109 protein-coding genes, 2 tRNA genes and 2 pseudogenes (1 of these 113 only partly in view) are annotated in these 104,968 nt (G+C 66.5%); 40 read left to right on the top strand and 73 right to left on the bottom strand.

Going from position 1 to position 104,968, the window contains the following annotated elements; genetic code table 11:
- Positions 1 to 242 precede the first annotated feature (242 nt).
- A tRNA-Gly gene (locus tag MF607_RS16375) sits at positions 243 to 317 on the bottom strand.
- A gap of 146 nt (positions 318 to 463) precedes the next feature.
- On the opposite strand from MF607_RS16375, the gene MF607_RS16370 reads away from it, so the two are divergent.
- The 5 genes from MF607_RS16370 to MF607_RS16350 are packed head-to-tail and all read left to right on the top strand — an operon-like array spanning position 464 to position 3,047.
- A complete protein-coding gene (locus tag MF607_RS16370) occupies positions 464 to 1,372 on the top strand; it encodes a tetratricopeptide repeat protein (RefSeq protein ID WP_431311965.1) in 909 nt (302 codons plus the stop codon).
- The gene (locus MF607_RS16365; protein WP_242120725.1) at positions 1,369 to 1,986 is read left to right on the top strand and encodes an LON peptidase substrate-binding domain-containing protein; all 618 of its coding nucleotides are present in this window, start codon (positions 1,369 to 1,371) and stop codon (positions 1,984 to 1,986) included. The genes MF607_RS16370 and MF607_RS16365 overlap by 4 nt, the downstream gene beginning before the upstream one ends.
- A complete protein-coding gene (locus MF607_RS16360; RefSeq protein WP_242120723.1) occupies positions 1,983 to 2,177 on the top strand; it encodes a Trm112 family protein in 195 nt (64 codons plus the stop codon). Before MF607_RS16365 ends, MF607_RS16360 begins: the two co-directional genes overlap by 4 nt.
- Positions 2,174 to 2,581 carry a hypothetical protein gene (locus MF607_RS16355; RefSeq protein ID WP_242120720.1) on the top strand — a complete coding sequence of 136 codons (408 nt, stop codon included), beginning with the start codon at positions 2,174 to 2,176 and terminating at the stop codon, positions 2,579 to 2,581. The genes MF607_RS16360 and MF607_RS16355 overlap by 4 nt, the downstream gene beginning before the upstream one ends.
- Before the next feature lies 1 nt (position 2,582).
- A complete protein-coding gene (locus MF607_RS16350) occupies positions 2,583 to 3,047 on the top strand; it encodes an NUDIX domain-containing protein (protein ID WP_242120719.1) in 465 nt (154 codons plus the stop codon).
- A gap of 161 nt (positions 3,048 to 3,208) precedes the next feature.
- Here the strand turns inward: MF607_RS16350 and MF607_RS16345 are convergent, their stop codons facing one another.
- Positions 3,209 to 4,999 carry an IlvD/Edd family dehydratase gene (locus MF607_RS16345; protein ID WP_242120717.1) on the bottom strand — a complete coding sequence of 597 codons (1,791 nt, stop codon included), beginning with the start codon at positions 4,997 to 4,999 and terminating at the stop codon, positions 3,209 to 3,211.
- Positions 5,000 to 5,235: 236 nt separating this feature from the next.
- Between MF607_RS16345 and MF607_RS16340 the strand changes: the two genes are divergently transcribed.
- Both MF607_RS16340 and araD1 read left to right on the top strand, forming a co-directional pair.
- On the top strand, positions 5,236 to 6,555 hold the full coding sequence (locus MF607_RS16340; RefSeq protein WP_242120715.1) for a sugar MFS transporter: 1,320 nt from the start codon (positions 5,236 to 5,238) through the stop codon (positions 6,553 to 6,555).
- Between the two features lie 10 nt (positions 6,556 to 6,565).
- Positions 6,566 to 7,552, top strand: a complete 987-nt coding sequence (gene araD1, locus MF607_RS16335; RefSeq protein WP_242120713.1) for an AraD1 family protein — start codon at positions 6,566 to 6,568, stop codon at positions 7,550 to 7,552.
- Between the two features lie 126 nt (positions 7,553 to 7,678).
- Here the strand turns inward: araD1 and MF607_RS16330 are convergent, their stop codons facing one another.
- Positions 7,679 to 8,140, bottom strand: a complete 462-nt coding sequence (locus MF607_RS16330) for an NUDIX hydrolase (RefSeq protein ID WP_242120711.1) — start codon at positions 8,138 to 8,140, stop codon at positions 7,679 to 7,681.
- 84 nt (positions 8,141 to 8,224) lie between these two features.
- Here MF607_RS16330 and MF607_RS16325 point away from each other — a divergent pair, with 84 nt between their 5' ends.
- A complete protein-coding gene (locus tag MF607_RS16325; RefSeq protein WP_242120709.1) occupies positions 8,225 to 8,815 on the top strand; it encodes an alpha-ketoglutarate-dependent dioxygenase AlkB in 591 nt (196 codons plus the stop codon).
- Positions 8,808 to 9,194: an HIRAN domain-containing protein gene (locus tag MF607_RS16320; protein ID WP_242120708.1), complete on the top strand. Its 387-nt coding sequence runs from the start codon at positions 8,808 to 8,810 to the stop codon at positions 9,192 to 9,194. The genes MF607_RS16325 and MF607_RS16320 overlap by 8 nt, the downstream gene beginning before the upstream one ends.
- Before the next feature lie 10 nt (positions 9,195 to 9,204).
- Here MF607_RS16320 and MF607_RS16315 read toward each other — a convergent pair whose 3' ends face one another.
- The 22 genes from MF607_RS16315 to MF607_RS16210 form a co-directional block, all read right to left on the bottom strand.
- Complete coding sequence (locus MF607_RS16315) at positions 9,205 to 10,158, bottom strand: zinc transporter ZntB (RefSeq protein WP_242120706.1); 954 nt, start codon at positions 10,156 to 10,158, stop codon at positions 9,205 to 9,207.
- On the bottom strand, positions 10,155 to 10,916 hold the full coding sequence (locus MF607_RS16310) for a precorrin-2 dehydrogenase/sirohydrochlorin ferrochelatase family protein (RefSeq protein WP_242120748.1): 762 nt from the start codon (positions 10,914 to 10,916) through the stop codon (positions 10,155 to 10,157). Before MF607_RS16310 ends, MF607_RS16315 begins: the two co-directional genes overlap by 4 nt.
- Positions 10,907 to 12,172, bottom strand: a complete 1,266-nt coding sequence (gene lysA, locus MF607_RS16305; RefSeq protein WP_242120704.1) for a diaminopimelate decarboxylase — start codon at positions 12,170 to 12,172, stop codon at positions 10,907 to 10,909. Before lysA ends, MF607_RS16310 begins: the two co-directional genes overlap by 10 nt.
- 192 nt (positions 12,173 to 12,364) lie before the next feature.
- Entirely contained in the window at positions 12,365 to 12,898 is a 534-nt protein-coding gene (locus MF607_RS16300) for an NADPH-dependent FMN reductase (RefSeq protein WP_242120703.1), read from the bottom strand.
- Positions 12,899 to 13,231: 333 nt separating this feature from the next.
- Entirely contained in the window at positions 13,232 to 13,633 is a 402-nt protein-coding gene (locus MF607_RS16295) for a flagellar export chaperone FliS (protein ID WP_242120701.1), read from the bottom strand.
- Complete coding sequence (fliD, locus tag MF607_RS16290) at positions 13,633 to 15,129, bottom strand: flagellar filament capping protein FliD (RefSeq protein WP_242120698.1); 1,497 nt, start codon at positions 15,127 to 15,129, stop codon at positions 13,633 to 13,635. Before fliD ends, MF607_RS16295 begins: the two co-directional genes overlap by 1 nt.
- Positions 15,130 to 15,194: 65 nt before the next feature.
- The gene (locus MF607_RS16285; protein WP_242120695.1) at positions 15,195 to 16,313 is read right to left on the bottom strand and encodes an EscU/YscU/HrcU family type III secretion system export apparatus switch protein; all 1,119 of its coding nucleotides are present in this window, start codon (positions 16,311 to 16,313) and stop codon (positions 15,195 to 15,197) included.
- A complete protein-coding gene (gene fliR, locus MF607_RS16280) occupies positions 16,310 to 17,092 on the bottom strand; it encodes a flagellar biosynthetic protein FliR (protein WP_242120693.1) in 783 nt (260 codons plus the stop codon). Before fliR ends, MF607_RS16285 begins: the two co-directional genes overlap by 4 nt.
- 206 nt (positions 17,093 to 17,298) lie before the next feature.
- Positions 17,299 to 17,568, bottom strand: a complete 270-nt coding sequence (gene fliQ / locus MF607_RS16275; protein ID WP_056453084.1) for a flagellar biosynthesis protein FliQ — start codon at positions 17,566 to 17,568, stop codon at positions 17,299 to 17,301.
- A 5-nt stretch (positions 17,569 to 17,573) separates the two neighbouring features.
- Positions 17,574 to 18,431, bottom strand: coding sequence for a flagellar type III secretion system pore protein FliP (gene fliP, locus MF607_RS16270; RefSeq protein ID WP_431311967.1), 858 nt, complete (start codon positions 18,429 to 18,431; stop codon positions 17,574 to 17,576).
- 80 nt (positions 18,432 to 18,511) lie between these two features.
- Positions 18,512 to 18,766 (bottom strand): FliO/MopB family protein, encoded by a 255-nt coding sequence (locus MF607_RS16265; RefSeq protein WP_056002736.1) that lies wholly within the window; start codon positions 18,764 to 18,766, stop codon positions 18,512 to 18,514.
- Positions 18,766 to 19,062 carry a flagellar motor switch protein FliN gene (gene fliN / locus MF607_RS16260; protein WP_242120691.1) on the bottom strand — a complete coding sequence of 99 codons (297 nt, stop codon included), beginning with the start codon at positions 19,060 to 19,062 and terminating at the stop codon, positions 18,766 to 18,768. Before fliN ends, MF607_RS16265 begins: the two co-directional genes overlap by 1 nt.
- On the bottom strand, positions 19,059 to 20,012 hold the full coding sequence (locus tag MF607_RS16255; RefSeq protein ID WP_242120689.1) for a flagellar motor switch protein FliM: 954 nt from the start codon (positions 20,010 to 20,012) through the stop codon (positions 19,059 to 19,061). The genes fliN and MF607_RS16255 overlap by 4 nt, the downstream gene beginning before the upstream one ends.
- 6 nt (positions 20,013 to 20,018) lie before the next feature.
- A complete protein-coding gene (locus tag MF607_RS16250) occupies positions 20,019 to 20,699 on the bottom strand; it encodes a flagellar basal body-associated FliL family protein (protein ID WP_242120687.1) in 681 nt (226 codons plus the stop codon).
- 11 nt (positions 20,700 to 20,710) lie between these two features.
- A complete protein-coding gene (locus MF607_RS16245; RefSeq protein ID WP_242120685.1) occupies positions 20,711 to 22,948 on the bottom strand; it encodes a flagellar hook-length control protein FliK in 2,238 nt (745 codons plus the stop codon).
- A 31-nt stretch (positions 22,949 to 22,979) separates the two neighbouring features.
- On the bottom strand, positions 22,980 to 23,408 hold the full coding sequence (locus MF607_RS16240; protein ID WP_242120683.1) for a flagellar export protein FliJ: 429 nt from the start codon (positions 23,406 to 23,408) through the stop codon (positions 22,980 to 22,982).
- Positions 23,401 to 24,729: a FliI/YscN family ATPase gene (locus MF607_RS16235; protein WP_242120682.1), complete on the bottom strand. Its 1,329-nt coding sequence runs from the start codon at positions 24,727 to 24,729 to the stop codon at positions 23,401 to 23,403. Before MF607_RS16235 ends, MF607_RS16240 begins: the two co-directional genes overlap by 8 nt.
- Positions 24,723 to 25,499, bottom strand: a complete 777-nt coding sequence (locus MF607_RS16230; protein WP_242120680.1) for a FliH/SctL family protein — start codon at positions 25,497 to 25,499, stop codon at positions 24,723 to 24,725. Before MF607_RS16230 ends, MF607_RS16235 begins: the two co-directional genes overlap by 7 nt.
- Positions 25,492 to 26,499, bottom strand: a complete 1,008-nt coding sequence (gene fliG / locus MF607_RS16225) for a flagellar motor switch protein FliG (protein ID WP_242120678.1) — start codon at positions 26,497 to 26,499, stop codon at positions 25,492 to 25,494. The genes MF607_RS16230 and fliG overlap by 8 nt, the downstream gene beginning before the upstream one ends.
- Positions 26,496 to 28,205 (bottom strand): flagellar basal-body MS-ring/collar protein FliF, encoded by a 1,710-nt coding sequence (fliF, locus tag MF607_RS16220; RefSeq protein WP_242120676.1) that lies wholly within the window; start codon positions 28,203 to 28,205, stop codon positions 26,496 to 26,498. Before fliF ends, fliG begins: the two co-directional genes overlap by 4 nt.
- Before the next feature lies 1 nt (position 28,206).
- On the bottom strand, positions 28,207 to 28,572 hold the full coding sequence (gene fliE / locus MF607_RS16215) for a flagellar hook-basal body complex protein FliE (protein WP_242120674.1): 366 nt from the start codon (positions 28,570 to 28,572) through the stop codon (positions 28,207 to 28,209).
- Positions 28,569 to 29,837, bottom strand: a complete 1,269-nt coding sequence (locus MF607_RS16210; RefSeq protein WP_242120672.1) for a sigma 54-interacting transcriptional regulator — start codon at positions 29,835 to 29,837, stop codon at positions 28,569 to 28,571. Before MF607_RS16210 ends, fliE begins: the two co-directional genes overlap by 4 nt.
- A gap of 234 nt (positions 29,838 to 30,071) precedes the next feature.
- On the opposite strand from MF607_RS16210, the pseudogene MF607_RS22950 reads away from it, so the two are divergent.
- Both MF607_RS22950 and MF607_RS16195 read left to right on the top strand, forming a co-directional pair.
- Positions 30,072 to 30,962, top strand: a pseudogene (locus tag MF607_RS22950) (flagellin N-terminal helical domain-containing protein); the annotation flags it as partial.
- Positions 30,963 to 31,868: 906 nt separating this feature from the next.
- A pseudogene (locus tag MF607_RS16195) lies at positions 31,869 to 32,126 on the top strand (flagellin); the annotation flags it as partial.
- 366 nt (positions 32,127 to 32,492) lie between these two features.
- Here MF607_RS16195 and asd read toward each other — a convergent pair.
- Positions 32,493 to 33,413 (bottom strand): archaetidylserine decarboxylase, encoded by a 921-nt coding sequence (asd, locus tag MF607_RS16190; RefSeq protein ID WP_242120670.1) that lies wholly within the window; start codon positions 33,411 to 33,413, stop codon positions 32,493 to 32,495.
- A gap of 35 nt (positions 33,414 to 33,448) precedes the next feature.
- Here asd and MF607_RS16185 point away from each other — a divergent pair, with 35 nt between their 5' ends.
- Positions 33,449 to 35,101 (top strand): aminotransferase class III-fold pyridoxal phosphate-dependent enzyme, encoded by a 1,653-nt coding sequence (locus MF607_RS16185; protein WP_242120668.1) that lies wholly within the window; start codon positions 33,449 to 33,451, stop codon positions 35,099 to 35,101.
- Positions 35,102 to 35,114: 13 nt separating this feature from the next.
- Here MF607_RS16185 and MF607_RS16180 read toward each other — a convergent pair whose 3' ends face one another.
- The 4 genes from MF607_RS16180 to MF607_RS16165 all read right to left on the bottom strand — a co-directional run bounded on the left by MF607_RS16180 (position 35,115) and on the right by MF607_RS16165 (position 37,316).
- Positions 35,115 to 35,309, bottom strand: coding sequence for a hypothetical protein (locus MF607_RS16180; protein ID WP_242120666.1), 195 nt, complete (start codon positions 35,307 to 35,309; stop codon positions 35,115 to 35,117).
- Positions 35,310 to 35,327: 18 nt separating this feature from the next.
- Complete coding sequence (locus MF607_RS16175; RefSeq protein WP_242120664.1) at positions 35,328 to 35,531, bottom strand: hypothetical protein; 204 nt, start codon at positions 35,529 to 35,531, stop codon at positions 35,328 to 35,330.
- Positions 35,532 to 35,986: 455 nt separating this feature from the next.
- Entirely contained in the window at positions 35,987 to 36,598 is a 612-nt protein-coding gene (locus tag MF607_RS16170) for a hypothetical protein (protein ID WP_242120662.1), read from the bottom strand.
- Between the two features lie 31 nt (positions 36,599 to 36,629).
- Positions 36,630 to 37,316: a class I SAM-dependent methyltransferase gene (locus MF607_RS16165; protein WP_242120659.1), complete on the bottom strand. Its 687-nt coding sequence runs from the start codon at positions 37,314 to 37,316 to the stop codon at positions 36,630 to 36,632.
- 213 nt (positions 37,317 to 37,529) lie between these two features.
- On the opposite strand from MF607_RS16165, the gene MF607_RS16160 reads away from it, so the two are divergent.
- The gene (locus MF607_RS16160) at positions 37,530 to 38,468 is read left to right on the top strand and encodes a UDP-2,3-diacylglucosamine diphosphatase (protein WP_242120657.1); all 939 of its coding nucleotides are present in this window, start codon (positions 37,530 to 37,532) and stop codon (positions 38,466 to 38,468) included.
- Positions 38,465 to 39,520, top strand: a complete 1,056-nt coding sequence (locus tag MF607_RS16155; protein ID WP_242120656.1) for a glycosyltransferase family 4 protein — start codon at positions 38,465 to 38,467, stop codon at positions 39,518 to 39,520. The genes MF607_RS16160 and MF607_RS16155 overlap by 4 nt, the downstream gene beginning before the upstream one ends.
- A 3-nt stretch (positions 39,521 to 39,523) precedes the next feature.
- Here the strand turns inward: MF607_RS16155 and MF607_RS16150 are convergent, their stop codons facing one another.
- The 3 genes from MF607_RS16150 to MF607_RS16140 form a co-directional block, all read right to left on the bottom strand.
- Entirely contained in the window at positions 39,524 to 40,687 is a 1,164-nt protein-coding gene (locus MF607_RS16150) for a carbohydrate porin (protein ID WP_242120654.1), read from the bottom strand.
- Positions 40,688 to 40,751: 64 nt separating this feature from the next.
- Positions 40,752 to 42,767: a HAMP domain-containing methyl-accepting chemotaxis protein gene (locus tag MF607_RS16145; RefSeq protein WP_242120652.1), complete on the bottom strand. Its 2,016-nt coding sequence runs from the start codon at positions 42,765 to 42,767 to the stop codon at positions 40,752 to 40,754.
- 436 nt (positions 42,768 to 43,203) lie between these two features.
- Positions 43,204 to 44,874, bottom strand: coding sequence for a methyl-accepting chemotaxis protein (locus MF607_RS16140; protein ID WP_431311963.1), 1,671 nt, complete (start codon positions 44,872 to 44,874; stop codon positions 43,204 to 43,206).
- A gap of 370 nt (positions 44,875 to 45,244) precedes the next feature.
- On the opposite strand from MF607_RS16140, the gene MF607_RS16135 reads away from it, so the two are divergent.
- Positions 45,245 to 46,174: a DUF808 domain-containing protein gene (locus MF607_RS16135; protein WP_242120650.1), complete on the top strand. Its 930-nt coding sequence runs from the start codon at positions 45,245 to 45,247 to the stop codon at positions 46,172 to 46,174.
- 262 nt (positions 46,175 to 46,436) lie between these two features.
- On the opposite strand, the gene dacB is transcribed toward MF607_RS16135, so the two are convergent.
- Entirely contained in the window at positions 46,437 to 47,837 is a 1,401-nt protein-coding gene (gene dacB, locus MF607_RS16130) for a D-alanyl-D-alanine carboxypeptidase/D-alanyl-D-alanine endopeptidase (RefSeq protein WP_242120647.1), read from the bottom strand.
- An 8-nt stretch (positions 47,838 to 47,845) separates the two neighbouring features.
- Positions 47,846 to 49,150 (bottom strand): L-fucose:H+ symporter permease, encoded by a 1,305-nt coding sequence (fucP, locus tag MF607_RS16125; RefSeq protein WP_242120644.1) that lies wholly within the window; start codon positions 49,148 to 49,150, stop codon positions 47,846 to 47,848.
- Between the two features lie 134 nt (positions 49,151 to 49,284).
- On the opposite strand from fucP, the gene manD reads away from it, so the two are divergent.
- Entirely contained in the window at positions 49,285 to 50,502 is a 1,218-nt protein-coding gene (gene manD, locus MF607_RS16120; RefSeq protein ID WP_242120741.1) for a D-mannonate dehydratase ManD, read from the top strand.
- A 41-nt stretch (positions 50,503 to 50,543) separates the two neighbouring features.
- Here manD and MF607_RS16115 read toward each other — a convergent pair whose 3' ends face one another.
- From MF607_RS16115 to MF607_RS16100, 4 genes are read right to left on the bottom strand one after another with little or no spacing between them, the layout of a single operon-like run.
- A complete protein-coding gene (locus MF607_RS16115) occupies positions 50,544 to 50,900 on the bottom strand; it encodes an L-rhamnose mutarotase (RefSeq protein WP_242120642.1) in 357 nt (118 codons plus the stop codon).
- Positions 50,885 to 51,616: an SDR family oxidoreductase gene (locus MF607_RS16110; RefSeq protein WP_242120640.1), complete on the bottom strand. Its 732-nt coding sequence runs from the start codon at positions 51,614 to 51,616 to the stop codon at positions 50,885 to 50,887. Before MF607_RS16110 ends, MF607_RS16115 begins: the two co-directional genes overlap by 16 nt.
- Positions 51,613 to 52,623, bottom strand: coding sequence for an aldo/keto reductase (locus MF607_RS16105; RefSeq protein ID WP_242120638.1), 1,011 nt, complete (start codon positions 52,621 to 52,623; stop codon positions 51,613 to 51,615). Before MF607_RS16105 ends, MF607_RS16110 begins: the two co-directional genes overlap by 4 nt.
- 55 nt (positions 52,624 to 52,678) lie before the next feature.
- Positions 52,679 to 53,788, bottom strand: coding sequence for an S-(hydroxymethyl)glutathione dehydrogenase/class III alcohol dehydrogenase (locus MF607_RS16100; RefSeq protein WP_242120636.1), 1,110 nt, complete (start codon positions 53,786 to 53,788; stop codon positions 52,679 to 52,681).
- A gap of 82 nt (positions 53,789 to 53,870) precedes the next feature.
- Here MF607_RS16100 and MF607_RS16095 point away from each other — a divergent pair, with 82 nt between their 5' ends.
- Complete coding sequence (locus MF607_RS16095; RefSeq protein WP_242120634.1) at positions 53,871 to 54,425, top strand: septal ring lytic transglycosylase RlpA family protein; 555 nt, start codon at positions 53,871 to 53,873, stop codon at positions 54,423 to 54,425.
- Between the two features lie 138 nt (positions 54,426 to 54,563).
- On the opposite strand, the gene MF607_RS16090 is transcribed toward MF607_RS16095, so the two are convergent.
- Positions 54,564 to 55,055 (bottom strand): hypothetical protein, encoded by a 492-nt coding sequence (locus tag MF607_RS16090; protein WP_242120632.1) that lies wholly within the window; start codon positions 55,053 to 55,055, stop codon positions 54,564 to 54,566.
- Between the two features lie 294 nt (positions 55,056 to 55,349).
- Positions 55,350 to 55,961 (bottom strand): 30S ribosomal protein S4, encoded by a 612-nt coding sequence (rpsD, locus tag MF607_RS16085; protein ID WP_242120630.1) that lies wholly within the window; start codon positions 55,959 to 55,961, stop codon positions 55,350 to 55,352.
- Between the two features lie 200 nt (positions 55,962 to 56,161).
- On the opposite strand from rpsD, the gene MF607_RS16080 reads away from it, so the two are divergent.
- On the top strand, positions 56,162 to 56,467 hold the full coding sequence (locus tag MF607_RS16080; protein WP_242120628.1) for a chorismate mutase: 306 nt from the start codon (positions 56,162 to 56,164) through the stop codon (positions 56,465 to 56,467).
- A gap of 105 nt (positions 56,468 to 56,572) precedes the next feature.
- On the opposite strand, the gene MF607_RS16075 is transcribed toward MF607_RS16080, so the two are convergent.
- Positions 56,573 to 57,790, bottom strand: coding sequence for a UbiH/UbiF/VisC/COQ6 family ubiquinone biosynthesis hydroxylase (locus MF607_RS16075; protein ID WP_242120626.1), 1,218 nt, complete (start codon positions 57,788 to 57,790; stop codon positions 56,573 to 56,575).
- Positions 57,791 to 57,918: 128 nt separating this feature from the next.
- Between MF607_RS16075 and MF607_RS16070 the strand changes: the two genes are divergently transcribed.
- The 3 genes from MF607_RS16070 to hrpB all read left to right on the top strand — a co-directional run bounded on the left by MF607_RS16070 (position 57,919) and on the right by hrpB (position 64,029).
- Entirely contained in the window at positions 57,919 to 60,288 is a 2,370-nt protein-coding gene (locus MF607_RS16070) for a DNA translocase FtsK (protein WP_242120624.1), read from the top strand.
- A gap of 246 nt (positions 60,289 to 60,534) precedes the next feature.
- Positions 60,535 to 61,458, top strand: a complete 924-nt coding sequence (locus MF607_RS16065) for an aldo/keto reductase (RefSeq protein ID WP_347340893.1) — start codon at positions 60,535 to 60,537, stop codon at positions 61,456 to 61,458.
- Between the two features lie 147 nt (positions 61,459 to 61,605).
- Positions 61,606 to 64,029 carry an ATP-dependent helicase HrpB gene (hrpB, locus tag MF607_RS16060; RefSeq protein ID WP_242120621.1) on the top strand — a complete coding sequence of 808 codons (2,424 nt, stop codon included), beginning with the start codon at positions 61,606 to 61,608 and terminating at the stop codon, positions 64,027 to 64,029.
- Between the two features lie 159 nt (positions 64,030 to 64,188).
- Here hrpB and zapE read toward each other — a convergent pair whose 3' ends face one another.
- The 5 genes from zapE to MF607_RS16035 form a co-directional block, all read right to left on the bottom strand.
- Complete coding sequence (zapE, locus tag MF607_RS16055; RefSeq protein ID WP_242120619.1) at positions 64,189 to 65,292, bottom strand: cell division protein ZapE; 1,104 nt, start codon at positions 65,290 to 65,292, stop codon at positions 64,189 to 64,191.
- 162 nt (positions 65,293 to 65,454) lie between these two features.
- Positions 65,455 to 66,234 carry a succinate dehydrogenase iron-sulfur subunit gene (locus MF607_RS16050; RefSeq protein WP_056459674.1) on the bottom strand — a complete coding sequence of 260 codons (780 nt, stop codon included), beginning with the start codon at positions 66,232 to 66,234 and terminating at the stop codon, positions 65,455 to 65,457.
- Between the two features lie 242 nt (positions 66,235 to 66,476).
- Positions 66,477 to 68,696 carry a xanthine dehydrogenase family protein molybdopterin-binding subunit gene (locus tag MF607_RS16045; RefSeq protein WP_242120617.1) on the bottom strand — a complete coding sequence of 740 codons (2,220 nt, stop codon included), beginning with the start codon at positions 68,694 to 68,696 and terminating at the stop codon, positions 66,477 to 66,479.
- On the bottom strand, positions 68,693 to 69,670 hold the full coding sequence (locus MF607_RS16040; RefSeq protein WP_242120614.1) for an FAD binding domain-containing protein: 978 nt from the start codon (positions 69,668 to 69,670) through the stop codon (positions 68,693 to 68,695). Before MF607_RS16040 ends, MF607_RS16045 begins: the two co-directional genes overlap by 4 nt.
- Positions 69,667 to 70,188 carry a 2Fe-2S iron-sulfur cluster-binding protein gene (locus tag MF607_RS16035; protein WP_242120611.1) on the bottom strand — a complete coding sequence of 174 codons (522 nt, stop codon included), beginning with the start codon at positions 70,186 to 70,188 and terminating at the stop codon, positions 69,667 to 69,669. Before MF607_RS16035 ends, MF607_RS16040 begins: the two co-directional genes overlap by 4 nt.
- Before the next feature lie 115 nt (positions 70,189 to 70,303).
- Between MF607_RS16035 and MF607_RS16030 the strand changes: the two genes are divergently transcribed.
- Positions 70,304 to 71,287, top strand: coding sequence for a glycerophosphodiester phosphodiesterase (locus MF607_RS16030; RefSeq protein WP_242120609.1), 984 nt, complete (start codon positions 70,304 to 70,306; stop codon positions 71,285 to 71,287).
- 28 nt (positions 71,288 to 71,315) lie between these two features.
- Positions 71,316 to 71,537: a hypothetical protein gene (locus tag MF607_RS16025; protein ID WP_431311966.1), complete on the top strand. Its 222-nt coding sequence runs from the start codon at positions 71,316 to 71,318 to the stop codon at positions 71,535 to 71,537.
- A gap of 136 nt (positions 71,538 to 71,673) precedes the next feature.
- Here the strand turns inward: MF607_RS16025 and MF607_RS16020 are convergent, their stop codons facing one another.
- Positions 71,674 to 72,420 (bottom strand): GPI inositol-deacylase, encoded by a 747-nt coding sequence (locus MF607_RS16020; RefSeq protein WP_242120605.1) that lies wholly within the window; start codon positions 72,418 to 72,420, stop codon positions 71,674 to 71,676.
- Positions 72,381 to 72,992 (bottom strand): TIGR02117 family protein, encoded by a 612-nt coding sequence (locus MF607_RS16015; protein ID WP_242120603.1) that lies wholly within the window; start codon positions 72,990 to 72,992, stop codon positions 72,381 to 72,383. Before MF607_RS16015 ends, MF607_RS16020 begins: the two co-directional genes overlap by 40 nt.
- A 69-nt stretch (positions 72,993 to 73,061) precedes the next feature.
- Between MF607_RS16015 and phhA the strand changes: the two genes are divergently transcribed.
- Positions 73,062 to 73,928: a phenylalanine 4-monooxygenase gene (gene phhA, locus MF607_RS16010; protein ID WP_242120601.1), complete on the top strand. Its 867-nt coding sequence runs from the start codon at positions 73,062 to 73,064 to the stop codon at positions 73,926 to 73,928.
- A gap of 136 nt (positions 73,929 to 74,064) precedes the next feature.
- Here phhA and MF607_RS16005 read toward each other — a convergent pair whose 3' ends face one another.
- From MF607_RS16005 to MF607_RS15995, 3 genes are all read right to left on the bottom strand, one after another.
- Positions 74,065 to 75,000: a 50S ribosomal protein L11 methyltransferase gene (locus tag MF607_RS16005; protein ID WP_242120599.1), complete on the bottom strand. Its 936-nt coding sequence runs from the start codon at positions 74,998 to 75,000 to the stop codon at positions 74,065 to 74,067.
- Positions 74,997 to 75,692 carry an SDR family NAD(P)-dependent oxidoreductase gene (locus MF607_RS16000; RefSeq protein ID WP_242120597.1) on the bottom strand — a complete coding sequence of 232 codons (696 nt, stop codon included), beginning with the start codon at positions 75,690 to 75,692 and terminating at the stop codon, positions 74,997 to 74,999. Before MF607_RS16000 ends, MF607_RS16005 begins: the two co-directional genes overlap by 4 nt.
- A gap of 76 nt (positions 75,693 to 75,768) precedes the next feature.
- Complete coding sequence (locus MF607_RS15995) at positions 75,769 to 77,118, bottom strand: methyl-accepting chemotaxis protein (protein ID WP_242120595.1); 1,350 nt, start codon at positions 77,116 to 77,118, stop codon at positions 75,769 to 75,771.
- A 216-nt stretch (positions 77,119 to 77,334) separates the two neighbouring features.
- Here MF607_RS15995 and sdhC point away from each other — a divergent pair, with 216 nt between their 5' ends.
- From sdhC to MF607_RS15965, 6 genes are all read left to right on the top strand, one after another.
- Complete coding sequence (gene sdhC, locus MF607_RS15990; protein ID WP_431311962.1) at positions 77,335 to 77,745, top strand: succinate dehydrogenase, cytochrome b556 subunit; 411 nt, start codon at positions 77,335 to 77,337, stop codon at positions 77,743 to 77,745.
- Positions 77,745 to 78,131, top strand: a complete 387-nt coding sequence (gene sdhD / locus MF607_RS15985; RefSeq protein WP_242120591.1) for a succinate dehydrogenase, hydrophobic membrane anchor protein — start codon at positions 77,745 to 77,747, stop codon at positions 78,129 to 78,131. The genes sdhC and sdhD overlap by 1 nt, the downstream gene beginning before the upstream one ends.
- Positions 78,131 to 79,948: a succinate dehydrogenase flavoprotein subunit gene (gene sdhA, locus MF607_RS15980; RefSeq protein WP_242120590.1), complete on the top strand. Its 1,818-nt coding sequence runs from the start codon at positions 78,131 to 78,133 to the stop codon at positions 79,946 to 79,948. Before sdhD ends, sdhA begins: the two co-directional genes overlap by 1 nt.
- A gap of 519 nt (positions 79,949 to 80,467) precedes the next feature.
- Positions 80,468 to 81,037, top strand: a complete 570-nt coding sequence (locus MF607_RS15975; protein ID WP_242120588.1) for an ATP-dependent Clp protease proteolytic subunit — start codon at positions 80,468 to 80,470, stop codon at positions 81,035 to 81,037.
- 172 nt (positions 81,038 to 81,209) lie between these two features.
- Positions 81,210 to 82,118 (top strand): XdhC family protein, encoded by a 909-nt coding sequence (locus MF607_RS15970; protein ID WP_242120737.1) that lies wholly within the window; start codon positions 81,210 to 81,212, stop codon positions 82,116 to 82,118.
- Positions 82,108 to 82,752, top strand: coding sequence for a nucleotidyltransferase family protein (locus MF607_RS15965; protein ID WP_242120585.1), 645 nt, complete (start codon positions 82,108 to 82,110; stop codon positions 82,750 to 82,752). Before MF607_RS15970 ends, MF607_RS15965 begins: the two co-directional genes overlap by 11 nt.
- A 452-nt stretch (positions 82,753 to 83,204) precedes the next feature.
- On the opposite strand, the gene MF607_RS15960 is transcribed toward MF607_RS15965, so the two are convergent.
- The 4 genes from MF607_RS15960 to MF607_RS15945 form a co-directional block, all read right to left on the bottom strand.
- Positions 83,205 to 84,584: a UdgX family uracil-DNA binding protein gene (locus MF607_RS15960; RefSeq protein ID WP_242120583.1), complete on the bottom strand. Its 1,380-nt coding sequence runs from the start codon at positions 84,582 to 84,584 to the stop codon at positions 83,205 to 83,207.
- Positions 84,584 to 85,060, bottom strand: a complete 477-nt coding sequence (locus MF607_RS15955; protein ID WP_242120580.1) for a hemerythrin domain-containing protein — start codon at positions 85,058 to 85,060, stop codon at positions 84,584 to 84,586. The genes MF607_RS15960 and MF607_RS15955 overlap by 1 nt, the downstream gene beginning before the upstream one ends.
- Before the next feature lie 77 nt (positions 85,061 to 85,137).
- Positions 85,138 to 86,385 carry a putative DNA modification/repair radical SAM protein gene (locus tag MF607_RS15950; protein ID WP_242120578.1) on the bottom strand — a complete coding sequence of 416 codons (1,248 nt, stop codon included), beginning with the start codon at positions 86,383 to 86,385 and terminating at the stop codon, positions 85,138 to 85,140.
- A 42-nt stretch (positions 86,386 to 86,427) separates the two neighbouring features.
- The gene (locus MF607_RS15945; protein WP_242120576.1) at positions 86,428 to 86,580 is read right to left on the bottom strand and encodes a hypothetical protein; all 153 of its coding nucleotides are present in this window, start codon (positions 86,578 to 86,580) and stop codon (positions 86,428 to 86,430) included.
- Between the two features lie 173 nt (positions 86,581 to 86,753).
- Between MF607_RS15945 and uxuA the strand changes: the two genes are divergently transcribed.
- From uxuA to MF607_RS15930, 3 genes are read left to right on the top strand one after another with little or no spacing between them, the layout of a single operon-like run.
- Positions 86,754 to 87,920 (top strand): mannonate dehydratase, encoded by a 1,167-nt coding sequence (gene uxuA / locus MF607_RS15940; protein ID WP_242120573.1) that lies wholly within the window; start codon positions 86,754 to 86,756, stop codon positions 87,918 to 87,920.
- Positions 87,921 to 87,968: 48 nt separating this feature from the next.
- Positions 87,969 to 88,721, top strand: a complete 753-nt coding sequence (locus MF607_RS15935; protein ID WP_242120571.1) for a FadR/GntR family transcriptional regulator — start codon at positions 87,969 to 87,971, stop codon at positions 88,719 to 88,721.
- Positions 88,722 to 88,726: 5 nt separating this feature from the next.
- Positions 88,727 to 89,737 carry a LacI family DNA-binding transcriptional regulator gene (locus MF607_RS15930; protein ID WP_242120568.1) on the top strand — a complete coding sequence of 337 codons (1,011 nt, stop codon included), beginning with the start codon at positions 88,727 to 88,729 and terminating at the stop codon, positions 89,735 to 89,737.
- On the opposite strand, the gene MF607_RS15925 is transcribed toward MF607_RS15930, so the two are convergent.
- From MF607_RS15925 to crcB, 6 genes are read right to left on the bottom strand one after another with little or no spacing between them, the layout of a single operon-like run.
- Entirely contained in the window at positions 89,727 to 90,407 is a 681-nt protein-coding gene (locus tag MF607_RS15925) for an ATP12 family chaperone protein (RefSeq protein ID WP_242120566.1), read from the bottom strand. The two genes, MF607_RS15930 and MF607_RS15925, sit on opposite strands and share 11 nt — an antisense overlap.
- Positions 90,404 to 90,613: a hypothetical protein gene (locus tag MF607_RS15920; RefSeq protein WP_242120565.1), complete on the bottom strand. Its 210-nt coding sequence runs from the start codon at positions 90,611 to 90,613 to the stop codon at positions 90,404 to 90,406. The genes MF607_RS15925 and MF607_RS15920 overlap by 4 nt, the downstream gene beginning before the upstream one ends.
- Positions 90,610 to 91,269, bottom strand: a complete 660-nt coding sequence (locus tag MF607_RS15915; protein WP_242120563.1) for an HAD-IA family hydrolase — start codon at positions 91,267 to 91,269, stop codon at positions 90,610 to 90,612. Before MF607_RS15915 ends, MF607_RS15920 begins: the two co-directional genes overlap by 4 nt.
- Positions 91,266 to 91,841 (bottom strand): FMN-binding negative transcriptional regulator, encoded by a 576-nt coding sequence (locus MF607_RS15910; RefSeq protein WP_277925951.1) that lies wholly within the window; start codon positions 91,839 to 91,841, stop codon positions 91,266 to 91,268. Before MF607_RS15910 ends, MF607_RS15915 begins: the two co-directional genes overlap by 4 nt.
- Positions 91,841 to 92,935 (bottom strand): RluA family pseudouridine synthase, encoded by a 1,095-nt coding sequence (locus tag MF607_RS15905; RefSeq protein ID WP_242120558.1) that lies wholly within the window; start codon positions 92,933 to 92,935, stop codon positions 91,841 to 91,843. Before MF607_RS15905 ends, MF607_RS15910 begins: the two co-directional genes overlap by 1 nt.
- Positions 92,932 to 93,312 carry a fluoride efflux transporter CrcB gene (gene crcB, locus MF607_RS15900; RefSeq protein ID WP_242120556.1) on the bottom strand — a complete coding sequence of 127 codons (381 nt, stop codon included), beginning with the start codon at positions 93,310 to 93,312 and terminating at the stop codon, positions 92,932 to 92,934. The genes MF607_RS15905 and crcB overlap by 4 nt, the downstream gene beginning before the upstream one ends.
- 248 nt (positions 93,313 to 93,560) lie before the next feature.
- Here crcB and MF607_RS15895 point away from each other — a divergent pair, with 248 nt between their 5' ends.
- The 6 genes from MF607_RS15895 to MF607_RS15870 all read left to right on the top strand — a co-directional run bounded on the left by MF607_RS15895 (position 93,561) and on the right by MF607_RS15870 (position 96,367).
- Positions 93,561 to 93,932 (top strand): hypothetical protein, encoded by a 372-nt coding sequence (locus tag MF607_RS15895; protein WP_242120554.1) that lies wholly within the window; start codon positions 93,561 to 93,563, stop codon positions 93,930 to 93,932.
- A 111-nt stretch (positions 93,933 to 94,043) separates the two neighbouring features.
- Positions 94,044 to 94,772: a 4-hydroxy-tetrahydrodipicolinate reductase gene (gene dapB, locus MF607_RS15890; protein WP_242120552.1), complete on the top strand. Its 729-nt coding sequence runs from the start codon at positions 94,044 to 94,046 to the stop codon at positions 94,770 to 94,772.
- Entirely contained in the window at positions 94,769 to 95,428 is a 660-nt protein-coding gene (gene nth, locus MF607_RS15885; RefSeq protein ID WP_242120549.1) for an endonuclease III, read from the top strand. The genes dapB and nth overlap by 4 nt, the downstream gene beginning before the upstream one ends.
- 53 nt (positions 95,429 to 95,481) lie before the next feature.
- Positions 95,482 to 95,558 (top strand) — tRNA-Arg (locus MF607_RS15880).
- Between the two features lie 145 nt (positions 95,559 to 95,703).
- Complete coding sequence (locus tag MF607_RS15875) at positions 95,704 to 96,129, top strand: hypothetical protein (RefSeq protein WP_242120547.1); 426 nt, start codon at positions 95,704 to 95,706, stop codon at positions 96,127 to 96,129.
- 31 nt (positions 96,130 to 96,160) lie between these two features.
- The gene (locus MF607_RS15870) at positions 96,161 to 96,367 is read left to right on the top strand and encodes a hypothetical protein (RefSeq protein WP_242120545.1); all 207 of its coding nucleotides are present in this window, start codon (positions 96,161 to 96,163) and stop codon (positions 96,365 to 96,367) included.
- Positions 96,368 to 96,480: 113 nt separating this feature from the next.
- Here MF607_RS15870 and MF607_RS15865 read toward each other — a convergent pair whose 3' ends face one another.
- The 7 genes from MF607_RS15865 to MF607_RS15835 form a co-directional block, all read right to left on the bottom strand.
- Positions 96,481 to 96,696: a hypothetical protein gene (locus MF607_RS15865; RefSeq protein WP_242120543.1), complete on the bottom strand. Its 216-nt coding sequence runs from the start codon at positions 96,694 to 96,696 to the stop codon at positions 96,481 to 96,483.
- Positions 96,689 to 96,907 (bottom strand): hypothetical protein, encoded by a 219-nt coding sequence (locus tag MF607_RS15860; RefSeq protein ID WP_242120541.1) that lies wholly within the window; start codon positions 96,905 to 96,907, stop codon positions 96,689 to 96,691. Before MF607_RS15860 ends, MF607_RS15865 begins: the two co-directional genes overlap by 8 nt.
- Positions 96,907 to 97,053 carry a hypothetical protein gene (locus MF607_RS15855; RefSeq protein ID WP_242120539.1) on the bottom strand — a complete coding sequence of 49 codons (147 nt, stop codon included), beginning with the start codon at positions 97,051 to 97,053 and terminating at the stop codon, positions 96,907 to 96,909. The genes MF607_RS15860 and MF607_RS15855 overlap by 1 nt, the downstream gene beginning before the upstream one ends.
- The gene (locus tag MF607_RS15850) at positions 97,050 to 97,490 is read right to left on the bottom strand and encodes a DUF5681 domain-containing protein (protein ID WP_242120537.1); all 441 of its coding nucleotides are present in this window, start codon (positions 97,488 to 97,490) and stop codon (positions 97,050 to 97,052) included. Before MF607_RS15850 ends, MF607_RS15855 begins: the two co-directional genes overlap by 4 nt.
- Before the next feature lie 831 nt (positions 97,491 to 98,321).
- Complete coding sequence (locus MF607_RS15845) at positions 98,322 to 100,577, bottom strand: bifunctional DNA primase/polymerase (RefSeq protein WP_242120535.1); 2,256 nt, start codon at positions 100,575 to 100,577, stop codon at positions 98,322 to 98,324.
- A gap of 84 nt (positions 100,578 to 100,661) precedes the next feature.
- Positions 100,662 to 100,871 (bottom strand): helix-turn-helix domain-containing protein, encoded by a 210-nt coding sequence (locus MF607_RS15840; RefSeq protein WP_242120533.1) that lies wholly within the window; start codon positions 100,869 to 100,871, stop codon positions 100,662 to 100,664.
- Positions 100,872 to 101,029: 158 nt separating this feature from the next.
- Complete coding sequence (locus MF607_RS15835; RefSeq protein ID WP_242120531.1) at positions 101,030 to 101,257, bottom strand: hypothetical protein; 228 nt, start codon at positions 101,255 to 101,257, stop codon at positions 101,030 to 101,032.
- A gap of 464 nt (positions 101,258 to 101,721) precedes the next feature.
- On the opposite strand from MF607_RS15835, the gene MF607_RS15830 reads away from it, so the two are divergent.
- Entirely contained in the window at positions 101,722 to 102,255 is a 534-nt protein-coding gene (locus MF607_RS15830; protein WP_242120528.1) for a helix-turn-helix transcriptional regulator, read from the top strand.
- Between the two features lie 13 nt (positions 102,256 to 102,268).
- On the opposite strand, the gene MF607_RS15825 is transcribed toward MF607_RS15830, so the two are convergent.
- From MF607_RS15825 to MF607_RS15810, 4 genes are all read right to left on the bottom strand, one after another.
- A complete protein-coding gene (locus MF607_RS15825; RefSeq protein ID WP_242120526.1) occupies positions 102,269 to 102,727 on the bottom strand; it encodes a hypothetical protein in 459 nt (152 codons plus the stop codon).
- Positions 102,720 to 104,054 carry a tyrosine-type recombinase/integrase gene (locus tag MF607_RS15820; RefSeq protein ID WP_242120524.1) on the bottom strand — a complete coding sequence of 445 codons (1,335 nt, stop codon included), beginning with the start codon at positions 104,052 to 104,054 and terminating at the stop codon, positions 102,720 to 102,722. Before MF607_RS15820 ends, MF607_RS15825 begins: the two co-directional genes overlap by 8 nt.
- Before the next feature lie 335 nt (positions 104,055 to 104,389).
- A complete protein-coding gene (locus MF607_RS15815) occupies positions 104,390 to 104,671 on the bottom strand; it encodes a hypothetical protein (RefSeq protein WP_242120522.1) in 282 nt (93 codons plus the stop codon).
- Between the two features lie 105 nt (positions 104,672 to 104,776).
- Positions 104,777 to 104,968, bottom strand: the 3' end of a protein-coding gene (locus MF607_RS15810) for a TonB-dependent receptor domain-containing protein (protein ID WP_242120520.1). It continues 2,226 nt past the right edge of the window; only the last 192 of its 2,418 coding nucleotides appear in the window; its start codon lies off the right edge, out of view; it ends in the stop codon at positions 104,777 to 104,779.

Below are 104,968 nucleotides of genomic sequence, written 5' to 3'. Positions count from 1 at the left end.
AACTGGTTTGAGAGCGTCCGGAACCCGCCGCCTGACGTAGTAGACACGATCTCGCAAAACGATGCCGGGGAGACGATTGTGGGGTGCATTTGTGTAGCACCGCTGCCGCCTCGTTTGCGAATAATCTGAGTAGCTTAGCGGAGAATCAGCGACACCGTTGTGGGGTGTTTTTGTGTAGCACACGCGCGAAACCGGCTCGCTGGAGAGTGCAAGTGACGGTTTTCTAACGCTTTTTGTAAAACTGGAGCGGGCGAAGGGATTCGAACCCTCGACCCCAACCTTGGCAAGGTTGTGCTCTACCCCTGAGCTACGCCCGCTCTGGCGTTCCGAACCGGCGGACCGGCTGGGGTGAGGCGGGCTATTAGATGGGGGTTTCGGATCGCGCAACCCCCTAAATCACTCTTTTCTGAATCATCCTGCGTGCCCACATAGGGAGGACGCTTTCAGGATAAGGAATCGCCGCTTGGCCACGCTAGGATTGACCGCCCCGGAAAAGGAAGCTGTGGAGGCGTTCCGTCGCGATGTCGTCGAACCGTCGATGACCCAACTGGTCGTCATCGATTTCTGGGCGGAATGGTGCGGGCCGTGCAAGGCGCTGACCCCGATCCTCGAAAAGGTGACGGCGGCCTATGCCGACAAGGGCGTCGTGCTGGCCAAGATCGACACCGACAAGAACCAGTTCATCGCGTCGCAATTCCAGATCCGGTCGATTCCGACCGTCTATGCGATGTTCCAGGGGCAGCTGGTCGCCGACCTGACTTCTGCCCGGACCGAGAGCCAGCTGAAGCAGATGCTCGACCAGTTGCTGCGGCAATTGCCGGTGCAGCCGGGTGAGGGGGCCGGTCCCGATATCGAGCCGCTGATCGCGATGGGCGAGGAGGCACTGACCGAGGGCGACGCGGCGCGTGCGCTGTCGATCTTCGACCAGATCGCCGATATCGCGCCTGACAATGCGCTGGTCGCTGCCGGTCGCGTTCGGGCGCTGATGGCGCTTGGCGAGCATGACGCGGCACAGACGGCGCTGGATACGCTGTCCGAGGACGCGGCGAAGCTGCCCGGCATCGAACAGGTCCGCGCCGCGCTGGCGCTGGCGCGTGATGCGCAGCCGGTCGACGATCTGGCGGGGCTGAAGGCCGAGGTCGAGGCGAACCCCGACGATCATGACGCGCGCTTCCGGCTGGCGGGTGGGCAGATGGCGGCGGGCGATCGCGACGGCGCGGCCGAATCCCTGCTGAAGATCGTTGCCGCCGACCGGTCATGGAACGACGATGCCGCGCGTCAGCAGCTATTGAAGCTGTTCGAGGCGGTCGGTCTCGAGGATCCGTGGGTGTTGCAGCAGCGTCGCAAGCTGTCGGCGATCCTGTTCGGATGAGCGCGCGCGTCTCCGTCTTCCCGCTGGCGGGGGCGCTGCTGTTTCCGAACATGCATTTGCCGCTGCACATCTTCGAGCCGCGCTATCGCTCGATGGTGTCCGACGCCCTGGCGCGCGACCGGCGCATTGGCATGATCCAGCCGCGCCCGGTGGGCAGCGATACCGACAAGCCGCCGCTGTTCGATATCGGCTGTGTCGGGCAGATCGTCGATGTCGAGGCGCAGGCCGATGGTTGCTACGATATTGTGCTGCGCGGAGTGTCGCGGTTCCGCGTGCTGCGCGAACTCGACGTGACCACTCCGTTCCGGCAGGTCCAGGCGGAGCTTCTGCCGGTCGTCGGCGACACCACGCTGGCGCTGGCCGAGCGCGCGTCGCTGGAGATGGAGGCGCGTCGCTTCGCCGACCGGCTAGGCTATGCGGTCGATTGGGAATCGGTCGGGCGGCTCGACGACGAAAGCCTGGTGAACGGTATCGCGCAGATCGCCCCGTTCGACGTCGCCGCCAAACAGGCGCTGCTCGAAGTCGACGCACTTTCCGACCGCGCGGAACTGATCGTACAGCTCATGCAATTCTTCGGCAGGCATGGCGATGACGAAGAGGCGACGCTGCAATGACCGCACAAACCGCGCGCGAAGGGGTGACGATCGATCCGTGGCTGCTGTCGATCCTCGTCTGTCCGGTCACCCGGACGCGGCTCGACTATGATGCGGCCGCGCAGGAACTGGTCTCGACCGCCGCCGGGCTCGCCTTTCCGATCCGCCGGGGCGTGCCGGTCCTGCTGGTCGAAGCGGCACGGGCGTTGTGAGCCGGGATCTGAGCGGCAAGTGGAGCGGGATATTCAACTATCCGCACACCAACCCGCCGACCGCGTTCGAGGCCGATATCGCCGATCTGGGCGGATCGATCGTCGGTACGATTCACGAACCCGACCTGTATTCGCAGCCGCCCGGCGCGCTGATCGCCGCCGCGATCGACGGGCATGTCGACGGCGCACGGATCAGTTTCAGCAAATTCTACGACGATAGCGTTGGTTACGCCGATATGGTCGTCTATGCCGGCGTGCTGAGCGAGGATGGTTGCGAGATCAGCGGGCGTTGGGACATTCCCGGCGTCTGGTCGGGCAGCTTCCTGATGATCCGCCCGGCGAACGAACCGGCCGCGGCCGATGCCGATGCGGTCGTCGAGCGGAACGGGCCGATACGGGGATAGCATGGCGCTGATCCATCGGGTGCTGGGGAGAGTGGCGCAGCTGGTGTGGCGCGTCACCCGACCGCGGACGATCGGGGTGCGGGCGGTGCTGCTGGATGCGGGCGACCGGATCGCGCTGGTCCGCCACAGCTATGTCGACGGCTGGTATCTGCCCGGCGGCGGCGTGAAGAAGGGCGAAGGCGCGATCGACGCACTTCATCGCGAACTGGCCGAGGAGGTGGCGATCAAAAGCGCGACGGTCGAGCGCGTGCTCGGCGTCTATCACAGCCGGCGCGAGGGCAAGGACGATCATGTCATCGTCTATGTCGCGAGGGCCGCGACCGACACGCTGCGCGGTGCCGATGCGTTGGAAGTCGCGGAAGCCGGGTGGTTCGATCCCAACGCGCCGCCGCCGGGGACGACGCCCGCGACGCTGCGCCGGATTGGAGAGTGGCGGGCCGGTGTGACGGGCGGGGGACCGTGGTAGCGGCCTCGCATCGTGCGAACGCCAGCCCCGACCCCATCGTCCCCCGGACGTGATCCGGGGCGCCGTTTTACTGGCAGTAGAGGAACAAGCGGGACCCCGGGTCAGGCCCGGGGTGCCGTAGATGGGTCGGGCGCGGTTATGCCTGCGCCGCCCGCCCCGCCTCAGTGATTGTCGCGCGGCAGGCCGCGGGTCTGGGCGATCTTCTGATACGCCTCGGCACCTTCGAGGATCGCACCGGTCGACATCTGGCCTACGACCGAGCGCTGGATTTCCTGCCACGGGGTCTGCGAGGCGGGATATTGGTAGCCCCCCGCCGCTTCGAGATCGCGGCGACGCTCCGCCAGTTCCTCGTCCGACAGCAGCACGTCGGCGCGGCCCTTGCCCAGATCGATGCGGACCCGGTCGCCGGTGCGCAGCAGCGCAAGGCCGCCACCCGCCGCCGCTTCGGGCGAGGCGTTGAGGATCGAGGGAGAACCCGACGTGCCCGACTGCCGCCCGTCGCCGATGCATGGCAGCGCGCTGACCCCTTCGGTGATCAGATAGGCGGGCGGGCGCATGTTGACGACTTCGGCGGCGCCCGGATAGCCGATCGGGCCGGCACCGCGCATGAACATGAGCGTTTCGGGGGTGATGCCGAGCGACGGATCGTCGATGCGGTGGTGATAGTCCTCCGGCCCGTCGAACACGACCGCCGGCCCTTCGAATGCTTCCGGGTCGTTCGGGTTGGACAGGTAGCGTTCGCGGAATTCGGGGCCGATCACGCTGGTCTTCATGACCGCCGCGTCGAACAGATTGCCCTTCAGCACGATGAAGCCGGCTTCTTCCTTCAGCGGCTGGCCGAACGGACGGATGACCTTTTCATCCTCGATCACCGCGTCGCGGCAATTGTCGCCGATCGACTTGCCGTTCACGGTCAGCGCGTCCTCGGCGATCAGGCCCGCGCCCATCAGTTCGCGGACGACCGCCGGCACGCCGCCGGCACGATAATAATCCTCGCCCAAATATTCGCCGGCAGGTTGCAGGTTCACCAGCAACGGCACCTTGTGCCCCTGTTCCTGCCAATCGTCGATCGGCAGGTCGACGCCGATATGGCGGGCGAGTGCGGCGAGGTGGATCGGGGCGTTGGTCGAGCCGCCGATCGCCGAATTGACCTTGATCGCGTTGTGGAACGCATCCTTGGTCAGAATGTCGGAAGGCTTGAGGTCTTCGCGGACCATGTCGACGATGCGGAGACCAGTGCGATAGGCAATTTCTTGCCGGTCGCGATACGGGGCCGGGATCGCGGCGGAGCCGGGCAGCTGCATGCCCAGCGCTTCGGCCAGCGAGTTCATCGTCGTCGCCGTGCCCATCGTGTTGCAATAGCCGGTCGAGGGGGCGGAGGACGAGACGAGGCGGATGAATTCCTTGTTGTCGATCTCTCCGGCGGCCAGCATCTGTCGCGCCTTCCACACGATCGTGCCCGAACCGGTCCGCTCACCCTTGTGCCAGCCGTTGAGCATCGGCCCGACCGACAGCGCGATGGCGGGGATGTTGACGGTCGCGGCGGCCATCAGGCACGCCGGCGTCGTCTTGTCGCAACCGATCGTCAGCACCACGCCGTCGAGCGGATAGCCGTACAGCACCTCGACCAGCCCGAGATAGGCGAGGTTGCGGTCGAGGCCCGCAGTCGGGCGCTTGCCGGTTTCCTGGATCGGATGGACCGGGAATTCGAGGACGATGCCCCCCGCCTCGCGAATGCCCTCGCGCAGCCGTTCGGCGAGTACGAGGTGGTGGCGGTTGCAGGGCGACAGGTCGCTGCCGGTCTGGGCGATGCCGATGATCGGCTTACCCGACTGCAATTCCTCCTGGCTCAGCCCGAAGTTCAGATAGCGCTCGATATACAGCGCCGTCATGTCGATATTCTCGGGGTTGTCGAACCAGGCGCGGCTACGCAGGGGGGGCATGTCGGTCATGGAAATTCCGGTTCAGCAAGTGGACGGGCATAGGGAATCGGGGTGCAGGCGGCAGCGTCGGCCGACACGGGCGCGGGCGGTCGAATCGGACCTGTAGTCCGTATCGACCCGCATCCTCCCCCGTATCAAGCGCCGTTGACGCCATGCGTTGGCCCATATAGTCAGACAAAATCGAATTGAGCAAGCGATGCGACGGACCAAACCGTCCCGCAGCCGTAAAATGGGAGAAGACGAGGATGCCCGCCCCAATATCCGCGCGCACGGGCGCGGTGCCCCAAGGCGCATCGGGCGCCAGTTACGCGCCGGCGCTGACGCTGCTGGCCAGCCTGTTCTTCATGTGGGGGTTCATCACCGTCATCAACAACACGCTGCTGCCGCATCTGCGCAGCGTGTTCGATCTCAACTATACCCAGACCACGCTGATCGAGAGCGTGTGGTTCATCGCCTATTTCTTCGCGTCGATCCCCTCGGCCAAGCTGATCGAGCGAATCGGCTATCAGAAGTCGCTGGTCATCGGTCTGCTGGTCATGGCGGCAGGGGCGCTGGGTATGGTGCTCGCCGCCAGCCTGCCCTCCTATGGCGTGACGCTGGTCATGCTGTTCGTCATCGCCAGCGGCATCACGCTGCTGCAGGTCGCGGCCAACCCCTATGTCGCCGTGATCGGCCCGTCGAACACCGCGTCGGCCCGGCTCAATCTGGTGCAGGCGATGAACTCGGCCGGCACGATGCTCGCGCCGCTATTCGGTGCCTATCTGATCCTCGGCCGGTCCAAGGGCGGTACGTCGGAGGCGGGCACGGTGCTGACCCAGGCCGAACGGCTGGCCGATGCCCAGTCGGTGATCCTGCCCTATGTCCTCGTCGCGGTCGTGCTGATCGTGCTGGCGGTCATCATCGCGCGCTTTCCGCTGCCGGCGATGGGATCGGCGACCAGCCGCGTCGCCAAGGAAGAGCGCAAGAAGCATTCGCTGTGGAACCACCGCAACCTCGTGTTCGGCGTGCCCGCGATCTTCATCTACCTGATCGCCGAGATCGGCGTCGCCAACCTGTTCGTGAACTTCGTCAGCCAGCCCGATATCGCCAACGTCACCAACGAACTGGCCGGGCGCTACCTCACCTTCCTGTGGGGCGGGATGATGGTCGGCCGCTTCGTCGGCAGCTTCGTGATGCAGAAGGTCGACGCGGCCAAGGTGCTGGCGTTCTTCTCGATCGGTGCGTTCGTCGTGATGCTCGGCGCGACCTTCCTGTCGGGGCCGGCGGCGATGTGGTCGCTGATCCTGGTCGGGCTGTTCCACTCGATCATGTTCCCGACGATCTTCACGCTGGGCATCAAGGGGCTGGGGCCGCTGACCGAGGAAGGGTCGGGGCTGCTCATCATGGCGATCGCCGGCGGTGCGCTGGTGGTGGTGCAGGGCTGGCTGGCCGACAAATATGGCCTGCAATGGTCGTTCCTGCTGACCGCCGCGTGCGAGCTCTACATCCTGTTCTATGCCGTGTGGGGATCGAAGGTGACCAACCCGATCGACGACGTCCCCGCTGACACCGACGTCTTTGCATAAGGAATCTTCGATGACTCTCCGTCTGTTGCAGCGCGTCGCCCCGTCGCGCGCCGTGATCGCCGCGACCGATACGGCGGCGCACATCGTCCCCGGCGTCGACAGCGTCCGTGCGCTGGCACTGCGCGCGATCGATGCCGGCCACAGCATCGCCGACGAAGTCGCGGCGCTGGGTCAGGGCGAGGCGGTCGACGTCGCCGCGTTGCTCGACGCCGGCGCGATCGGATCGCCGATCGATCATGCGGATCCGGCGCATGTCATCCTGACCGGCACCGGCCTGACGCATCTCGGCTCGGCCGAAGGGCGCGACAAGATGCACCGCGCCGCCGCCGAAGCCGCGACCCAGACCGATTCGATGCGCATGTTCCTCGAAGGGGTCGAGGGCGGCAAGCCGGCCGAGGGCCAGGTCGGCCAGCAGCCCGAATGGTTCTACAAGGGCGATGGCGGACAGATGGTCGCGCCGGGCGGCGACTTCACCATGCCGCATTTCGCGCAGGACGGCGGCGAAGAGCCCGAACTGGCCGGCATCTATATCATCGGTTCGGACGGCACGCCGCACCGCATCGGCCTCGCGCTCGCCAACGAGTTTTCGGACCATGTGACCGAACGCCACAATTATCTGTGGCTGGCGCACAGCAAGCTGCGTCAGGCATCGGTCGGCCCCGAACTGCTGGTCGGAACCCCGCCCGAGCATATCGAGGGGACGAGCCGGATCGTTCGGGGTGGCGAGACGATCTGGGAAAAGCCGTTCCTGTCGGGCGAGGCGAACATGTCGCACAGCTTGAGCAACCTCGAACATCACCATTTCAAATACGCGCTGTTCCGCCGGCCGGGCGACATCCACATCCATTTCTTCGGCACGGCGACGCTGTCCTTTTCGGACGGGGTGCGGACGCAGGAAGGCGATGTGTTCGAGATCGAAGCGGCGCCGTTCACCCTGCCGCTGCGCAACCGCCTAACGCGGGCGGCGGAAGAGGCGGTGAAGGTCGAGCTGCTTTAGGGGCGGTTTCGTTTACGATGATGACGTACCCCCGCGCAGGCGGGGGTCCAGAGCCTAGTACATAGCGGTTTGCGCTTGGGACCCTGGACCCCCGCCTTCGCGGGGGTACGTTTTTTGGGGGTGGGGTTAGGCGTCACCCAGCAACGGCTCGATCCGGTCGAGCAGCGGCAACTGGCTTTTCAGCATCAGCGTGCGCGCCTCCGCAACCGGCATCCAGCGTGCCGCATCGACCTCCGGAAAGGTCGCACGGCGGCCGCTGCGCGGTGGCCATTCGATTTCGAACAGGATGCTGGTGATCGCGCCCGTATCGACATCCTGTTCGGCGGCGAAGGCCGATACCGACTTGCCGCCCGCCTGCCGCACCATGCCGAGCGGTTCGAGCGGACCGGTGACGGTCACGCCCAGTTCCTCGGCCACTTCGCGGCGGGCGGCGTCCTCGACCGCTTCGTCGGGTTCGACATGGCCTTTCGGAATCTGCCACGCGCCGACATGGCGCCGTGCCCAGAACGGACCACCCGGATGGACGAGCAGCACGGCCGGCGCGGGCGTTCGACGATAGAGCAGGATGCCGGCGCTGTGCTGTGCCATGGATTTGTCCCCGATTTCCGGGCGATCGTATCCGTCGCCCCTGATTGATGGACAGACGCCGCTTACCCATGTTGCGTTCCATCAATGCCGCAACTCGACCTCTTCGCCGCCGAACCGGTGCTGCCCGGCCTGACCCATGGGTCGGCGCTGGTGACGGATGCCGACCTGCCCGCACTGGCGGCGGCGATCGATGCCGCGCGGCTCGCTCCCTTCCGGTTCCAGCAATGGACCGGGCTGCGGCTGACGGTGTCCTATGGCTGGCATTATGATTTCGAGAACGGGCGGGTCGGGCGGGCCGAGCCGATGCCCGACTGGTTGCTGGCGGTGCGCGAGCGCGCGGCGGCGTTCGCCGGGCTGCGGGCGGATGCGCTCGTACAGGCGCTGCTAACCCGCTACGATCCCGGCGCGGGCATTGGCTGGCATCGCGACCGGCCGGTGTTCGAACATGTCGTCGGCCTGTCGATCGGCGCGCGCGCGACGCTGCGCTTCCGGCGGCGGCGAGAGGGCGGGTTCGACCGGTTCGCCTTGCCGCTGGTCGCGGGCGACGCCTATCACCTGACCGGCGAGGCGCGCTGGGACTGGGAACATGGCATCGCCGCCATGGCCGAAGCGCGCTGGTCGATCACCTTTCGCAGCCTGACCGACCGGTTCGCCCGGAGTTTGCGCGATGCGTGAGTTGAGCCTGCATGTCGTCGGCGCCGACCATCCCAATCGCGGCGGCGGCAATCGCCGGTTCGAAATCCTGCTATGTGTGCCGGGCGAGGTGGTGACGCTGGTCCCCGAACCGCGCAACCCGGTCGATCGCAATGCGGTGATGGTGATGAGCGCGCGGGGGGTGCAGATCGGCTATCTGACCGCCGACCGGGCGGCATGGATTGCGGCCATGTTGCGCAGCGGACGCGAGGTCGTGGGCGTCTTTCAGCAGGCGACGCCGCCGGGTGCGGCGATCCGGGTGGCGTTCGATGGCGCGGTGCCGGTGCTGCCCGAGCCGGTCGTGGCGGATCGCGATCCCGAACCCGATTTCTGGCCCGACGAACTTCCGCCCGACGATTGAGCTTCGGGCGCTACCGCCCGATCCAGTGTTTGCGCACGAACCATGCGACGATGCCTGCGCTCATGGCGATGCACAGCCCGACGACCCCGGCGAACGCCCAGGGTTCGTCGGCAAAGGGAATGCCCTTCACATTCATGCCGAGCAGGCCGGTGACGAAGGTCAGCGGCAGGAACACCATCGCCACGATCGCGATCTGGAGCGAGCGCTGATCGAGCTGTTCGGCGCGCAGGTCGGTCAGCGTTTCGTGGATCAACGCGGCACGTTCGCGGATCGAATCGACCTCCTCCGCCATGCGCGCGGCACGGTCGGCGGCGGCGGCGAGGTGCAGGCGATCGTCCTGTTGCAGCCAGTCGCCGGGCAACTGCCCCAGCTTTTCGAGCGCGGAGCGCTGCGGCACGAGGAAGCGGCGATAGCCGATCGCGCGGACGCGGGTGTGGGTGACGGCGCGGCGCTGTTCGAAGATGCGGGCGGGGTCGAGCGCCTCCTCGCATTCGTCGAGCGTATCGCCGAGATCGGCGATCAGCGGGTCGAGTTCTTCGGTGATGGCGCTGGCAAAGGCGACGATCAGGTCGCCGGGATCGGCCACCGCGCCACCCTCGACCCGGTCGACGACGGTGTGGAACGCGGTCAGCTTGCGCCGGGTCACCGAATGGACCCGTCCGGCGCTGGCATAGAGCCGGACCGAGGCGAGCGGATCGGCGCTGGTCAGCACATCGTCGGACAGGCCGCGCAGGTTGACGAACGCGCCCTTGCCGATCGCGTCGCAGCGCGGGCGCGTCTCGACCGCGGTCAGCGGGTCGATGACATAGTCGGGCAGATGGGCATGGTCACGCAGCCACGCGGCGACCGCCTCCCCCTCGCCATGCAGGTGGATCCAGGTGAAGCCGCCGCTGGTATCGGCCGCCGCCAGCGGATCGACCGGCGTCGTCCGGCCCCCGGCGATATGCCATGCGCGGCACTTCATGCGAGGTCGATCGTCAGGCCCGGAAGCGGTTCGGCGGGTACCGGTCCCTCGATCCGTACCGCATCCGCCCGCGCGCGATCGAGGATTGCGGGCGGCACGTCGGACGTGTGGTGGATGCGGTCGGCCTGTCCCAGCCAGCGGGCCTCACGCAGGGTCAGGTCGTCGGGATCTGCCGAACGCAGCCGGATCGTCTCGACCCGGCCCGCGACCGGGGCGGCACCCGCCAGCCACGCCGCGACGGCATCGTCGGCATGGCGCACCATCGGGTCGAGCGGACCGCCGGCGGCGATCGCCGCGCCGATTGCGCGGCGGCGGTCGCCGCCATCGGGGAAGCGGATACGCAACTTCGCGCGGGCGGCGCCCAGCCCCTCGGCCAGTCGCCCGACCCCGGCGGGGAGGATCGCCTCCAGCCGCTGTCGGATCGCCGCCGCCAGCCCTGCCGATACGCCGCCGGTCGAGATCGCGATCAGGATCGGCGAGCGGTCGACGATCGCGGGCAGGGTGAAGTCGCAATCGGCGGGGCGGTCGACCGCGTTGACGAGGATGCCGCGCGCCTTGAGCGCATCGATCGCGGCGCGCGCTTCCGCATCGTCCTCGACCGCCACCACCGCGATGCGCGCGTCGGCGGCGTCGGCGACGACGCTCAGCCCGCTGCGTTCGAGCAGGCGGCGCTTGGCGTCGGCGGCCTCACCCTCGCCGATCAGGATAACGCTGCGCCCGGCAGTGCGCAGCAGGATCGGCAGCCCGTTCACAGCCAGGGCGGCAGGCGATCGGCCTGCGCCAGCGCCTCGATCGGCGGCCGTTCGCGCACCACCGCGAATTGATCGCCCGACACCAGCACCTCGGGCACCAGCGCGCGCGAATTGTAGGTCGACGCCATGGTCGCGCCGTACGCACCGGCGGTCATGAACGCGACCAGATCGTCGGCGGCGACCACGTCCATCGCGCGACCCAGTGCGAAGGTATCGCCGGTCTCGCACACCGGGCCGACGATGTTGGTCACGGCGCGCTCCCCGGTCGGGGTGACCGCGCGGATGTCGTGATAGGCGTCGTAGAGGCTGGGGCGCAGCAGGTCGTTCATCGCCGCATCGACGACGACGAACGGCGCGGTCGCGCCATGCTTCACGCGGATCACGCGCGACACCAGCACCCCGGCATTGGCGACGATCAGCCGGCCGGGTTCGAACATCAGCCGCGCGTCCCAGCCCGCCGTCGCCCGCGCGACCATCGCGCCATAATCGGCGGGGGAGGGCGGCAGCGGCTTTGCCGGATCATAGGGGACGCCCAAGCCGCCGCCGAGATCGGCATGGGTAATGTCGTGGCCGGCGGCACGCAGGTCGCGGATCAGCGCACCGACCCGGCCGAACGCGGCCTCCAGCGGCAACAGGTCGGTAAGCTGGCTGCCGATATGGACCGCGACGCCGCGGACCTCGATCCCCGGCAGCGACGCGGCATGGGCATAGGCGGCGGGGGCGGCATGGTAATCGATGCCGAACTTGTTCTCCTTGCCCCCGGTCGAGATCTTCGCATGGGTGCCGGCGACCACGTCGGGGTTCACCCGAATGGCGATGCGCGCGACCTTGCCCAGCGAGCAGGCGACGGCGGAGAGCATGTCGAGTTCGGGTTCGGATTCGATGTTGAACTGGCCGATGCCGGCGTTCAGCCCCTGCGCCATCTCCGCCGCGGTCTTGCCGACGCCCGAAAAGACGATCTTGTCGGGATCGATCCCGGCGTCGAGCGCACGGTACAGCTCGCCGCCCGACACCACATCGGCCCCCATGCCTGCGCGGGCGAGCGTCGCCAGCACCGCCTTGTTCGGATTGGCCTTTACCGCAAAGGCGACCAGCGGCTCGCCCGTGCCCAGCCCCGCCACCGCATCGCGGAACACGCGGACATGACGTTCCAGCGTCGCGGTCGAATAGACATAGACCGGCGTCCCGACCGCATCGGCGATGGCGGGCAGGCTGACATCCTCGGCATGGAGCGTGCCGTCGCGCAGGGTGAAGCAATCCATGCGCCCGCCTTTAGAACGGCGCGCGCGCAATGAGAATGGCCGAACGTGTCGATGGCCGTTGAGTCCGATCCGGAAAGGCTGGATCAGGGCGGCACCGGCCCACTTCCCCACCCGACCACCCAGTCAGGATATGCTGTGGGTGGTCGGGTGGGGGAGTGGGCCGGTGCCGCTTCCACACACGTGGATCGGCCTCTACCGCGCGACGAAGCCGATCATCTGTTCGACCATCAGCCGCAACTGCATATCGGCCTTGTCGATCGCGCCATCCTCGACGGTGTTGATCGCGACCCCGATCGGCGTCGGCCAGCCGCGCAGCGCATGCGCTACGGTGCGCAGCGTGCCGAGCGTCGCCACCGCCGCCTGCCATCCCGCCGCCGTCGCGACCAGCCCGACCGGCATGCCGTCGAAATAGACGCGGTCGTCGCGGCGCAGCATCTCGACATGGTCGAGCGCATTCTTGACCAGCCCCGACAGCGTCCCGTGATAGCCGGGCGACCCGATGATGATCCCGTCGGCGTCGCGCAGCGCGCGCAGGAACGACTGGATCCGCGCGTTGCTACCCGCCGTTTCGGGTTCGTAGTTCGGAAAGTCGATCGCCGGTCCGGTCAGCAACGTGGTGCGTGCGCCCAGCATCTTGGCATGGCCCAGCGCGCGTTCCAGCGCGGCGGCGGTCCCCGAAGTCGGGCGCAGCGTGCCCCCCAGCGCGACGATATGCGGTTGCTTCATGCGCGCACCGCTAGCGGATCGGGCGCGGCGATGCCACCGTTGAGAAGGGGGAGTGGCGCACCATAGCGTCGCCCGCCGCCGGGGCCGCGCGTCGTCTTTTGCCGCCCGCTGATGAGAGCAAGCCGATATGAGCGTAACCCGTTCGTCCTGAGTAGCCATTGAGCTTGTCGAAATGGCGTATCGAAGGACCGTCTGTGGAGGGTGCTTCGATACGGGTCTTCGACTTCGCTCAGCCCCTACTCAGCACGAACGGTTCTACATGTGTCATCCAACCCCGGAAACCGAAACTCCAATGGATGTAGATCGCTCTTCGCGTGCGTCCGGCCTTCCGATCTATCGCGGCCGAACCGCCTCCCACGCCTCGGCGATGTCGGTCAGCGACGCGGCGGCGTTCAGGAAGGGCTGCGAATCCTGTCCGATGCTGGCATTGACGATCTGTTCGCGCAGACCCGTATAGAGCCGCGATAGCGTCTGCGACAGGTCGCCGCCCTTGTCGAAATCGAGACCCGCTTCTAGCGCGAACAGGATCGCGGTCGCACGGGTCACGCGGTCGCCCTTCATCGCATATTGGCGGTTGTCGGTCGCCCATGCCGCCGATCGCAGCGCGCGGATCGCTTCCTCGTACAGCAGCGACACCAAAGCATGCGGGTCGGCGCCGCCGGTGCGCGCGGCAAGGTCGACCGAGCGATAGGTCTGGGCGGGATCGCCCGCCAGGGCGGTGGCATAGCGGGTCATTATTCGCTCCGCGTCCACATCTTGATCTGGTTTTCCATGAAGGTCTGCTGGGCCTTGTACGCCGCGACCCGGGCTTCGGACGCCGCGAACTGCTGCGTCATCCGGGTGGAGGTCTGGTCGGTCTGTTCGGCGACCTTGGCCTGTTCCTTGGCCAGCACGCCCTGCGCGTCGGCATAGCGCTTGTCGCTGGCGCCGAGGCCCAGCGTCGTGCTCTTGGCGGAGGCGGCGATGCGGTTCAGCGTGGCGGGCAGCGAGGTGCCGGTCGCCTGATCGGTGCCGGTGCCCGCGGCGAACATCGCCTCGATCGCCTGCGGATTGTTCGCCAGCGCCGTGGCCAGCGCATCCTTGTTGACGCGCAGCGTGCCGTCATTGTTGGTGGCGATGCCGATCGATGCCAATGTCTTCGGGCTGCCGTCGGTCTTGCCGGTCAGGTCGGCGACGGTCAGCTTCTGCAACGACCGCTTGAGCGCCAGCGCCGCCGGATCGGCGCGCAGGTCGCCGGTGATCGCGTCGGTCGCCTTGTTCACCGACGCCAGCATCTCGTTATAGGCGGCGACGACGTTGTTGACCGCGTCCTTCAACGCGTCGGTCGGCGTCGAGGAACTGAGCGTCACCGGGCCGTCGGTCGTCACCGCCTTCAGCTCCATCTTGACGCCGTCGGTACCGGTGATGGTGTTCGACGCACTGACCATCGGCACGCCGTCGACGCTGAACACGGCATTGCCCGCGCGGGTCACGATCTCGGCGCCATCGGTGGTGGCGGTGTCGAAATCGACGTTCAGCCGCTCCAGCCCCGGCGATGCGCTGCTGCTGTCGGGGGTCGCGGTCAGGGTGAATGCCTGGTTCGCGCCGTCGGTGCTGCGCAGGACGAGGCGCTGGCCATTGGCGTCGGTCACGACGCTGGCGGTGACCCCGGCCTTGGCGGCGGTGATCTTGTCGGCGACCCCCTGCAGCGACGCCGCGTCGCTAGACGTGATGGTGATCGGCGGGATCGTCGTCCCGTTGGCGGTGAAGGTGCCGTCCGACCCGACGCTGCCCAGTTTGAGCTGGAGCGTACCGGTGCCGACCGACGCGGTGGTGCTGAACGACTCCTTGGTCACCGCGACCTGCGACGAAGCGAGCCGCGCGACCGAGACGCTGGCGTTCAGGCTGGTGACGGTCTTGCCGCTCGCTGCCGATACCTTGACCGCCGATCCGCTGCTGCTCAGCTGGGTCGACAGGCCGCCGGTCTCGGCCAGCGTCTGCAGCGCGCTGGCAAAGCCGGAAATGCCCGATTTCAGTTCGGACACCGCCGAAATCTGCGCGGTCAGCGTCTCGGACTTCTTGGTCAGCTGCGCATTCTTGTTGGCGAACTGCGCTTCGACCAGGCTCTTGACCAGCGCGGTCGTATCGACGCCCGATCCGGCGCCCAGCGCATTGGCGAGGTTGGGGGTCGTCGCCTTGGTCGTGGTGGTCGTCGGGGTCGACGCGGTCGCACTGCTGGTCGTGATCGCCATCGTCTACTCCCCGCGCGAACTCTCACTCCATCAAGCGGCAGACGCGCGGAAATCTTTAGCGGCCTTTAAGCGGAAATCTTTCCGTTCTCGTCGAACCGCGCCTCGGGCGGCACGGTGACCGGCGGCTGGATGCCGCCCGCCTGCCGGTTGACGCCGAACACGAACGCCAGCACCGTCGCGATCGCGAGGTACAGGTCGTCGCGAATCTCCTGCCCCTGCTTGCTGGTGTAATAGACGGCGCGGGCGAGCTGCGGATATTCGAGCATCGGGATCCTCGCCTCCGCTGCCAGTTCGCGGATCGCCAGCGCGGTGGCGCCGCGTCCCTTGGCGACCACCACCGGCACCTGATCGCGCCCATGGTCGTAGCGCAGCGCGACGGCGAAATGGGTCGGGTTGGTCAGCACGACATGCGCCTCGCCCACCGCGGCCTTGAACCCGCCCTTCAGGATTTCGTGGCGGCGCTGACGAATCTGCGCCTTCACATGCGGATCGCCATCGCTTTCCTTATGCTCGTCGCGCACTTCCTGCTTGGTCATCTGCAGGCGCTGCATCCGCTGGAAGATCGCCAGCGGCACGTCGAGCCCGGCGATCAGCACCAGCCCGCCCGCCATCACGAACAACAGCGTCAGGAACGTGCCGCCGAGGTCCGAAATCGCCTGTTCGACGTTCGACGACACCAGCCCCATCGAGCTGACCGCGGCCGATTTAAGCATTACATAGCCGATCGCGCCGAGCAGGATGACCTTCAGCAGCGACTTGCCGAGTTCGATCCAGCCCTGCGGCCCGAAGATGCGCTTCATTCCCGATGCCGGGTTGATCCGCGACCCCTTGGGCGCCAGCGCGCCACCGTTGAACTTGATGCCGGTCAGCCCCGCCTGCGTCACGATGCCGGCGACGACCGCGAAGATCAGCACGCTGCCGACCGGCATCGCCAGTTTCCACCCCGCCTCGACCAGCGGGCGCCATGGCTGGAAATCCTCGACATCGGCACGGCCGAACCGGAAGCTGGCGGTCATCACCGCCTTGCACGCCGCGACCAGCGACGGCCCGAACATCGCCAGCCAGCCGCACCCGGCCAGCACGACCAGCGCGGTGCCCAGTTCCTTGGATTTGAGGATGTCCCCGTCTTCGCGCGCCTTGTCGAGGCGCTTCTGTGTCGGGCTTTCGGTTTTATCCTCGCTCATCCAGCGCCTCCCAGCACCAGCCTCTGCGCGGCGTCGAGCGCCTCCTGCACGATCACCAGCATATAGTCGGTCATCGCCGGCAATGCGACGAACATCGCGATCACCCCGACGAACAGGCTGGCCGGCAGCCCGACCGCGAACAGGTTCAGTGCCGGGGCGGAGCGCGACAACATGCCCATGACGAGGTTCAGGCAGAGCAGCAGGAACCCGACCGGCAAAGCCAGCAACAGTCCCGACAGAAAGGCGTAACCGCCGAAGATCGCGATATTCTCCAGCTTGGCGGGCGACAGCCACGCCGCACCCGGCGGCAGCAGTTCATAGGATCGCACGATCAGGTCGATCAGGATCAGATGCCCGTCGAACGACAGGAACAGCAGCGTCAGCAACACCGACAGGAAGGTACCGAGCGCCGGGCTTTGCGCGCCGTTCTGCGGATCGACCATCGCTGCGAAGCCGATGCCCATCGACATGCCGATGACTTCGGCGGCGATCAGCGGAGCCGCGAACGCGATCTGGAGCACGAAGCCGATGGCGAGACCAACCAGCCCCTCCGCCGCGATGCTGAGGAAGGTGGTCAGCGAGAAGATTTCGGTCGGAATGGCGAAGGCCTGCGCATGCAGCACCAGTACCGCGATCGCTCCCGACAGGAGCACCCGCACCTGCACCGGCATCGCCACCGCCCCGAACACCGGCGCGACGATGAACGCCGCCCCGACCCGCACCATGGTGAAGAGCAGCGCCCAGAGCTGCGGCTCGACCGCGAGGCCGAAGCCTAGCATGGGGTGACACCCAAGCTTCGGCATGCCGCCGCAGATGCCCTCCGCGTGCCCATGCACACCCGTACCCCGGCAAAGGCCGGGGCCCAGTCGGAGGACGTCAGCGGCTCGATCGAAGCGGCCCGAAACTGGACCCCGGCCTTCGCCGGGGTACGGTCAGGGGCTGGGCCGGATCGCGCGACGCCAAAGGGGAGTGACCCCGCCATCGCCTATCGCACCAGATCCGGAATCCGCTCGAAGATGCTGGTCGTGAAATCGCTCAGCAGGCCGAGGATCATGCCGCCGAACACCGCGAGGCTGATGCCGACCACCGCCAGCTTCGGCACGAACGACAGCGTCTGTTCGTTGATCGACGTCGCCGCCTGGATCATGCCGAGGATCAGACCCGACACCAGCGCCGGGATCAAAATCGGCGCCGCGACCAGCGCCAGCACCCACATCGCCTCGCGCGCGACGGTCATGAAATAGCCCGCGTCCATCTGTGCTAACTCACGAAAGAGGCGGCAAGACTGCCCATGGTCAGCGCCCAGCCATCGACCAGCACGAACAGCAGCAGCTTGAACGGCAACGATATGATCGTCGGCGACAACATCATCATCCCCAGCGACATCAGCACCGTCGCCACCACCAGATCGATGACGATGAACGGCAGGAAGATCAGGAACGCGATCTGGAATGCGGTCTTGAGTTCCGACGTGACGAACGCAGGCAGCAGGATCGAGAACGGCGTATCGGCGGGCTGGGCGATCGGGCCGCTCTTCGCCATCTGCGCGAACATCGTCACGTCCTTGGTGCGGGTCTGTTTCAGCATGAAGGCGTGCAGCGGCAGGCTGGCATTCTGGATCATCTGCGTCGAACTGATCTGCCCGGCGGCATAGGGCTTGATCGCGGTCTCGTTGATCCGACCGATCACCGGCGACATCACGAACAGCGACAGGAACAGCGACAGGCCGATCAGCACCTGATTGGGCGGGGTCTGTTGCAGGCCCAGCGCCTGGCGCAGCACCGCCAGCACGATGATGATCCGGGTGAAGCTGGTCATCATCAGCAAGATGCCGGGCAGGACCGACAACAGCCCCATGATGATGAGGATCTGCAGCGACAGCGCCATCGGCGCGTCGTTGCCGCCGCCCAGCTGCCCCAGCGCCCGGTCGAGCGCGTCGGCGGCACCGGGGGCAGGGGCGGGCGCGGCGGGGACCGCCTGCGCCATCGCCGGCACCGCGAGGAACAGCATCAGTGCGATGCCGATCGCGGCGAGTACCAGTTCGAACCGCCAATTGGCCCGCGCACGCGAAGGGCGCGCAATCTGTACGACGCGTGCCGGGGCGGGTGCCGTGGTCATCCCCCGCCGCCGTGCGGCCGCTGCCGCCGGGCGATAGCGCATCCGCGCCAGCAACGGGTCGAACGTCGTGTTCAATCCCTTCACTTGTCGCCCCGGTCCAGCAGCGTCACGCCGTTGCGGCTGACCGACACCAGCAATTGCCGCCCCTGAAACTCCAGCACCGCGATCTTGGTGCCGGTCGATACCATCATCGTCTCGCGCACCTTCACCAGCCGCTCACCCTGATTGCCGGGCATCCGCGCCTCGAGGCGACGCCACAGATACAGGCAGCCGATCATCAGCCCGCATACCAGGGGCAGGAGGATGACGAGCTTCAGGATGTACGACCACATCATCAGCGGCTGACCCGCTTGTCGGGGCTGACCAGTTCGGTCATCCGCACGCCGAACCGGTCGCCGACGGTTACCACCTCGCCGCGCCCGATCAGCGTGCCGTTGACGAACACGTCGAGCAGTTCGTTGGCGCCGCGGTCCAGCTCGATCACGCTCGATTCGCTCAGCGCCAGCAGTTCGCGCAAGCTCAGCTGCGTCGACCCGATCTCGACGGTCAGGCGGACGTCGACATTCTGCAACAGCTTGAAATTGGCGGCGAGCGACGCTTCGGCGGGGAAGCCGCCGGTCATCTCGTTCATTGGAATTCCTCTTCGAAACCGGGGTCGATGGAGTTGAGCTTGATCGCGGCCTGCCCGTTGGCGGTGCCGACCGTGCCCGTGCCCAGCCGCCGGTTGGCCACCCATATCGGTACCTGCGGCCCGAAATTGATCGGGATGATGTCGCCTTCCTTGAGTTCGAGCAAGGTCGCGAGCGACACGACCGGTTCGGCCAGCACCGACCGTACCGGCAGCTTCACGCCCATCACCGCGCGGGTCAGCCCCGAGCGCCATTTCGAATCGGGCTCGCTGCGGCCATGGACCTTGGTCGACAGCTGCGGCGCATGGGGTTTGAGCGCCGCGACCGGATAGAGGATGTCGATATAGGTCGGCAGCATCGCGTCGCCGACCTCGAGCGCGAAGCGGGTGGCGATCACGGCGTCCTCGCCGTCGATCGCGCCCATCATCGCCGGATTGGCCTCGGGCGTGCCGGGTTCGAAGGCGATGCCGGCCAGCGGCCCCCATGCCTCGCCCAGCGGCGCGGCGATGGCGGTCGCCAGCCGGCGCAGCATCGCTTCGGCGGCGGGCGAGAATTCGACCGGCATCGGATTGGGCGCCTCGCCGAACCCGCCGAAGAAGATGTCGAGCGTTTCGAGCAGGAACGTGCCGTCGATGACCACGATCGCCGGGCTTCCCCCGGTCGACAGCGTCAGCGGCACCCATCCGGTCAGCCCATGCGCCCGCCGCGCGGCGCAATAGCCCGCGAACCGGTCGACCTCGACCGGCTCGGCCCAGCTCTTGACGCCGCGCCGGAGCAGCGGCTCGAACACCTGCCGCAGCGACCGCGCCATGCGCGCCGACAGATGTTCGAGCGCGCGCAGGTCGCCAAAGGGATTGAGGTTCGTCGCCCCCAGGCTCGGCGCATGCGACGCAGCCGCCGTGCGGCGACTCCGTGCGCTGCCTTCGGGCGCGGTGGACGAGGTGTTAAACATGCGCGTTTACTGAACCACAAACGTGGTAAAATAAACGTTACCGATGCCGCCAAAGCCTTCCTTTTGCTCCAGAGTGTCGTTGATCGCCTTCTTGATGCGCAACGACAGCTGTTTCTTGCCCTCCGGCGTGAAGACCTGATCCTCGGTCGTCTCGCCCAGCGCGAGCAGGATCGCCGAGCGAATCGCGATTTCGTGGGTCTTCAGATTCTCGATCACCTTGTTGTCGTACGAGGTCGAGATCGCGACGCCTACCTGAATGAAGTGCGTGCTGTCGGACAGGTTGGAGGTGAACTCCTTCTCCATCGCATAATAGGTCGATGCCCAGCGATCGCCGCCCTCCATCTCGGGCGTCGGCCGGCTGTTCTCGTCGCCATGCTCCGCCGAACCGCCTTCGCCGCCACCTTCGCCACCGCCATGGCCGCCACCTTCGCCGCCGCCCTCACCGCCGGCGCCGGCCTTCACCTCTTCGGACTTCGGGACCAGCTTGGGCAGGTCCTTCTTCTCCGCGGGCGGTTCCTTCTCGCCATGGTCGCCGCCGCCGCCGATCAGGCCCGACGAACTGGCATACAGCCCGGCCCCGACGCCCCCGCCCAGCAGGGCGACGACGCCGACGACCATGACCAGTATCTTGACCAGCTTGCCTTTCTTCTTCGCCGGCTTTTCCTCCGGCGTCTCCTTGTCGCTCATGTCGTGGTTCCTCAGGCGATACGATTATCGGTTCGGGTGGATGGCGCCTGCGCGTCGGCAAAGGCGGAGCGGGGCGCGCGCGGCTGCGGCGATCCCTGATCCTGTGCCTGGCGCTGCGATGGCTGTTGCTGCGTGCCGACATCGACCTGCATCCCGCCCAGCTTCAGCCCGCGCGACTCGGCGAGCTGCACCAGCCGCGGCTGCGCGTCGGCGAGCAGGCGGCCGGCATCGGCATTGTCGCTGCTGAAATGGACATGGACGCGGCCGTCGTCGGACGTGCGGATCGCGACCTCGACATCGCCCAGCGCGTCGGGCGACAGCCGGATGCGGGTCTCGCCCTGCGTCGGCGATGCGTCGCGCAGCGTTTCGATCCGGTCGATCATCCCCTCCATCCATTGCGGCTGGCGGGTGTCGAGCTGCGGCTGCGCGGCGGTCACCGGCGCGGCGACCGGGCGCAGCGTCGCGGCGTCGATCGCCGGGGCGGCCGGCGTCGGCAGCGGTGGCGCATCGTCGTCGCGACGCGGGCGCGGGGCGGGGGCGTCGGCCTGCACCGCCTCGGCCGCCGCTTCCGGGGCGGGCGCGGACGCGACGCGGGTGACCGGCGGTGTCTGTACCGGCTGCACGGACGGCGCGGCGACCGACACGACCGGCGCGCTCGCCTCTCCGGCGATCGTCTGGCGATTGGCGGTCAGCGGCTCGGCGGCCAGTTGCGTCGGCAGGGCGCGCTCGCCCGGCAGCGTGAAGGCCGCCACGGGCTGATCGATCACCACCGGATCAACCGGACGGGTCGCAGCGTCGGCGATCGGTGCGCGGACGGCTTCGGCGACCGGCGCGCGGGCAGGTTCGGCCGGACGGGCGACGGGTTCCGCCATCGGTGCCTGCACGGCCGGTTCGGCGATCGGCGCACGCGATGCCTGTACGGCGGGCGTGCCGACCGGGGTCGCGCGTGCCGTGGCGATCGGAATCGCCCGCCGGGGGGCTGCGACCGGCGCCACCTGTACGACCGATGCGACGACGACCGGCGCGACCGTGTCGGATTGTACGGCCTGGGGTTCCACGATCGGCGGCAACGCTTGCGCCGCGACCGACGTCACCGGATCGGCAGCCTGCGCAGCCGGGCCGGTGGCGGGCAGGGGCATGTCACCGACGACCGGATCGACCGCCACCGGTCCCGGCGCAAGCACGGTTTGCGGATCGGCCGGCATTTCGACCTGCCACGCGGCTCGGACCGGGTCGACGACCGGCGCACCGGGCAGCACGCCATGGTCGATCGGGGCGAAGCGCGGCGTGGGGGATGGGGTTGAATCGGTCGGTGTCGGGGCCTGCTGATCCGATCGACGGACATTGCCGACCGGACCGGGCGCGACCGGCCGGCGATCAGTCGGGTCGGGCGTTACCGGCGGCGTGGCGATGGCGTCCGCACGCGGCGTGTCCGCGACGTCCGCACGCGCGCGGAGGCCTTCGGTTCGGGCCGGCTGGGCCGGGCGTTCGGTCGCGGGCTGTTGCTCGCCTTGCGGTACGGGCCCGGCGACAGCGGGTGTCGACGGGGCGGGGGTCGGTTCGGCGTCCGGCACCTTCAGGCCGATCACCTTCATCTCCGGTGCCACCTCCTCCGGTACCGGCGCGAGGGCATCGGCCGGTACCGCGATCATCGGCGGCAGGTCGGGGGTCGGCACATCCGTCGGCGTGACGACGACTGGTGCGTCGCCATCCTCGGCCGCTTCGGGTTCGTCGCTGTCGGGCGTCGGCAGCGCCGGTTCGTCCGCCACGCGCCGCGCGCGTACCGGCAGCGGCGGTGCGAAACGGGCGGGCATTGGCTGGACCAGCGGTTCGGGCTTGGGATCGGGCTGCCGGACCGCTACCGGCGCGTCGTCGGGCAACAGCTTCAGCGCACCGACGATCCCGGCGGCGACCGCGACCGGCACGGCATCGCGCACGGCTGTCGTCGGGGCCGGGTCGGCGGGCACCATCGCGATCGCCTCGCTTGCCGAGACCGGCAGCACCGGTGCGATCACCGGTTGGGGGCCGACCGGCGGGGCAGGGATTGGCACGCCGCCAACCACGACCGGCGGCACCAGAGCCACCGGCAACGCCTTGCCGCCCTCGGCAGCCGCCTGCCGCCCGTCACCCGCGTCCGGCACGATGCCTGCGAACAGCGCGGCAAACGCGTCCGCCGCCACGCCGGCCATCGGCATGGCCTGCATCGCAAGCGGGGAGGCGGTACTGGATAGGGCGGAGAGAAGCTGCATAGGTCGATCCGTCAAGCGTTCGACCGGTCGATCAGCAAGGATCGTGCCGATTGGGTCGGCGCACCGGCGGTGCATTTTCCATCGCGCGCAATTCGCGCAAGGCATGCGCGGCATGGGCGCGCTCGAGCAGCTTTTCGACAGCACTCTGGTCACGCTTGGCGGTCATCGTTGCCGATCGCGCGCGTTCCAGCCCCTGATCGGCCTGTACCACCCGCTGTTCGACGACCTGTGCGGTGGCATGCAGCCGCTCGCGATAATGCGCGGCGGCGCCCAGGGCGGCGGCGGTCGCGCTGGGGGTCGGTACCGGCGACACCGCCTCGGCCAGCGTGCGGATGCGGTCGCGCAGCGCGATCTCGTCGGCGACGCGCGCGGCAGCGCGGGCCTCCTCGGCCTGCGTCAGGTTCAGCTGCATGGTGCGCACGCGCAGCACCCGCGACAGCCGCTTCGCCTTGTCAGCCACAGAACACGCCCACCAGTTCGGCGACCGCATCGTCGAGCGACACGATCTCGTCCGAATCCTGCTTCACATATTCCATCACCGCCGGATGCGCGGCGAGCGCACCGTCGATCGCGGCATCGGTACCAGGGCGGTATGCGCCCATCAGCACCAGATCGCGATTTTCCTCATACGTCGCCAGATGGCGGCGCAGCACCCGCGCGGCGGCCAGATGCGGCCGGTCGGCGATATCGGTCATCACCCGGCTGACCGACGGCCCGAGGTCGATCGCGGGATACACGCCGCGCTCGGCCAGTTGCCGGCTGAGCACGATATGCCCGTCGAGGATCGATCGCGCCGAATCCACCACCGGATCGCTGTTGTCGTCGCCATCGGCCAGCACGGTATAGATGGCTGTGATCGACCCGCCGGTGCGAACGCACGTGCCCGCCCGCTCGATCAACCCCGGCAGCATCGCAATGGCACTCGGCGGATAGCCTCGCGCCGACGCCGGCTCGCCCAGCGCCAAGCCGATCTCGCGGCCGGCATGGGCGACGCGGGTCAGCGAATCGATGATGAGCAGGACCTTCTTGCCCTGTTCGCGAAACGCCTCGGCGATCGCGGTCGCGCGCAATGCGCCGCGGATGCGCAGCACCGGCGAATGATTGGCCGGCACCGCGACCACGACCGAGCGCGCCCGCGCGTCGCCCTTCAGCTTGGTTTCGAGGAAGTCGGACACTTCGCGGCTGCGCTCGCCGATCAGGCCGACAACGATCACATCGGCCTTGGCGGCGCGGACCATCATGCCGAGCAGCACCGACTTGCCGACGCCCGACCCCGCCATGATGCCGACGCGCTGCCCCTGACCGATGGTCAGCAGCCCGTTGATCGCGCGCACGCCGACATCCATCGGCTCCAGCACGCGCCCACGGTCGAGCGGCGACTGGATGCGCCCGGCCAGCGGCCAGCGGCCCGCCCCGCGGATCGGCCCCTTGCCGTCGATCGGCTTGCCCGCGCCATCGACCACGCGGCCCAGCATCGCCTCGCCGACCTCGGCCTCGCCCGGCTTGTCGCCCGGCCGCACCAGCGCACCAGGCAGGAGGGGGGCGGGACCACCCAGGTTCATCATCAGCGTCTTGCCGTTGCGAAAGCCGATCGCCTCCGCCTCGATATGGCCGCCGTCGCCGGTGCCGACCTGGCACACCGTCCCGACCGGCAGCGACAGCCCGACCGCTTCCATCAACAGTCCGTCATAGGACGACAGCCGCCCCGCGACCCGCGCGCGCGGGCGGAACCCGGTCGGCGCCAGCGCCCCCAGATAATCATCGGCGAAACGGTTCAGCATGATGCGGGCACCGGTATGGTTTCGATCGCGGCGCCCAGTTGCTCCAGCCACAGCGACGGGCCGTCCTCGACCACCGTCGACGCGCTTTCGAGGATGAAGCCGCCGCGCTCGACCGCCGGGTCGGCGACCGGGAACACCGCCTTGGGCAGCTTGCCCTCGACCAGCGGGATATCGGCCTCGTGCATCCGCAGGATCGACGATTCGGCGCTGTCGGCCAGCAATTCGGCGGCGGCGTCGATGCGCTCGGCGAGGTGATTGGCCGACACGCCGACTTCGCCGACGATCTGCCGGACCAGCGTCAGCACCGTCTGGCGCAGCCGCGTCGCCATCGCCTCGCGATCGATATGCGTCGCGGTGCCCAGCGCTTCTGCCAGCCGCGCCAGCAGCGCATGGTCGCGCGCCTGGTCGGACTGGCTGGCGGCGGCGGCGGCGGCCAGACCCTCGGCATAGCCGGCGGCATGCGCCTCGGCGACCGGGTCCAGCGTGGTGGCCGCGACGTCGCTCGCACTGGCGCAGAACGGGTCCCAGCCCTCGGTCGGGTTGCTGTCGGGATCGGCCGGGCGAAAATGCTTGGGGCCGCCCGGCATCGGTGCCTCTGCCGGGGCCGCCGCGCCGAAGTCGGTGGGGCGCACCGGTACGACGCCCGTTTCGGCGAACGGATCGGGCGCACCGAAGGCGCGGGCGAGGATGTCGGCGGCGGCGACATGGCGGCTGGCGAAGCCGGCGACGAAGCCGCTCGGGGTGCCGCGCGGCGGGGCGCTCTCAAACATAGTCGTCGTCGCCGCCGCCCATCATGATCGTGCCGTCCTTGGCCAGCTGGCGGGCGACGGTGATGACGCCCTTCTGCGCGTCGAGCACTTCCGCCAGCTTCATCGGCCCGCGTGCCTCGATCTCGTCGCGGATGCCGTCGGCGGCGCGCGCCGACATGCAGCCGAGGAACCGGTTGCGGCCGGTCTCGTCGACGCCCTTGAGTGCGCGCACCAGCAGGTCGCTGTCGACGTTGCGGATCAGCACGCCCAGATTCTTGTCGTCCATCTCCAGCAGGTTGTCGAAGACGAACAGCTGGTCCTCGATCTGGCGCGCGATGTCGCGGTCGATCTTGGCCAGTTTCGGCATGACCCGGTTCTCGGTCGCCTTGCGTCCCGACGACAGGATCTTGGCGGCGTCCTTCGCCCCGCCCAGCTGCACGCCGCTGCCGCTGCTCCGCCCGGTCGAGCGGCGCGACAGCATCGACTTCAGCGTCTCGATCGCCTCGGGCGTGATCGGGCCGAGCTTGGCGATGCGGTGCAGGATCTGCGGCTGTACCGCCTCGGGCAGCCCTTCCAGCACCTGCGCGGCGATGGCGGGGTCGAGATTGGCAAGCAGGACTGCGGCGATCTGCGGATGCTCGTCCTTGATCAGGCTCACGATCTCGCTGGCGTCCATCCAGTCGAGCAGCTCGATCTGGCATGCGGTCTCGATCGGCGTGATCTTGGCCAGCACGCTCTCGGCCTTGTCGGCACCCAGCGCGCGGTTCATCACCGTCTCGATATGCGGGCGCGGATCGAAGCCCACCGTGGTCCGCTCGCGCGCCTTCTCGACGAAATCGTCGAGCACGACGGTCACTTCGTCCTCGCTGACATCGGCGACGGTGAACATCGCCTTGCCCAGCTGCTGCACCTCTTCGGGGTCCAGCTTCTGGAGGATCGCGGCGGCTTCCTCCTCGCCGACCAGCATCATCAGGACGGCGGCGCGTTCGACGCCGCTATGGATACGGGTGGGGGCGTTCACTGCTTGGCATCCGACTGGATCATGTCGCGCACGGCCAGCGCGGCGCGTGCCGGATTGTCGCGGGTGAAGCCGCGGACCAGCCCGACCCGGTCGTCATAGCTGCGCGCGCTCTCCAGCATCTCCATGCTCACCGGTTCGGGCTCGGCGGCTTCGGCCGGACCGGCGAGCGCGGCCTGCGCGGCGGCTTCCTGTGCGGCGATGCGCGCGGTTTCCGCAGCGGCGTCGGCCTTGCGCTTCTCGTTCATCGCCTTGACCATCGGGCGGACGCCCATGAACAGCACCAGCAGCGCGATGATGAGCGCGGTGCCGTTGCGCGCCGCCATCGGCACCCAGTCGGCATCGTACCATGGCCGCGCCACGTCGCCGGCGACCGCATCGGGCGAGAACTTGCGGCTGATGACGGTGACCGTGTCCTGCCGCTGCTGGTTGAAGCCGACCGCCGCCTTCACCAGGTCGTTGATCTGCTGAATTTCGGCCGGGGTGCGCGGCTTGCCGCCTTCGGCTTCGCGCAGCAGCACCGCCACCGACAGCCGCCGGATCGATCCGGGGGCGGCGCGCGTCACCGACACTTCCTTGCCCAGATCATAGGCGCGGTTGAAATTCTCGCTGGTCTTGACCGGCGGGGTGGCACCCGGCGCCGTACCCGGCTGCACGGTTGCCCCGGCCGGACCCGGCGTCGCAGTCGCCAGCGTCGATGCGGCGGGCGCGGTGTTGCTCAGCGCGCCGGGAATGCCGCCGGGCGTCGCTTCGCCGGGAGTGTTGCCCTGCCAATTGCCCTGTTCGGCACGGACCACGCCCTGCTTGTCATAGCTTTCGCGCGTCGCCTGGCTCTCGTCCAGATCGACATCCGCCTGGATTTCGGCCGAGAAATTGCCGGCACCCAGCAGCGGGGTCAGCAGCGTGTTGAGCTGCGCGCGATATTTGTCCTCGATCCGGCGCTGATAGTCGATCCGCTCGTCCGAAAGCGTGCTGGCATCGCTGCCGTCGCTCGGCTTGCTGAGCAGCGCGCCCATCTGGTCGATGATCGTCACCTGATCGGGCTTCATCCCCGGCACCGAGCTGGCGACGAGGTTGACGATCGAGCGGACCTGCGCCTGCGTGAGGCTGCGGCCGGGTTCGAGGCGGACGATGACCGACGCCGACGGCTGGGCATTGTCGCGCACGAAGACCGAGGATTCGGGCATGGCGAGGTGGACGCGCGCGTCCGCCACCGACTCGATCTCGCCGATCGACTTGGCCAGTTCGGTCTCGCGCGCCTGGCGCAGCCGCTCGCCCTCGACGGCGCGCGACACGCCCATCGGCAACTGGTCGAGGATCGCATAGCCGCCCGGCGCCGCCTTGGGCAGGTCTTGGCCCGCCAGCAGGATGCGGGCGCGGTGATAATCATCCTCGGCGACGGTGATCCCGCCCGAATCGTCGACGCTGCTGTCGATCTTCGCCGCGGTCAGCGCGTCGACTACCGCCTGCTTGTCGCTGTCGGGCAGCTGCGGGAACAGCACGCGCTGCGGCGGGGTGGCCAGTGCCATCCACGCCAGCGCCGCCGACAGCACCAGTCCGACGATGAAGATCATCGGCAGGCTGCGCTTGACGGCAGGGTTCTTCATGATCCCGCCGATCTGGGTCAGCGGGTTGGCGAATTTGGCGGGGGCAGCGGCCGCGGGGGCGGGAACGCCGCCTGCGCCGGTAGTGGCGAGTGCGTTTTCCATATCAGACCGGCATGCTCATAATGTCCTTGTAGGCGGACAAGAGTTTGTTCCTGACCTGCATCGTCGCCTCGAAGCCGACCGACGCCTGCTGGCGCGCCATCATCACCTTGGCGATGTCCACGGTCTCGCCGCGTTCGTACATCGCCGACAGGTCGCTCGCCTTGTTCTGTTGCGCGTTGACGCCCTTCAGCGCCTCGCCCAGCGTATCGGCGAAGCTGGCCGGCTTGACCGGTTCCGCCGTCGGGGCGGGGGCCGCCGCGACCTGCGCATTCGCCTTCGACAGCGCCTGATTGCGCTCGAGGATTTGCGCACGAAGCTGCATCACCCGGTCGACGCCCATCGCGCCGCCGACACCCCCGACGCTCATGCCGACGCCGCCACGGCTTGCGCGGGCGTCAGCATTTCGCCGGCCTCACGCGCCTTCGCCAGGCGGTAGCGGAGCGTCCGCTCCGAAATGCCCAGTCGTCGTGCGGTCTCGATCCGGTTGCCGCCGCATTCCTCCAGCGTCCGGCGGATCGCGGCGAATTCGTGGATCTGCACGATGTTGGTCAGCGTCGCCGCGACCGGTTCGGCCACGCGCGGGGCGGCGGCCGGGCCGGCGCGATCGAACACGATGTCCTGCGCCTCGATCCGGTCGCCCATGCCCAGCAGCAGCGCGCGCTGGATCACATTCTCCAGCTCGCGGGCATTGCCCGGCCAGTCGTGGCGCACCAGCATCGCCAGCGCCTCGTCCGAAATCCATGGCAGCGTCGCCCGGCCGGCGGCATGGCGCACGACCATCGCCGCCGCCAGCGCCGCGACGTCACCCGGCCGATCCGCCAGCGCGCGGGTCGACAGCGGGAACACGCTCAACCGGTAATAGAGATCGGCGCGGAAGCGGCCGGCGGCGACCTCCTCCTGCAAGTCGCGATTGGCGCAGGCGACGACGCGGACATCGACCGCCTCGGCCTGCGTCGCGCCGATCGGCACGACTTCGCGTTCCTGCAACACGCGCAGCAGCTTGGCCTGCAGCGGCAGCGGCATCTCGGCGATCTCGTCGAGCAGCAGCGTGCCGCCATGCGCCGCGCGGAAGAAGCCTTCGCCCGCCGCACCCGCGCCGGTGAACGCGCCCTTCACATGGCCGAACAGCATCGCTTCGAGCATGGTTTCGGGCAGCGCGGCGCAGTTGATCGCAATGAACGGGCCGGCGGCGCGGCTGCTTTCGGCATGGATGGTACGCGCCAGCACTTCCTTGCCGGTGCCGGTCGGGCCGTTGACCAGCACGGTGATGTCGGCGGCGGCGACGCGGCGGGCCAGCGCCTGCAGCGCGAGGCTCTCGGGATCGGCGGCGACCGCGACATGCCGGCCGCACAGCAGCGCCGCGGCAAAGGCATGGGCCAATTCGGTATCGGCATGGATGTAGCACAGGCGGGCGGGGCGGCCATCGGCGAACGGCGTCGCGCTGACCGGTCCCTCGGCCAGCACCAGCGTGCGCGACGCGATCGGCGGCACTTCGCCTTCCATGATCAGGAACACATCGGCCGGGCCCGGCTTCTGCCCGGCATTGGCCAGCACGAACCCCTGCGCGCGCAGCGACGACACGAGCGTGAACTTCGAAGCGAGCACGGCAGCGGATGGATAGATCGAGCGCATCGGTTGATGATTCCCCTGTACGGCACCTCTTTGCCGGCAGGCTGGTTAACTTCCGGTAAAATGACGTCCGATTCGGCTCTGTATGCCGCGTGCGCTCCCCTGCGCGCGCGAGGCGCCGATTTTTCCGCTTAAGCCCCGCCAATCGGTGCCGTTTCTCCGGGCAGCAGCTTCGTTCCCGATTGCTTCATCAGGGGGGACCACGGGGCGCTGGAAGTCAGACTGGAGGACACACCCATGACCGTTATCGGATCCAACATCGGATCGCTCCGCGCCGCCAACGCCTCGACCGCCGCGAACGACTCGCTGAAGATGTCGATGGAGCGCCTGTCGACCGGCAAGCGCATCAACTCGGCCAAGGACGACGCCGCCGGCCTCGCCATCGCCAGCCGCATGACCAGCCAGATCAAGACCATGGCCGTCGCCGCGCGCAACGCCAACGACGGCATCTCGATGGCGCAGACCGCCGAAGGCGCGCTGGGCGAAGTCACCAACATGCTGCAGCGCATGAAGGAACTCGCCGGCCAGGCCGCCAACGGCTCGCTGGGCGCCTCGGAACGCAAGTCGCTGCAGGCCGAAGTCGGCCAGCTGACCGCGCAGATCAACGACATCTCGACCAAGACCAACTTCAACGGCATCAACCTGCTTGACGGCACCGTGAAGAGCGTCTCGCTCCAGACCGGCGCGCAGGCCGGCCAGACGACCTCGGTTTCGCTCGCCAACACCTCGGCGACCGCGCTGGGCCTGAACGGCTACCGCGTCGAAGGTCAGGCGACCACCGGCCGCATCAACGTCGCGACCACCCAGACGATCGCGAAGGCCGACATCCAGATCAACGGCAAGGACGCCTTTGCCGCCGATCAGACCGCCAGCTCGGGCACGCCGTTGACTGCCGACACTGTTGCGGCGGCGATCAACACCAACACCGGCCAGACCGGCGTTTCGGCATCGGCCTACAACACGCTGACCGGCGGCCCGATCGCGCAGGGCGGCGTCACCAGCGCGAGCGGCTTCACGATCAACGGGACGGCTGTCACCGGCGCGACCGCTGAGGAACTGGTCACCAAGATAAACCGCGACGTCGGCGGCGTCACCGCGCAGCTGAACAACGAAGGCAAGATCGTCCTGTCGAACGACACGGGCAAGACGATCAAGATCGCTGGCGCGGACTCGGGTAAGGCAGGTTTCACCAACGGTGATTACGGCGGCTATGTTGCCCTGAGCAGCGCCAAGGGCGATCCGATCAGCATTAAGCGCGGCACGACCGGCTCCGCCGACGACTTCACGGCGCTGGGGCTGAACGAGACGACGGGGTCGCAGTCGATCAAGGGTTCGACGACCGGGACTGGTGCGCTCGACGGTACCGACAGCCTGAAGCTGAACGGTGTTGCGGTCGGCAGCTCGAACGATGCCTCGGCCGCATCGAAGGCGGCTGCGATCAACGCGGTCAGCAAGGACAGCGGCGTCACCGCCACGGCGACCACGACTGCCACGGTGAAGCTCGACTCGTCGAAGCTTGCTATCGGCAACGTGCTGGAAATCAACGGTGCTACCGTGACGCTGTCGGATACCGCCGGCAACGGCGGCAACGGCGACGGCGTTATCTCTATGTCGGACGTTGTCGGCAACATCAACAAGGCGGGTATCAGCGGCCTAGTCGCATCAAGCGATGACAAGGGCAATCTGATCCTGACCTCGTCGACCGGTAACGACATCACCATCAAGGACGGCTTCAGCACTGCCGACGCCGATCCGACCGATGCCGCATCCGCGACTGTTCTTTCGCAGGGCATGGTCAAGAGCGTTTCGGGTGATGATGGAACCGCAGCCACGGGTACGACTGCCCGCAGCGGCGCCGGCATGACGCTGCGCGGTCGTGTCGAACTCAAGTCGGACACGGGCGCGGAAATCCGTGTCGAAGGTTCGACCGCCTCGCTCGGCAAGGTCGGTCTCGCCGCACAGGGCGGTTCCGACGGGATGGTCGGTGGCGCGCTGAACGTCACCAGCCAGGCGAATGCCTCGGTGGCGATGACCGCGATCGACAAGGCGCTCGACAAGATTTCGTCGATCCGTGGTGACCTCGGTGCCGTGCAGAACCGTCTGCAGGTAACCGTCAACAACCTGACCACCACCTCGGCCAACCTGCAGGAAGCCCGCAGCCGCATCGAAGACACCGACTTCTCGTCGGAATCGACCGCGCTCGCCAAGGCGCAGATCCTCGGCCAGGCATCGACCGCGATGCTGGCGCAGGCCAACCAGTCGCAGCAGGGCGTGCTCAAGCTGCTCGGCTAATCCCGGCTCCGCTGCCGCCGTTCCCCCTTGCATGAAGGCGGCGGCAGCGGTCCTCCCGGTAACGGGACCGGCCCCCGGCGACGGAAACGTTGCCGGGGGTTTTCGGCGTCCGGCGCACGGCGACCGACTCTATATATAGCACACCCCCAAATCCTCCCCGCGCCGCGGGGAGGGGGACCGCCGCGAAGCGGTGGTGGAGGGGGCTGGCCGCAGACGGGACGCTCCCCTGCCGCCACTGCCGCCCTATCCCCGCCCGGCCTGCGCTGGAATGACGTCTGGTTCGATTGGGATGAATCGGTTTCCAGGGCCGCTGCTCTATTGGAAACCATGGCGGCCATGGATTCCCGCCTGCGCGAGACCGCTGCGTCAGATCTCCTCGATCACCACCCGGTCGAACAACACATCCCCCGCACGCACCCGGTCGCCGGTCTGTACCCCGTCCGCCAGCACGAACGGCGCAGGCGTCAGCATCACGATCGTCGACCCATGTTCGAACCAGCCCATCTCCTCGCCCTGCGCGACCGGCGTCGCCAGCGTCGCGACCGGGTCGGAGCGTTCGCGCAGCAGCCGGACGGTATCGAGGAAGGTCAGCCGGATCGCCGCGACGAGGATCGCCGCCACCGGCACCAGCAGCACCGGCGTCCCGTCGTCCAGCCGCAGCCGCACCGTCGCGCGTTCGTTGCGGCAATAGAGCCGGTCGACCCGCTTCAATGCCGGCGGATTGACGTTGAAACAGTCGCCCGGAAAATAGCGCACCCGCTCGACCACCGCGTCCTGCGGGCTGTGGAACCGGTGATACATGCCGGCCGTCAGCCGCAGCGTCACGAAACTGCCGCCGATATACGCCTCGCCCTCGCCCCCGGTCAGCTCGGCGATCGAATAGCGCCGCCCCTTGGCCTGCACGATGCTGTCGCTGGCGATCCGCCCGCTGGCGACGATGATCCCGTCCGATGGCGCGGACAGTTGCTGCGCGTCCGCCCGGAACGTCCGGGCCCCCGGCCGCAGCCGCCGGATGAACGCGGCGTGCAGCGACGGCCATGTCGCCTCCGCCGCATCGGACAGGTCGACGTCGCAGAAGGTGCGCCACAGCGCGATCGACGCCTTTGCCACCAGCGGCTGCTCGACCTTGCTCAGCCACCCCATCGCCTGCGTCGCGCTGCGCCGGGGCAGCCAGTTGGTCAGCGCATAATTGACCGATTCGATGTCGGTCAGCTTCGCGATCCAGCGTGGCAAGGCCGGGGCGGCGGGGGCGGGCGGGGCGGGGCGGATATCGTCCATGGCCGTCATCAATATTTCCCGATCGCGTCATATTCGCGTCAGTCATGACGCCACTCGCCATCGTCCTCGCCGCCGGCACCGCCGGTCTCGTCGCTACCAAGGGCCGCGCCCGCCTCGCGCTCAGCCGCGCCAAGCACGGCTCGCTGACCGGGCATGTCCGCTGGGGACAGCGGATCGCGCGGCAAATCGCCTTTTACGACTATGACGACGCCCGCTTCTTCGCCGCCGACGACGCACCCCCGGAGGTCGCGGCCCAGCGCCGCGCCGGCTTCGAGCGCCTGTCGGCACGCTACGAAGCGCGCTTCGCCAAGACCGTCGCCGCGACGAAGGAATTGCGCGAAGGGCTGTCGGACCTGCAATTCACCGGCCGCTACCGCGTACCGTTCCAGTTCAGCCGGCTGGTCCGCGAACGCCTCGCCACCGGTGCCTTCTACCTGTCGTCGTCGGGCGTCACCGCCACCGACCTTGACGGCAATGTCTTCTACGACCTTGCCGGCTCCTACGGCGTGAACCTGTTCGGCCATGATTTCTACAAGGCGTGCATTGCCGAAGGGGCCGCGCGCGTCGCCGATCTCGGCCCCGTCCTCGGCACCTATCATCCCGTCATCGCCGCCAATGTCGCCCGGCTGCGCGCGATCAGCGGCATGGACGAGGTGTCGTTCCACATGTCGGGCACCGAAGCGGTGATGCAGGCGGTGCGCCTCGCCCGCTATCATACCGGCCGCCGCCGCGTGGTGCGCTTCGCCGGCGCCTATCATGGCTGGTGGGGCGATGTGCAGCCGGGCATCGGCAACCCGACCCCGGCCGACAATACGCTGACCCTGTCCGAACTGTCCGACCGCACGCTGCACGTCCTCGCCACCCGCAAGGATATTGCCTGCGTGCTGGTCAACCCCTTGCAGGCGATGCATCCGAACCGGGGCGCGCCGTCGGACGGGACGCTGGTCGACAGCAGCCGTTCGGCCCATCTCGACCGCGCCGCCTATCGCGACTGGCTTGTCAGGCTGCGCGACGTGTGCACCAGCGCGGGCATCGTCCTGATCTTCGACGAAGTCTTCATGGGCTTCCGACTGGCGAAGGGCGGCATGGCAGAGGCGTTCGGGGTGCAGCCCGACATGGTGACGTACGGCAAGACGCTGGGCGGCGGCCTGCCCATCGGCGTCGTGTGCGGCCGCGCCGACCTGATGCGGCGATTTAAGCCGGAAGCGCCCGCCGATATCTGCTTCGCGCGCGGCACCTTCAATGCGCACCCCTATGTGATGGGGGCGATGGACGTGTTCCTCGAACGCCTCGACAGCGTAGAAGTGCAGGCGATGTACGCCGACGTCGATGACCGCTGGGACGCGCGGCTTGCGCAGTTCAACGCGGCGATGGCGGCCGCCGACCTGCCGGTCCGTGCCGCCGGCATGCAGACGGTGTGGACGATCCTCTACACCGTGCCGTCGCGCTACAACTGGATGCTGCAATATTATGCCCGGGCCGAGGGCCTCGCGCTAAGCTGGGTCGGCACCGGCCGCCTGATCTTCAGCCTGAACTATGACGACGCAGCCTTCGCCGAGGTCGTCGCCCGCTTCGTGAAGGCGGCACAGGCCTGTGCCGCCGATGGCTGGTGGTGGAGCGCGCCCGGCATCACCAACAAGCTGCTGCGGCGACAGGTGCTTCGGGAAACGCTGGCGCGGCGGCTGGGGCGGGGATAGGCGACCCCCGCCGCTATCGGTCGCGGGCGGCACTGGCCGCCTGCAACGCGTCGATGATCGCCCGGTTCGCCACCGGACCCGCCAGGTCCTGCGCAAGGCTGGTATAGCCTTCGCGGCGCAGCGCCTGCCGGATATGGTTCACCGAGATATACTCACCCGTCGCGGCGAGTTCGATCGCCCGGGCCAGCGCCGGGGTATCGCGGGTCATGCGATGCGGTCCGTCGGTTCAGACGTTCCGCACCCACGGCGTTCGCACCACCGTGCCGGCCATGATCTTCTTGCCGAACGCCTTGCGCATCGTCTCGGCCGCGTCGTTGTTCTGCAGCACGACGCGCGTTCCGCCCGAATGCAGCGTCTCGATCGCGCTGATCGATGCTGCGTGCTTGTTACACAGCGCCACCACATCGGCCTGCGCAATGCTGACATTCATCGCCCGCGAAGTCGTAACCGAGGGCGCAACGCCCCGTCGCCAATCGTCCTGCATGCAGATCCGTTCATTTTTTCGAGCATGCGGACCAGCCGGGTCACGCGGATAGGGTCGACCGGCCGGCGCCGGTAGCAGGGCCGTTCGACGGGTGTCGGCAGGCCGAGTCCTATATGGGGTTCCGGCGTCGGCAAACCAGATGGCCGCGGCGGGTTTATGCTGTCCTACACGGGCGGCAACTGTCATTCTCTCGTCCGTTCTTTCTCTTTGTCCGACTGCTCCCCAAACGCAACGACCGGTCTGCCGTGTCGGCAAACCGGTCGCGAGTGTGAACTTTGTGAACTTGTTCCGGAAAAGCGTTTGTTTTCAGGTCCCGTCACGGGCAAAGCCGGCGTCAAGGTCGATCGTGCCCCGGGCGCGCCTGAAGGCTCGACGTAGCATTGCTACGCCTTGCCCGGCGCTTAGTGCCGCGCCGCTTCCTGCAAATCCGTGTCGATCCGGGCGCCCTTCAGCAACTGCACCGGCGCCTTGCGATACAGGATGAAGTCGTTGAACGGATCGGTGACGATCTTGGTCGCCCATACCAGCCCGGTCATCACGTCGCGCTGTACGAACAGCTGCACCACCCGGAACAGTAGGCCCCCGACCGCGAACGCCAGCCACAGCAGCGCCAGATGCCGCAGGAAGCCGACAAAGCCGACATGCGGCTCGAACACCCCGAAGAAGGTCGGGTCGAGCAGCAGCGGGATCGGCGTCGCCGCCCACAGCCCCATGAACACCACCTTGCGGAACAGGTTATAGCCGACCTTGATCTCTTCCTTATGTTCGTGCGTCGCCTGGTTCACATGGTCGTAGGTCTTGGGTTCGAAGAAGAAATGCCCCGATTGCCGCGCGGTCATCGCCACCAGCCAGCCCAGCAGGCTGGCGACCGCCGGGTCGATCCACACCACGACATAGGCGATCAGGAACGTCGTTGCGCTGACGAAGTGCAGCGCCTGGTTGATGATGCTGTGATGGTAATAGCGATGATCGTCCCACCGCTGTTCCTTCAGCGCTTCCTTGAATCCGGGCATCGAATAAGCCTTTGATGAAAAGGGTTTTGGTTCAGGCGGTCGCGGCGTGCGCCGGTGTCGGATGATTGTCCTGCCCGTCGACCGCGCGACGGAAGCAGACCAGCGAGAAATGACCGAGCGGGGGCAGCGGGCGGCGCTCGATCAGTTCTGCCTGCGGGTTGCGCGCCGCCCAGTCGCCATAGATCGCCCATGGGAAATCGGTCCGCCAGCCAAGCCGGCTGGTGATCGGCATCAGCGCGCGCTCGATCTTGGCGCGCACCCCCGCTTCCGCGCCCAGCCGGGTCGCGATCACGATCATCCCGCCGGGCCGCACCACGCGCAGGAACTCGCTGAGCGCGCGGTCGGGATGCGGCACCGCCGACACGACATATTGCGCGACCACCACGTCGAACGAGGCGTCGGCGAAGTCGAGCGCCTCGGCATCGCCGATCGCGATCCGCTCGACATGATGGAGCTTCAGCCGGCGTACCCGGTCGCGCGCCTTGTCGAGCATCTGGTCGGCGATATCGATGCCGGTGATGCGGCTGTCGTGCCGGTAATGCGGCAGCGAGATGCCGGTGCCGACGCCGACTTCGAGGATGCGCCCGCCGACCGTTTCGGCGGCATCGATCGCGGCCCGCCGCCCGCGCCGGAACACCGGACCAAAGACCAGATCGTAGATCGGCGCCCAGCGATCATAGGCGCTCGCCACGCCGAGGCGGTTCAATTCCTGAGCCAATCCGTGAGTTTCCTTGTCCAGTGCCGCGCCGGGCTTGTCTGGCCAGCCACAATGACGCCGGTCGATGACAGGGCAATGTCGTACCCGTGTCAGCAAGGTTTCAGTTTGATGAGAGCGAGCGTCACACGCGCGAAATACTATTGTCGCGGTGGCGCTATACAGGGTTCGCCATCGCAAGGACGGACGTCCGATCCACTATCGTGGGGAAATACGATGACGACGGCATTTGTATCCCGGACGGAACACCGGTCGGAAAAGGATTGCGGCAAACGGTCGCCGATCAAGTCGCTGGCGCGCAAGATTCCCGACTGGATCAACGACCCGCAAAGCTATCAGGCCGAGGGGCCTAAGAAATCGTACCGCACCGTCTTCATCTCCGATGTCCATCTCGGCACGCCGGGATGCAGCGCCACGCAACTGGTCGACTTCCTCCATTCGTTCGAATGCGAGACGCTGTATCTGGTCGGCGACATCGTCGATGGCTGGCAGATCCGGCGCGGCTGGTACTGGCCGTCGAGCCATAACGACGTCATCCGCTCGATCCTGAAGTTCGCCCGCCGCGGCACCCGCGTCATCTACATCCCCGGCAATCACGACGAGGCGTTTCGCGACTATACCGGCCTCGAATTCGGCGGCGTCGAAATGGTCGAGGAGGATATCCACGAAACCGCCGATGGCCGCCGCCTGCTGGTCCTGCACGGCGACAAGTTCGACGGCGTGGTGCTCTATGCCAAGTGGCTCGCCTTCCTCGGCGACCATGCCTATACCGCACTGCTGAAGGCCAACAGCGTCTGGAACTTCACCCGCCGCAAGCTCGGCCTGCCCTATTGGTCGCTGTCGGCCTATGCCAAGCATCGCGTGAAGAACGCGGTCAACTTCATCGGCCGGTTCGAGGAAACCGTGGCCCATGCCGCCGCCGAACATGGCGTCGACGGCGTGGTGTGCGGCCATATCCATACCGCCGAGATCCGCCAGATCGGCGATATCATGTACTATAATGATGGCGACTGGGTCGAAAGCTGCACCGCGCTGGTCGAGGATCATGCCGGCGCGCTGTCGCTGATCGACTGGCGTGCGCTGACCTGGGAAAAGGAACTGGCGAAGGCGAACGGCAAGGCTGCCGAAGCCGGCCGGGCGGTCGCCACCGCGTGAGGATCGCCATCGTCAGCGACGCATGGAGCCCGCAGGTCAATGGCGTCGTCCGCACGTTGCAGACGACGATCGGCCGCCTGCAGCAACGCGGCCATGTCGTCGAAACCTTCACGCCCGACGGTTTCGCCACCCGGCCCTGTCCCGGCTATCCCGAAATCCGGCTTGCGTTCGGCTGCGGTCCCGAACTCGGTCGCCGCATCGCCGCCTTCCACCCCGATGCGATCCATATCGCCACCGAAGGACCGCTCGGCTGGGCGGCGCGGCGCTGGTGCCGGATGCGGGGGCTGCGCTTCACCACCTCGTTCCACACCAATTTCGCCGACTATCTGGCGATGCGCACGCATCTGCCCGCCGGCTTGTTCTGGCCGTTCCTGCGCCGTTTCCACGCGGCGGCCAGCGCGGTGATGACCGCGACCGCGCGCGTCGCCGGCTCGCTCCACGACCATGGCATCGCCCATACAAGGCGCTGGTCGCGCGGCGTCGACCTGTCGCTGTTCAAGCCCGATGGCGCGCGGCTCGACGTCGCGACGCTGCCGCGCCCGATCCTGCTCCATGTCGGGCGCATCGCGGTCGAAAAGAATATCGAGGCGTTTCTGGCGCTCGATACGCCGGGCGCCAAGCTGCTGGTCGGCGACGGCCCGGCGCGCGCCGACCTCGAACGCCGCTATCCGCTGGCGCAGTTTATCGGGGTGAAGCAGGGCGCGGGCCTCGCCGCCGCGTACCGTGCCGCCGACGTGCTGGTCTTTCCCAGCCGCACCGACACCTTCGGCCTCGTGATGATCGAGGCGCTGGCCTGCGGCACCCCGGTCGCCGCCTATCCGGTGCCGGGGCCGCTCGACGTGATCGGGCTGGACGGCACGGGCGGCGGCAGCGACCGCATCGGGGCGCTCGACGCCGATCTGGCGGCGGCGGTACGGCTGGCACTGACCGCCGACCGCGACGCGTGCGTCCGCATCGGCACCCGATATTGCTGGTCGCACTGCACCGACCAGTTCGTCGGCAATCTGGTCGACGCCGGCCTCACGCCGCAGGGTGTGGCGGTGCCGGCATAGGCGCTACATCGCCTTCCACTCGACGATCGCCCGCAGCCCCAGCACCAGCGCATCGTCGACGTCGCGCAACCCCCCGGGCCGGCGGACATATTGCACATCGGGTTGCAGCGTCAGGAACGGCGCGATCCGGTCGCTATAGGTCAGCTCGACCATCCCCTCCGACCCCGTCAGCGCCGGCTCGCCCGCCGGATTGGCACGGCGATAGGGGGTGCTCAGGTCGGCGCTGACCACGCCGATCGACAGCTGGCTGTCGGGCCGCGCGGGTACGATGCCGCGTCCGGTCAGGCCGAACTGGAACCCGCCCGCAAACGGCGTCGTCCGCCCGTCGGACAGCCCGGCGCGGGCAAAGGCGCGCCAATGGCCCGGCTGGTCGGCCTGTCCCGCCAGATCCTGTTCGACCAGCAGATAGACGCCGTGCGACGCGGCCGTTCCCTCGGCCAGCGTCACGCCCGGCGGGACGATGCGCGGCTGGCGGCGGCTATAGGCCCAGCCGCCGATGCCGATCGCGGTGCGCCCCTGCAACCCGCCCTCGGCGACGAACAGCGTCGATCGGTCGCGCCCGGTATCGGCGGTACCGCGCGGCGCGCGGATCGCCACCGCCTGCACATAATGGCGATCGTCCGCGGCGCGCAGGCGGATGGCGAGGTCGGTGCGCGGAAAGATCGACGGCCCGTTCGGCCCGGTCGCGGCCAGTTCCGACCCGATGCCGAATGCCGGCGCGATCAGGTGCGCCGCTGCCTCGCCCGAATAGAATTCGCTGTTCAGGTCATATTTGCCGACCAGCACCGACAGCCGGTCGCCGGCGAAATTCTGCTGGAACCACGCCTGGTACAGCAACAGGTCGGGCGACCCGACCTCGATATTGTTCACCCCCTGCAACGTGCCCGCCAGATCGTTCGGCCGCCCGCCCAGATTGTTGAGCAGGCTCGCGAACGCGCTGCCGCCCTGCCACCCGACCGCGCGGTCGAGGTCGAGCGCGGCGAGCAGGTCGATATTGTCGAGGTAGCGCACGCCCCGCGTCCCGCCCGCCGCCACGCCGACGACATCGCCCTTATAGGCGAAATCGATCGACAGCGCCGATGCCGGTTCGGCGTCCTGTGCGCGAACGGCGGCGGACATGCTGGCAAAAGCGAGGGCGGTCAGCCCGAGGATCGTCGCGCGGAACATGGCGGTTGCTCCTGTCGGTTGCGCGTCGCCACCCGCCGCAACGGGTGGCGACCGGCGAAAAGGGTCAGGCGGCGTGGTCGAAGGCGTCGTCGTGCGGATCCGGGCCGCCCTGCTGCAGGTCGAGCGCGAAGCCACGGGCGCGGGACTGTTGGTCGGCGACCGTGTTCGGCTTCGCCTTTGCCGCCGGCTTGCGTCGCGCCGGCTTGCGGTCCTTGCGCTGCTTCGCCGCCGCGCCGGTCGTCTCGACCCGGAAGAAGGCGATGCTGTGCTGCAGTTCCTCCGCCTGTTCGGCCAGTTCCTCGGAGGTCGAGGTGATCTGTTCCGAAGCCGACGCGTTCTGCTGCGTGACCTGATCGAGCTGTTGCAGCGCCTGATTGATCTGCCCCGCGCCGATATCCTGTTCGCGACACGCGGCGCTGATCTCTGCCACCAGTTCGGCGGTCCGGCGGATATCAGGCACCAGCCGCGTCAGCATCTCGCCGGCCTGCACCGCCGCCTGCACCGTGTCGCCCGACACTGCGCTGATCTCGGCGGCAGCGGTCTGGCTGCGTTCGGCCAGCTTGCGGACTTCCGACGCGACCACCGCGAAGCCGCGGCCATGTTCGCCCGCACGAGCCGCCTCGACCGCCGCGTTCAGCGCCAGCAGGTCGGTCTGGCGGGCGATCTCCTGCACGATGCCGATCTTTTCGGCGATGATCCGCATCGCGCCGACCGCACGTTCGACGGCGACACCGCTGGCTTCGGCATCTTGCGACGACTGGCGCGCGATCTTCTCGGTCTGCGCGGCATTGTCGGCGTTCTGCTTGATGTTGGCGGCCATTTCTTCCATCGACGCTGATGCTTCCTCGGCGGCGGCGGCCTGTTCGGTCGCGCCCTGACTGACCTGTTCGGACGAGGCCGACAGTTCCTGGCTGCCGCCCGCGACATTGTCGGCAGCGGCCGAAGCGTCGCCGACCACGGTGCGCAGCCGTCCGACCATCGTCACCAGCGCATGGCCCAGCTGATCCTTGTCCGACAGCGGCGTGTGATCGACGGTCAGGTCGCCGCCCGCGATCGTGTCGGCCAATGCCGCCGACTTGCGCAGCCCGGTGACCATCGACACCATCGCATGGCCCAGCCGGTCCTTGTCCGACAGCGGCTTGTGATCGACCGACAGGTCGCCCAGCGCGATCGTATCGGCCAGCGCCGCGGACTTGCGCAGCCCCTCGACCATCGACACCATCGCAAAGCCCAGCTTGTCCTTGTCCGACAGCGGCTTGTGATCGACCGACAGGTCGCCCAGCGCGATCGTGTCGGCCAGCGCCGCCGATTTGCGCAGCGCCACCGTCATGCGGTTGACGGTGTCGACCAGTTCGCGGATTTCGTCATTGCTGGTGATGACGACTTCGTTGTCGAGGTCGCCGATCGCCACTGCGTCGAGCGCCGCGCCGACCCGCTGCAACCCTTGCGCCACGATCCTGCTGATCCACAGCGCGCCGGCGATCGCCACGGCAAAGGCCACCACCGCGATCACGATCAGCCAGGTGCGCGAAGTGGCATATAGCGCGTCGCCCTCAGCATCGGCCCGCTTCATCTCCTCGCGCTGCCGTTCGACCATCTCGCCCACCAGCGCGCGGGTCTTTTCGGCGGCGATGCGCGCCGCCCCCAGTGAAATCTGCCCGGCCTCGAGATTCTTGTCGGCCAGCGCCAGTTCGACGCCCTTGTCGGCGGCGGTCTTGTAATCCTCCCAGATGGCGCGGACCTTGCTATATTGTTCAATGTCAGCGGCATCGGCCATTGGCGGCGCCTTGGCGATGATATCGTCGGCAATGGCGCGGAACTTGCGAAGATTTGCCAACTGCGCCGCTTCGATCTGCGGGTCGTTGCTCAGCGCAAGGTTCTTTTCGGCGATCATTGCCGACTTCGACGCATCGTCGAACTGCTGGATACGGTCGAGCGCTGCTGCCGGATCGTCGACCAGCCTGCCCATCGCACCGCTCAAGGTCGACAATTGCATGACGCTGAAGCCGACGACGATCGCCAGCAACAGAAGGACGACCGCGAAGGTCGACCCCAGTTTCATTCTGATCGTAGCGCGCATGATATATTCCCGTTGCTGCAAAGCCAAACCCCGTTGGAAAGGGCACGGGAATGGAATGCCGCAAACGATTTTAACAATTGGTTGGACGGTCATTAGGTGAAATCGAACCAAGCTTAACGTGATGACCGATTTGGACGCGTGCTGGCGGGGTAGATCGGCGCTGTCCGGCAGCATGCAAAAGTGCATCCTGCATAGCGGGTGAGGAAAAGGATGGTGAGCCAGTGACTTGGTGCGCTGCGGTCAAAATTATAGCCAATGGCGCAGATGGCAGATGGTCCACCTACGGTTAACGTACTTTTTTGTAATTGGTCGTCACCTCATCGGCAAAGCGCCTGATCGAAACGCGAACGGCGGACGACTTTGCCAAGTCGCCCGCCATCCATTACGGGGTCTTCGTTCCGATCGCCGCCGCGCCCAGGCGGCGGCGGATCAGCGTTCAGGCGGCACGGCCGAACGCCGCATCGTCGCTATCGGGTCCGCCCTGCGCCAGATCGAGCGCGAAACCGCGGGCACGGGCCTGCTGGTCGGCGACCGAATTGGGCTTGGCCTTCGGCGCGGCGGCCGGCTTCGCCTTCGACTTGCGCGCGGCGGGACGCTTGGCGGTTGCAGCCGATTTGTCATCGACGCGGAAGAAGGCGATGCTCTGTTGCAGTTCCTCCGCCTGTCCGGCCAGTTCCTCGGAGGTCGAGGTGATCTGTTCCGAAGCCGACGCGTTCTGCTGCGTGACCTGATCGAGCTGCTGTAGCGCCTGATTGATCTGCCCCGCGCCGAGATCCTGTTCGCGGCACGCGGCGCTGATCTCCGCCACCAGTTCGGCGGTACGGCGGATGTCGGGCACCAGCCTGGTCAGCATCTCGCCGGCCTGCGCCGCCGCCTGGACCGTGTCGCCCGACACCGCGCTGATTTCAGCGGCAGCGGTCTGGCTTCGCTCGGCCAGCTTGCGGACTTCCGACGCGACCACCGCGAAGCCACGACCATGTTCGCCGGCGCGCGCCGCCTCCACCGCCGCGTTCAAGGCCAGCAGATCGGTCTGGCGGGCGATTTCCTGCACGATGCCGATCTTCTCGGCGATCGTCCGCATCGCCCCGACCGCACGCTCGACCGCGACGCCGCTGGCTTCGGCGTCCTTCGACGATTGGCGCGCGATCTTCTCGGTCTGCGCGGCATTGTCGGCGTTCTGCTTGATGTTGGCGGCCATCTGTTCCATCGACGCCGACGCTTCCTCGGCTGCGGCGGCCTGTTCGGTCGCGCCCTGGCTGACCTGTTCGGACGAAGCGGAAAGCTGCTGGCTGCCGGCGGCGACATTTTGCGCCGCAGTGGTGGTGTCGCCCACCACGCCGCGCAGGCGTTCGATCATGGCATTGGTGGTTTCGACCAGGTCTTTGATCTCGTCGTTGCTCCGAACCTCGATTGTTTGGGTCAGATCGCCGCCTGCCACCGTGTCCAGTGCGTTCGACAACTGCTTGAACCCGCGCGACACCACCAGGCAGACCCAGGTCGCTCCGCCGATCGCCACCGCCAGTGCGCCGAGCGCCAGCACCATGAGCAGGGTCCGCGAGCGATCATATAGCGCGTCGCCGGCATGATCCGCCTCGGTCATTTCCTGACGTTGGCGGCTGACCATCTGATCGACCAGGCTGCCGGCTTCTTCGGCGGTATCACGGGCCTCGCCAGTCGATATCGCGGCGGCCTCCTGTTTCTTGTTCTGCATACTAAGGGCAATCGCTTGATCGGCAGCAATCTTGTAGGCTGCCCATGCCGTCCGGATCTTGTCGAGCATGGCCTTTTCGACATCGTTCGCGGATTCGGGTGTCGGCGCGATCAATTCATCGGCTCGGGTCCGTTGACGCTTCAGTTCGTCGCTTTGCGCCACGATCTGCTGCCGATCGTCGGTCAGAACGATATTCTTGCCGGCGATAACCGCGGAATTCATGGCATCGTTGAATTGTTGGATATTGTAGAGCATCGTCGCTGAATCGTCGACCAGATTGCTCATCGATCCGTTCAGGGTTCCCATGGTATGGATACTGTAGGCGACAATGCCGATAAGCATTAGTATAACGACGGAAAATGTACTAATCAGCTTCATCTTGATTGTCGTACGCATATCGTTCCCTCCCGCAATAATGCGGAAACCAGACACCAGAATATCTGGTAGTCTCAAGCTCCCCGTATTGCGGCGTAAATGTCATGGACTTAAGAATTGTTTGTTGAGATCTTAACCATTGCCCAAGGGATGTTAAGGTTGCGCGGGTTTAGCAATCGCATCGCCTACTGCCGCGAACGTCCGTCGGATGATCGTCACGGACAAAGCGATGGTCGAGCAATGATTTGTTACGATCGTTTAGAACGATGTTCCGGTACCGACCGCGCCTTTCTGCGCCCAAATCGTTAAGGGAAGAATTTGCGAGCCGCTTTCCGTGGCGTTGTGCAGTAGCTGACGCTACCGGTCGGATTAAGGAAACAGGGGACAGGCAATGGCTGGCGGATTGGTGGCACTGCTCGACGACGTCGCGGCGATCGCGAAGCTGGCGGCGGCGTCGCTCGACGATGTGACCGCGGCGGCCAGCCGCGCGGGGGCCAAGGCGGCGGGCGTGGTCATCGACGATGCAGCGGTGACGCCGCGCTATGTCGTCGGCCTGTCGCCGGCGCGCGAACTGCCGATCATCGGCAAGATCGCGTTGGGATCGCTCAAGAACAAGCTGCTGATCCTGCTGCCCGCCGCGCTGTTGCTGAAGGTGTTCGCGCCCTGGGCGATCACCCCGATCCTGATGGCGGGCGGCGCGTTCCTGTGTTTCGAGGCGGCGGAGAAGATCCTCGCCCCCTGGCTCGGCGGCCATGCTGCGGAGGAAGCGGCGACCACCACCGACCCGGCCGAGCTGGAGCGCACGCAGGTAAGCGGCGCGATTCGCACCGACCTGATCCTATCGGCGGAAATCATGATCATCGCGCTCAACGAACTGCCCGACATGCCGGTGTGGATGCAGGCGGTGGTGCTGGCGGCGGTCGGTATCGCCATCACTCTCGGCGTCTACGGCGTCGTTGCGCTGATCGTGAAGATGGACGATATCGGCCTCGCGCTGGCCCGCCGGTCGGGGGCACTGGCGCAGACGATCGGGCGCGGACTGGTAAAGGCGATGCCGGTGCTGCTGAAGGTGCTGGCGCTGATCGGCACCGCCGCGATGCTGTGGGTCGGCGGGCAGATCATCGTCCATGGGATGGAGGAATTCGGCGTCGTCGCCCTGCCGCACCTGATCCACGACACCGCGCATCATGCGGCGGAGGCGCTGCCCGCGATCGGCGGCGTGGTGAACTGGATCGTCAACGCCGCGCTGTCGGCGGTGGTCGGCATCGTCATCGGCGCGATCATCGCCGGCGTGCTCCACGTCATCCCCCGCAAGCATTGAGGATAAACAAAACCCGTTTGGTTCGAGCAGCTTCCAGCCTGTCGAGAAGCGTCCGTAGAGAACGGGTTACTTGAGCCACGCCCGTTCGACCCGACACTCAGGCGTTGAGATAAGGTCGCACGATCCTCATCCGTTCGTGCTGAGTAGGGGCTGAGCCTGTCGAAGACCCGTATCGAAGTACCTTTGGCGCGGGTCCTTCGATACGCCCCTTCGACAAGTTCAGGGGCTACTCAGAACAAACGGACCGAGCGCCAATCAGCCCCTACAACCCCGCCGCCACCGCCAGCAACGCCGCATCCATCGCTGCCGTTGCCGACGTCCCTTCCGGAATATCGTTGGCGTACAGCGCGAAGGTCAGCGTCTGCCCGCTGGCGGCGGTCATCGTTCCCGCCAGCGCCGACGTCCCTGCCAACGACCCGGTCTTGGCGCGCAGCTTCCCCGCCAGCGCCGTACCCCTGAACCGCCGTGCCAGCGTGCCGTCGACGCCCCCGACCGGCAGCGTCTCCAGCCACGCCGCGCCCCAAGGTTGCGCCTGCGCCCAGCCCAGCAGCGCGACCATCGCCCGCGGCGTCACCCGGTTATAGGTCGACATGCCCGACCCGTCGGACAAATCCCATGCGGTGCGCGGCACGCCGGCCAAGCTCATGATCACGCTGACTTTCTTCAGCCCATCGGCGATCGACCCGCTCCCCTCGACCGCGCCGACGCGGCGCAGCAGCAATTCGGCGTGCAGGTTCTGGCTGGCCTTGTTGGTGACCGCGACGTCCTCGATCAGCGGTCCGGGCTGCGTCTGTGTCAACATCGGCGGCGAAACGCCACGCTGGACGACCCCGCCATCCTCCGCCGCCACATAGGGCCGGTGCCGCACCCTTACCTCGCCGGTCACCCGCACCCCCCTTGCACGTAACACCTTCGCCAACTTCCACGCGGCATAATGTGCCGGGTCGTCGATCCCCACCCGGATGCGCTCGCTCGCCCCCTTCGCGACCGTCCCCGACACCCGCAGCACGTCGCTGCCCGGCATCCGGTCATAGCCGATCGCACCGGTTGCACCGACCCGCAGCCGGTTGTCGATCCGGTAATAATCCGAACCGCTTACCACCGCCTTGCCGTCGACGACCCCTACGGTCAGCGCCAGTTCGTTGTCGTCCAGCGTCAGCGCGGAGATGCCGGTGCCATAGCGGGTGACGATATTGTTCCACCCCATGCCCGGCGACCAGCGCTGGTCGGGAAAGGCGCTGTCGTCGCCGATCACGTCCCCGACCGACCGCGTGCGCGCCGCCACCGCATCGGCCAGCGTGGCAAGACAGTCGCTTGCGCAGTCCTCCGCCGACGACAGCCGCGCATCGCCGGCCCCGACCAGCACCACGTCGCGCCCCTCGATCCGCACCCCCGTCCGCGCGCTGTCCGGCCCATCCACGGCCAGGTTGGCAAAGGCGGCGATGGTCGTGAAAATCTTGGTATTCGAAGCAGGTACGAAGCGGTCATCGGGGGTGATCGCCACCTGCTCGATGCCGGCCGCATCGCGCACGACCAGCCCGAACCGGGTGCCCGCCGGCGCCTGCGCCAGCGCCGCGCGGACCGCCGCCTCGACCCCGGGATCGGGTGCCGCCGCGCTCAGCCACAGCGCCGCCCCCGCCATTCCCGCTCGCCGGTATCGCATGCGTCCTCCTATGCTGCCCTCCTCCGCATCGCCAGCGCGAACGCCAGCACGACCGCGAACGACAGGCAGGGTATTAGCATCGCGGTCTGGATCGACAGGATATCGTGGCTCAACAACCCCATAGCCGGGGGGAATAGTGCCCCGCCGATAATCGCCATCACGATCAGCGGCGCGCCCAGCGTCGCCTGCGGTCCCAAATCGCGTACCCCCAGCGAAAAGATCGTCGGGAACATGATCGACATGAAGAAACCGGTAAGCAGCAGCGCCCCGATCGTGACCATGCCGCCGGCCAGCGCCGCGAGGAGCGTCAACACGATGTTCGCCAAGGCAAATCCCGCCAGCAGCCGCGTCGCCGCGATCTTCTGCATCAGCAACGTGCCGACCAGCCGCCCGGCGAGGAACAGTGCCAGGCTGACCGACAACAGATAGGCCGCCTCGCGCTCCGGCGTGGCGGGGCTCAGCGTCTTCACGAAATCGACGAAGAAGCTCCATACCCCGACCTGTGCCCCGACATAGAAGAATTGCGCGACCACCGCCCAGCGCAGCGTCCGGACGCCGATCACCGACTTCAATCCCGCCAGCGTGCCGCCGCGCGTGTCGTGCGCGAGTTCGGGCAGGCGGACCAGCGCCACCGCGATGGCGATGACCGTCACGACCCCGGCGAGCACCAGATAGGGCAGTTGCACCATCTGCGCCTCGCCGGCGCGATAGGCTTCGAGCGCGGCAGGGGCCATTGCGTCGAGCGTCGCGCGGTCATGTTCGACGCCGGAAAAAATGAACAGCGCGCCGATGCTGGGCGCGATCGCGCCGCCCAACCCGTTGAACGCCTGCGCCAGATTGAGTCGCTGTTCCGCCCGCGCCGGATCGCCGAACGCGACGATATACGGATTGGCCGCCGTTTCGAGGAATGCCGCCCCCGCCGCGAGCACGAACAACGCCCCGAGGAACCCGGCATATTCCCGCAACTCCGCGGCCGGATAGAAGAGCAGCGCGCCGACCGCGTACAGCCCCAGCCCGGCAAGGATACCGGCACGATAGCCGAAGCGCCGCATGATGATCCCGGCCGGCAGCGCCATCAGGAAATAGCCGAGATAGAAGACGAACTGGATGAATCCGGCCTCCGCGCGGTTCAGCGCCAGCGCCTTCTGAAACTGGCGGATCAGGATGTCATTGAAGTTGTTCGCGATCGCCCAGAGGAAGAACAGGCTGACCACCACCGCGAAACCGACACCGAACCCCGGCGTGATGAACCGATGCCCGCCATGGTCGGGTGCTGTATCGGGCGGCGGAGCGGTAATGGTCGGGATCGGCATGACTTCCTCTCTGCCCGGCGATTTCCGGGTTCATTCTTGTTGTTGTTAGCGCTAACGGTCCTTCGAGACGCCGCATGATGCGTCCTTGATATCAGGAGAGTCGGACAGTGACAGGCCCCACCCCAGCGTCGTGCATACCGCTCATCATCCGCGACGCACGCGTGATCGTCACCTGTCCGGGGCGCAATTTCGTCACGCTGAAGATCGAGACCGACCAGGGCGTCTATGGCATTGGCGACGCGACGCTGAACGGTCGCGAATTGTCGGTCGCGTCGTATCTGACCGACCATGTCGTACCCGTGCTGATCGGGCGCGACGCGCACCGGATCGAGGATATCTGGCAATATCTCTATCGCGGTGCCTATTGGCGTCGCGGACCGGTGACGATGACCGCGATCGCCGCGGTCGATACCGCGCTGTGGGATATCAAGGGCAAGGCGGCGGGGCTGCCGCTCTACCAATTGCTCGGCGGCCGTTCGCGCGAGGGCGTGCTGGTCTATGGCCATGCCAACGGTGCCGATATCGAACATACGGTCGAGACGGTCGGCCGCTATCGCGAGGCGGGCTATCGCGCGATCCGGGCGCAGTCGGGCGTGCCGGGGGTGAAGGGCGCCTATGGCGTCGGGTCGGGCGCGGGCAAGATCTACGAACCCGCCGACACCGCGCTGCCGCAGGAGACTTTGTGGTCGACGCCGGCCTATCTGCGCCACGCGCCGAAACTGTTCGAGGCGATCCGCGTCGCCCATGGTGAGGAGATCGAACTGCTCCACGACGTGCATCACCGGCTGACCCCGATCGAGGCGGCGCGGCTGGGCAAGGCGCTGGAGGAATATCGCCTGTTCTGGATGGAAGACGCGACGCCGGCCGAAAATCAGGAAGCGTTCCGCCTGATCCGGCAGCATACGACCACGCCGCTGGCGGTCGGCGAGATCTTCAATTCGATCCATGACTGCCGGACGCTGATCCAGGAACAGCTGATCGACTTCATCCGCACGACGGTCGTCCATGCCGGCGGCATCACCCATTTGCGGCGGATCGCCGATCTGGCCGGGCTGTATCAGGTCCGCACCGGCAGCCATGGTGCGACCGACCTCTCGCCGGTATGCATGGGCGCCGCGCTGCACTTCGACACCTGGGTCCCGAATTTCGGCATCCAGGAATATATGGCGCACGCGCCCGAGACCGATGAGGTCTTCCCGCATGACTACCGGTTCGAGGACGGCTATCTGAAGGTCGGCGACACGCCCGGCCACGGCGTCGATATCGACGAGTCGCTTGCCACGAAATACCCGTACAACCCAAAGCAGCTTCCCGTTGCGCGGCTGGAAGACGGCACGCTCTGGAACTGGTAAGGGGCGGGCCGGCCCGTCGCAGCGACGCGGGCCGGAATGCATCATGCGTGGTCGGTCAGGCGGAAGATGCGCGCCATCGGCGTCCAGCGGCTGCCGTCGGGTGCCTGTGGCAGGGCGCGCTGGAACTGGCCCATCCGCGCTTCCCACGCGACGACTTCGGGATTGGCGAGGTCGGCGGCGGTCTTGGCCACCGGGTCGAATGCCTCGGTGACGGTCATCGTCATGACCAGCCGGTTGCCGGTGCGCCAGATCTCCATCTGTGTGATGCCGGCATCGCGGATCGATGCCAGGACGGCTGCGGGGACATTGCCTGGCCGATGCCAGTGTTCATACTCGGCAATGGCGGCGACTTCGTCGGCAAGGTCGAGGGTCAGGACATGGATCATGCGTTCGACCATCCGCCATCGATCACATGCGCCACGCCGGTCGTGTAGGACGACGCGTCGGAGGCAAGGTACAGCGCCAATTCGGCGATTTCCTCCGCCCGGCCCAGCCGACCCATCGGCTGGCGCGCGGTGAACGAAGCGCGCGCCGCCGCCGCATCGCCGGTCGCCGCCATGCGCTCTTCCAGCGAGGGCGACTGGACGGTGCCGGGGCAGATCGCGTTGCAACGGATACCCTGTCCGACGAAATCGAGCGCGACCGACTTGGTCAGTCCGATCACCGCCGCCTTGGACGCGGTATAGACGAAGCGGTTGGGGACCGCGATCACATGGCTGGCGACCGACGACATGTTGACGATCGAGGCGCCGCCCGCATCGATCATCGCCGGCAGCAGGGCGCGGATCAGCCGATATTGCGCACGGACGTTCAGGTCGAAGCTGAAGTCCCAATCGGCCTCTTCGGTGGTCAGGATCGTGCCGGCATGGACGAAGCCGGCGCAGTTGAACAGGATGTCGACCGCGCCGACCCTAGCTGCGAAGTCCTTGATGGCCTGTCCGTCCATCAGGTCGACGACATGCACCTCGCAGCCTGCCAGCGTCGCCAGCGCCTCGCCATTGATATCGACCGCCAGCACCCGCGCGCCTTCGCGGGCGAACAATTCGGCGGCGGCGCGGCCGATCCCTTGCGCGGCGGCGGTGACGATGGCGGTTTTACCGGACAGGCGGGTCATGCGGTCTCCGAAGAAGGAACGGGGGCGTCGGCGCGGACCAGACCGGCGTCGATCAGGTCGTGCCACAGCGCCGGGGGCAGGGGCAGGGTGGCGAGTGCCAGCGACTGGGCGACCTCCGCCGCATCGGCCATGCCGGGAATGACGGTGTCGACTGCCGGATTCTCCATGGCGAATTGCAGCGCCGCCGCCGCCATCGGCACGTCGTGGCGCGCGCAAATTGCGGCGATGGCATCGACCCGGCGGCCGATGTCGGCGGGTGCCGGCTCATAATTATAGCGCGCGCCGCCGCCGGTGCCGGTGGCGAGGATGCCGGAATTGTACGGCCCGCCAAGGATCAATCGGACGCCCATCGCCTGACAGCGGGGCAGCAGCGAGTCGAGCGCACCCTGTTCGAGCAGCGTATAGCGGCCGGCGAGCAGGATCGCGTCGAGTTCGACCTGATCCAGCAGTTCCTCGCACACCGCGATCTCGTTGACGCCGATGCCGATCGCGCCGATCGCGCCCATGTCGCGCAACTCGCACATCGCCGGATAGCCGCCGTCGAGGAAGGTCGCCATCTGCGCCCCGGCATCGGCACCATGGGTCATGGCACCCAGATCATGCGCCAGCAACAGGTCGATCCGGTCACGCCGCAACCGGCGAAGGCTGGCATCGAACGAGCGCAGCACCCCGTCACGCGAATAGTCGAACGCGCTCTCGACCGGTTCGGGCGACACGAACCCCTGTCGTTCCGTGGCCAAGTCGCGATCGGGCACCGGTTGCAGCACGCGTCCCACCTTGGTCGAGACGAATGCGGTACCCTCCGGATCGCGCACCGCCAGCGCATCGCCCAATCGCCGTTCGGACAGGCCGAAACCGTAATGCGGGGCGGTATCGAACGCACGGATCCCGCGATCCCAGGCGGCGTCGATCGTCGACCGGGCGGCTTCCTCGCCGACCGGCCGATATAGATTGCCGATCGCCGCCCCGCCAAAGCCGAGCTTGGCGGGACGCTGCCCTCCGGTCATCGCATGTCCTCTCTCCGCTTATATTCGCGAAGAAATTTCACCTGTCAAAACGAAATCAGTAGACCACGACCGAGCGGATGCTCTCGCCGGCGTGCATCAGGTCGAAGCCCTTGTTGATCTCGTCGAGCGACAGGACATGGGTGATCATCGGGTCGATCTCGATCTTGCCGTTCATGTACCAGTCGACGATCTTCGGCACGTCGGTGCGGCCCTTCGCCCCGCCGAACGCGGTGCCACGCCAGTTGCGCCCGGTGACCAGCTGGAACGGACGGGTGCTGATTTCCTTGCCCGCCTCGGCCACGCCGATGATGATGCTGGTGCCCCAGCCGCGATGGCATGCCTCCAGCCCCTGCCGCATGACGTCGGTATTGCCGGTGCAGTCGAACGTATAGTCCGCGCCGCCATCGGTCAGCGCGACCAGATGCTGGACGATATCGCCGCTGACGTCCTTCGGGTTGACGAAATGGGTCATGCCGAAGCGGCGGCCCCATTCCTCGCGGTCGGGATTGATATCGACGCCGACGATCATGTTCGCGCCGGCCATCTTCGCACCCTGCAGCACGTTCAGGCCGATGCCGCCGAGGCCGAAGACGATGATATTGTCGCCCGGCGCGACCTTGGCGGTGTTGACCACCGCGCCGACGCCGGTGGTGACGCCGCAGCCGACATAGCAGCTGGTCTGGAACGGCGCATCCTCGCGGATCTTCGCGACCGCGATCTCGGGCAGGACGGTGAAGTTGGAGAAGGTCGAGCAGCCCATATAATGATAGATGGGCTGGCCCTTATAGCTGAACCGGGTGGTGCCGTCGGGCATCAGCCCCTTGCCCTGCGTCGCCCGGATCGCGGTACACAGGTTGGTCTTGCCCGACAGACACGACTTACACTGGCGGCATTCGGGGGTGTAGAGCGGGATGACATGGTCGCCGACCGCGACACTGGTCACGCCCGCGCCGACCTCGCGCACGATGCCTGCGCCTTCGTGGCCGAGCACCGAGGGGAAGATCCCCTCGCTGTCGAGGCCATCGAGCGTATAGGCATCGGTATGGCAGATGCCGGTCGCCATGATCTCAATCAGCACTTCGCCGGGCTTGGGCCCTTCAAGGTCGAGTTCGACGATTTCAAGAGGGCGCTTCGCTTCGAATGCGACGGCGGCACGGGTCTTCATGGGGCGTCTCCTTGGGTCGTGCCGGCCTAGCGGGCGCGGACGGGGGTCGGCAAGGGGGCGGTGCTGCGCTAAAGGGCAGGTGATGACCCCGCGTTCGTTTCTACCCTGTGCCGCCCTGTTGCTATCGGCCTGTGCCGGCGGAAATTATCGCGCGGTCAGCGACGCGGCGGTCAAGGTCGGCGCGCCGTACAGCGTGCGCGGCGTGACCTATGCTCCCGCTGCCGATCCGACCTACGACATGCTGGGGCTGGCGAGCTGGTATGGCAATGAGTCGGGACGGCGGACCGCCAATGGCGAGCGGTTCCGCCCCGGCTGGGTCACCGCCGCGCATACCACGCTGCCGCTGCCGAGCTATGTCGAGGTGACCGCGCTCGACACCGGGCGGCGTATTCTGGTCCGCGTCAATGATCGCGGGCCGTTCACCGGGCGCGGGCGCATCCTCGACCTGTCGCGCGGCGCGGCCGAGGCGCTGGGCGTGCGCGGGACCGGCGTCGTGCCGGTCCGCGTGCGGGTGGTGGCACCCGACGAACGCGATCGGGTAAGGCTGCGCAAGGGCAAGGGCGCCCGCGAACTGCCGCCGGTCGATGAGCGGACGCGCGCCAATTTGCGGGCGCAGTTGCGGGCCAGCGGGCTGTAGCGCGGGGCCAAAGTTCACGAAGTTCACACTTGCGCGCGTTTCGCGCACCAGCTGGTTTGTGGGTTTCGACAGCTCAAGAAGCGCGGGTTCGACGAACCCGGCGCGATCCTGACCGGCGGGTAAAATGTAGGAAAGCGGTTATTTGGTGGCCGCCTGTTCGGCCTGCATCTCGGCGAGATTTTTATCCTGCTTGGCGAGCGTGGGTACACCGAGGGCGGTACGCAGGCTGTCGGGGATCAGTTGGCGGTCATAGGGCTCGCGGCTGGGCGGAGCGTCGTTGGGCCAGCGCCATTGCGTGCCGTATACCTGCTTCTGGCCGATATTCTGAAGGTAACGGTCAAGGGTCGCGGCCGCGATCCAGCTCGCTTCCGCCTTGCCGCGCGCGACCGCAGCGAGTGCCAGCGAATGGGCGAGCAGATAATCTTGCGGCTTTTCGCCATGCTGAAACACGAAGGCAGCGGCGTAGTAATCATCGGCAGTCGACAATTGGCCGCTATCGAGCAGGGCGCGCGTACTGGTCCGGCGAGCGGCGTCATCCGCCCACATTTTCTCGACGAACGCCATGTCCTGCATCTTCGCGTGCGGGACGTTTTCGCGGATCGCTTGATCGTCGGCGAAGAGTTTCGCCATCTCGGCGTTGTTCGCGGGCGGCGGGGTCTGGGCGAGCGCAGGCGTAGCGAGGAGGAACAGGGCGAGCAGAAGGTGGCGCATGGGACCTCACCAGTGGGAGGTAACAGCGTGTCGTAGGATCGCGTTGGCGTAAAGTGGATACGAAAAGAGCGGCCCGTTGCGGGGCCGCCCTTCTTGTTTCTGCCAGCGCCATGGGCGAAGCCCATGTCGTCGGTCGCTGCTGTAGCAGCGCCGGCCGCTCGCGCCGAGTTTCGGCCTTGGTCCAGCTTCGCTGGACCTTGGCTCGGCGCGAGATCAGCGCGAGTAGAACTCGACCACGAGGTTCGGTTCCATCTTCACCGGATAGGGCACTTCGTCCAGCGTCGGAACGCGGTTGAAGGTGACCTTGGTGCCGTCGGCGCCGATATATTCGGGGATGTCACGCTCGGCGAGGGTCTGCGCTTCGAGGACCAGCGCCATTTCCTGCGCCTTGGTGCCCAGCGAGATTTCGTCGCCGACATAGCAGCGGCGCGACGCGATGTTGCACTTCACGCCGTTGACGCGGACGTGGCCGTGGCTGACCAGCTGACGCGCGGCCCAGACGGTCGGCGCGAACTTGGCGCGGTACACGATCATGTCGAGGCGCTGTTCGAGCAGGCCGATCAGGTTCTGACCGGTGTCGCCCTTCATGCGCGACGCTTCTTCATAGGTGCGCTTGAACTGCTTTTCGGTGACGTCGCCGTAATAGCCCTTCAGCTTCTGCTTGGCGCGCAGCTGGGTGCCGAAGTCCGACATCTTGCCCTTGCGGCGCTGACCGTGCTGGCCGGGGCCATATTCACGCTTGTTGACCGGGCTCTTGGGACGACCCCAGATATTCTCGCCAAGGCGGCGATCGAGCTTGTACTTGGCGCTGGAGCGCTTCGACATCGTAAATCCAATGCAATTGCAGTAACGTTTGACCATCCGGGTGGACGATCGCGGCTCCCGGTATTCGCCGCCGGTCCCGAGGGGCCGGGGCCACCGCTTCACCGGGAATGCGGGGCCGAATTGCGAAGCGGCGCGCCTAGCCGGATGGGGCGCGGGAGTCAAGCTGGACAAGCGCGGGGACACTCGCCAAAGCGCGGGGCATGACGATCCTGCCCGGCCCCGATTGTACCACCATGACCGACGTCCGTGCCGGCGTCGACAGCCTCGACCGCGAACTGGTCGCGCTGCTGGCGCGACGCTTCGCCTATATGGATGCCGCCGCGCGGATCAAGCCGGCGCGCGCGGCGGTGCGCGACGAGGCACGCAAGGCCGAGGTGATCGCGAATGCGCGGGCGGCGGCGGCGGAGGCTGGCGTGCCCGATGCGGTGGTCGCGGACCTGTGGGAGCGGCTGGTCGAGGCGTCGATCGCGTATGAGATGGCGCGGTTCGACGCGACGCGGGGATAGCGCGTCGAAGGATTGGCAGCCCTGGTCCCGATCGCCATCGGCACCCCCGCCGCAAGTCCGGGGTGACGGGTAGGGTGCGGCGGGTGTCGTGCCCGGAACCGCCTCCTACGCCGTAACCCCCTGCAACAGCTTGGGCAGCTTGCCCGTCTCGCCGCGCGCCTCGGCCATGAAGGCGGCTTTGAGCGGCGGGATCGAATCGACCGCCGACAGGCCGAAGCGCCGCACCGCGCCGGCCGCCTTGCCCGGAATGCCGAACAACCGCGTCAGCCCGTCGGTCGCCAGCGCCACCGCGAACGTGTCCAGCCCGCGCCACCGCTGATAGCGCTCGAGCAGATAGGGGTCGCCAAGGTCGAGCCCGGTGCGCTTGCCCTCGACCAGCACCTCGGTCAGCGCCGCGACGTCGCGCAGGCCGAGGTTCAGCCCCTGTCCGGCGATCGGGTGGATGCCGTGCGCGGCGTCGCCGACCAGTACCAGCCGCTCGGCGGTGATCCGCGCCGCATGGTGAAAGCCGAGCGGATAGCTCGACCGAGCCGACAGGTTCGACAATTGCCCCAAAAATCCGCCCGTCTTCTTCGATGCTTCGGCAAGGAAGGCGCGGTCGGACAGTTTCAGCATCGCCGGTCGGTCCTTCGCATCGACGGTCCAAACGATCGCCGAGCGATGGCCGTGTTCGTCGTCCTTCAGCGGCAGGATCGCGAACGGCCCGGCCGGGTAGAAGATCTCATACGCCACATTCTCGTGCGGCTCCGCATGGCCGAGCGTGGTGATGATCGCGGCGTGATCGTAGCTCCAGCGCGCGACGCGGATGCCCGCCGCCTCGCGCGTCGGCGAATTGCGCCCCTCCGCCGCGATCAGCAGCGGTGCGGTCAGCGTGTCGCCGCCCGCCGTCGTCACCGTCACGCCATGCGCCTCGCGCCGGACGTCGATCGCTCGGTCCCGGTAGCGCAGGTCGACCAGCGGCGATGCAACCGCCGCGTCATAGATCACCTGCCGCAACCGCTTGTTCTCGTACATCACGCCGACCGGGTCGTCGGCGGCATCGGGGATGAAGTCGAGCTTGCCGGGTTCCAGCCCGTCGGTCGCGCGGATCGCGGCGATCGGACAGCCCTCGTCGCCCAGCCCCTCGGCAATGCCGATCGCCTCGAACATGCGGTGCGTCGCGCTGGCGATGGCGGAGGCGCGTCCGTCGAAGCCCGGCGCCAGCGTCACTGCCGGATCGGCGGGATCGAGAATGATCGAGCGGAGGCCATGGACGCTCAGCGATACGCCGAGCGTGCTGCCGACCAGCCCGCCGCCCAGGATGATGACGTCCGCCTGTGCCATGAAACCCGTCCCATCCTTAACCTATGTCCATCGCGACTTAGGGTGTGGTGCGGTTCACCGCAACGCCGCCTTGACGGCGATGCCCGGCGCGGCGCACATCGGGGCGGTATCGAACAAGGGTGGAACGAATGGCGACGAACGCGCAGCCGATGTTGTGGCGCGACGCGATGAAGGCGGGCGTGAGGCGCAGCGGCGCGATAATCGGGGCGACCTTGCTGTTCGTCGCCATGCTGCTGATCGCGATCGCGCTGGTCAGCTATTCGTCGGCCGATCCGTCGTTCAGCACCGCCGCGGGCGGGCCGGTCGCCAACAAGCTCGGATCGCCCGGCGCGCATCTGGCCGACCTGTTGCTGACCCTGTTTGGCGTGCCGGTCTCGATGCTGTTGCCGCTGGGCCTGATCGTCAGCGTCCGGCTGTGGCGCGACGTGCCCGTCGGGCCGTGGCCGCGCATGGTGCGCGACTGCCTGATCGGCGTGCTGCTGATGGGCACGACGCTGGCGTTCGTGTCGGGTGAGGCGATATTGTCGCTGCCCGCCGGCTATGGCGGGGTGATCGGCTGGAGCGTCGCGGCGGCGGTGCAGGGGCTGATCCACATGATCGGCCAGCCCGATATCGAAATCTGGATCGTCCGCGTGGTGGCGCTGGCGACCGGGCTGTTCGGCATCTGGCGCTGGGCCAAGGGACTGACGATCGAGATTCCCGACGGCACCTTCCGCATGCCGAAATTCGAACGCCGCGCGCGGGCGGTCGATGCCGAGACGGGTGAGGTCGCCTATGACGACGATGATGCGCCGTTCGATGCCGCGCCCAGCCGCTTCGTCGCCGATACCGAGGAAGATACCGAGGACGACGCGCCCGCCCGGCCGCAGCCGCGCCGCGTCGCCGAACCCGACAACCGCGCGCCGCCGGTCATCGCCGAACGCACCGCTTCGCCGGCGCTGGCCAGCGCACCGCGCCCGGCCAGCAGCGAAGGTCGCGACAATTTCGCGCTGCCCGCCATCGACCTGCTCGCCCCCCCGCCCGAATCGAGCGGCCCGTCGATCGACAAGGCGGCGCTGGAGCGCAATTCGCGCCTGCTCGAAAGCGTGCTCGACGACTTCAACGTGAAGGGGCAGGTGGTGAAGGTCGCGCCCGGCCCGGTCGTCACCATGTACGAACTCGAACCCGAACCCGGCATCCGTGCCAGCCGCGTCATCCAGCTGGCCGACGATATCGCGCGCAACATGTCGGCGATCTCCGCGCGCGTCGCGACGATCCCGGGCCGCACCGTGATCGGCATCGAACTGCCCAACCAGCGGCGCGAGACGGTTTCCCTGCGCGAACTGATCGCCAGCCAGGCGTTCGCCGACCAGAATGCGCAGCTTCCCATCGTGCTGGGCAAGAATATCGCCGGCGATCCGGTCGTCGCCGATCTGGCGCCGATGCCGCACCTGCTGGTCGCGGGTACGACCGGATCGGGCAAATCGGTCGGCCTGAACTGCATGATCCTGTCGCTGTTGTACCGGCTGACCCCGGACCAGTGCCGGATGATCATGATCGACCCGAAGATGCTCGAACTCAGCATGTATCGCGGCATCCCGCACCTGCTCGCCGACGTGGTGACCGACCCGCCCAAGGCGGTGCGCGCGCTCAAATGGGCGGTCGAGCAGATGGAGGACCGCTATCGGATGATGGCGTCGATCAACGTCCGCAGCCTTGCCAGCTTCAACGAGAAGGTCCGCGCCGCTATCGCCAAGGGGCAGAAGCTCGGCCGCAAGGTGCAGACCGGCTACGATGCCGAGAACGGCACGCCGATCTATGAGGAAGAGACGCTCGACCTGACGCCGCTGCCGCAGATCGTGGTGATCGTCGACGAACTCGCCGACCTGATGATGACCGCGGGCAAGGAAGTCGAATTCCTGATCCAGCGCCTCGCGCAAAAGGCGCGCGCGGCGGGCATCCACCTGATCATGGCGACGCAGCGCCCCTCGGTCGACGTCATCACCGGCGTCATCAAGGCGAATCTGCCAACGCGCATCAGCTTCCACGTCACCAGCAAGATCGATTCGCGCACCATCCTTGGCGAACAGGGTGCCGAGCAGCTGCTGGGCCGCGGCGACATGCTGTACATGCCGGGCGGCAAGGCGCTGGCGCGTGTGCACGGCCCGTTCGTCAGCGACGACGAAGTGCAGGCGGTGTCCGATTTCTGGCGCTCGCAGGGGGCGCCCGACTATATCGACGCGGTGGTCAACGAGCCGGAAGGCGATGCCGGCTTCAGCCTCGACGGGGCGCCGACCGGGGACGATTCGCCCGAGGAACAGACCTTCCGCCAGGCGTGTCAGCTGGTGGCGGAGAGCCAGAAGGCATCGACCAGCTGGCTTCAGCGTCAGTTGCGCGTGGGGTATAACTCGGCGGCGCGGCTGATCGAGCGGATGGAAAAGGAAGGGCTGGTGTCGCGCCCGGACCATGTCGGCCGGCGCGAGGTGTTGATGGACGCGGACGGGCGGCCGACGGGGTAAGGGGGGCGCTTCCCTCTCTCAGCCCCCTCGCTCTCCACCCCCCTCCGTTTGCTTCGAGCGCAGGTTCGAGCCTGTCGAGAACCGAAGTCGAGAAGGGGGTGCCCCAAACGGCGCGTTCTCGACGGACGCTTCTCGACAAGCTCGAAGCTGCTCGAACCGAACGGTTGGGGGCAGGGGCTGGCGAACGAAAATTCGTTTGTCTTGAGTAGCCATTGAGCCTGTCGAAATGGCGTATCGAAAGACCGTCTGGAGCCAAGTACTTCGATACGGGCCTCCGACAAACTTAGTCCCTACTCAGCACGAACGGAGCGGGGACAAGGAACGGATCACGCCGCCAACCTTTGGCAATGCGACCCCCAACCGCACGGAAGTTCCATCACCGACCTCACCCTTAACGACGGCCGCACCATCCCCGCGATTGGATACGGCACCTACAAGGTTCCGCCCGAAGACTCCGCTCGCCTGTCGCGCGAAGCCATCGACGCCGGCTATCGCCTGATCGACACCGCCGCCTTCTATGCCAACGAAACGGGCGTCGGCGAAGCGACCGGCGGCACCGACATCTTCGTCACCACCAAATTGTGGCGCGACGCCATGGGCTATGACGGCGCGCTCAAGGCGTTCGACGCCAGCGCTGCGAAGTTGCCGCGCATCGACCTGTTCCTGATCCACTGGCCGATGCCGTCGGAGGACCGCTATGTCGACACGTGGAAGGCGCTGGTGCGGTTGCGCGAGGACGGGCGGGTCGGCTCGATCGGCGTGTCGAACTTCTCGCCCGATCATCTCGACCGGATCGTCGATGCCACCGGCGTGGTGCCGGCGCTGAACCAGATCGAGCTGCATCCTCATTTCCAGCAGCGCGCGGCGCGCGCGGCGCATGAACGACTGGGGATCGTGACGCAAAGCTGGTCGCCGCTGGGGCAGGGGACATTGCTGACCGATCCGGCGATCGTCGCGATCGCCGAGGCGGCGGGGGCAACGCCGGCACAGGTGATCCTCGCCTGGCATGTGCAGGCCGGGCTGGGCGTGATCCCCAAGGCGTCGTCGCGCGCGCGGATCGAGGAAAATTTGGCAGCGGAAAAGGTAACGCTGACGGCGGAGCAGATCGCGAAGATCGACGCGATGGACCGCGAAGACGGCCGCCTCGGCCCCAACCCCGACACCCTCTAAATCCTCCCCGGCACGGGGAGGGGGACCATCCGAAGGATGGTGGAGGGGGGTGTCGGCAACCGCAACGGTTGCGTGGCGCCGCGATCCCCCTCCACCAGCTTCGCTGGTCCCCCTCCCCGCAGGCGGGGAGGATTGCTAAGGGGCACCATGCTCCCCATCCACGCCGTCCTGCCCGACCTACTCCAGACGTTGCGCGACCGCACCTCCGCCGTCCTCGTTGCGCCGCCCGGCGCGGGCAAGACCACCGCCGTCGCCCCGGCACTGCTCGGCGAACCATGGGTCACCGGCGAAATCCTGCTCCTCTCCCCCCGCCGCATCGCCGCGCGCGCCGCCGCCGAGCGCATGGCCGCGACCGCCGGCGAACCCGTCGGCCAGACCTTCGGCTATGCCACCCGCATGGACAGCAAGCGGTCGCCGGCGACCCGGGTGACGGTCATGACCGAGGGCATTTTCGTCGCGCGGATCCAGGCCGATCCCGAACTGGCGGGCGTGTCGGCGGTGCTGTTCGACGAAGTGCACGAACGCAGCCTCGACAGCGATTTCGGCCTCGCCCTCGCGCTCGATGCACAGGCGGCATTGCGGCCCGAGCTGCGCATCCTCGCCATGTCGGCGACGCTCGACGGCGAACGCTTCGCGGCGCTGATGGACGATGCGCCGGTACTCGAAAGCGAGGGGCGGTCCTACCCGCTCGACCTGCGCCATATCGGCCGCCATGCCGAGGCGCGCATCGAGGACTCGGTCGCCGCCGCGATCCGCCGTGCGCTGTCCGAGGCGGAGGGTGGCATCCTCGCCTTTCTGCCCGGCGTCGCGGAGATCGAGCGCACCGCCGAACGCATCGCCGTGCCCGACGGGGCGGTGCTGCACCGGTTGCACGGCACGCTGCTTCCCGCCGAACAGCGCGCCGCCATCGCCCCCGATCCGCAAGGTCGCCGCAAGATCGTGCTGGCGACCAGCATCGCCGAAACCTCGCTGACCCTCGACGGGATTCGCATCGTCGTCGATTCGGGGCTGGCGCGGCGTCCGCGTTACGACCGGGCGGCGGGGATGACCCGCCTGACCACCGAACGCGCGTCGCAGGCCGCCGTCATCCAGCGCGCCGGGCGTGCCGCGCGGCAGGGACCGGGGGTTGCCTATCGCCTGTGGGAAGCTGCCGCCACCGCCGGGTTGCCGCGCTTCGATCCGGCGGAAATTCTCGAAGCCGACCTGTCGGCGCTGGTGCTTGAATGCGGCAAATGGGGCGTGACCGACCCGACGACGCTGCGCTGGCTCGACCCGCCGCCCGCCGCCGCGGTCGAGGAAGCGCGTGCCCGTCTCGCCACGCTGGGCGCGATCGACGGCGATGGCCGGCCGACGCCGCACGGCCTCGCCATCGCCGCGCTGCCGCTGTCCCCACGCCTCGCCCATATGCTGATCCGCGCTGGCGAGGGCGGCTTTGCCGGCGCGGCGGCCGAGGTCGCGGTGCTGCTCGGCGAGCGAGGCCTGGGCGGCAACGACACCGATCTCGACCAGCGCCGCCGCCGCTGGCAGGGCGAGCGCGGGCAGCGCGCGGAGGCGGCGCGCCGCCTTGCCGATCGCTGGCGCAAATTGGTCAAGGGTCGCGACGATCCGCCCGTCGATGCGCTGGCGCGCAGCGTGGCGCTGGCCTTTCCCGATCGGATTGCCAGGCGCCGCGATGCTGCGGGCGAACGCTGGGCCTCGGTCGGAGGTCGCGGGTTCAGGCTGGAGGCGGCGGCGCTGGGATCGGCCGAATGGCTGGCGGTGGCCGAAACGCAGGGGCAGGCGGCCGGCGCGCGCATCCTGTCCGCCGTCGCGATCGACCAGACGACGGTCGAACAATTATTCGGCGACCGGATCGAAACGCGGCGCAGCGTGACCTTCGATCCCGCCACGCGGGGGGTGATCGCGCTGCGCGAACGCCGGCTCGGCGCGATCCGGCTGTCGTCGGGCCCCGATGCGGCGGCGTCGGGTGAGGAGATCGCCACGGCGCTGGTGCAAGCCGTGCGCGGCGACCTGTCGCTGCTGCCATGGGAAGGAGCGGAGACGCTGCGCCGCCGATCGGCCTATGTCGCGGCGATGCTGGGGCAGGACGATACGCTGGGTGACGCGGCGCTGATCGCGACGATCGATGAATGGCTGCCGCCGCTGCTGACCGGCAAACGGCGGCTCGACGCCGTGACCGGCCTGCACGACGCAATGGAGCAGCAGGCGGGATGGGACTGGATGCAACAGGTCCGCCGCCTCGCGCCCGCCCGGTTCGAGAGCCCTGCCGGGTCGAGCCATGCGATCGACTATGCCGCAGAAGGCGGCCCGCGCGTCGAGCTGCGCGTGCAGGCGCTGTTCGGGCTGGCCACCCACCCGATGGTCGCCGGGCAACCGCTGACGCTCAGCCTGACCTCACCGGCGGGCCGGCCGATCCAGACGACGCGCGACCTGCCGGGATTCTGGGCCGGGTCGTGGCGCGACGTGTCGAAGGAAATGCGCGGCCGCTATCCGCGCCATCCCTGGCCCGACGATCCGGCGGCGGCGTCGGCGACGCTCAGGACCAAGAAGGCGGATGCGCGGCGGGGGTGACACCGCCGGCACCACCCCGTTCGGTTCGAGCAGCTTCGAGCGAAGTCGAGACGCGGCAGTCGAGAACGCCGGTGTATGGGCAACCCCTTCTCGACTTCGGTTCTCGACAGGTTCGACCCTCCGCTCGAAGCAAACGGGAGTGGGAAGGAGTAAGGGCGGCTATCCCTCGCCATGCCCCTTGGCCAGATATTCCTCCGACCGCATCTCCTCCAGCCGGCTGATCGTCCGGTCGAATTCGAACCGCCCGTCGCCGCGCGGATACAGGTCGCCCGGCTGCGCGTCCGCCGCCGCCAGCAGCTTCACCCGATATTCGTACAGCGCATCGATCAGCGTCACGAACCGTGCCGCCTCGTTACGGTTCTCCGGCCCGAGGATCGGGATGCCGACCAGGATCACGGTGTGGAACGTCCGCGCGATCTCCAGATAATCGGGCGCGCCGCGCGCCTCGCCGCACAGCCGCTTGAAACTGAACACCGCGACGCCCTTCAGCGCTTTGGGCACGTGCAACGTCCGTCCGCCGATATCGAGGTCGCACGACGGCACATGGTCGCGATCCTCGACCGCGAAATCGGTTAGGCGGAAGAACGCCGCCGACAGCGCCTCGGTCGCCGCCGGTCCGTTGGGCACCAGCCACGTATCGACCGCGCCCAACCGGTCGCGGCGATAGTCGGTCGGGCCGTTCAGCGGCAGCACGTCGAGGTTCGATTCGAGCAGCGCGATGAACGGCAGGAAACTGTCGCGCTGCAGGCCGTCCTTGTAGAGATCGACCGGCGGCCGGTTCGACGTCGCGACGATGGTCACGCCGTGCGTCATCATCTCGGTGAACAGCCGCGACAGCACCATCGCGTCGGCGGTGTTGTTGATGACCATCTCGTCGAACGCGAGCAGCTTCAGGTCCTTGGCCAGCGCCTCGGCGACCGGCGGCACCGGGTTGCCGGCTTCCTTAGCGCGTTCGGTAGCGAGGCGGGCATGGACCTCGATCATGAAGGCGTGGAAATGGACGCGGCGCTTGGCCGGTTCGGCGACGCAGTCGTAGAACAGGTCCATCAGCATCGACTTGCCACGCCCGACGCCACCCCACAGGTAGACCCCGCGTGGGGGTACGGCGTCGCGGCCGGTCAGGCGGGCGAACAGGCCGCGCCGGGGCGGAGCGTCGAGTTCGGCGGCAAGGCGCGACAGCCGCTCGGCAGCGGCGCGCTGTTCGGGGTCGGGGCGGAGTTCGCCGGCGGCAACGAGGCTGTCGTAACGGGTGAGGACGGTCATGCGTGTCCACCCCCTACCCCAAACACTCCGTTTGCTTCGAGCGCAGGTTCGAGCTTGTCGAGAACCGAAGTCGAGAAGGGGTTGCCCCAAACGACCAAGTTCTCGACGGACGCTTCTCGACTACGCTCGAAGCTGCTCGAACCAAACGGCAGTGTCACGGGATCAGATGATCCGCTCGACTTCCATCTTCTTGATCTCGGCGATCGCCTTGGCCGGGTTCAGCCCCTTCGGGCACACGTTCGCGCAGTTCATGATCGTGTGGCAACGATACAGGCGGAACGGATCCTCCAGTTCGTCGAGACGCTCGCCGGTCATCTCGTCACGGCTGTCGGCCAGCCAGCGATAGGCCTGGAGCAGGATCGCCGGCCCGAGGAACTTGTCGCTGTTCCACCAATAGCTCGGGCACGAGGTCGAGCAGCAGGCGCACAGGATGCACTCGTACAGCCCGTCGAGCTTGTTGCGGTCCTCCGGCGACTGGAGCCGCTCCTTGCCGGCGGGTTCCGGGGTCACGGTCTGCAGCCATGGCTTGATCGACGCGTACTGCGCGTAGAAATGCGTGAAGTCCGGCACCAGGTCCTTGATGACGTCCATGTGCGGCAGCGGGGTGATGCGGATATCGCCCTTGATATCCTCGATCGCGGTCGTGCAGGCGAGTCCGTTGCGCCCGTCGATGTTCATCGAGCACGACCCGCAAATCCCCTCGCGGCACGAGCGGCGGAAGGTGAGCGAGGGGTCCTGCTCCGACTTCATCTTGATGAGCGCGTCGAGCACCATCGGTCCGCATTCGTCGAGATCGATCTCGAAATCGTCGTAGCGCGGATTCTGGCCCGAATCCGGGTCGTAGCGATAGACCTTGAATTTCTTGATCCGGCCCGAGGTCGGCGACTTGTGGGTCGTACCCTTCGTGATGCGACTATTCTTGGGCAAACGGAATTCGGCCATGGTGCTCGCTCGGTTCGGCTTGTGGGGCGGCAAACCCGCCCGGTCTGCGCGTCAGATACATGACAGGTAGGATTGCCGCAAACGCGAACAAGGGAAAATGCCACGGAAATCCTCCCCGGCACGGGGAGGGGGACCAGCGAAGCTGGTGGAGGGGGAGGGCGGCGCAACGCAACCGTGCCGTATGCGACCACCCCTCCACCACCGCTTCGCGGCGGTCCCCCTCCCTGTGCCGGGGAGGAGCTTCAGACAGCCGGCAACCCTTCCAGCAGCTTGTCCAACGTCGCCGGATAATCGCGCACGCGGACGCCGGTGGCATTGTAGATCGCATTGGTCACCGCCGCGCCCGCACCACCGATGCCCAGTTCGCCGATCCCCTTGGCATGTAGCGGGTTGGCATGGGGGTCGCGTTCGTCGAGGAACACGATGTCCATGTGCGGAATATCGGCATGAACCGGCACGTGATATTCGACGAGGTCGTGGTTGACGATCCGCCCGTCGCGATCGTCATGCACCGCTTCCTCGGTCAGCGCGGTGCCGATGCCGAACACGATGCCGCCAATGCACTGCGACCGCGCGGTCTGCTGGTTCAGGATGCGTCCGGCCTCGAACGTCGAATGCCAGCGCGTCACGCGGACCTCGCCGGTGACGGCATGGACCTTCACCTCGCAGAAATGCGCGCCATAGCTGGCCTGCGTCGTTTCCTTCTCCTGCTTGCCCGGCTCGATCGATCCGGTGGCGGTGATGCCGTCCCCGACCAGTTCGCCAATCGCGACGCGGCGGTTGCCGGCAATGGCATGGCCGTCCTTCAGCGTCAGGTCGTCCGCCTCGACGCCCATCGCCTTGGCGAGCTTCTCGCGTAGCGCCTGTGCGGCCAGATAGACCGACGACCCGCTGCTGCCCGCACCCCATGAACCACCCGATCCGGCGCCCGGCGGCGACTTGGTATCGCCCAGATGCACCGCCACCCGCTCGATCGGCAGGCCGAGCATCTCGCCCGCGATCTGGGCAAGGATGGTATAGGTGCCGGTGCCGATATCGGTCATATCGGTTTCGACCAGCGCGCGCCCGTCGGGACCGATCGACACCGCCGCCTCGCTCGGTTGCAGCATGTTGGTGCGCGTCGTCGCCGCCATGCCGTGCCCGATCAGCCAGTCGCCCTCGCGCTTGGCCCCCGGCGTCCGGTTGCGCTGTTCCCAGCCGAACGCCTTCGCCCCGGCGTCGAGACAGCGCGTCAGCGACCGCGTCGAATAGGGAATGTCCTTTTGCGGGTCCTGTGCCGGATCGTTGATACGGCGCAATTCGATCGGATCGATGCCGATCTGCTCGGCCAGTTCGTCCATCGCATTTTCCTGCGCGAGCAGGCCGACCGCCTCGCCCGGCGCGCGCATCGATCCCGACAGGGTGCGATTCAACTCGACCAGATCATGTTTGATGATCCGGTTCTCGCCGCCATACAGGAATTGCGTCGCCTGTCCGGCCGGCTCGAAATAGCCTTCGCCCGGCAGGTTCGAACACAGGGTTTCGTGGCCGATGCCGGTCAGCTTGCCATCGGCATCGGCAGCGAGCCGAAAGCGCTGCTGCGTGTTCGACCGGCGCACCGTCGCGTCGAACACCTGCTGGCGGGTCATCACCGTCTTGACCGGCCGCCCGACCGCCTTGGCCGCGATCGCGGTCGCGACCGTGTCGGGCGAGATGCCGAGCTTCGACCCGAAGCCGCCGCCGATATAGCGCGCGACGATCCGCACCTTCGACTGCCGCTCGCCCAGCGACTTGGCGAGCTGTTGCTTGTCCGACGACGGCATCTGCAACGATCCGTACAGCGTCAGCCCGTCATCGTCCCATAGCGCGATCGACGCGTGCGGCTCCATCGCCGCCGAATTCTGCGACGGGGTGCGCCATACATTGTCGATGGTGAAGGCAGCGTCGGCCATCGCCGCGTCCAGATCACCTTGACTGTGATAGGGCGGCATCGAACCGGGGGGCGGCTTGATCGCATCGTCGACATGATCGTCGAAGGTGAATACGCCCTCGGCAGGTTCGTAGCGGACCGCGACCAATTGTGCGGCGTCGCGCGCAATCTCATAGCTTTCCGCCACGACGATCGCGACCGGCTCGCCGAAATAGGCGACGTCCTTGACCCCCTGCGTCGGGGCCTCGGTCTCGCCACCTTGCTGGGCGTTGCGGATGAACGTCTTCAGGTCGACGACGACGTCGACCACGCCCGGCATCGCCTTGGCACCTTCGGCATCGATCGAGCTGATCTTGCCGGCGGGAAAGGTCGCGCGGACCAGAAAGCCGTAGGCAAGGTTCGGAAAGTCGTACTCGGCCGAATAGGTGGCCTGTCCGGCCACCTTCAGCGGCCCGTCGATCCGCTCGATCCCCTTGCCGATGATGCCCTGTACGCCCGAATCGAGCAGGCTCTGCTCGACGGGCTTGTCCATGCGCAGTGCGTTGGTGGTCATGCGGTCAACTCCCGCAGCGTCGCAATCAGCGTGCGCCGGGTCAGAGGGATCTTGAAATCGTTGCTGCCAAAGCCCTTGGCGTCGCGCAGCAACAGGTCGGCGGCCTCCCCGAACAGCGCGTCGGACGGTGCACGACCGATCAGCGCATTCTCGACCGCACTGTCGCGCCACGGCATCGGGCCGAGCCCGCCAAAGGCAAGCTGCGCCGAGGAAATCTTGCCGTCCTCGATCGCCACGATGCCGGCGACCGACACCAGGGCGAAGGCATAGGAGGCGCGGTCGCGCACCTTGCGATAGGTCTGCCTGCCCGCTGGCGCCGGCGGTAGTTCGACATGGGTGATAAGTTCACCGACGCGCAGCACATTCTCGACGTCCGGCGTGTCGCCGGGCAGGCGATAGAAGTCGCCGATCGGTATCCGCCGCCGCTCGCCATCGCTGCCCAGCGTCACGATCGTCGCGTCGAGTGCGCGCATCGCCACTGCCATGTCGCTGGGATGCGTCGCGATGCAATGCTCGCTGGTGCCGAGGATGGCGAGAATCCGGTTGAACCCCTCCTGCGCGTCGCACCCCGACCCCGGAACCCGCTTGTTGCAGCGGGCCGCCGTCTCGTAGAAATAATAGCAGCGGGTGCGTTGCAGCAGATTGCCCCCAGTCGAAGCCTTGTTGCGCAACTGCCCCGACGCCCCGGCCAGCAGCGCGCGGCTGAGCACTTCATAGCGTTCGCGGATGATCGGATCGGCCGCAAGGTCGGAATTGGGCACCAGCGCCCCGATCCGCACTCCGCCGCCTTCGATCTCCTCGATATCGTTCAGCGGCAGGCGGCTGATATCGACGAGTCGCGCAGGCGTCTCGACCTGCAGCTTCATCAGGTCGAGCAGGTTGGTCCCGCCGGCGATGAACTTGGTATCGCGATCGGCACCCTCGCGGACGGCGGCTTCGGCGCTGTCGGCCTTGGCATAGTCGAACAGTTTCATTCCGCTGCCTCCGCCTGAGCCGGTTGCTTGGCATCGGCGACTTCGCGGATCGCGTCGACGATGTTGGGATAGGCCGAACAGCGGCACAGATTGCCGCTCATCCGCTCGCGGATTTCATCATCGGTGAAATCGGGATCGTCGAGCGTGGCACTGACATGGCTCGGCCAGCCCTTCTCGACCTCGTCGAGCATCCCGACCGCCGAACAAATCTGCCCCGGCGTGCAATAGCCGCACTGGAACCCGTCATGCTTGACGAACGCCGCCTGCAGCGGATGCAGCTTTTCGGGCGTGCCCAGCCCCTCGATCGTCACGATCTCGTCATCCTGATGCATCACGGCGAGCGTGAGGCAGCTATTGATGCGGCGGCCGTTCACCAGCACGGTGCACGCCCCGCATTGGCCATGGTCGCAGCCCTTCTTGCTGCCGGTGAGCGAAAGATGTTCGCGCAGCAGGTCGAGCAGGGTGGTGCGAATGTCCACCTCCGCCTGATGCGGCTGGCCGTTGATGGTGAAATGCATGGGTCGGCGCTCCGTTGGTCAATGCGGCTAACGTTCGCGATCGAAACCGTTTCCTCTTGCGAAGGGATCGCAGATGTTGGGGTTGGTATTGGCGGCGATGTTGGGAGCAGGTGCGATGGCAGACGAACGACCGCTGGATGCGACGCCGATCGTGATCGCGCACCGTGGCGCCAGCGGATCGCGCCCCGAACACACGCTCGCCGCGTACGAACTGGCGATCGAGCAGGGTGCCGATTTCATCGAACCCGATCTGGTGCTGACGAAGGACGATGTGTTCGTCGCCCGCCACGAAAACGAGATTTCGGGCACGACCGACGTCGCCGCCCATCCCGAATTCGCCGCCCGGCGCACGACGAAGACGATCGACGGGCAACCGGTCACCGGCTGGTTTACCGAGGATTTCACGCTTGCCGAACTGCGCACGCTGCGCGCGAAAGAACGCCTGCCGCAGCTTCGCCCCGACAATGCCCGCTATGACGGGCAGCAGCCGATCCCGACGCTGGCCGAGGTCATTGCCCTCGCCAAGCGTGCCAGCGCGGAGACCGGGCGGACGATCGGCATCTATCCCGAAACCAAGCATCCGAGCTATTTCGCGTCGATCGGCAAGCCGATGGAGGCGCATCTCGTCCGCGAACTGCGTGCCGCCGGGTGGGACAGCGCACAGGCGCCGGTGTTCATCCAGTCGTTCGAAGTCGACAACCTGAAGGCGCTGAAGAAGCTGACCGGCATCCGCCTGATCCAGTTGATGGACGCGGAGGGCGGTCCGGCCGACCACGCGGTCGACAGCTACCGGACGATGGCGACTCCTGCGGGGCTGAAGGCGGTGGCGACCTATGCCTTCGGAATCGGACCGAACAAATCGATGGTCGGGGCGGGCAAGCCGCTGGTCCATGACGCGCACGTCGCGGGCCTGCGCGTCCACCCATGGACCTATCGCGCCGAAAACGCCTTCCTTCCCGAAGCCTATCGCGTACCCGGCGGTCCGGAAGCCCATGGCCGGGTGGGGCAGGAGATTGCCGACGCGGTCGCGGCGGGCGTCGATGGTTTCTTCACCGATTTCCCGCTAATCGGGTCGCAGAACCGCGACAAACCATATTGAAGGACGACGCATGCGATTGGGGTGGGTGATGCTGGCGCTGGCGCCGCTGACCGGGGGCTGTGTGAGCACCGTATGGAACGTCGCGACCGCGCCGGTCCGTGCCGGGGCGCAGGTAATCGACTGGACGACGACCAGCCAGTCGGAGGCCGACCGCAATTACGGCCGCAAGATGCGCAAGAAGGAAGCCCGCGAAGGCCGCGAAATGCGCAAGGAAGAAGCGCGGCGTCGGCGCGAACGGGATGACGATTGAGGGAAGCGGGCCGCTTCCTGTTCCAATCGTCGTCACCCCAGCGCAGGCTGGGGTCTCTCGCAGCTCCTGTCCCGCCCGGCAACTAGGAGACCCCGGCCTTCGCCGGGGTGACGTTCGTGGTGAGGGGCGACCGGAACTACCGATTCCCCGCCAGCGCCTCCGCTACCGCGCGCAGCACTACCAGCCGGGTTTGCACGCCATAATGGCTGCTCACCACCTCGACCGCGCGGCAACCGGGTTCACCCGGCACATGGCAGCCCATGCCGTTGACCAGCCCGTCGCTGGCGCTCCAGATCGCGGTGGCGGGGACGGGCAGGGGGCGGCGCACCTCCTCGGCCAGCGCGAGCACCGCCGGATCGTCGACCGACTCGCCGCTGATCCATTCGTACAGCCGCCAGACATGGGTCGACCGCGCCGGCCCGGCATAGGGGCTGGCGACGGTCACCACCTGTTCGACCAGATCGGGCCGGCGATGCGCCGCGAAGCGCGCCATGATCCCGCCGAGGCTGACCCCGACCAGCGCCACCGGCCGCCCACTCGCCTGCGCGACGGCATCGATCCGTGCGAACAGATCGGCGCCGTCCGGCCCGATGCTGCGCTGCCCAAAATTGCGCCCCAGTTCCCAGCCATGCGCGTCATGGCCGAGCGTGCGCAAATAGCGGCGCAAAAGGGTGTTCGACCGGTCGCTGTTGAACAATCCGGGCAGCACCATCACCGGCTCGCCGCTCGCCCGTGGCGCACCGTCCAGTGCCCGCCGCCACCCGAACGGCACCCCCGCCAGCGCGATCGCGGCGCGCGGCGTCTCGATCACGAAGCGTCCGATCGGCGGCGGGGCGAGGCTGGTCACAGCCAGGTCGTAACCGTCACCGGAAACGGCGTCCATGCCCCCATCGGCACCCCTGCCGCGCGCAGTGCCGCGCCGGTCCATGCGTTGCAGGTATGGATCGCGCTGTAGCGCCCGCGTGCGACATAGAAGGCGTCGGACGGTCCATAGCCGGGCACCGACGGTCCCTCGGCAAAGCTCGCGCGGATGAATGCGACCAGCCGCCGATACTGGTCGGGCGACAGCGTCACCAGATAGGCGCCGGCCTCGCCGACCGGTTCGGGCAGATGGCCGACATGCATCACTACCGCATCGCTGCCGGTCGCGGCGGCAAGGATGGTGGCGGGCTTCACATCGGCCCAGGTCGGCGTGCCGAGATAGAAGCCGCGCTCGCCCCAGCCGATCGACAGCCAGCCATGGCCGGCATAGCGCGGATCGGCCAGATCGCTTGCCCGTACCAGATCGTCGAACGACTGGCCGGCGGCATGTTTGGGCAGCACGATGCCGGTATGGATGCCATTATCCTCGACATAGATGCGGATGCCACGTTCGGGCAGCGCCTCGCCCGATCCGGCCGGGATCGCCCCGCCGATCAGTCCGGCAAGGAAATAGCCGAGCACGATCAACAGCATCCCGCCCAGCAGACCGGACAGTCGAAGGGACCATTTCCGTAGCATCCTTACCCATGCTACTATTTGCGGATGGCCAGCGATACCCATGTGCTCGACCGCCCGCCCGAGGGCGCCAATGCCGACTGGACGATCCCGCAGGGCTGGGACGCCTATAGCGCCGAGGATCACGTCACCTGGGACACGCTGTACGCGCGGCAGATGCAACTGCTGCCCGGCCGCGCGTCGGATGCGTTCCTGCGCGGGCTGGACGCGCTGAAGCTCTCCGAGTCCGGCATTCCCGATTTCGAGGAACTGTCGGACCGGCTGGAGGCGCTGACCGGCTGGCGCGTCGTCGCGGTGCCGGGCCTGGTCCCCGACGACGTGTTCTTCACCCACATGGCCAATCGCCGCTTCGTCGCCGGGAATTTCATCCGCCGGCCCGACCAGCTCGATTATCTGCAGGAACCCGACGTCTTTCACGACGTGTTCGGCCATGTGCCGATGCTCGCTGATCCGGTGTTCGCCGATTACCTCGCGGCGTACGGCCGCGGCGGTCTGCGCGCGCTTGAACTGGGGTCGCTCAAGCAACTGGCGCGGCTCTACTGGTACACGGTCGAATTCGGGCTGGTGCAGGAGGACGATGGGTTACGCATCTACGGCGCGGGCATCGTGTCGAGCGCATCGGAAACCCGCTTCTCGCTCGACGATCTCAGCCCGAACCGGATCATGCTCGATCTGGCGCGGGTCATGCGCACCGATTACCGGATCGACGATTTCCAACAGACCTATTTCGTCATCCCCGGCTTCGACGAACTGTTGCGGCTGACGGTCGAGACCGATTTCGCCCCGGTGTACGAAGCGATCCGCGACCAGCGCGATATCGCGGTCGATGAAATCCTCCCCGAGGATGTCGTCCTCACCGAAGGCACGCAGCATTATGCGAGGTCCAAACCCTAAATCCTCCCCGGCACGGGGAGGGGGACCAGCGAAGCTGGTGGAGGGGGGTATCCGCATACGGCACGGTTGCGTTGCGCGGCGCGCCCCCTCCACCACCGCTTCGCGGCGGTCCCCCTCCCCATAAATGGGGAGGATTTCAAAGGTCCAACGCCCAGCCGTCGCGGCCCTTCGGATCGATCGGCCCGCTCGGCACGAACCGCTCCGCCCCCGCCGTCAGTCGCAGCACACTCCAGTCGCCCCGCCGGTCGACTTCCTCAAGCGCGCAGCCGCACGCCGCATAGGCCGCGACCACGCCGCCGCGCTGCGTTTCCAGCAACCCGGCCAACACGATCGTCGCCCCCGGCGCGGCGATCGCCGCCACTTCGGGCGCCATTGAGATCAGCGGCCCCGCGAGAATGTTGGCGATCAGCAGATCATAGGGCGCCGCCGCCGTGATCGCGTCCGACAGTGCGCCATCGGCGACCACCAGCTCGACGCGCTCGACCCCGTTCAGCCGTGCATTTTCGGCGGTCACGTCGATCGCCACCGGATCGATATCGGTCGCGATCACCCGCGCCTCGGGCCACAATTCGCGCGCCGCGAATGCCAGCAACCCCGTGCCGGTCCCCAGATCGATAGCATTGCCGAACGTCTCGCCCGCCAGCCGGTCGAGCATCGCCAGACAGCCGCTGGTCGTCTCGTGATGCCCGGTGCCGAACGCCCGTCCGGCATCGATCAGGAACGCTCGCTTGCCCGCCGGCACGTCGCCCGCTTGCGCGGCGGTATGGACATAGAATCGCCCGACCGACAGCGGCTCGAGCCCCGCCTGGCTCATCGTCACCCAGTCCTCATCGCCCAGCGCCTCGATCTGCGGCGCCTGTCCGGCGGCACTCGGCACCAGTGCGGTGATCGCGGCGATGGCGGCTTCGTCCGGTTCGGCCTCGAAATAGGCATCGAGCCGCCACGTCTCGGTATCGTCCTCGACCGTCTCGGTCGTCATCAGCACAGGTGCCGGATCGATTCCGAAATCCTCGGCGGCATCGATCGCCTCGGCCTCGGCGCGGGTGCAGGGCAGGGTCAGTTTCCAGCTCATCGGACATAGCTCGCGCCGTTGACGTCGAGCACCGCGCCGGTCATCGATTCGGGCGCGTCGGTCGCGCAGAACGCCGCCATCACCGCCACTTCGTCCGGCATCGCCACCCGGCCGAGCGGAATGTCGGCCAGCAGCTTGTCGCCCCCGCGGCTCGCCACATAATCCTCGGCCATGCCGGTCATGGTGAAGCCGGGACAGATGGCGAAGGCGAGAATGCGCTCCCGGGCATAGGCGCGGGCGATGGTCTTGGTCATCGCGACCATGCCGGCCTTGGCCGCAGCATAATGCCAGTGCGCGGGCGAATCGCCCCGATGCGCGGCGCGGCTGGCGATGTTGACGATGCGTCCGGGAATGCCGTGTTCCTGCCAGTGGCGCACCGCCAGCCGGCTGAGCTCGGCAGCGGCGGTCAGGTTGATGCGCAGCGTCCGTTCCCATGCGGCGACCCAGTCTTCGTCTGACTGGTCGATCGGGTTCGCCTCGAACACGCCGGCATTGTTGATCAGGATGTCGATCCGTCCATCGAGCCGATCGAGCGCGCGGGCCCAAAGATCGGCGGGCGCGGCGGGATCGGCGAAATCGGCGGGCAGGTCGCCGCCGGTCGACTGGACGGCAAGGGCGTGGGCGTCGCGCAGACGGTCGGCGATCGCCGCACCGATCCCGCGCGATCCGCCGGTCAGGAGAATATGAGCCATGCCCCGCCGTGTAGGCGGCGGCGGAGCAGGGGGCAACGGGGCTACGCGCCCCGGCCCGCCCGCACCGCTACTGTCCCTATGCGGCGACCTTGCCGATGAAATCGACGGTGCTGGTCTTCAGCGACCCCAGTTCGCCGTCGAGCGCGGTGAAGCCGTCGCCGACGCGGTCGATTTCCGACGCGACGGTTTCGGTATCCTCGCGGATCGTGGCGATGGTCGACGACATCGAATCGGCGGCGAGGGCGGTTTCGTCGACGGCAGCGGTGATGGCGGTCACGGTCTGTGCCTGCACTTCCATTGCGCCGCGAATGCGGTTGGCGCTTTCCTGCACCTCGCTGACGGTCGCGCGGATCGATGCATTGGTCTCCACGGTCGAGCGCGTCGCCGCCTGGATCGCCGCGATCTTGGCGGCGATGTCGTCGGTCGCGCGGGCGGTCTGGCTGGCGAGGCTCTTCACCTCCTGCGCCACCACCGCGAAGCCGCGGCCGGCATCGCCCGCGCGGGCCGCCTCGATCGTGGCGTTGAGCGCGAGCAGGTTCGTCTGTCCCGCGATGTCGCGGATCAGGCCGAGGATCGATTCGATCGACTTGGCATGGTCCGACAGCGTTTCGGACATGCCGACCGCGGTACCCGCCTGGACGGACGCGCGCGTCGCGATCTCGGCAGCGGCCTCCACTTCGGTCCGGGCATCCTCGATCGCGCGGATCAGCCCGGCGGCGGTGGCGGCCGCCTCGCGCATCGCGACTGCCGATTGTTCGGCGGCGGCGGCGACTTCGGACGCCTTGCCCAGCATCCCGCGCGCGCTGGCCGAGGTGCGGGTGGCATGGACGCGCAGCGAATCGCTCTCGCGGCTCGCGCGTTCGACGGTCGCGCCGATATTGTCGCGGAATTCATGCGCCAGCCGGTCGCGCGAGCCCTGCAGGTCATATTGCGCATAGGCATTGTAGAGCGACACGAACACTTCGCATTCCAGCGAGCGCAGCCGGAACAGCAGTTCGGCGGCGTCGCGGAAGCCGGTCTCGTCATCGATCGCGCGGCGCAAGACCTCCAGCATGGTGCGGGCGCCCGCATCGCCCATCGACAGGATCGCGGTCAGCGGCACGTCGTTCGAAAACGCGCGGGCGATCGTCCGCTCGCACGATTCGACCCAGGCGAGCCCGGTGAGGTTGGTGAAGCGGTTGCGCAGATAATTCACGCCCAGTTCGATCATCCGCGCATAGTCGTTCGACATGCTGTTGCGCCCGCCGACCTTTTGCGACTGGTCGAAATGCGCGGCGGCGATCAGGTTCGCTTCCGGTTCAATGACCTGCCACAGCGCGCGGGCGGCCTCGACGTCGGCCGACGTGATGTTGAACAGCCGAAGGCGCTCCTGCAAATCGATCGTCCGGCTGACGCTTTCGGCTGCAGGAAGTGTCTTGGTCGGCACGTTGCGAATCCCCTGTTCCCCTGCGCGACCTGGCCCGGCTGGACCGATGCGCAGCGCCGTTGGTACCGGGCAGGCGTTAACAGTCCGTTGACCACCCGCATGCGGAATGGCGTTTCGTGGATGCGCACTTGCATCGGCGGGTGGGGTGCGTAGATAGGCGACAATCGCTGGAAGACCGTATCTGCACGCGGTCGCACTGCCTGAGGAACGCCCGACTTGGCCATGGTCCGCCCCAAAGCCCGCCCGACATCGCCGCATCTCCAGATTTGGCGCTGGGGCCCGAACATGCTGGTGTCGATCCTGCACCGTGCGACCGGCGTCGCCATGGGAACGGTCGGCCTTGCGCTGTTCGTTTGGTGGCTGGCGGCGCTCGCCGGCGGCGAGGACAGCTATGCACGGTTCCTGTCGTGGTTCACCGGGCCCTACTTCATCGTCGGCTATGTCGTCGGGATCGGCCTCAGCTTCGCGCTGTTCCAGCATATCGGCAACGGCGTCCGCCACTTCTTCATGGATATCGGCGCGAATTTCGAACTGAACGGCAACCGCAAATCGGCGGTCGCGACGATCGTCTTCGCCGTCTGCGCCACTGCGGCGCTGTGGGCGTGGCTGCTGGTGGGGAAGCAGTAATGGGTAACGGAACCAGCATCGGCCGCGTCCGCGGCCTCGGATCGGCAAAGGCCGGCGCGCATCATTTCTGGCATCAACGGCTGACGGCGATCTCGAACCTCGTCCTGATGCTGTGGCTGGTCCTCTCGCTCGCGCTGCTGCCATCCTATGATTACGACACCGTCTATGGCTGGGTGTCGTCGGCCTGGGGCGCGGTGCCGCTGCTGCTGCTCGCCACCTCGGTCTTCTATCATGCCAAGATGGGCCTGCAGACCGTGATCGAGGATTATCAGCATGACGAAACGCGCGTCGTCGCGCTGGTCGTGCTCAACCTCGTCTATGGCGCGGGCTGGCTGCTCGCCGCCTTCTCGATCCTCCGTATCGCTTTCACCGGGACGCCCGAATAATGGCCACCGACGCTTACAAGATCATCGACCACACCTATGACGTCGTCGTCGTGGGTGCGGGTGGTTCGGGCCTGCGCGCCACCATGGGCAGCGCCGAGGCGGGGCTGAAGACCGCCTGCATCACCAAGGTGTTTCCGACCCGGTCGCACACCGTGGCGGCGCAGGGCGGCATCGCCGCGTCGCTCGGTAACAACACGCCCGACCACTGGACGTGGCACATGTACGACACGGTCAAGGGGTCGGACTGGCTCGGCGACCAGGACGCGATCGAATATATGGTTCGCGAAGCCCCGGCGGCGGTGATCGAGCTGGAACATGCCGGCGTGCCGTTCAGCCGCAACGAGGACGGGACGATCTACCAGCGTCCGTTCGGCGGCCACATGCAGAATATGGGCGAAGGCCCCCCGGTGCAGCGCACCTGCGCCGCCGCCGACCGTACCGGCCACGCGATGCTCCACGCGCTGTACCAGCAGTCGCTGAAGTACGACGCGGACTTCTTCATCGAATATTTCGCGCTCGACCTGATCATGGAGGACACGCCCGAGGGCAAGGTCTGCCGTGGCGTGATCGCGCTTTGCATGGAAGACGGATCGATCCACCGTTTCCGCGCGCATTCGGTGGTGCTGGCGACCGGCGGCTATGGCCGCTGCTATTTCTCCGCCACCTCGGCGCATAGCTGCACCGGCGATGGCGGCGGCATGGTGCTGCGCGCCGGCTTGCCGTTGCAGGACATGGAATTCGTCCAGTTCCACCCGACCGGCATCTACGGCGCGGGCGTGCTCATCACCGAGGGCGCACGCGGCGAGGGCGGGTATCTGACCAACAAGGATGGCGAGCGGTTCATGGAACGCTACGCCCCCTCGGCCAAGGACCTCGCCTCGCGCGACGTCGTCAGCCGGTCGATGGCGATGGAGATGCGCGAAGGGCGCGGCGTCGGCAAGGACGGCGACCATATCTTTCTGCACCTCGACCATATCGATCCCAAGGTGCTGGCCGAACGCCTGCCGGGCATCACCGAAACCGGCAAGATCTTCGCCGGCGTCGACCTGACCCGCCAGCCGCTTCCGGTGACCCCGACCGTCCATTACAATATGGGCGGCATTCCGTGTAACTATCACGGCGAAGTCGTCACCATCAAGGACGGCAATCCCGATGCGGTCGTGCCCGGACTGTTCGCGGTCGGCGAAGCGGCCTGCGTGTCGGTGCACGGCGCCAACCGCCTCGGCTCCAACTCGCTGATCGATCTGGTCGTGTTCGGCCGTGCGACCGGTCTGCGGCTCAAGGAGACCTTGAAGCCCAACACCCCGCACAAGCCGCTGCCCAAGGATTCGGCCGACCTCGCGCTCGCGCGCCTCGACAAGTTCCGCAACGCCAGCGGCAGCAAGCCGACTGCGCAGATACGCCTCGCCATGCAGAAGACGATGCAGAAGCACTGCGCCGTGTTCCGCGACGACGCGCTGCTGAACGAAGGCGTGACGATGATGGACGACATCTATCGTTCGTTCGCCGACGTGAACGTCACCGACAAGTCGCTGATCTGGAACACCGATCTGGTCGAAACGCTCGAGCTGGACAATCTGCTGGCGCAGGCGATGGTGACGATCCGGTCGGCGCAGAACCGCAAGGAAAGCCGCGGCGCGCATGTGAACGAGGATTTCCCCGATCGCGACGACGCCAACTGGATGAAGCACACCATCGCGTCGTTCGACGGCTGGGGCGGCAATGGCGGCATGACCGCGATCGATTACCGCCCGGTGCACGATTACACGCTCACCGACGAGGTGGAGTATATCAAGCCGAAGAAGCGGGTGTACTGAGCTCGGCTTCGCTGGTTCGGAAAGGGCGATCGGCTTGGCGGCCGATCGCCCTTTTTTTGATTCATGCGAAGGCGCGGAAGACGCGGAGAAGCGGCAGGTTCGCGCGGAGGGGCGGAGACGCGGAGCGTCCCGCGAAGGCAAGCCCCTGACCTGACCTGACCTGACCTGACCTGACCTGACCTGACCTGACCGTACCCCGGCGAAGGCCGGGGTCCAGTTGGGGGACGTCGGGAAGCTACCGAAGCCCTCCCAACTGGACCCCGGCCTTCGCCGGGGTACGACTTGGGTTTGGCGCCGTCGGCCCACCCCCAACCGGTCTCGATCGAATCCGCAGCGACGAAGCAGCCACCTCGCCGCAGCGAGGCTCGCCCAACCTCCCGCTACAACCCTGCGTCTCCGCGCGAACCCGTCTTCGCTTCGTTCCCTTCGCGCCTTCGCACGAATCAATTCCCGCCAGCCCGGAACCAACTCCCGCTCCCCCGGTTACCGCCGCCGACCACAACAGGGGGGACTCCCGCCATGCCCGACACCAACGTCAACGATTACCCGTTGCTCGCCCGCCCGCACGTCCATCTCGCCGGACCGGTCGACCATGCGATGTACGAGAATTTCCGCAACCAGGTGCAGAATGCGCCGACCGACGGCCCGCTGGTCGTGTCGATCTCGACACTGGGCGGCGATCCCGAAGTTGCCCGCGCGATGGGCGACGATATCCGCCTGCTGCGCGACTATACCGGGCGCGAGGCGCTGTTCCTCGGCAAGGTCGCGGTCTATTCCGCCGGCTCGACCTTCATGTCGGCCTTTCCGGTCGACAAGCGCTTCCTGACCAAGGGCACGCGCCTGATGCTCCACGAGCGGCAGATGACCAGCACCATCGAATTGTCCGGCCCGCTCAAGATGCTGGTCGCAACGCTGAAGGCCAAGCTGCACGAGATCGAGACCTCGGTCGAGATCGAGGAAGAGGGCTTCCGCGCGATCGTCGCCGGATCGCAGGTCCCGTTCGAGGAACTGGTCGAGAAGGCCCCGGCCAACTGGTATATCGGCGCCGAGGAAGCCAAGGCACGCGGGCTGGTGCTGGACGTGATCTGACGCTGCGGTCCTTGAACTAACCGTCACTCCAGCGCAGGCTGGGGTCTCCCTCGGCTCCAGCGTTGCGCGCGGCCACGGGGAGATTCCAGCCTTCGCTGGGATGACGACCGTGGCGGGAGAGCACATGCACCCACTGGCCACCACGCCCAAATTCGCCCATCATCGGAACATCATGGCCGATAACGACACCATCCTGACCGCTGCCCGCGACTGGGCCGGCGCCCCGCTCGCGCTGGCGACCGTCACCTCCACCTGGGGCTCCGCGCCCCGCCCGCGCGGCAGCCATATGCTCGTGCATCAGGACGGCCGCTTCGAAGGATCGGTGTCGGGCGGCTGCGTCGAAAGCGACATCCTCGCCACCGCCGCCGACGTCATCGCCGGCGCCCCCTTCGTCATCAAGCGCTACGGCGTGGCGGACGCCGCCGCATGGGAAGTCGGCCTGCCCTGCGGCGGGGAGATCGAGGTGATGGTCCAGCGCGTCGACCCGCAAGGCTTCGATCCCGAACTGTTCGACGCGATCGATGCGGCGGGGGCGGAGGGCCGGGCGATCACCCTGTCGACCGATCGCACCACCGGCCGCACCATAGTCGGCGAGGCCGACGGCGCCTTCGCCAACCGCTACGACCCGCCGCGCCGGTTGCTGATCGTCGGCGCGGTGCAGATCGCGCAGGGGTTGGCCGGCATGGCGCGCGAACTGGGCATCGCCACCACCGTCATCGACCCGCGCGCGCGCTTCCTGACCGCGGAGCGTTTCCCCGGCGTCACGCTCGACGATCGCTGGCCCGACGAAGCATTGCAGGCATTGAAGCCCGACGCCGCTACCGCCGTCGTGACGCTTAGCCACGATATCAAGATCGACGACCCCGCCCTGATCGAAGCGCTCAAGACCCCCGCCGCCTATATCGGCGCGTTGGGATCGCGGCGCAGCCATGCCGCGCGGCTCGAACGCCTGTCCGCCGCCGGCGCGCAGGGGCTGGAGCGGATCGACGGGCCGGTCGGACTCGATATCGGCGCGATCGGCCCGTCCGAAATCGCGCTGTCGATCGCGGCGGCGATGGTAAGGAGCTTTCATGCGCGCTGAAGATGCCGTGCTGATCCTGCTGGCGGCGGGGCGTTCGCGCCGCTTCGGCGACGCGGACAAACTGGCCCAACCGTTCCTGCACAAACCGGTCGCCTATCATGTCGTGACGGCATTGGAGGCGATCCCGTTCCTCGGCCGGGTCGCGGTGATCGACGGGACGACGCTCGACTTCGCCTCGCGCGGGTTCGATGTGATCGTCAACGAAGCCCCGGCGGACGGCATGTCGCGTTCGGTCCAACTCGGCCTGCGCGCGGCGCGGGCCAAGGGGGCGAAGGGCGTGGTGATCGCGCTGGCCGACATGCCGCGCATCACCGCCGCCCATGTCTATCGCCTGCTCGACACCGCCCGCGACGATGCGGACGCGGTGGTGGCGTCGAGCGACGGGACCAAGCCCTGTCCCCCGGCCGTATTCGGTGCCGGCCGCTTCGACTTCCTCGAATCGCTGGAAGGGGACGCCGGCGCCCGCGACCTCGTCCGCGCCGGCCGCCATGTCGTGACCGCGCCTGCCGAACTGATCGACATCGACACGCCCGAAGACCTCGACCGCCTGCGCGCCATCGCCGAAGCGCCGGACGAGCATGACGCGATCACCTTGCCGCGTCCCGAACCCTGGTGGCATCCCAGGGCGGAATGATTTTCCTACAGCGGGTAAGCTGGGTAGTTTGGTAGAAATGGGTTCACGCGAAGGCGCGGAGGCACGAAGAAGAAGATTGTTTTCGCGCAAAGGCGCAAAGGACGTAAAGAGAGCATGCTCGCCGCGCAGCGGCTCTCGTTCTACAAGGCCGAAGACGGGAGAAGGGCTTCGCCAGACAAGCCGCAGCCGCCTGCTCCACGACCCCTTTGCGCTCTTTGCGCCTTTGCGCGATCAAATCCTCTCTTGAACTCCGCGCCTTCGCGCCTTCGCGTGAGAACGATCTTTCTACGGTCAGCCTTCAAACGTCGCTCCAGCGAAGGCTGGAGCCTCAAGCGGTTCCTGCCCGGCGGTATGCCGAGGAAATGCCAGCCTCCGCTGGATGACGTGCAATTCGAGCATGGCAGCGCATCGCCACAATAACGCGGCAAGTGTGAACTTAGTGAACTTTGGCCTCACGCCATCGCCGCCGCCGCGCCCTTCAGGTCCTCGACGAACCGCGCAAACTCTTCTTCTGCCTGCACTTTATCCGGCAGTCGCAGCAGGAAGCTCGGATGCACCGTGATCCACGCCGCCCCGCCATCGGCCAGCGTCAGTACACGTCCGCGCTCGCGTGAGATCGTCACCGTCTTACCGGTCAGCGACCGTGCCGCCGTCGCCCCCAGCGCCACCGTCATGCGCGGGCGCAGGATGCCGCGCTCCTGTTCGATCCACCAGCGGCAGGCATCGATCTCGCCCACGCCGGGCTTCGCATGGATGCGCCGTTTGCCACGCGGCTCGAACTTGAAATGCTTGACCGCGTTGGTGACATAGACCCGCGACCGGTCGATCCCTGCCGCGGCCATCGCCCGGTCGAACACCTGTCCCGCCGGCCCCACGAACGGCCGCCCGGCCAGATCCTCCTGATCGCCCGGCTGTTCGCCGACCACCATCATCGCGGCATCGACCGGCCCCTCGCCGAACACGGTCTGCGTTGCCGGCTTCCATAGCGGGCAGCGCTGGCACCCCGCCGCCTCCTCGCGCAATGCGGCCCACGCCACCTCGCTATTGCCGCCGGGGGCCGCCCGTGCCGTCTCGATCATCGCCGCCTCGCGTGCCTGTGCCCCTGCGATCAGCGCCGGGACCAGCGCGGTTTCGGGCATGTTCTTCCAATATTTGCGCGGCATCTCTTTCAGCATCGCGCCTTTCTTCAGGCGCGCGGGATTGAAGATCGATGCGTAATAGGTCTTCCAGACTTCCTCGACCGGGTCGCCATCAGGGGCGTCGGCTTTGGTCCCGCCCGGCCCTTCGTTCAGCGTCTCGCCATCCCAGTGCAGCGACACCTCCGGCGTCAGGATCGACCAGCGCATCGCCGCGAACCGGTCCACGAAGAAGCGCGCATTGTGGCGGACGATGTGATGCTCGGGTTCGAACCACGCGACGAAGCGGGTGCCGCCCTCCTCCTCGACCTCCCGGAACCGCAGGAAGGCGCGCATCTTGTGGATGTCGCGCCGCACCCCCTTGGCCATCTCCTCCAGCCGCCGGAGCGCCGGATCGGCCTTGTCGTCGATCAGCCGCGGCTCGGCGATCAGGCGGGTGAGCATCGCATAGAGCAGCGCGAAGCGCTCGGGATCGGCATGCATCGCCACCGTCCGCGCCAGATCGATGAAGGCACGCGGCACGCGGGGGGCGGGGGCATTGCTGTCGACGATCGCCTCGTCGCCGAACAGGTCGGTGGGCAGGTCGCCGATCTGCCACACCACTTCGGACGGCGCGACGCGCTGCGCGGCGAGCGACCGGGCGGCATCGCGCCACCCGTCGAAATCATCCGCTGCCGCCAGCGTCGCGACGCGCATCAGTCGCGATCGTCGCCCACTTCGGTCGATTCGGCGATTTCCAGTTCCTTGGGCTTGCGCTCCTCGAACACCGTCGCGATCCGCGCTTCCTCTTCGTCGCTCAATTCCTTGGCGGCGGCGGGGAACATCTCTACCTCTTCCTCGTCGATATGATGTTCGTAACGGTGGCGCATCTCGGCAAAGCGCTGGTTCCACTCGTTGCTCGCCGGATCGAGCTTGGCAATCTCACCCAGATAATCGTCGATTTCCTTATGCTCGGACACCGAATGCCGCGCCTCGTCGCGCAGGTCGGGGTTGGCGAGCATCGTCGCGTACAGCGCTTCCTCTTCGGCGGCGGCATGCGCCGATACCTCGACGCGGAATTCCTCGAACAGCTCGGCGCGCTCGTCGCCGCTCGCCGCGTCGATACGCTGAAGCAGGTCGCGGTGCCGGTCGTGATCGGCCTTCAGGTCGGCATAGATGCGGGCGTCGGCCATGGAGATTTCCTTTGCGTGGTTCGGCCAGACCAACGGCGGGGGTGAAGGGAGGTTTCTCTTGCGAGCGGTTTTCACCGTCAGCCGAACAGCTCCATCTGGTCCGCCTTCTTCGGCGCCACCAGCGGCCGCAACTCGGCGCGGTCCGACAGCACCACCGGCCGCCAGTCGTCGGCGACGATGAACGGCCGCAGCTTGGCGATCGACACCGTCAGCCGCGCGACATCGGCCAGCGCCAGCCGCCGCCAGCGCCGCGCAGTCAGGATCGCATTGACCGCCTTCACCCCCATCCCCGGCACGCGCAACAGCATCTCGCGCGGCGCGCGGTTCACATCGACGGGAAAGCGATCGCGAAACTTCAATGCCCAGGCCAGCTTGGGATCGATATCGAGGGGCAGCATCCCCGTCGCGTCATCGGCCGCCGCGCGCACCTCGTCGGGGCGATAGTCGTAGAAGCGCATCAGCCAGTCCGACTGGTACAGCCGATGCTCGCGCATCAGCGGCGGGCGTTGCAGCGGCAGCACCGCCGACGCTTCCGGGATCGGGCTGAATGCCGAATAATAGACGCGGCGCAGTGCGAAGCGGTCGTACAGCGTTGCCGCCTTGCCGACGATCTCGCTGTCGGTCGCGGCGTCGGCACCGACGATCATCTGCGTCGATTGACCCGCCGGTGCGAATTTTGGTGCGGACCTGTAGCGTTTGCGCGCATCGCGCCCGTCCTCGATCGCATGGGCGACGTCCTTCATTGCCCCCTCGATCTGCGGCCCGGACTTCTCCGGGGCCAACCGCTTCAACCCGCCGACGGTGGGCAGTTCGACGTTGATCGACACCCGGTCGGCATGGACCCCGGCCAAATGAACTAGTTCGGGATCGGCATCGGGAATGGTCTTGAGGTGGATGTATCCGCGAAAGTCATGATCCTCCCGCAGCGACCGCGCGACCTCGACGATCTGCTCCATCGTATAGTTGGACGATCCGATGATCCCCGACGACAGGAACAGCCCTTCGATATAGTTGCGGCGATAGAAGCTGAGCGTCAGCGCGACGACTTCCTGCGCGGTGAAGCGCGCGCGGCGGACGTTCGACGATTTGCGGTTGATGCAGTAGTGGCAGTCGAAGATGCAGCTGTTCGTCAGCAGGATTTTCAGGAGCGAAATACAGCGGCCATCGGGCGCATAGGCGTGGCAGATGCCCATGCCCTCGGTTGAACCGATGCCCTTGCCGTCACGCGAATTGCGCTTGGCAGTACCCGAGGACGCGCACGACGCATCATATTTGGCGGCATCGGCCAGGATCGCCAGCTTTTCGCGAGTGTCGAGTTGCGCCATGCGTTCAATATATGTTCTGGCACCCGGGCGGCCAAGGGGTAATCAGGTCAATGCCTTGGCCAAAGCGGACCGCAGCGCGGTGACTTCGGCATGCAACGCGGCGAGCCGTTCGGGTATCATGCCGCTGTGCGCGACGATCGTCGGCGCGAGCCAGCTATTCTTTGCGCAGAAGCTCGTCGACGCTGCCCACACCATCTGCCCCTATTGAAACGTCACGTGCGGCAATGCCGACGTCGGACTGACCCTCGCCTGATCCCGATATTGGACTGTCCAATATTCGATATTGGCAAGGGGGGTTCGAATATCCTATCCCCGTCCGCGAAAACCGATCTCGGGTCGGTGCGGACGGGGAGGGTGGCCAGTTGCTGATGACACAGACGATGCGGTGGTTCGGCCCGTCCGATCCCGTGACGCTGGCCGCGATCCGGCAGGCGGGAGCGACGGAGGTCGTCACCGCGCTGCACGACATTCCCAACGGTAGCGTGTGGCCGCGCGATACGATCGCCGCGCGCAAGGCGATGATCGCCGAGGCCGGGCTTGGCTGGACGGTGGTCGAAAGCCTGCCCGTCCATGACGACCTGAAGACGCGCGGCCCCGGCTGGGACCGCTATATCGATGCCTATCGCCGGAGCCTGACCAACCTCGCGGCGGAAGGCATCACCGTCGTCACCTACAACTTCATGCCGCTGCTCGACTGGACGCGGACCGACCTTGCATGGCCGCTGCCCGACGGCGCGCGCGCGCTGCGCTTCGAATGGGAAGCGGTCGCCGCCTATGACATCCATATCCTGCAGCGCCCCGGTGCCGAGCGCGACTATCGCCCGGCGCTGGTCGAGGCCGCGGCGCGCCGGTTCGCGGCGATGGACGATGCGGCGCGCACGACGCTGGAGGCGACGATCCTCGCCGGCCTGCCCGGTGCGGAGGAAAGCTTCACTTCCGCACAGTTCCGCGATGCCATCGCCAACTATGCCGGGATCGACGCCGATCGGTTGCGTGCCAATCTGATCGCGTTTCTGGATGCGGTCTGCCCGCATGCCGAGGCGCTCGGCATCCGCATGGTCGTGCATCCTGACGATCCCCCCTTTCCGATCTTCGGCCTGCCGCGCGTCGTCAGCACCGAAGCCGATGTCGCCGCGCTGTTCGATGCCGTCCCCAACCCCGCGAACGGACTATGCTTCTGCACCGGATCCTTCGGGGTGCGTGCCGACAACGACCTGCCCGGGATGGTCCGGCGGCTGGGCAGCCGCATCGGCTTCCTCCACCTCCGCTCGGTGGACCGCGAAGGCGGCGACACGGCGTTCCACGAGGCGGAGCATCTGCGCGGCGATGCGAAGATGGCGGCGGTCGTCGCGGCGGTCCATGACGTCTCACGGGGGGAAGGGCGCAGCATCCCGATGCGGCCCGATCACGGGCACCAGATGCTCGACGATCTCGGCCGGCGCACCAACCCGGGCTATTCGCTGCTCGGGCGGATGCGCGGGCTGGCCGAATTGCGCGGGCTGGAACTGGGCATCGCCCACGCGGCGGCGGGTTGAGCGCTGCCCTATTGTAACCGCCGGACGGCTATGGGATCGGTCGGGGCGATGAAGCAGCGCACCGAAAAACTTTACCAGCGGGTCTCCACCGCCATCGCCACCGCGATCGACGAGGGCCGCTATCCGGTCGGCACGCGGCTGCCGGGCGAACGCGACCTGGCCGAAACCTTCGCGGTCAGCCGCCCGACGGTGCGCGAGGCGATGATCGCGCTCGAAATTCGTGGCCTGGTCGAGGCGCGGCACGGCTCCGGCCTGTATGTCATTGCCACTTCCGCCGACGGGGCGTCGCCCGCCGAGCTGGACGTCGGCGCGTTCGAACTGATCGAGGCGCGCATCCTGTTCGAAGGGGAGGCGGCAGCGGTCGCGGCGACGGTGAACGATGCCGAGGCGCTGGCCGATCTCGACGCGTCGCTGGCGGCGATGGCGGCGGTCGACCCGGCCGATCCCGCTGCGATCGAGGCCGATCGCCGCTTCCACCTGCGCATCGCCGAGGCGACCGGCAACACGGTGATCGCGGCGGTGGTCGAGATGTTGTGGAACCTGCGCGACCGTGCCCCCCTCAGTGCGCACATGTTCGCCGAGGCGCGGCGCGAGGGCGTCCAGCCCCGGGTCGAGGAACATCGGCTGATCGTCGACGCGCTGCGGGCGCAGGACCCGGCCCTGGCGCGGCAGACGATGCGCGACCATCTGCGCCGCGTTGTCGACGACCTGCTGGCCGCGACCGAGGTCGAGGTGCTGCGCCGCGCGCGGTCGGAGATCGAGACGCAGCGGGGCATGGTCGCCCGGCGCCTGCGCGTCTGACGCCGGTGACGCGGCCGCTCGCCGGCACCACCATCGCCGATGTCGCCGCCCGTGCGGGGGTGTCGATCCGCACCGTATCGCGCGTGCTCAACCGGTCGCCGCTGGTCAATGCCGCGACGCGCGAGGCGGTGGAGGGGGTGATCGCCGGGTTGAACTTCCGCCCCAGCGCCCGTGCGCGCGGTCTTGCCACCGGGCGTTCCTATCTGCTCGGGCTGGTCCATAACGATCGCAACGCGCTGGTGCTCGATCCCCTGCAACGCGGCATGGTCGGTGCGGCGGCGGCGCGCGGCTACGAACTGGTCGTCCATCCGGTCGCGCTGGCGGGCGATCCGGCGGCGGACGTGCGCGATTTCGTGCAGCGTTCGCGCGTTGACGGCGTGGTCGTCGTGCCGCCGGTATCGGGTCTGGCCGGAGTCGCCGATGGACTGGCGGGAGTGCCGGCGGTGGCGCTGTCGTCGGTTGCGCTATCGGGCTATGACGCGGTGCTGGTGTCCGACGAACGCGGTGCGGCGCGCGTGGTCGCCGACCATCTGGTCGCGCTCGGCCATCGCCACGTCGCGCTGCTGTCCGGTCCCGCCGCCGCCCATTCGGCCCGCGAGCGCCGGGCCGGCTTCGTCGAGAGCCTCGCCGCATATGGCATAACGCTGTCGGCAGAGGCCGAGGGCGATTACGGTTTCGACGCCGGCGTGATCGCGGCGCAAACGCTGCTGACCCGCAATCCCCGCCCGACCGCGATCTTCGCCGCCAACGACGTGATGGCGGCGGCGGTGCTGAAGGTTGCGGCGGGCATGGCGCTGTCGGTGCCCGGCGACCTGTCGGTCATCGGCTTTGACGGCAGCATCCTCGCGCGGATGCTCACCCCGGCGCTCACCACTGTCCACCGCCCGATCGCCGACATGGCGGCGGCGGTGACCGAACGGCTGATCGACCGGATCGAGGGCGCCGCCGCCGACGCCCCGCTTACCGCCACTTTGTCGCTCAGGATCGGCGGTTCCTGCGGTCCGGTCAGCCGCTGACCAGTTCGAAGAACCGCACCGCCGCGCGATATTCGGCCGCCCGCGCCGCGCGGGTCTCGGCGGCCAGCGCATCCTCGCCCCATTGCTCGGCCTGCCAGTCCTCGTCGACATGCGCCGCCGCCCACGCCGCATCGGCGGTGATCGCCCCCTCGACCAGCGCCAGCCCCAGCAGCAGCGACCCGGTCAGCCCGACGATCGGCGACAACGGCGCCAGCACCCATGGCGACAGCGCCACCACCGCCTCGCGCAACCGCGCCAGCGTGCGCGGCGGCTGTTCGACCGGCATCACTCCGTCGGTGACGGTGAAGGTCACGTCGAACCGAGTGCGCGCCCAGTCGAGCACCGGATCCCATGCCGCCGCCTGCCGATCGGCCAGCGGACCTTCGCCGCGATAGCAGAGCAGGTCGCTACCGCCATAGACCGCCAATCCGCCCGCAAATGCCGCGGGATCGGCCGCCACCCGTTCGATCGCGGCATTGGCAAGACCGGTCAGCGGCATCGCCCGCGGGTCGACCGTCTCGCCGACATCGCGCCATTCCTGCGCGATCGCTTCAACCAATGCCGGATAGGGCACGACCAGCGGCAGCCGCCCGGGCGTGCGCACCGGCCGGGCGTCGAGCGCGATCTCGCCCGCGGGAGAAACCGTCACGTCTTTCCAGAACCGCTTCACCGGCTGCGCCACCTGGCGGTCAGCCCGCGCGGCACCACCGCCATCGCGTACAGCGCCGACAGCACGATCGCCACGCCCAGCACGCGCATGCCCGTGCCGGGCGCGCGCGCCAGCACGATCACGCCGAACACCGCCCCCATCGCGGTGACGATGCGGATCGCGACCAGCATCAGCCAGCGATTGCGCGCCAAATGGTCGGGCGTCATGGCATCTCCAGTAGGACGGGAAGCAGCGCGGCATCGGCGCACAGCCGGTCGGCGCCGGCGGCGGTCAACTCGTGCGGCGGATGATAGCCCCATTCGACGCCGATCGCCCGCGCGCCCGCCGTCCGCGCCATCGCCATGTCGAAACCGGTGTCGCCGATCATCACGGTCGTGTCCGGCGCGCCGCCAACCTCGGCGATCGCCGCGTGCAGCATCGCCGGATGCGGTTTGGACGGATGCCGATCGGCGGTCTGCAGCGTGACGAAATAATCGGCGATCCGGTGATGCGCGAGCAGCAGCCGCAACCCGCGATCGGACTTGCCGGTCGCCACGCCCAGCCGCCATCCCCGGTCGCGCAGCGCGACCAGCGCATCGACGATACCGGGAAACAGCGGTTCCTCGCGCAGCCGGCCATCGATCCGCATCGCCCGGAAATGCTGCTTATACCCCTCGGCCACCGCTTCGTGCAGGTCGGGCGTGCTGTCGGGCACCAGTTGCGCGACCGCCTGCGGCAGGCTCAATCCGACAATCCGGCGCACCTGTCGCGGATCGGGCGCGGGCAAGCCGGTATCGGCAAAGGCCAGCGCCATTGCGGTGCAGATATTCGCCTGCCCGTCGGCTAGCGTCCCGTCGCAATCGAATACGGCCAGCCGGGTCATGCCGCACGCATCCATGGCACCAGCGCATGCTCGCCCATTGCCGCCGCGACTCGCGCGCGCACGTCGACGGGCTTGGTCTGGTTCAGCTTGATCGTGCCGCGCCACGCGGTCGGTACCAGTTCGAACCCGGCGATCGCATCGAGCATCGCCTCGGCCTTACGCGGATCGATCTGGTCGACCGCCCATTGCGGTTCGGCCTCATAGGTCGCGGCGAGCGCGTCGATCTGGTCGCGCAGGGCCGCCCGGTCGATCGCCCGGACCACGCCCTCGACCTCGACCGACAGATAGTTCCATGTCGGTACCTCGTCCGGGCCGGCGCAGTACCAGCGCGGCGAGATATAGGCATGCGGCCCCTGCGCGACGAACAGCGCGGTCGCGCCGTCCAGATGCGGCGTCACCATGTTGGCGCGCGCGACATGGAATCGCAGCGCGCCGTCGTCGGTCGTCACCACCGGCACCTGCGCCGCCCGCGGCCCGTCGGGCGTCGTCACGAACAACGCCCCGAACCCTTCACCGCGCACGAACGCGCGCGCGGCATCGTCATCCATGCGAAAGGCACGATTGGGATGCATCAGTCGCGGGACCCTCGGGAGCGCCGCTCGCCACGCCGTTCCTTGCGATAGGTCTTGGCATGCGCCTTCGCCTTGGCCTTCAGATCGGCCTTGGTCACGGGCGGCGGCGTGTCGTCGATCATCGCATTGCCGAGGCTCAGGTCGAAGCCCAGCAGGTCGATGCTCTCGGCGAAATGGTCGGGCAGCTCGGCGGTGACGTCGACCTTGCCGCCATCGGGATGATCGATGCGGATGCGCCGCGCGTGGAGGTGCATCTTGCGGCTGACCCCGCCGGTCAGGAACGCGGCCTGCCCGCCATATTTGCCGTCGCCGACGATGGGATGGCCGATCGCCGACATATGGACGCGCAACTGATGGGTACGTCCGGTAAAGGGTTGCAGCTCGACCCATGCCGCGCGGTTGCCGACGCGTTCGATCACGCGGTAACGCGAACGGGCCGGCTGGCCTTCCGCCTCGTCGACATGCATCTTCTCGCCGCCGGTGCCCGGCTGCTTAGCCAGCGGCAGGTCGACGATGCCGTCGGAGATGTCGGGAATGCCGACGACCAGCGCCCAATAGACCTTCTTCGCGGTCCGCCCCGAAAAGGATTTGGCGAAGAATGCCGCCGCCCGCGCCGTCCGCGCGATCAGCAGCGCGCCCGACGTGTCCTTGTCGAGCCGGTGGACCAGCTTGGGCCGGCTCTCGCCGTCGAACTGCAACGCGTCGAGCAGCCCGTCGACATGGTCGTGGGTCTTGGTCCCGCCCTGCGTCGCAAGGCCCGGCGGCTTGTTGAGCACGATGGCCTGCTTGTCATGGTGGATCACCAGCGACCGGGCGAATTCGGTCTGTTCCTCCGACAGCGGCGGGCGCGGGGCCTTCGCCTTGGGTTGTGCGACGATCGCCGATTCGGGCGGCGGCACGCGCAGCACCTGTCCGGCGGTGAGGCGCGCACCCGGCTGCGCCCGCCCGCCATCGATGCGCAGCTGCCCGGTGCGCGCCCAGCGCGACACGGTATTGAAACTGGTATCGGGCAGATGCCGCTTGAACCAGCGGTCCAGCCGGATGCCGTCGTCATCGGCCCCGACCGTGAACTGCCGGACGTCATTGTCGCTCATGCCGCTGCCCCCCGCGTCAGTTGCAGCCCGACGAACAGCGCGGTGCCCGCGCCGATCACCGACAGCAGCGCATAGCCAAGCGCACCGACCATCGCCCCGCGCTCCAGCATCGTCACCATGTCGAGCGAGAAGGCCGAAAAGGTGGTGAACCCGCCCAGCAGCCCGACGCCGACCGCGAGTCGGACCGCCTCGCTCCCGCCGCCGCTACGCGACAGCGCGCCCATCAACAGCCCCATCGCCAATCCGCCAAGCAGATTGACCCCCAGCGTTCCCCACGGATAGTCCGCACCGAACGCCGCGGCGGCGACGCGGCCGAACAGATAGCGCAGGGCTGACCCGAACGCTCCGCCGGCCATCACGATCAATATGTTTCCCATTATTGCTTTGCGCCTAGCCGATCGCGGCGCGCAATAAAACCGGTCGCAATGATACTAAGGTATCGGTCGGGTCCGCAAACTGCATTAATTTCCGCTGAATTGCCCAACAGTTAACGCGTCGCAGATGCGCCGGCCGCTGCAGGCGGCTTCGTACCGGCCGGCGCGACTCCGGGCTGCGTGGCGCGTCGCCCGCCGAATGAAGCCTTGCCCCTTGCTGGCGACGGTGACGATCGTTACAATATGCTGCGATGCACAACGAAGCCGTATCCGAGTCCCCGGCCGCTACTGCAGCCGATCGCGCAAGCGAGGAGCAGCGCGCGACGCTGAGCGATATCATCCGCTTCGCGCTGATGCAGCGCATCTGCCTGTCGGTGCGCTACAACAATATGGACATGCTGCTCGCGCCGCACATGCTGTGGACCAAGCATGGCGACCTCCATGTCGACGCGGTGACGGTCGAACGCGCCGGCAGCGCGCCCAAGATGTTCAAGATCGGCACGTTCAAGCTGGCGGGCCTCGGCAATGTCGCGCTCACCTCGCGCACCTTCGTGCCGCAGCCCGATTTCGACCCCGCCGATCCCAAATATGCCGAGGCACCGGTCGCGTCGGTCCAGCGCTGAACCGGGACGATCGCGCGCACGCAATCGCTTGCGCATCCCCTGCCATCGGGCCATGGACCGCGGGAACCGGGCCGCGATCGGGCGCCCGTGGACGATAGCGGGCGAGGATCAGTGACCAGCATCGGTATCTTTGGCTGGCAAGGCCGGATGGGGCGGGCGATCACTCTCGAGATCGAACGGCTGGGCGAAACGCTGGCCGGCGGCATCGATCAGGGCGGCGATCCTGCCGATCTTGCCGCGCGCGCCGATGTGCTGGTCGATTTCTCCGCGCCGGTCGCGCTGGAGGGCAATCTCGCCGCCGCCCGTGCGGCCGCGACGCCGATCGTGATCGGCACCACCGGCCTGTCCGACCGGCATCATGCGATGATCGACGATGCCGCGCGCAAGATCGCGGTGCTGCAGACCGGTAATACCTCGCTCGGCATCGCGCTTCTTTCGCGACTGGTGCGCGACGCGGCCAGCCGCCTCGGCCCCGACTGGGATATCGAGATCGTCGAGAGCCATCACCGGCTGAAGGTCGATGCGCCCTCGGGCACCGCCCTGATGCTGGGTGACGCCGCGGCGGAAGGGCTGGGGACGACGCTTGCCGACAGCGGCGTGATCGGTCGTGCGGGGCTGGTCGGTGCGCGCGCGGCGGGTACGATCGGCTTTGCCGCGCTGCGCGGCGGCACCATCGTCGGCGATCATCAGGTGGTGTTCGCGGGCGAAGGCGAGCGAATCGAACTCGGCCACCGCGCCGACGATCGCGCGCTGTTCGCCCGTGGGGCGGTCCGCGCCGCGCTGTGGCTGGCGGGTGCGCCGGCCGGCCGCTACACGATGGATGCGGTGCTCGGCGTTTGAAGAAGGCGGATATCTTCGAATTCTTCCGCCGGTTGGCGGAGGACAATCCGCACCCCGAAACCGAACTCGAATCGGTCAACGACTATACGCTGCTGGTGGCAGTAGTTTTGTCGGCCCAGGCGACCGACGCCGGCGTGAACAAGGCGACCCGCGTCCTGTTCGCCACGGTCGATACGCCCGAAAAGATGGTCGCGCTGGGGCTGGACGGCCTGAAACAGCATATCCGCACCATCGGCCTCTTTAATACCAAAGCCAAGAACGTCATCGCTCTCAGCGAAGCGCTGATCGCCGACCATGGCGGGCAGGTCCCCGAGGACCGCGACGCGCTGGAACGACTGCCCGGTGTCGGGCGCAAGACCGCCAACGTCGTCATGAACACCGCCTTCGGCCACGAAACCTTTGCGGTCGACACCCATATCTTCCGCGTCGGCAACCGCACCGGCCTAGCGCGCGGCAAGACCCCGAACGCGGTCGAATCGGTGCTGGAGCGCGTCGTCCCCCAGCCGTTCCGGCTGCACGCGCATCACTGGCTGATCCTGCACGGCCGCTATACCTGCAAGGCGCGCCGCCCCGAATGCTGGCGCTGCCCGGTCGCCGACCTGTGCGCCTTCCGCCCCAAGACCCCGCCGCCGGTGCAAAAGGCGGCGAGCGCCTGAAAACGGCTGGTCATGCCGCGAAAGCTTTGCTAGGCGCGTGCCTCCACGGCCAAGCACCCGTAGCTCAGCTGGATAGAGCGCTGCCCTCCGAAGGCAGAGGCCAGGGGTTCGAATCCCTTCGGGTGCGCCAACCTTTTCAACAGGTTGGTACAATGTGCGTCGTGGGAGACAGCGTCCGGGCATAACCGGGGTACGTCGGGACAATTGGATGAGCAAATCTTGTCCGCTGGCGTCCGATTAAATTCGTGGGCATACTTCCTACCGGGGAGGGTCCTATGTATCCAAAATATCTCATTGGCGCGTTTGTCGCTTTGGTATCGCTTGCAAGTCCGGCCGCGTCGCAGGATGAGGATGCTCCGCACCGCATTGCTATCAACAGGCTGGCGCTAACTGGCGATCCAGTTGAGGTTGGCTCATGCGCAATGCGCTTGCTCGGTCGATCCGCCAAGGTAACGAGCTATCCCGTCCGTGACGGGGTCGGCTTAGATTGGACACCGAAAAGTGGCTTTCTAATGAGCGCCCCCGGTGACCCGATTGTGTCGATGGAATTTCGAAGCGATGCGCAAGGCGCATACCTGGTCGGAAAATATCGGCATCCCTTTTCTAGGAAGACCGCTTTGACGGTATTTGAGAAAGCGTCAGAAAAATGCTTTGCAATTGATTGGGAAGAATGGAAGTCTTCTCAGGATTCCGCGAAGTAAAATTTCTGATCGGTTATATTGGAGGAGGTAAGTGTCTGAAATAGAAAATCATATAAAGCTAATTATAGAAGCGCAGACGATATATGTTATTAGTTTTGCAAAGGCGTTAGAGGCTAGTGGCGTTACATCAATCGATGCGTTAACAAAATTCATTGAGGAAATAAATACCGGCACAGGCGAAGGATCAAACCCTCTTGTCGAGAATATGATAGACGCGATGCGTGCAAACATGATGTAAAGGCGAAGCGCTTCGCTTCGCTAATCATCCGATTTGTGCGCTGGATTTTGTCGATTTTGGTAATCCTTTTTTTACCGAGGGGGCGTAAGAAGCAACGCCCATCCGGCTGGATGCTAGGAAAGGGGGAACCCAGCAGCCAAGCTCTTGCAGCAGCACGGACGCGCCAGCCGCTTTTCAACTCGGTATTCGCTTGCCCGCAGCTTGGCGTCGGCTCGGTCGGCCGCGGCAGCCTGTGCGGGCGTAAGAGCGTCGTTCGTGCACGCTTCGATCGCGAGCGCCACAATCTCGGCATCGGTAAGGATCGCTCGCAGGCCGGTGCGCTTAGCCATGACAGCACGCCTCCGCCTTCGCCATGATCCGCGCAACCTGATCGGCCAGTTGGGGCGGCACGATCGATTCGACATCCGCATTGGTGGGCACGCTCGCCAGCACGATCAATTCGGCGTCGGTCAGGCAATGCAGATCGTAAGGCAGGGGAGCCATCGGAGCGTTTGCCTCAAGCTTCGCTAGGCGGCTGCGCTGTCGCTCGGTCATCGCCATCATGGCAACTCCCGCACGATGACTTGCGACGTTAGCGTGCCATCGCGATCGATGACAGTACGAACAATGCCTGTGATGCGGTCGGCGCGATCGGGGCGGATGGCCTCAATTTTCGCAAGCCGCGCTTTCATGCTGTTGCCGGTCATTTGCTCACAACCTTTTCTTCGAGCGCGTCCAGGCGGCTAGCCAATTCGGTAGTTTCGATCGCCGCGCGATGTTCTTTGAGAATGCCCGCCAGCGCTTGAGCCTCGCCCGGCGTAAGGTCGCCCGCTGCCACGGCTTCCAGCACTGCCAGCAACGCGCCCGGATGATCGGCGGCACCGGCCACCTTCGGCATATCGAAGCTAATCGTCCGCTCGCGACGGACTGGCACCAGCCGGTCCAGACAGAGCTTCAGGGCCGTCATGTCGCCCGCCTTAGCCTGATCGATCGCCTTGCGGGTCAGGGCTTCCGCCTCGCCCTCTAGAAGCGCCTCAGCGGCCTTTGTGGCGGTATTACGCGATCCCGGCTGGCGTCCGGGGTTACCCTTAGCAAAAGGCTTCCCTCGTACCTTCTTTGCGGGCGTAGGGGCATCGGCCTTCACGGCGTCACCATCGCAACATGGGGGGCAAGCAGGCTGATGATGAACGCCAGAGCCAGAAGCGCGCCCAACAGGAAACCAAGCGAGGCAACGATGGCGGGCTGGGGTCGGTTACACATGCCGATTGCCCACCGCGCAAATGTCGCGCTGATACGCGGCGACTAGCATTAGCCCGCCACCTTCATCGCTTCGGCTGCAAAGTTCGGCATCGGCAAGGCTTACCGTCGCCCCACTGTTAGAAAGCATCATTGGAACACGAATAGAATAGCCATTCTTTAGTATTTCACTGTCGAAAGCTTCATGCTTCGAACAGAATCGGCCCAGGCTATCAACGTATTGCACTATCTTTTGCCTATTTTCACTTGTGGTCAGATTAGCGATTTTTGGATATCCTGGGTAGGGCGGGGCAAGATAGCAGAATATGCGCTTTAGTTACTTAATGTCATCTTAGCGCCAGATTGTTTGGTGTGAAACACGAGAATCTATTGTTAGCGCTCCGGCTGGCGGCGATCGTCGTTTTGTTCGTGAGCGGCGCGCTCGCAATCATTACGGGATCGTTTTGAAGGCGGTGCGCTGCCCCGGATATGCCCGCGCCAATCCAGCCCCTACGCCCGTGCGATCGAACGCTAAAAGAGCCGGGGGTTTAGTCCCCCTTCGGGATGCCGCGACCATTGCCTAACAGCGGCAGAGGTCGGCTCCAATCGCCACCTTCCTGCCGATTTGTCATCCCCACCACCCCCCCCCACACCCCTATAGGGTGGTGGTGGGGATGGATCGGATGAACACCTCGCCACCCGTTCGCCACGTAGGGTGGAGGGGTGGAGAAGGCCCCGCCTATGCACCGGGTTTAGAACGCGGTCCGGGGTTCTCAACTAGGGCGCCAACCTCCACAAAATTACGAAGCTTGCTCTTGGCGTCCTTTCGTTTGACGATTTTCAGCGAGCCACTAGCAATCCAGGTCTTGGTTAGCTGCTTGACCGTAGCCTTATCGGCAGCCTCTTGCGGGTTTAACGCCAACACACCCGCAACAACATTGCCAACCCAATCCGGTGACTGATCGCTCTCGCGCCAGCATCCTTCCGCAACGCGGCGTTGTACTTCTGCTAAATCGCCATTTGTGATGCCTTCGAACGCATTGGGTGGACTCCAAGGTTCGACCGCACCAACGCTATCGCCACCCGAAAAACCGCCGTTGCCTAGGCTGACACTGGCAATATGAAACCAGTCTTTTTGGCCAGCCTTCGCTCGGTTGGACTTGTCGTTCTCAACCGTAAAGTAGCTTGTCGCGTCGCGCTCTCGAATGCCATAGGATTTCGCTTCAGATGGCTCCATTCGATTAAGTGTTAGAACACTCCGGCAAGCGTTGCCCAAAGCGGATGCGCCACGCGATGCATCCGCAGTAACCCTCGTTCCGTTCAGCTTACGTGAATGGTGAACCAGTACGATTGAGCAATGGGCCTGCTTTGCTAAGTAAGCCCACTTCTTAGCAACGGTGTCAATTTTTCCATTATCGTTCTCATCGATTTGATGAGATGATACAAACGGATCGATTACGAGAACGTCGATCTGACGGCGCTTCAATTCAGATAAAAGCTCATTAATGACCGGCTCGTTGATAACCAGCCCATCGCGGCTTTCATGGGCGATACAAAGGTGTGAGCCGTCCGGGCCGCTATCTACAAATAGGCGCCCCGCCGCCTCATCGGGCGTAACGTCATGATTCAGGGCTGTCGCTGCGATTTGACGATCAAGCTCGTCGTAATCATCTTCGAGGTTCCAAAGCCAAACGCGCTTCGGTCCGCCGCAAACCTGCTTATTTAGAAGCGCTCGACCTGTTGCCAGCGAAAGTGCAGCAGTAGCCCAAAGCGACGACTTGCCTACTCCACCCGGCGCGACGACGCCTGTAACAGTGTTACGAAGCAGCCAGTTACCAAAAACCCATGGGCGCTGCGGAATATCGCTAGGATTCCTCCATGTGTACGGCGTGGCGGAAATTGCGGATCGCACGATGCCAATGCTCGCATCGTTCGCAGGATTTGGTGGGGCACCAACCCTCTGCTTTGCGAGGCAGTTTGCGACGAGCCGGCCCCAATTAACAATTACTTTGGGGCGGTCACAGATATGGTCAACCTCGCCCTCCGCAATGCCTTCGTCGCGGCGGTAGTGCGCAATGTTCTTTCCGATGTAGTCTAAGCAGTCTTGGCGTTCCAATGGCTTCGCGGCAATAGGATTTTCGGGATGCAGTAGCACGCCGAAAATCTCATCATCGAACCAGCCTTCCCGGACAGCTTCGGCTATGAAGTGCTTTACCACCGCGTCACGGTCGATAATCTGTCCGTCACTCCCCCGGCTGCCCTTTGGCGTCACGATCAGCGCGAGGCGAGCGGCTTCGCTATCAACTGTCTCAGGAAAGCCAAGTTCGGCAACTGTGATAGGGGTGCGCGATCCAGTGCGTGCGGTATAGCGGGGGTCGCTAGGGGCAGCTTCTCTTTGGTTACCCTTAGCGCGCACAGCGGCAAGAACATCGCCTGGCGCTTCACTAGGTTCTTCATCTTTGACCCATTCATAGCGCTTCCCGTCAGCGCGCACAGAAGGCGGAACGATGATGTAACCCTCATCGCCGCGCGTATCTGCGCCAGGATATATGCCTTGGGTGTTTGGCACCGCGTCGTCATCGGTGCACGCAAAATACATATGACGACCGCGCTTACCGCCGCTGATAGCAGTGAGGGTCGATGGCAAGCACAGCTCGGCCTCGACGCCAGCGAACGCTACTTCGTCGTCGATATCCAGAACCCAGACGCCGCTTTCCCTGCCGGTGCGCACGCCGATCATCGCTTGAGGCCACCGCACCCACCATTCGCGGAGCTGCGCAGGGTCTTTCGACGCCTTTTTAAGCCCTCCCGTGCCGATGATTTTGTTACCGTTTGCGTCTTTATCGCACGGTAGTAGGGGGCGCTTAGTGTCTGGGTGGCAGGGAACTACGGACCAACCCCTTGCAGCATAAGCCAATGCAGCTTCAAGCATGTCTGCCGAAGGCGTGGCGATGACGCCCCCTTGCTTTTCAAGGGCAAATTCGCTATTGTTCATTCATTCGTTACCTTAGTTTTGGTGGCTGCAATCCACCGGAACAACAATTTAGGGCCGGGGCAATGCTCCGGCCTTTTATTTGATTTATGCGCGTGAGGGTTCGCCAACTAGCTGGCGAAGCGAAGATATGCGAACCATGTTGCGCCGTCCGATATGCACGGTATCAAGCTTGCCGCGCTTGATAAGCTCATAGGTTACGGTCTTGCCGATACCGAGAATGCGACTGGCGTTCGCAACCGAAACGGCCAAGGGTTCAACTTTCAGTTCGACGCCAACATCATATACATCGTTCATCGGGCTTAGTCCTTCAAAACGCGGGAGGCTATATTTCCCGTCTATTTTGAAAATCTAGCGGAACTCGAACGTCGGCGGAAGGGCGGGGCAAGAACTGTGACCTGTCTCGCTCGCGAAGCGCCGAATAGACTGGATAGGCGGGCAACCGTGGCCCCACCTCAAGCTGACAATTCTGCCGTGCTGGCAACCGGTGCGCTCATGCGGGCAGTCGCCCATGCGTCCAGATCGGCGGGCTTATAAAGCACCATTCGACCCATCTTTTGGAATACAGGCCCGCCGCCGACGCAAGCGAGCTTCGCAAGCGTCTGCGCGGTAAAGGCACCGTATTGAGCCTGTAGGTATTCGGCAGCTTGCTTGCGCCGCACATAATCGGAATTGTTTTGCATTTGCCGTCCCGTCGCTGGTTACGGCAATCCATCTATGGTCAGCATCGGCAAGTTGCAAAAGCGATCGTGGTCGGTTCAATACGTAGATTGAAGCGCCTTCCGCCATGTCCAATGACGGTACCAAGTTGGAATGCTGTGCTATCCGGTCGCATTGTTAGGCGTTCATTCATCCCCTCCGTCTAAAGGAACAATGGCCGTTGACATCTGTTAACACTGCGGTATATATGGGTGGTCGGTGAGTAGGCCGCGTCATCCGATCAAGGAGGTCGAGGAGGCGGTAGCATACGCTGAAGATCGAGGATGGGTCATTCGGATGCAGGGTCATTGGGGCAGGATGTATTGCGCCCAAGCCGATCGCGATGGATGCCAATTTGGTGTGAATGGTACGCCTCGAAACGGGGATACCCACGCCAAGCAAATCAAGAGAGCTGTAGATCGCTGCCCGCACCAAGAGGAGGCTGTTGATGAAGATGCATGAATTCACAATCATCGCCAACGGGCTTGATCCTCGATCTGAGGATTTTGAAGCTCGTTTTTACAATGCTGGTTGCGATGACGCTCTAGTTTCCTTTCAAAAGGGCCATATTCTGATTGATTTCAGCCGCGAAGCGGAATCGCTTGAGGATGCCATAGCTTCCGCAATCGAAAATGTGCGCGGCGCGGGAGCTAACGTTGAGCGTGTTGAACCCGACCCGCTTGTAAGCCTTGCTGAAATTGCAGCGCGGTCACAGATGACGCGAGCAGCAATCACGAATTACCACAAGGGTGATCGTGGTAGTGGCTTTCCGGCAGCTAAAGCTCGCGTAACGACTAGCAGTCCACTTTGGGATTGGGCTGACGTATCGGCTTGGCTTTACCGAAACGATCGGCTTCCTTATGAGGCTGCGGTTGGTGCGACGGTAGTGAGCGTGGCAAACGATCTCATCGAGTGTGGCGAATCAAATTTCAGGGATGCGCTGCACGAGAAGGTGCAAGAGCGGGTTCTGGTGATCGGCTAGCTGCTGGTCTGGGCTAGCCCGTTCCGGCCATTGACAACGCACGCCGATAATCGGTCAGTGCGCCCTTAGCTGTCGTCTCGCTGCACCCGTGCTTGGCGCATACCGCCGCTATCGCCGATGCGTAACCGTCGCGCTCGGCAAGCTCATCGGCTTCCTGCCCAATCGCCCATGCGTCCAGCCGGGCGTTACGACCTCCTCGTGGACGCGCAATCTTGAGCGTTGCGCCTGAATGCTCGGCTGGGGGATCGAACATATCTGCAAGCGCTCGCAATAGATCGGGCGGGCAGTTCGTCGGATCGTCTGCCAACTGGCGGAGGCCGTAAGCCATCATTGCCGGGTCGGGTGGCGATGAAGAGTCAACTGCTATCGTAAAGTGGAAGCCATTTTCGCCAATACCTGCGCTAAGTGGACGGTTACGGCGACCAATGGCTGTTTCAAACCACAGCGCCCAAGGCATCGGGACTTTAGCCATTCGTTTGCTCACCCCGGATAGGCACCACGTTGCCCGTGCTGCCCGCCAGCCGTGCGGCAAGCGATCCAGCGATGAGGTTCGCGCCCTGCCGCAGCGGATCGTCGGCTAGGTGGGCATAGCGGGCGGTAGTGGCCTGCGAAGCATGCCCCAGAAGCTTGCCTACAATAGGCAGCCCCATGCCCGCCCCAGCGCCCGCGCTAGCGAACGTATGGCGAAGGTCATGTAACCGCACGTCCGCCAATCCCGCTCGCACCGTCACGCGCGCCCAAGGGCGCTTCAGGTCCGATCGCGGCTGGCCCGGCTTATCGCCGACGATCACATAGGGGTTATCCTTTACGCGCGGGATGCCCTCAAGCACCGCCATCGCAGGCGCGGCCAGCACGACAACCTTTGCGCCGGTCTTGCTGTCCGAGAGATTGAGGAAGCCTCGCTCAAAATCCACGTCCTGCCATTTGAGCTTCAATATCTCGCCCGCTCGGCAGCCGGTCAGGATCAAGAGTCGGATGGCCGCGATGGCATGGACAGAGATAATCTCACGCTGCGTGTCGGCATCCTTCGGGCGATGCTTTGCCTTCGCCCCTTCACGCATGATCCACGGCAGGCCGATCGTCTCGGCTTCGCGCAACGCATCGCCCAGCCGGGCAAGCTCATCGGCGCTTAGGTATCGCTCCCCCTTCTTATCGGCATACACTTTCACGCCAGCGCGCGGGTTCATCTTCAGGTACTTTTGTTTAACTGCATAGGCGAATATCCCGCCCAGCAATCGCACGGTGCGCGTTGCCGTCCCCTTTCCGCCTGTCACGATCGCACGGCCAAACTTGCCCGTCTTAACGTCGGCAGCGGTCTTGCCGTTCGCCACGTCCTTCATGAAGCGGCTAACGTCCGCGTCCTCGATCGAGCCGATGCGGCGATTGCCCAGCAGCGGTTTGATATGGCGTTCAATGCGCCCCTTGTCGGTCGCGAGGGTCGAAACCTTCTTATGGTCAACGCCCTCGCGCAGATATTCGTCGCACAGTTCGGCGACCGTCATTTCTTTGCGAACCTTTGCCCGCTCGGCTGCCTCGTCGTTGCCTAGCTCGGCATTGCGAAGGATGCGCTTCGCCTCGGTGCGGGCTTCCTCGACAGTCAGCTTGCCATAGCTGCCGATCGTCACTTTGCGCGTCACGCCCCGACGCCCGCCAATCCGATATTGAGCGACGAACGATTTGGCGCCGCTAGGACGCACGCGGCAGCCAAAGCCGGGCAACTCCCCGCACCACTGCACATAATCGCCAGGGCGGCTTTGCAGCGCCTTCACGACCGATTGTGTGAGCTTGCCCGCCTTCATTTGAACGCCCTCCGGGGTAGCACATGGGTAGCACATGCCGGGGCATCACATACTATCGGCGGTAAACTCAATCAAGCGACGCTCGACATAAACGCCAGCTATTGCGACGTTTTCGGGAACCTGTGGCAACGGCGGAAAACCGCGGCAAACGCCAAACCATTGCCCTCCGAAGGCAGAGGCCAGGGGTTCGAATCCCTTCGGGTGCGCCATTTTCGGGACCTTCCGGTGCCGGTCATTATGCCAGCGCCGCAACGCCAGACCGGACGGTTTGTCAGCAGATTTGTATCGGTCTTCGCGACTGCTTCGTCCATCCGCCGGTCGCGGTCGGCCATCTGCTAGCGGAACGCGTAGCAAGACTTCTTATCGATGAACGGCGGCCCTGGGATCGGTACCTGCTCGCTTTCCGGCCGAGTCTCATCGGTGAGCAAGGCCTGACGGTTGGCGGTGGCATAGCGGATGTAGGCGGTGTTGGTCGGGATGCTGTCCAGCGTCCTGCTGCCGAACCGCTCGCCCCTTAGGCGGTAGCCACGCTTGGTCCGCTGTCGGGCATTGGCCGTGAAGCCGATCGGACCTTCGGTCGTCCTTTGAAGGTACGTCAGGACGATGCAGCAGGCCATGTCGACCGTTTCGGGATCATGTGCGTCGCGCTGATGACAACCCGCTCCGGATGGTCCGCCCGCGGGGCGTCCATCCGGATGCAGGAGGCGCGAAGATCTGCGGCCTTAGAAGTCGAGCCGCGCGGTGACTGAAACGGCGCGGCCGGTCAGCAGATGGGCTTCGACGATGCCCGATGCCGGCAGCGTCGCCTGCTCGACGGCTACGATGGCTTTTGTGTCGAACAGGTTGCTGGCGTTGAGCGACAGCAGCAGCCGATCGACGGGACGCACCTGGACGAAGGCATTGGTGGTCACATA

The organism is Sphingomonas lacusdianchii (assembly GCF_022664395.1).
GTDB lineage: Bacteria > Pseudomonadota > Alphaproteobacteria > Sphingomonadales > Sphingomonadaceae > Sphingomonas > Sphingomonas lacusdianchii.
This window is presented reverse-complemented; position numbering and strand designations above follow the sequence as displayed.

What these genes read in the sequence shown, in the direction of transcription:
- MF607_RS16080 (WP_242120628.1), top strand. Translation starts at nt 56,162, where the DNA reads ATGACGATCCTGCCCGGCCCCGATTGTACCACCATGACCGACGTCCGT.
- MF607_RS15830 (WP_242120528.1), top strand. Translation starts at nt 101,722, where the DNA reads ATGAAGATGCATGAATTCACAATCATCGCCAACGGGCTTGATCCTCGA.
- hrpB (WP_242120621.1), top strand. Translation starts at nt 61,606, where the DNA reads ATGCTCCCCATCCACGCCGTCCTGCCCGACCTACTCCAGACGTTGCGC.
- lysA (WP_242120704.1), bottom strand. Translation starts at nt 12,172, where the DNA reads ATGGATTGCTTCACCCTGCGCGACGGCACGCTCCATGCCGAGGATGTC.
- fliQ (WP_056453084.1), bottom strand. Translation starts at nt 17,568, where the DNA reads ATGGACGCGGGCTATTTCATGACCGTCGCGCGCGAGGCGATGTGGGTG.
- MF607_RS16110 (WP_242120640.1), bottom strand. Translation starts at nt 51,616, where the DNA reads ATGACCCGCCTGTCCGGTAAAACCGCCATCGTCACCGCCGCCGCGCAA.
- MF607_RS16320 (WP_242120708.1), top strand. Translation starts at nt 8,808, where the DNA reads ATGCGTGAGTTGAGCCTGCATGTCGTCGGCGCCGACCATCCCAATCGC.
- MF607_RS16090 (WP_242120632.1), bottom strand. Translation starts at nt 55,055, where the DNA reads ATGGCGAAACTCTTCGCCGACGATCAAGCGATCCGCGAAAACGTCCCG.
- MF607_RS15815 (WP_242120522.1), bottom strand. Translation starts at nt 104,671, where the DNA reads ATGGCCTGCTGCATCGTCCTGACGTACCTTCAAAGGACGACCGAAGGT.
- MF607_RS15960 (WP_242120583.1), bottom strand. Translation starts at nt 84,584, where the DNA reads ATGCGCGTCGCGACGCTGGCGGCAGCGGATGATTTCGACGGGTGGCGC.
- MF607_RS16185 (WP_242120668.1), top strand. Translation starts at nt 33,449, where the DNA reads ATGACGCCACTCGCCATCGTCCTCGCCGCCGGCACCGCCGGTCTCGTC.
- MF607_RS16025 (WP_431311966.1), top strand. Translation starts at nt 71,316, where the DNA reads ATGCTGGCGCTGGCGCCGCTGACCGGGGGCTGTGTGAGCACCGTATGG.
- MF607_RS15920 (WP_242120565.1), bottom strand. Translation starts at nt 90,613, where the DNA reads ATGACGCCCGACCATTTGGCGCGCAATCGCTGGCTGATGCTGGTCGCG.
- MF607_RS16340 (WP_242120715.1), top strand. Translation starts at nt 5,236, where the DNA reads ATGCCCGCCCCAATATCCGCGCGCACGGGCGCGGTGCCCCAAGGCGCA.
- MF607_RS16285 (WP_242120695.1), bottom strand. Translation starts at nt 16,313, where the DNA reads ATGAGCGAGGATAAAACCGAAAGCCCGACACAGAAGCGCCTCGACAAG.
- MF607_RS16180 (WP_242120666.1), bottom strand. Translation starts at nt 35,309, where the DNA reads ATGACCCGCGATACCCCGGCGCTGGCCCGGGCGATCGAACTCGCCGCG.
- MF607_RS15860 (WP_242120541.1), bottom strand. Translation starts at nt 96,907, where the DNA reads ATGGCGATGACCGAGCGACAGCGCAGCCGCCTAGCGAAGCTTGAGGCA.
- sdhA (WP_242120590.1), top strand. Translation starts at nt 78,131, where the DNA reads ATGGCCACCGACGCTTACAAGATCATCGACCACACCTATGACGTCGTC.
- fliF (WP_242120676.1), bottom strand. Translation starts at nt 28,205, where the DNA reads ATGGAAAACGCACTCGCCACTACCGGCGCAGGCGGCGTTCCCGCCCCC.
- MF607_RS16295 (WP_242120701.1), bottom strand. Translation starts at nt 13,633, where the DNA reads ATGACCCGCTATGCCACCGCCCTGGCGGGCGATCCCGCCCAGACCTAT.
- MF607_RS15895 (WP_242120554.1), top strand. Translation starts at nt 93,561, where the DNA reads ATGCACAACGAAGCCGTATCCGAGTCCCCGGCCGCTACTGCAGCCGAT.
- MF607_RS15970 (WP_242120737.1), top strand. Translation starts at nt 81,210, where the DNA reads ATGGCCGATAACGACACCATCCTGACCGCTGCCCGCGACTGGGCCGGC.
- MF607_RS16250 (WP_242120687.1), bottom strand. Translation starts at nt 20,699, where the DNA reads ATGAGCGACAAGGAGACGCCGGAGGAAAAGCCGGCGAAGAAGAAAGGC.
- MF607_RS15865 (WP_242120543.1), bottom strand. Translation starts at nt 96,696, where the DNA reads ATGGCTAAGCGCACCGGCCTGCGAGCGATCCTTACCGATGCCGAGATT.
- MF607_RS15840 (WP_242120533.1), bottom strand. Translation starts at nt 100,871, where the DNA reads ATGAACGATGTATATGATGTTGGCGTCGAACTGAAAGTTGAACCCTTG.
- MF607_RS16255 (WP_242120689.1), bottom strand. Translation starts at nt 20,012, where the DNA reads ATGTTTAACACCTCGTCCACCGCGCCCGAAGGCAGCGCACGGAGTCGC.
- MF607_RS16145 (WP_242120652.1), bottom strand. Translation starts at nt 42,767, where the DNA reads ATGCGCGCTACGATCAGAATGAAACTGGGGTCGACCTTCGCGGTCGTC.
- MF607_RS16100 (WP_242120636.1), bottom strand. Translation starts at nt 53,788, where the DNA reads ATGAAGACCCGTGCCGCCGTCGCATTCGAAGCGAAGCGCCCTCTTGAA.
- rpsD (WP_242120630.1), bottom strand. Translation starts at nt 55,961, where the DNA reads ATGTCGAAGCGCTCCAGCGCCAAGTACAAGCTCGATCGCCGCCTTGGC.
- MF607_RS16300 (WP_242120703.1), bottom strand. Translation starts at nt 12,898, where the DNA reads ATGAAGCAACCGCATATCGTCGCGCTGGGGGGCACGCTGCGCCCGACT.
- crcB (WP_242120556.1), bottom strand. Translation starts at nt 93,312, where the DNA reads ATGGGAAACATATTGATCGTGATGGCCGGCGGAGCGTTCGGGTCAGCC.
- MF607_RS15950 (WP_242120578.1), bottom strand. Translation starts at nt 86,385, where the DNA reads ATGGCGCAACTCGACACTCGCGAAAAGCTGGCGATCCTGGCCGATGCC.
- MF607_RS15825 (WP_242120526.1), bottom strand. Translation starts at nt 102,727, where the DNA reads ATGGCTAAAGTCCCGATGCCTTGGGCGCTGTGGTTTGAAACAGCCATT.
- MF607_RS16015 (WP_242120603.1), bottom strand. Translation starts at nt 72,992, where the DNA reads ATGCTGTTGATCGTGCTCGGCTATTTCCTTGCCGGACTGATCGGCGGG.
- MF607_RS16095 (WP_242120634.1), top strand. Translation starts at nt 53,871, where the DNA reads ATGACCCCGCGTTCGTTTCTACCCTGTGCCGCCCTGTTGCTATCGGCC.
- MF607_RS16035 (WP_242120611.1), bottom strand. Translation starts at nt 70,188, where the DNA reads ATGCATTTCACCATCAACGGCCAGCCGCATCAGGCGGAGGTGGACATT.
- fliN (WP_242120691.1), bottom strand. Translation starts at nt 19,062, where the DNA reads ATGAACGAGATGACCGGCGGCTTCCCCGCCGAAGCGTCGCTCGCCGCC.
- MF607_RS16315 (WP_242120706.1), bottom strand. Translation starts at nt 10,158, where the DNA reads ATGAAGTGCCGCGCATGGCATATCGCCGGGGGCCGGACGACGCCGGTC.
- MF607_RS16170 (WP_242120662.1), bottom strand. Translation starts at nt 36,598, where the DNA reads ATGCCCGGATTCAAGGAAGCGCTGAAGGAACAGCGGTGGGACGATCAT.
- MF607_RS16160 (WP_242120657.1), top strand. Translation starts at nt 37,530, where the DNA reads ATGACGACGGCATTTGTATCCCGGACGGAACACCGGTCGGAAAAGGAT.
- fliP (WP_431311967.1), bottom strand. Translation starts at nt 18,431, where the DNA reads ATGACCACGGCACCCGCCCCGGCACGCGTCGTACAGATTGCGCGCCCT.
- phhA (WP_242120601.1), top strand. Translation starts at nt 73,062, where the DNA reads ATGGCCAGCGATACCCATGTGCTCGACCGCCCGCCCGAGGGCGCCAAT.
- MF607_RS15855 (WP_242120539.1), bottom strand. Translation starts at nt 97,053, where the DNA reads ATGACCGGCAACAGCATGAAAGCGCGGCTTGCGAAAATTGAGGCCATC.
- MF607_RS16105 (WP_242120638.1), bottom strand. Translation starts at nt 52,623, where the DNA reads ATGACCGGAGGGCAGCGTCCCGCCAAGCTCGGCTTTGGCGGGGCGGCG.
- MF607_RS15845 (WP_242120535.1), bottom strand. Translation starts at nt 100,577, where the DNA reads ATGAACAATAGCGAATTTGCCCTTGAAAAGCAAGGGGGCGTCATCGCC.
- fucP (WP_242120644.1), bottom strand. Translation starts at nt 49,150, where the DNA reads ATGCCGATCCCGACCATTACCGCTCCGCCGCCCGATACAGCACCCGAC.
- zapE (WP_242120619.1), bottom strand. Translation starts at nt 65,292, where the DNA reads ATGACCGTCCTCACCCGTTACGACAGCCTCGTTGCCGCCGGCGAACTC.
- MF607_RS16005 (WP_242120599.1), bottom strand. Translation starts at nt 75,000, where the DNA reads ATGAGCTGGAAACTGACCCTGCCCTGCACCCGCGCCGAGGCCGAGGCG.
- MF607_RS15945 (WP_242120576.1), bottom strand. Translation starts at nt 86,580, where the DNA reads ATGGTGTGGGCAGCGTCGACGAGCTTCTGCGCAAAGAATAGCTGGCTC.
- MF607_RS15915 (WP_242120563.1), bottom strand. Translation starts at nt 91,269, where the DNA reads ATGACCCGGCTGGCCGTATTCGATTGCGACGGGACGCTAGCCGACGGG.
- MF607_RS15955 (WP_242120580.1), bottom strand. Translation starts at nt 85,060, where the DNA reads ATGGCCGACGCCCGCATCTATGCCGACCTGAAGGCCGATCACGACCGG.
- MF607_RS16345 (WP_242120717.1), bottom strand. Translation starts at nt 4,999, where the DNA reads ATGACCGACATGCCCCCCCTGCGTAGCCGCGCCTGGTTCGACAACCCC.
- MF607_RS15910 (WP_277925951.1), bottom strand. Translation starts at nt 91,841, where the DNA reads ATGCATCCCAATCGTGCCTTTCGCATGGATGACGATGCCGCGCGCGCG.
- MF607_RS15935 (WP_242120571.1), top strand. Translation starts at nt 87,969, where the DNA reads ATGAAGCAGCGCACCGAAAAACTTTACCAGCGGGTCTCCACCGCCATC.
- MF607_RS16000 (WP_242120597.1), bottom strand. Translation starts at nt 75,692, where the DNA reads ATGGCTCATATTCTCCTGACCGGCGGATCGCGCGGGATCGGTGCGGCG.
- sdhD (WP_242120591.1), top strand. Translation starts at nt 77,745, where the DNA reads ATGGGTAACGGAACCAGCATCGGCCGCGTCCGCGGCCTCGGATCGGCA.
- MF607_RS16045 (WP_242120617.1), bottom strand. Translation starts at nt 68,696, where the DNA reads ATGACCACCAACGCACTGCGCATGGACAAGCCCGTCGAGCAGAGCCTG.
- MF607_RS16245 (WP_242120685.1), bottom strand. Translation starts at nt 22,948, where the DNA reads ATGCAGCTTCTCTCCGCCCTATCCAGTACCGCCTCCCCGCTTGCGATG.
- MF607_RS15975 (WP_242120588.1), top strand. Translation starts at nt 80,468, where the DNA reads ATGCCCGACACCAACGTCAACGATTACCCGTTGCTCGCCCGCCCGCAC.
- MF607_RS15835 (WP_242120531.1), bottom strand. Translation starts at nt 101,257, where the DNA reads ATGCAAAACAATTCCGATTATGTGCGGCGCAAGCAAGCTGCCGAATAC.
- MF607_RS15965 (WP_242120585.1), top strand. Translation starts at nt 82,108, where the DNA reads ATGCGCGCTGAAGATGCCGTGCTGATCCTGCTGGCGGCGGGGCGTTCG.
- MF607_RS16360 (WP_242120723.1), top strand. Translation starts at nt 1,983, where the DNA reads ATGACCGCACAAACCGCGCGCGAAGGGGTGACGATCGATCCGTGGCTG.
- dacB (WP_242120647.1), bottom strand. Translation starts at nt 47,837, where the DNA reads ATGCGATACCGGCGAGCGGGAATGGCGGGGGCGGCGCTGTGGCTGAGC.
- MF607_RS16330 (WP_242120711.1), bottom strand. Translation starts at nt 8,140, where the DNA reads ATGGCACAGCACAGCGCCGGCATCCTGCTCTATCGTCGAACGCCCGCG.
- MF607_RS16050 (WP_056459674.1), bottom strand. Translation starts at nt 66,234, where the DNA reads ATGGCCGAATTCCGTTTGCCCAAGAATAGTCGCATCACGAAGGGTACG.
- MF607_RS16135 (WP_242120650.1), top strand. Translation starts at nt 45,245, where the DNA reads ATGGCTGGCGGATTGGTGGCACTGCTCGACGACGTCGCGGCGATCGCG.
- MF607_RS15820 (WP_242120524.1), bottom strand. Translation starts at nt 104,054, where the DNA reads ATGAAGGCGGGCAAGCTCACACAATCGGTCGTGAAGGCGCTGCAAAGC.
- araD1 (WP_242120713.1), top strand. Translation starts at nt 6,566, where the DNA reads ATGACTCTCCGTCTGTTGCAGCGCGTCGCCCCGTCGCGCGCCGTGATC.
- MF607_RS16175 (WP_242120664.1), bottom strand. Translation starts at nt 35,531, where the DNA reads ATGAATGTCAGCATTGCGCAGGCCGATGTGGTGGCGCTGTGTAACAAG.
- MF607_RS16115 (WP_242120642.1), bottom strand. Translation starts at nt 50,900, where the DNA reads ATGGTCGAACGCATGATCCATGTCCTGACCCTCGACCTTGCCGACGAA.
- MF607_RS16325 (WP_242120709.1), top strand. Translation starts at nt 8,225, where the DNA reads ATGCCGCAACTCGACCTCTTCGCCGCCGAACCGGTGCTGCCCGGCCTG.
- fliE (WP_242120674.1), bottom strand. Translation starts at nt 28,572, where the DNA reads ATGAGCGTCGGGGGTGTCGGCGGCGCGATGGGCGTCGACCGGGTGATG.
- MF607_RS16070 (WP_242120624.1), top strand. Translation starts at nt 57,919, where the DNA reads ATGGCGACGAACGCGCAGCCGATGTTGTGGCGCGACGCGATGAAGGCG.
- MF607_RS16350 (WP_242120719.1), top strand. Translation starts at nt 2,583, where the DNA reads ATGGCGCTGATCCATCGGGTGCTGGGGAGAGTGGCGCAGCTGGTGTGG.
- MF607_RS16150 (WP_242120654.1), bottom strand. Translation starts at nt 40,687, where the DNA reads ATGTTCCGCGCGACGATCCTCGGGCTGACCGCCCTCGCTTTTGCCAGC.
- MF607_RS16230 (WP_242120680.1), bottom strand. Translation starts at nt 25,499, where the DNA reads ATGTTTGAGAGCGCCCCGCCGCGCGGCACCCCGAGCGGCTTCGTCGCC.
- MF607_RS16040 (WP_242120614.1), bottom strand. Translation starts at nt 69,670, where the DNA reads ATGAAACTGTTCGACTATGCCAAGGCCGACAGCGCCGAAGCCGCCGTC.
- asd (WP_242120670.1), bottom strand. Translation starts at nt 33,413, where the DNA reads ATGACGGCCATGGACGATATCCGCCCCGCCCCGCCCGCCCCCGCCGCC.
- MF607_RS15875 (WP_242120547.1), top strand. Translation starts at nt 95,704, where the DNA reads ATGTATCCAAAATATCTCATTGGCGCGTTTGTCGCTTTGGTATCGCTT.
- MF607_RS16210 (WP_242120672.1), bottom strand. Translation starts at nt 29,837, where the DNA reads ATGCGCTCGATCTATCCATCCGCTGCCGTGCTCGCTTCGAAGTTCACG.
- MF607_RS16075 (WP_242120626.1), bottom strand. Translation starts at nt 57,790, where the DNA reads ATGGCACAGGCGGACGTCATCATCCTGGGCGGCGGGCTGGTCGGCAGC.
- MF607_RS16265 (WP_056002736.1), bottom strand. Translation starts at nt 18,766, where the DNA reads ATGATGTGGTCGTACATCCTGAAGCTCGTCATCCTCCTGCCCCTGGTA.
- fliR (WP_242120693.1), bottom strand. Translation starts at nt 17,092, where the DNA reads ATGCTAGGCTTCGGCCTCGCGGTCGAGCCGCAGCTCTGGGCGCTGCTC.
- fliD (WP_242120698.1), bottom strand. Translation starts at nt 15,129, where the DNA reads ATGGCGATCACGACCAGCAGTGCGACCGCGTCGACCCCGACGACCACC.
- MF607_RS16140 (WP_431311963.1), bottom strand. Translation starts at nt 44,874, where the DNA reads ATGCGTACGACAATCAAGATGAAGCTGATTAGTACATTTTCCGTCGTT.
- MF607_RS16020 (WP_242120605.1), bottom strand. Translation starts at nt 72,420, where the DNA reads ATGGACGCCGTTTCCGGTGACGGTTACGACCTGGCTGTGACCAGCCTC.
- MF607_RS15905 (WP_242120558.1), bottom strand. Translation starts at nt 92,935, where the DNA reads ATGAGCGACAATGACGTCCGGCAGTTCACGGTCGGGGCCGATGACGAC.
- uxuA (WP_242120573.1), top strand. Translation starts at nt 86,754, where the DNA reads ATGACACAGACGATGCGGTGGTTCGGCCCGTCCGATCCCGTGACGCTG.
- MF607_RS16365 (WP_242120725.1), top strand. Translation starts at nt 1,369, where the DNA reads ATGAGCGCGCGCGTCTCCGTCTTCCCGCTGGCGGGGGCGCTGCTGTTT.
- MF607_RS16235 (WP_242120682.1), bottom strand. Translation starts at nt 24,729, where the DNA reads ATGCTGAACCGTTTCGCCGATGATTATCTGGGGGCGCTGGCGCCGACC.
- MF607_RS16030 (WP_242120609.1), top strand. Translation starts at nt 70,304, where the DNA reads ATGGCAGACGAACGACCGCTGGATGCGACGCCGATCGTGATCGCGCAC.